Genomic DNA, 115,343 nt, shown 5'->3' on the forward strand with positions numbered 1-115,343 from the left:
CGATCGGCGACATCGCCGGCGGTGCTGGCGGTACGGGTGGCATTGGCGGTTCGCTCGGTGGCGTGGTCGGTGGTGTGACCGGTGCGATCGGCGACATCGCCGGTGGCGCAGGCGGCACGGGTGGCATTGGCGGTTCGCTCGGCGGCGTGGTTGGTGGTGTGACTGGCGCGATCGGCGACATCGCCGGCGGTGCTGGCGGCACGGGTGGCATTGGCGGTTCGCTCGGCGGCGTGGTCGGTGGTGTGACTGGCGCAATCGGTGACATCGCCGGTGGCATCGACGGCACAGGTGGCATTGGCGGCTCGCTTGGTGGCGTGGTCGGCGGTGTGACTGGCGCAATCGGCGACATCGCCGGCGGCGCAGGCGGCACGGGTGGCATTGGCGGCGTGGTCGGTGGTGTGACCGGTGCGATCGGCGACATCGCCGGTGGCGCAGGCGGTACGGGTGGCATCGGCGGCTCGCTTGGTGGCGTTGTCGGTGGTGTGACCGGCGCGATCGGTGACATCGCCGGTAGCGCAGGCGGCACGGGTGGCATTGGCGGCGTGGTCGGTGGTGTGACTGGCGCAATCGGTGACATTGCTGGTGGCATCGACGGCACAGGTGGCATCGGCGGCTCGCTTGGCGGCGTGGTCGGCGCGATCGGCGACATCGCAGGTGGCGCAGGCGGTACCGGTGGCATTGGTGGTTCACTGGGCGGCGCCGTTGGCGGTCTGACCGGTGCGATCGGTGACATTGCTGGTGGTGTCGGTGGTACCGGCGGTATTGGTGGCGCTGTTGGCGGCCTGACTGGCGCAATCGGTGACATTGCTGGTGGTGTCGGTGGTACCGGCGGTATTGGTGGCGCTGTTGGCGGCCTGACTGGCGCAATCGGTGACATCGCCGGCGGTGTCGATGGTACCGGCGGTATCGGTGGCGCTGTTGGTGGCCTGACCGGCGCGATCGGTGACATTGCTGGTGGTGTCGATGGCACCGGCGGTATCGGTGGCGCTGTTGGTGGCCTGACCGGCGCGATCGGTGACATCGCTGGTGGTGTCGATGGTACCGGCGGTATCGGTGGCGCTGTTGGTGGCCTGACCGGCGCGATCGGCGACATCGCCGGCGGTGTCGATGGTACCGGTGGTATCGGCGGTTCCGTGGGCGAAGCAGTCGGTGGCCTGACCGGTGCAATCGGCAGCATCGGCGGTTCCCTCGGTGGGATCGTTGGTGATCTGGGCGATGCCGTGAATGGTGTCGTTGGTGGTTTGGTTGGCGCGATCGGCGGCACTCCTGGCGGCGGCACCCCTGGCGGCGGCACCCCTGGCGGCGGCACCCCTGGCGGCGGCACCCCTGGCGGCGGCACTCCCGGCGGCGGCACCCCTGGCGGCGGCACCCCTGGCGGCGGCACCCCTGGCGGCGGCACCCCTGGCGGCGGCACTCCTGGCGGCGGCACCCCTGGCGGTGGCACCCCTGGCGGTGGCACCCCTGGTGGTGGCACCCCTGGCGGTGGCACCCCTGGTGGCGGCACTCCCGGTGCTGGCACCCCCGGCGGCGGCATAGTCGCAACAAACGATCCAACCGGCATCGACTGCGGCGTGTCTGCCGGCGGTAGCTGCGACGGTTCGCTCGATGGTTTGATCGTCTTGGCGAGTGCAGTGTCTGGGAACGGCGACCTTGGATCGGGCGGCGCGCCCGCTGATGTGGCTGACACCGCCTCCAACGGCACTGCCGGTGGCAATGGCACCGGTGGACTGTCTGCTAACGCGGGCATCGCTGGGCCGACCGCTGATAGCCTTGGCGGGACGGCTGATGGTAACGGCGCGGGTTCGAACGGCTTGTCCGCAGACCTGGCTGGCAACGCCTCCAACGGCACTGCCGGTGGCAACGCTACTGGTGGGCTGTCTGCCAACGCTGGCATCGCTGGACCGACCGATGGCCTTGGTGGAACGACTGGCGGTAACGGTGCGGGTTCGAATGGCTCGTCCGCCAACACGGCTGGCAACGCAACGGGTGTTGCTCCCAATGGTGCTGCCGGTGGCCTCGGATCCAGCGGCGCGCCTGCTGATGTGGCTGATACCACCGCCAACGGCACTGCCGGCGGCAACGCTACTGGTGGGCTGTCTGCTAACGCCGGCATCGTTGGACCGACCGATGGCCTTGGTGGAATGGCTGGCGGTAACGGTGCGGGTTCGATTGACTCGTCCACCAATACGGCTGGCAACGCAACGAGTGTTGATTCCAACGGTGCTGCCGGTGGCAACGGTACTGGTGGACTGTCTGCCAACGCCGGCATCGTTGGACCGACCGATACCCTTGGTGGAACGGCCGGCGGTAACGGTGCGGGTTCGAATGGCTTGTCCACCAATACGGCCGGCAACGCAACGGGTGTTGCGCCCAACGGTGCTGACGGTAGCGGCAATATCGGATCGAGTGGCGCGCCCGCAAACATTGCTGGCAACCTCCCAAGCGGGACCGCTGGCGGCAATGGTGTCGGCGGATTGTCCGCTAACGCGACTACCGCCAATCCGGTCGGCGTTCCTGGTGGGACGACCGGCATATCGGAAACCGGTCTGAGCGGCCTGCTTGCCTATCTGGATGACATCCAAGCTGGTAACGCAGCCAACGGTGCTGCCGGCGGTGGCAATGCGGGATCGGGCAGTGCCGGCGTGGCCGGCAATGCCCCCAACGAGACTGCCAGCGGCAATGGCACCGGTGGACTGCCTGCCGACGCGACTGCTCCCAGCGGGCTGGCTGGCGGTAGCGGCGCAGGGGCGAATGGCCTGCCCGCCAACACAGCTGGCAATACAACCGGTGTCGCTCCAAACAGTGCTTCCGGTGGCGGCAATATCGGATCGGGCAACGCGCCTGCCGGCATAGCTGGCAATGTCCCCAACGGGACTGCCGACGGCAATGGCACTGGTGGCTTGTCTGCCGACGCGACTGCTCCCAGCGGAACGGCTGGCGGTAGCGGCGCAGGCTCGAATGGTCTGCCCGCCGACATGGCTAACAATGCACCCGGTGTTCCTAACGGCGCGGTCGGTGATGGCAATGTCGGATCGGGTGGTGCGCCTGCTGGCGCAGCTGGCAATGTTCTCAATGGGACTGCTGGCGGTGCGGGTTCGAATGGCCTGCCTGCCAACACGGCTGGCAATACAACCGGTGTCGCTCCCAACGGCGCTGCTGGTGGCGGCAATGTCGGATCGGGCAATGTGCCTGCTGGCGTTGCTGGCAACGTCCCGAATGGGACCGTCGGAGGCACCGGTGGGCCGTCTGCCAACACGACCGCTGGCGCTGCTGGCGGTAACGGTACTGGCTCGAACGACCTGCCCGCCAACACGGCCGGTAATGCAACCGGTGTTGCACCCAACGGCGCCGTCGGTGGTGGCAATGTCGGATCGGGCAGTGCGCCCGCCGATGTGGCGGCCAACGTTCCCAACGGCGCTGCCGGAGGCAATGCAACTGGTGGATTGTCTGCCAACACGGCTGCTCCTAACGGGACGGCTGGCAATAACGGTACTGGTTCAAATGGCTTGCCCGCCAACACGGTCGGCAATGCAACCGGTGTTGCTCCCAACGGTGCTTCCGGTGGCGGCAATGTCGGATCTGGTAGCGCACCCTCTGGTGTGGCTGGCAATGTGCCCAATGGGACTCCCGGCGGCAATGGCACCGATGGGCTGCCTGCCGACACGATTGCTCTTAACGAGACTGCTGGCGGCGCCGAGTCGAATGGGCTGCCCGCCGGCATGGCCAACAATGCACCCGGTGTTGCTCCAAACGGGACTGCCGGCAGCAATGGCACCGATGCACTGTCTGCCGACACGACTGCACCTAGCGGGCCGACTGGCGGTAACGGTGCAGGGCCGAATGGCCTGCCTGCCAACGCGGCTGGCAATACGACCGGTGTTGCTCCCAACGGTGCTATTGGTGGCGGCAATGTCGGATCTGGCGGTGTACCTGCCGGCGTGGCTGGCAATGTCCCCAACGGGACTGCCGGCAGCAATGGCGCTGGTGGGTTGTCTGCCGACGCGACTGCTCCCAGCGGAACGACTGGCGGTAACGGTGCCGGCTTGAATGGCCTGCCTGCCAATACGGCTGGCAACGCAACTGGTGCTCCCAACGGTGCTATCGGTGGTGGCAATGTCGGATCTGGCAATGCGCCTGCCGGCGTGGCTGGCAACGTCCCCAACGGGACTGCCGGTGGCAATGGCACCGGTGGGCTACCTGCCGACATGGCTAACAATGCATCCGGTGTTACCCCTAACGGTGCTGTCGGTGGCGGCAATGTCCCCAACGGGACTGCCGGCGGTAATGGCACCAGTGGACTGGCTGCCGACACGACCGTTGTCGCCCCTGGCGGGACGGCTGACACATCGGACAACCGTCTGACTGGCCTGCTTGCCTATCTGAACGGCATTCAAGCTGGTGAAGATCCCAAAGATGCCGCCAATCGGCTTTCCGCGAACACGACCGCGGGTGCCCCTAATGGCACGGCTGGCGGTGGTGCCGGCTCGAATGGCCTGCCCGCCAACCCGGCTGGCGACTTGACTGGTGTTGCTCCCAACGGTGCTATCGGTGGCGGCAATGTCGGATCGGGCAGTGCGCCCGCCGGCGTGGCTGGCAACGTTCCCAATGGGACTGCCGGCGGCAATGGTACCGGTGGACTGTCTGTCAACACGACCGCTGGCGCTCCTGGCGGAACGGCTGGCGGTAACGGTACTGGTTCGAATGGCCTGCCTATGAACTCGGCTGGTGTCGTTCCCAACGGTGCCGTCAGTGACGGCAATGTCGGATCTGGCGGTGTGCCCGCCCGCGTTGCTGGCAACGTTCCCAATGGGACTGCTGGCGGCAATGGTACCGCTGGACTGTCTGCCAACACGACCGCTGGCGCTCCTGGCGGAACGGCTGGCGGTAACGGTACTGGTTCGAATGGCCTGCCTTTCAACTCGGCTGGTGTCGTTCCCAACGGTGCTGTCAGTGACGGCAATGTCGGATCTGGCGGTGTGCCCGCTGGCGTTGCTGGCAATGTCCCCAATGGGACCGCTGGAGGCATCGGTGAGCTGTCCGCCGACACCACCGCTGGCGCTCCTGGCGGAACGGCTGACACATCGGAAAACCGTCTGAGTGGCCTGCTTGCCTATCTGAACGGCATTCAGGCTGGGGAAAATCCCAGCGAAGCTGCCGGTCGGCTGTCTGCCAACACGGCTGCTGGTGCCCTCAATGAGATGGCCAATGGTGCTGGTCCGAATGGCCTTCCTGCCAATAAGGCTGGCGACGCAACGGGAGTTGCTCCCAACGGTGCTGTTGGTGGCGCAAATGTCGGATCGGGTGGTGCGCCTGCCGGTGTGACTGGCAACAACCTTCCCAATGGCATTGCCGGCGGCAATGGATCTTATGCCAACACGATCGCCGGTGCTCCTAGCGGAACAACTGGCACATCGGAAACTGGCATGAGTGGCCTCATTGCCTCTCTGAACAGTATCCAATCTGGGGTTGCTCCCAATGGCACCGCCGGTACGCCGTCTGCCAACACGACCGCTGGTGCTCCTGGCGGGACGACTGGCGGTAACGGTGCCGGCTCGAATGGCCTGCCTGCCAACATGGCTGGCAATCCAAACGGTGTTGCTCCAGGTGCTACGGTCGGCGGCCTTGGATCAGGCAGCACGCCTGCCGGCGTGGCTGGCAACGTCCCCAACGGGATCGCCGGCGGCGGTGGTATAGCCGGGCTGTCTGCCAACACGATGGTTGGCGGCGCCGGTGCGGGCTCGAATGGCTTGTCCGCCAATATGGCTGGTACGGCACCCGGTGTTGCTCCAAACGGCGTTGCCGGCAGTGGCAATGTCGGATCGACTGTCGCGCTTGCCGGCATGGTCTGCGCTCCTGCTGCCAATGTTATCAATACCGGCAGGAACGGCGTGCTCGCCTTTGCGAACGGTAACCCGGCTCAGGGGGCCTTCAATAACGGCGTTGCCATTGGCACCAAGCCGAACCAACTGAACGTTGAAGCCATTCCTGCGATCGAAATCAAGGATTTCGCCAAGATCAAGGTGATACGCCCGGTCTATGACGTGCCGGATTCAGAGATCAATGAGCAGGTGAAGCGTATCGCCGAAGCAACCCGCACCTACAGGCCAAAGGAGGGAAAAGCTGCCAAAGGGGATCGGATCACCTTCGAATACGCTGGCAAGGTGAGTCAGGCCGCCCTCAGCGCTGCCGCTAAGCAAGCCGTGGTACTGGGCTCCAGGGGGGCCATCCCTGGTTTCGAGGATCAGTTGATTGGCACCAAGGCAGGCGATCAAAAGCAGATCACCGTTACTTTCCCGAAGACCTATCAAGTCGCGCATCTTGCCGGGAGGGAAGTGACTTTTGACGTCACGGTCAAGGAAGTGGCCAAACCCGGAAAGCTGGTGCTCAACGACGGCGTCGCAAAGAGCCTCGGCCTGGATTCACTGGCGCGCCTGCGGGAAGTTGTGCGGGATCGTATCGAGAACCAGTTCGGCTCGGTGACGCGCCAGAAAGAAAAGCGGCAACTGCTCGAGCAGATCGAGGCTTCCTATCAGTTCGATGTGCCCTCGAAACTGATCGAAGCTGAGTTCAACAACATCTGGGCGCAAGCCACCCGTCAGCTTCAGACAGCCGGCCGCACTTTCGCCGACCTCGGCACAACTGAGGAGAAGGCGCGCGTCGAATATGCCCGCCTCGCAGAGCGGCGCATACGCGTGGGCTTGATCCTTGTGGAGGTAGGAAAGAGAGCCAAAATCTCTGTTTCCGACCAGGAACTGCAACACGGTCTGCTGTTGCAGATCGGTGGCTTCCCGGCCAATCAGCAACAGCAGGTCTTGAACTTCTACCGCTCCAACCCGCAGGCGTCGAATGCGCTGCGCGCGCAACTGTTCGAGGAAAAAGTCGTAGACTATCTCCTCGGTCAGGTTTCGGTCACTGCCAAGAAGGTAAGCAAGGAAGAGTTGCTGGCGTCAGACATGGCCACGAAGGCAACTGTGAAAAAGAACGCCGAGTAACATGGCATTCGACAGTTCACGAAGGCCGCCTCCAGGCGGCCTTCGTTGTTCATGATACCTGCGCCTTTTTTTGAAGGAGAAGCGGGATGTGGAGCGCTAGATAGTCGATGAAGGAGCGAACCTTCAGAGTCACTTGCCGTCGTGATGGATGAACCGCAAAAAGTGCCGGCCCTTCAGTGTGATAGTCTTTCAACAATGGAACCAGCCTTTCGGCGCGAATATCGTCATCGACCACGTACCAAGGCGCCAAAGTCAGACCGAGCCCTTTGGTTGCCGCCACCCTCAAAAGCTCACCGTTGGAGGCTCGCATTCTCCCTCCCACGTCAACCGCTTTCCGCTCGCCGCTTTGCGAGACGAAGGTCCAGCGCCCTATCGGCAGGCGCAACGTGTAGACCAGGCATTGGTGGTGGGCGAGGTCTTCCGGGGTCTTCGGCTCACCATGCCGCGCGATGTAGGTCGGCGAAGCGCAAAGGATCAACGGCATGTCGGCAAGCCGCCTTACGATCAGCGTGGAATCGACGAGATTGCCAATTCGGATCGCCATATCATACCCCTCCTGGAGCAGGTCGACGGTGCGATCGCTGAGCGTCAGATCGATCTGCATCTGTGGGTTCGCGACAAGATAATCTGCGATCACAGGGCCGAGCTTTTGCATCCCGAAGGTGATTGGTGCGGTGATGCGCAGGATGCCGCGCGGCGTTCCCTGCAGCTCCATTGCGGCGAGCTTCGCCTCTTCTGTCTCATCCAAGATTCGGCGAACCCGTTGGAGGAAGATCTCGCCCGCCTCAGTCAGTGCCATGCGGCGTGTGGTTCGATGCAGCAGCCTGGCACCGAGCCAACCTTCAAGTGAGCGGATATGATTTCCCACTGCGGCCGGCGACAGCGTCAAGTCTCGGCCGGCCGCGGAAAGGCTGCCGCTTTCGACCACGCGTGCGAACACTTCCATGCTGAGGAGGCGGTCCATTTCGGCATACCTTTTAGCAGGACTAACAAGTCACGTTAGTCTTTGAGGGATTATACAGCAAAGGAGAAAAGTGCAGTCTCGGCACCAGTGGTTCTGACAGCCGGAGAATGTATGATGAGCCTTCGAGAAAAAGTCGCGTTGGTGACCGGAGCGTCGCGGGGGATCGGCGCCGCGACTGCCCACAAACTTGCCGCTCGTGGTGCGGTTGTGGCGGTCGCCTACAAGGAAAATCAAAGTGGTGCCGAGAAAGTCGTCTCGGCGATACGCGCAAGCGGCGGGACCGCCGCTGCTTTTCAGGTCGCGATCGAAGACGACGCTTCGGTGCAGCAACTGCTTGCCGACGTTGTGAAAGCCTTTGGTCGTATAGACATCTTGGTCAACAATGCAGGCGTCGCCGGCACACGGTCGTTTGGGGAAATCGACTTCCCTTTCTTTGCCCGACTGTTCCACAGCAATGTCTGGGGTACGATCCAGCTCACCCAGCAGGCGGTTCCTCATTTTCCGGAGTCCGGTGGGCGTATCGTGAACCTGTCGTCGCAGCGCGCCTTCTCTCCACGAGACGGGACCGGAGTCTACGCCGCCAGCAAGGCGGCAATCTCGACCTTGACCCAGGCGTTCGCGATCGAACTCGGTTCGAGAAACATCACGGTCAATGCGGTGGCTCCCGCTGTCACCGACACCGACATGACCGCCAAAATGCCTGCTGAGAAAAAAGCTGGCTACGCAGCACTCACACCTTTGAAGCGGCTTGCCGAACCCGACGACATCGCTGATGTCGTTGCTTTTCTCGCTTCGGACGATGCACGCTGGATAACCGGACGCACGATACTCGCCGATGGTGGGCTGACCTGATCTGTGGCGTCACTGGATAAATGGCTCGACGGCCTTCGCGCAATCACGTATTTCTGTATCGATCGATATAAAAATTGGTGACGCATGTCTAAATTCGAATTTTCCGGCAAGACAGCTCTTGTCACCGGCGCAGGAAGCGGCATCGGACGCAGCATCGCGGTGGCCTTGGCGGAGGCGGGAGCCAAGACGGTCGTGGCTGGGCGACGGCAATCGGAGCTGGAAGATACCGCGGCTATTATCCGCGATGTCGGTGGCGACGCCCTCTGCGTCGCTGCGGATGTGACCGACGAGGCATCGGTCAGCGCTCTGGTCGGGCAGGTGGGGCCATTGCATGTCGCCGTAAACGCCGCAGGAACCGTGCTTGGCGGCGCGGTCGATGAAATGGATGCTGAAGCGTTTGCAAGCGTCTTCCAGGTCAACGTCACCGGTCTATGGTTGTCGATGAAGCATGAAATCCGCACCATGAAGAGGACAGGCGGCGGCGTCATCGTCAATATCGGTGCGAATATCGGAGCGCGGATCGTTCGTCCGACGATGGGGGCCTATGCAGCATCCAAGGCTGCGGTCAGCAGCCTGACGCGAACAGCGGCGTTGGAAGCCATCTCAAGCGGCGTCCGTATCAACTGTCTTTGCCCAGGACCGGTGGATACACCTCTCTCCATGCGCCCCGGAGAGGATCGAGCCGCACGCGACGCGCGCGTGGCAGCCACCAATCCTTCAAAGCGCGTCGCATCCACCGATGAGATCGCCGGTGCCGCGCTGTGGCTCGCATCCGACGCTGCGTCCTACATCGTCGGCCAGGATGTCGTCATTGACGGCGGTGCTTCGGCCTGAGGATCGACACTCGTTAGGCACGGGCACCAACACCGGCTGCTGGGATTGGCCTTGGTTTCTGCGCGAGACGAAAGGGCGGGCGCCGTCACGTTGGCTCCGTCAGAGCATGTGGATCACGTTTCGTCAAAGACACAGGTCGGTTGCATCTTTACGTGCTGTGCCACGGCAATGGAGCGGTATGTCTTGATGATCGGGCACCTGCGCATGAATTCACGCGTTAGCTCACGAAATTCATCCATGTCCACAACATTGACACAGATGAGAATGTCGGTGTCGCCGGTTATGACATCGCAGCACGTTACCTGTGGCGAAGCCCTCAACACGTCCAGCAACTCGTTGAACATTTGGAGCTGATGGGAGGACAGGGATATCTCAACCCAGATTGCCATCTTGCGCACTGCATAGGCACGGTTGACGATCGATATGTCTCCAACAATCACGCCGGTGTCACGCAGGCGGCGGATTCGCCGATGACACGCGGGCTGGGAAATACCCACTTTGTCGGCCAGTTGCTGAAAGGTCTGCAAGCTGGACTGCTGAAGCAGATTCAGCAGTTTTCGATCGATGCGATCCAGATTCACCCTGGTTGAAGACATTGAGTGCTCCATAAACCCACCAAGGTCCTAGGCTCAACGATGTTTCCGGACAAGGGCACTCGCGGCCTCGCGTTGCGAGATGTCATGACCGATTTATGCGCGTGAGTGCGGGGCAGGTTATAGAATCGCCGGCTAGCCGCCCAAAAAAGAGAAAATCATAAGGCGGGCCAATGCGATGATCGGCTGGTGTCAGTCTCGAAGCCAAGCGCTTCGCACCATCGCAGAGCAGCAGGTTCGAATGCCGTCGTACGCCACCGATACAATTCTCGCCCAAGGGGCGGGCCAAGAGCACGATCCCACAGGGGCGATCGTTTCGCCTATTCATCTGGCAACGACGTTCCTGCGCCCGGTCGAAGGCGATCCGTCGACAGAATGGAGCTACAGCCGCTACGGCTATCCGGGATTGGAGCAGCCCGAGGCAACGCTCAAAACCCTTGAGGGCGCAGCCGACTGCCGGCTATTCAGTTCCGGCATGTCCGCCATGACAGCGGTGATCATGGCGCTTCGACCTGGGGATCACTGCCTGTTTCCCATCGACATGTATCACGGCCTCAGGACTTGGCTGCACGCGCACTCCAACCATTGGGGCATGCGGATCGACCATGTCGACATGACCGATCCTGATAAGGTCCGCGCCGCGATGATCCCCGGCGTGACGCGCCTTGTCTGGCTTGAAACACCCTCCAATCCCCATTGGCATGTCTATGACATCGCCAGCCTGGCTGGGATAGCGCATCGGGCAGGAGCCAAGCTCGTCGTCGACAACACGGTGGCGACGCCGATACTCACCCAACCTATCAGTCTAGGTGCCGACATTGTCGTCCATTCGGCCACCAAATACCTGAACGGGCATAGCGATGTCCTGGCCGGCGCCGCACTGACGGCAGCCGATGACGATTTCTGGAAGCGGGTCGCATTGAACCGCGACTATCACGGCGGGATCCTCAATCAGTTTCAGGCTTTCATGCTTCTGCGCGGCATGCGCACGCTCCATCTTCGCATCGCCCGTTCTTGCGAGTCAGCCATGGCGCTGGCCAATGCGCTTCAGGGTCATCCCGGGCTAAGGGAGGTTTTCTACCCCGGCTTGCCAACGCATCCCGGCCACGCCCTGGCAGCCCGCCAGATGGCGGGCGGGTTCGGCGGCATGCTCTCCATCGTCGTTGCAGGAGGTGAGGGCGAAGCGAAGCGGATTTTGACGCGCACACGTCTTTGGAAGCCGGCAACCTCGTTGGGAGGGGTGGAAAGTCTGATCGAGCGGCGTGGCGCAGTCGAAGGCCCCTGTTCTCATGTCGATCCCGGCCTTTTACGCCTTTCGGTCGGGATAGAGGCTACTGCGGATCTGATCGACGATCTCCTCGCTGCACTTTCCCCAGCCAACTGACGATTTTTTCCCACATCACCCATCTCAAAAGGAATGTGCAATGACCCTTCCTCGTCGCAACGAAAAGCCGGTACCTGCCGTCGTCACGCAGATGGCCGGGATGGTGGCCGCCAACACAATGGACAGGCGCGAGTTCCTGACCATTGCCAGCACCATGGGGCTTTCGGCTGCAGCGGCCTACGGATTGCTCGGCCTGTCGGCCCCGATACCTGCGCAGGCGCAAAGCCCCAAGAAGGGTGGCGTGCTGAAGGTCGGTATGTTGGTCAAGCCTCTTAAGGATCCGCGCACGTTCGACTGGGGAGAGATGGGCAATCTCGGGAGACAGATGCTCGAACCTTTCGTCAAATATACTGCTGATTTCACCTTCGAGCCCGTTCTACTCGAGAGTTGGGATGTCAACGACGACGCCACTGAATATGTCCTGCATCTGCGCAAGGGCGTAAAATGGAACAATGGCGATGATTTCGACGCCACGGACGCGCTCTTCAACCTCAACCGCTGGTGCGACAAGGGGGCGGAAGGCAACTCCATGGCCGGTCGCATGGCGGCGCTCGTTGATCCCACGACCGGCAAGGCCCGCAAGGGCGCCCTAACCAAGGTCGACGATCACACCATCAAGCTGACCTTGGCGAATTCGGATATCTCCATCATCGCCAGCTTCGCGGACTTTCCGGCATTGCTGGTACACCGCAGCTTCGAGGAGACCGGCGGCGACCTGGTCAAGCACCCGATCGGCACCGGTCCGTTTGAACTTGTCTCCTTCGAGACCTCGGTTCGAGCGGTATACAAGCGCCGCCAAAGCGGTTGGTGGGGTGGCGAAACATATCTGGATGGCGTGGAATTCATCGACTACGGCAGCGATCCGAACGCTTTGGCAAGTGCTTTCGAGTCCGGCGAGGTCCATGCCAATTTCGAAACCACCGGCGATCAGGTCGCGGTTTTCGACGCATTGGGTCTTTCGCGTAGCGAGGTGTTGACGGCAGGAACCCTTGTTGCCCGCTTCAACGTGACCAAAGCCCCCTATGATGATCAGCGCGTTCGCAAAGCCATGCAGCTTGCGGTCGACAACGAGGCCGTCCTCCAGATCGGCTACGGTGGTCTCGGCAGCGTAGCCGAGAACCATCACGTATGCCCGATCCATCCCGAATATTTTGAGCTGCCCAAAATGACGAGGGACATAGCAAAGGCCAAAGCGCTCATGGAGGAAACCGGCAAGATCGGGTTCGAACACGAACTGATCAGCGACGATGAGGACTGGCACAAGAACACCGCGGACGCGATCGCCGCTCAGTTCAGAGAAGCCGGTTTCAAGATCAAGCGCACCGTGCTGCCAGGTTCGACCTTCTGGAACGACTGGACGAAATTCCCGTTTTCGCTGACCGGATGGACCATGCGTCCGCTCGGCGTACAGGTTCTTGCCCTCGCTTACAGGTCGGGAGAGGCCTGGAATGAAACGGCGTTTTCCAACAAGGAATTCGACGCAAAGCTCAGTGAGGCGCTCTCGATCGCAGATGTGAAGAAGCGCCAGGCTGTCATGGGCGACGTCGAGAGAATCCTTCAGGATTCCGGGGTGATCATCCAACCTTATTGGCGCAAGATATTTGTACACTTCGCCGCAGCGCTGAAGAACCATCGTGCGCACCCGTTGAACGAACTGAATTTTGAAAAAGTGTGGCTGGATGCGTGAGCTCGGCCGGATGTTCCAGTAGCGAGGCGACAATGTTGGGCGATGCCGAAATCGAAAAGGCCGCGCGCGCCATTTCGGATGCGGAAAGGAATGCAGCCGCCATGCCGCCGCTCAGTGGCGGCTATCCTGGCCTTGCACTCGCCGACGCTTATCGCATTCAGGAACGACTGAACTCGATGCGCGAGCAGCAGGGTCTTGCATTCGCCGGCTATAAGATCGGTCTCACCTGGCGAACAACACAAATCGCGTGCGGCCTCACGGAACCGATCTGCGGCCGCATACTGGCCGATGCCGTGTTCTCCAACACCGTTACGCTCCAAGCGGCGCCTTACATCAGCCCGCAAATCGAGGTGGAACTCGCCTTCGTCATGGCCTGTGACGTGGAGGCACCACTACGCACGGCCGGGGAAGCGCTGGCTGTCACCGACCATGTGATGCCGGCGCTGGAGCTGGTTGATTTCCGTATGGCGGCGCCACGTATCGTGGCCGATACCGTGGCGGATAATTCGGCCTTCGCCGGCGTCGTCCTCTCCAGCCACCGGCTGCGTCCTCAGGATGTGGATACGCGCTGGATGGGAGCCACCTTGGCGCGCAATGGCGTTGTCGAAGTCAGCGGCGTGGCGGCGATGGGTATGGGACACCCGGCTTCCTGTGTGGCCTGGTTGGCAAACACACTGCTGGAACGGGGAGAGCGTTTGCGCGCTGGCGACCTGATCATGTCAGGTGCTTTCGCCGCAGCATTGCCCGTTGTGACAGGCGACCGCTTCGAAGCCGATTTTGGGCCTTGCGGCGGACTGGAGATTTCTTTCCAGTGATTGCTGTGCCTAGCCGTACAGTGTCGCCACGCGTATCTTTAACCGCAGCCATTTGACAGGACGCCGCGACGCGAGCTCAACTCAAGCGCGCGGGGTTATTTTCTGGTATCAGTGGCCGCCGCGACCGAAGCCAGCGTCAAACTATTCGGATCGTTTGGCTATCGCCCTCAACCGCCATTCGTTGAGATAATCGACCATTTCCGGATCGCACAGTTCCCAAACACCTGGAAGGACGTCGTCCCTCCTGAGCCAACCAGCGAGCCTAAATCGTCTTGCGTCGCGTCTAAATCTGATGCCTATCCAGGTCGTAAGATTGGGACCTCTTTTCGTCACAAACTCTTCAACGTCGCGCCATAACACCTTCATTGGTTGCCAATGAAGTCCACCTGATAGCGTAAACCCGTCCTCATTGAGTAGCAGGCGGTGGGGTCGGATCACCAACCAGAAAAGCACGAGAGCACATGCTCCGGCGAACACTTCTATGGACCAGAAGGCCCAGTCACCGAGTTCTTTCCGGCCGACCAGTCCAGAGAGAAGCACAAAGAGGCCAACGACGAGAAAAAGGATTGTTTTTGAGCGAGAAGAAACAATCTCAGTCTTATCCATCTCATGCGCCCCAATTTGTCGAGGATCGTACGTCACCGTCGACAAACAAAAAAGCCCGCCCAGCCGGAGCTGAGCGGGCTCCATCACGACACAGGTCAGCCGCACGCGCAGGCCGACCTACCTTTACTGAGGCCCATGCCTTTCGATGTGGTCGAAGCTTTCCCGCTCGTCTTTAGGCCGCCGGCGGCGAGCAGAATGGTGCCTTTGTGTTGCGCGGTTGCTTTTGGTGTTTCGTGTTGCACAACGGGTGCTGCTGCGAACGAAGCACTCGACAGCACGAGCGACGCGATGGCCGCTGCCATAATGGTCTTCATGGGTATTCTCCCTTTCAGTGGGCTTTGGGGCCGTTCCTGGCGAAGAAAAGTTTGGCGTCACGTCGCGCCCCACGCCTCCAGCGCGACATCGCTGAAATCGATGGCATGCGTTGGCGGGTCGCGACATACGGCAAATGCCGTAGATCGACAGCGCAGCGATGAACTTGGTTAGCGGCTTCTAAACGACAAAAAGGCCCGCCCAGCCGAAGCTGAGCGGGCGTTACCTGAGACGCGCCAGCCAACGGACAGGCGCGGCGTGCGCGTAATGGCACTATGTGGCGAGATAAGGGGCGTCAGCTAAATCTGCCGAGCAGCTTCAGCAGCCAGTCAATCGGTTGCTGGAACACATAGCCGAGTGAAGCGCCACCGATACCCACAACAACGAAGCGTTCGCTTTCTGCTGGCAAGTTGTTGGCAAAACCCGAGTTGAAGGTTGTACCTGGTGGCAGGAAGTAGCTCGTAAGTTATTGGGAAATTTGGGTTCGGATGGTGGGCGTGACAGGGATTGAACCTGTGACCCCTACGATGTCAACGTAGTGCTCTCCCGCTGAGCTACACGCCCATCCGACGCCGCGCATACACCACTTTTGTTTCGGCGCGTCAATAGCGAGAACACCGAAAGAAAGCCGACATCCAAAATGTCGCGATGGCGCCGTCTCGATCCGGAATATGCGGTTGCCTTGGCCCGTCGCATTCCGCTGCCGACGGTGCGGCTTTGTGAAGATCAACCGGGATCGAGAGTGAATCGATCGCAGACACACGCGTGCGTGCGTAGCCTGCGATTGTGCCGGTTTGGGTTCGCCTTGTGGTGTGACGGCCGCTTACGCGGCGTGCAGCATCTTCTCGACCTCGTTGACGAGGTCACGCAGATGGAAAGGCTTCGACAGCACTTTGGCGTCGCGCGGCGCCTTCGAATCGGGGTTCAGCGCGACGGCGGCGAAGCCGGTGATGAACATCACCTTGAGATCCGGGTCGATCTCGGTGGCGCGGCGGGCGAGTTCGATGCCGTCCATCTCGGGCATGACGATATCGGTCAAAAGCAGCGAGAACGGTTCCTCGCGCAGCCGCTCGTAGGCGCTGGCGCCATTGTCGAAATCGCTGACCTGGTAGCCGGCGCGCTCAAGCGCCTTTACCAGAAACCGGCGCATATCGTCGTCGTCTTCCGCCAGCAGTATGCGTGCCATTCTCGTTCCGTCCGAATCATCCCCCGAGATTGTGGAGGAACAATCCCGTTAACCATCACGTATATGGAATCGTGACGGTAAACATCAAGTGAATGATGGGCTTCTGTCCCGTTGCGCATAGCGCGAAGATCGAAAGCTTTCTACCTGAAAGCGCGATGCGCAGGTTCAAAAGCGTTGGAACGCCCGTTGCGCGTTCGAATGGACGCGCGGCGTTCCAGCGTCAAGTCGATGGACGCCGCCGAAACGCTGGACACGAGGCCAGCGCGGTGGCACGTTGGAGCGATGAGAGACGCATTCCGATGGGTTCCTGAAATTTGACGTCGCCAGCTGAGGATTTTGCGGCCGTCCCGCCCTTCGAAATCCGCTCGGGCGCAGAACAGCGCGTTCCCTTCGTCTTCAATTCTCCGCACAGCGGCCGCCACTATCCCAACCGGTTCCTGGCGATGGCCAAGCTCGACCGCAGTACCATCCGCCGTTCCGAAGACTGTTATGTGGACGAGTTGTTCGGTTCGGCGATCATGCTCGGCGCGCCAATGCTGGCCGCCAATTTTCCCCGCGCTTATCTCGATGTGAACCGGGAGCCGTGGGAACTCGACCCGCGCATGTTTATCGAGCCGGTGCCGCCTTATTGCAACATCCGTTCGGCGCGCGTGGCCGGCGGGCTCGGCACTATACCACGACTGGTGGGCGAGGGACTGGACATCTACGCCGCGCGGCTACCAATCGCGGAAGCTTTCCAACGTATCGAGACTGTCTACAAGCCCTATCACGAGACGTTGAAGCGATTGATCGCCGGCACGCATGCGCGTTTCGGCTATGCAGTGCTGATCGATTGCCATTCGATGCCAGCCAGCGTGCGCACCAGTGATCAAGGCATGCGACCGGACTTCATCATCGGCGACCGGTTCGGCACCTCCGCTTCGGCCGTGTTGACGCAGGAGGCGATCGCGCTCCTGAACAGCATGGGTTATTCGGTCGCCTATAACAAACCCTATGCTGGCGGGTTCATCACCGAGCACTATGGCCGGCCGGTGCGAAACCTGCACGCGTTGCAGATCGAGGTGAATCGTGGCCTCTACATGAATGAGCGCACCTTCCAGAAGTCCGTGGGGTTCGACGCGCTGGCGGAGGATCTCGCCCGCTTCTCGGCAGACCTGATGGCGATGCCGGACCATCACTTCCTCGACCTGCCGGAAGCGGCTGAGTGAAGTGGGGGAGTAGGGAATAATGATGATGGCCCGAGCGGACCGTGATATCCGGACTGCTTCCAGCCTCGAATGACCCACTACTCGCTATCTCACTATTCGCCACTCACTCCCGATAAAAAAGGACCGCATCGTTGACACGACGCGGTCGAAGTCTAGGGAGGAAACGCCCAAGATGGGCATGGACAGGAGAACCTGTCCACCTTCGAGGTTATTGTGCATCGCACAAAAGTCAACCTGATAATTAATTCAAAATGAAATAGGAAAGGCCTGCCACGCAGCGCGCGTGACATTCCCGCAACGCTTTTGTTAAGTAGCTGTGGCGGCATGCAGTCTGGCCGGCAGTTTCCAGGAGGAAGCACTTGAACATTTCCCCCGACTTCATGCGGCGGATCGCAGCCGCGGCCGCGGCCGAGACATTGCCGCGCTTCCGCAGCCAGGGCGCCGTGGCCAATAAGCTGTCAGGCGGCTTTGATCCGGTCACAGAAGCAGACCGCGAAGCCGAGCGGGTGATCCGTGCGCTGATCGGCGCGGAGTTCCCCGACCATGGCATCCTGGGCGAAGAACATGGCAGTGAAAACCTGGGCAGCCGACACGTCTGGGTCATCGATCCGATCGACGGTACACGCGCTTTCATTTCCGGCCTTCCGGTCTGGGGTACGCTGGTGGGGCTCACGGTCGATGGAGATGCGGTGGCCGGACTGATGTCGCAGCCATTCACCGGCGAACTGTTCTATGCCAATGCCGACGGCGCCTTCTATGAAGGGCCGGGCGGTCCGCGCAAGCTTGCCGCGCGCAAGACGACGAAGCTGGAGGACGCCACGCTGTTCACCACCACGCCGGCGTTGTTCAAGGGGGACGCGCGCAACCGTTTCGATCTGTTCGAGACCAAGGTTCAGCTGTCGCGCTATGGCACTGACTGTTACGCCTTCGCCATGGTGGCGGCTGGCACGGTCGATATCGTCGCCGATCCGGGCCTGAAGCCCTACGACATCGTCGCGCTGATCCCGATCATCGAGAAGGCCGGCGGTGTCGTCACCACGTTCGACGGGCGTCCGGCCGAGAATGGTGGCGATGTCCTGGCGGCGGCGACGCCCGAACTGCATGAAGCGGCCATGGAGGCGTTGCGGGATTAAGCGTCAGCTGTCGCTTTTTCATCGCTGCCGGGGATGAAGGCATCGAAAGCCGCCAGCAACTGCTCGCGGTAATAGTCCTTCTCCTGCAGGATCTCGTGCTTGGCGCCGTCGATCATGACGAAGGAGCCGAGCCGGATGTGGCGAGCGAAATGCTCGACCGCGCGGGTTGAAACGACGCGATCGTTGCCGGCGCCGATGATCAGCGTCGGGATCTTCATTGAGGCCATGAATTCAGGGTTGCGCACGGTTTCCGTCGCGATGGCAGCGGCACGCAGCCAACGCACGGTGGGACCACCCAGCGCTAGTCGCGGATGGGTCTGGTAAAGCTCGGTGTTGCGGCGGTAGCGTTCGGGGTCGCTGGTCAGCAGATTACGCTCGAAGGGCGTCGGCAGAGCCTTGCGCGGTCCCCAGGCGGCATAGAGGCGGCCAAGGCCGACATAGGTCAACAGGCTGCCGAGGCGGCGAACCGTCGTCATCGACACGCGCTGGTCGGGCAGGTCGAGAAAGGGCGCGATCAGCACCATGCGCTGCACGCGGTTTGCCATGTTGGCGCTGGCGAGCAGCGCCACCAGCGCGCCGGCGGAGTGCGCGAGGATGTAGTAGGGTCCGCGGCAATCAGGTAGGACCACTTCAGTGAACAACTGTTCGAGATCCCTCGCGTAGTCCTGGAAGCTTTTGACATAGCCGCGCTGCGGGTTCTTGAGCAGCCGGTCGGATGCACCCTGGCCGCGCCAGTCCAGCATGGCCACGCCGAATCCGCGTCCAGCCAGGTCGCGGACAGTCTCGAAATATTTCTCGATGCACTCGTTGCGGCCGGGCAGGATCACCACCGTGCCTTTCAGAGGCCTGCTGGTAGCGGAAAATCTGGCGAAGCGGATCTGCTTGTGGTCACGCGCGGTGAGAAAGCCGGAGACGGCGTTTTCGGGGACGGGATTGCCGTCGAGTTCGTAGAAAGGATGCGTCATCAGGCGCTTTGAATGGTTCGCACCCGCGGACGGGCCAACCAGCAGGTGATAGAAGCAATTGGGTAAAATGCAAAGCCAATCCGGAAAGCGTGAAGGGAACAAGACGCTGGAAGCCGGAAGCGCGTGACGCAGCGCTTCCGGCTCCTGTCGATCCGGGAGGAAGGGACGTTGCACCCGGCTCGGCCTCGTCGCGGCGTCAACTTTCGCCGCTGGTTGTGATGTTGGAGCGAAGGTAGCGCCCGTGATCTGAACGGCGGCAGAAGGGGCGGTTCATCTGCCGTTCATCTAAAAGCGGCGCCAGGAACTCTGGTCGAACGCCTTGAAACGCCTTTCCAGGACCCCCAGATGTCTGTTGCGGTCGCCGAGGTCGGGGCCGCTGGTTCATTGGAAGCGCCTCAAGGGTTTCGCCTGAGCCATTACGCAAACCATGTTGCTCAACAGGAGAACACACCATGCGTCATGTCGATTTTTCCCCCCTTTATCGCTCGACCGTCGGTTTCGACCGTCTGTTCACGATGCTGGATTCGCTGGGCCAGCCTGAAGGCGGCCAGAGCTATCCGCCCTACAACATCGAGCGTACCGGCGAGGATTCCTATCGGATCTCCATGGCCGTCGCCGGCTTCTCGGATGACGAGATTTCGATCGAGGCTCATCGCAATGTGCTGACCATCAAGGGTGAGCGCAAGGACGAGACCAACGGCGAAGGTTCCGAGGTCCTTTATCGCGGCATCGCCGCCCGCGCTTTCGAGCGCCGTTTCCAGCTTGCCGACCACGTCGATGTCGTCGGCGCCGCGCTCAAGAACGGCCTGCTTCACATCGATCTGAAGCGCAACATTCCCGAAGAGCTGAAGCCCCGCAAGATCGCTATCTCGGCCGCCCCGGCCAAGACCAAGCAGATCGAGGCCAAGGCCGCCAACTGAGGCGGCGGGCTCGGCAAAAGTCTCCTCCCGAGACGAAAGCGGCGCCGTCAGGCGCCGCTTTTTTGTTGTCTTGGATCGGCTTGCTGCTCAAGCTCTGACCTTTCCGTTCAGGGCGATGACTGCACAGACGATGGCAAGTGCTGCGAGCCCCAATGCAGTGGCGAGATAGGTTTCCTGGTAGCCAATGGCTTCGATCATGGGCTGGCTGGTGAAAGGCGAGGTGAAGTGGCCGATGAACATGGAGGCCGTCACCATGCCGGCCAGTCGTCCGCGTGTGGTGGGGCTGGCCAACGCAATGATGCCCGACATCAGATTGGGGATGGTGAGGCCGAGACCTGCGCCGGCAATCGCCATGGCGAACAGCACCGACGGCATGGTGGTTGCGAAGGCGACCAGCACGAAACCCAGCGTCATCAGGCAAAGCCCGATGACGAAGATCACCGGAACAGAAAGCCTGGCGCGCAGGCGTCCATAGGCGAGGGCAGAGCCAGCCATGACCAGATTGTGCAGGCCGAGTGCGAAACCGGCGCTGCTGGCGGCGCCGATGCCGACCGCGCGCAGGTAGAACGGCAGCTGTGAGGGGATGAAATAGAAGATCATATTGACGAGAAAAGCGAGCGTGCAGAGGGCGGCGACCGGCAGCCAGCGAACTGCGTGTTCGGACAGGGAAACTGTCGCCTGGCCATTCGAAGCGGGTCGCGCGGGCTCGGTCAGAAAGGCGATGGCCGCGGGAATGATGGCGAAAGCCACCGCATAGATCGCGAAGGGCGCGCGCCAGTGATAGTCGGCGAGAATGCCGCCGGCGGCAACGAAAGCGACGCCGCCGATGCCGGTGAAGGCCTGTTGCAGTCCAAGATAGCGTTCGCGCTCGCTGCCGCTGAAATAATCGCCGACGAGCGCGGTCGTCAGCGTCATGACACCGCCGATGGCGATACCGAGTGCGGCACGACTGACGAGGAGCGCCGGCAGGCTTTCAACGAACAGGCCGGAGATGCCGGAGAAGCCGTAGAGCAGGATCGAACCGATCAGCAGGCGTAGCCGCCCATAACGGTCTGCCAGGCCGCCGATCAGCGGTGCACAAAAAGCGACGAACAGTGCTGGAAGTGTCAGCACCATGCGGCTGAGCAACTTGACGCCCTCGACATTGGCAAAGGTTGTTTCGATGGCTGGCAGCGACGGCGAAATCGTCGTACCGGCCATGATGGTCAGCGTCGCGACCATCAGAAGGGTCGCCTTGCGGCCGATTTCCAATCTCGCCGTGGTGGCGGGAAGCGTTGTTTCCGCGCTTGTCATGCCATCGTCTCCTTCAGGTCGGCCGGTCCGGGCGGCCCCTTGGCAGCGCGGTTCCACCCATCGTTGCAAGCCTCCGGAAAGCCCCAGCGCAGCGACCCTCGGACCGACTTTACCCGTTCCTACAAGTTGAAGTTAACTTGAGGTCAAGAGTGCGAATGCAGAATTTGGTGACGCCAGCGCCAGCAGGGGGCGTCGCCCTACCTTATCCGGGAGAAGTCAGGAGTAGAACTCAAGTCCTCTGCAGCGCCAGATGCGCGCCGAGCCCGACCAACAGCGCGCCGCCGGCGCGGCGCATCAGGCGCTGAGCGCCGCTTGAGCGCTTGAGGCGCGTGACGATAACGCCCGCGAGGAGAACGCAGACGATGTCTGCCGAGGAAAAGATCAGGTTGGCGAGGCTACCCAGAATGAGAAATTGCGCCCAGACCGGGAGGGCAGCGGAGGCGTCGATGAACTGCGGCAGGAATGCCAGGAAGAACAACGCCGTCTTCGGATTGAGCACCTCGACCGTAATGCTTTCCATGAAGGCGCGGCGACCGGATTTCGCACCGATGGCGTGCGGGTTGATTTCGCCGCCGTCGGACTTGGCGCGAAACATCGAGATACCAAGCCAGACTAGGTAGGCGGCACCCGCGAGCTTAACCACGAGATAGAGAACAGGGACCGCGTGGAATAGCACCGAAAGCCCCGCGGCGGCGGCGATCACATGCACGGTGCAACCGAGATGGATGCCGACGGCTGCCATGAAGCCCGACCAGCGGCCACGCGCGATGGTCTGCGCCGTTGCGTAAAGCATGGCTGGGCCAGGGATGTAGGCAAAAACCGAAGTCGTGATGAAAAAGGCGATGAGGAGCTCGGTGGAAGGCATGATCTTTTTCTCTGGCGTCGTCGGCTGACGGTGATGTTTCTACACAAAAATATCGCCCGAGCACATCATGGCAGATGAATTTCCGCCTTCATGAAAGTCACCGCCTTGCCGGAGATCAGTACGCGATCGCCGGAGAGTTCACACAGCAGGTGGCCGCCGCGTGCCGAGGCCTGGAACGCCGATAAGTGGATCTTGCCGAGCTTGTCGGCCCAATAGGGGACGAGTGTCGCGTGAATTGAGCCGGTCACCGGATCTTCCGGGATGCCGGCACCGGGCGCGAAGTAGCGTGAAACGAAGTCGTAGGTGTCGCTTTTGCCGGTGATTACCAGCCCCTGCGACTTCAATGTCGCGATTTTCACCAGATCCGGCACGAAGGCGCGGACAGCCGCTTCATCCGGCAATTCAACGAAGACGTTCTCGAAATTTCGGAAGGCGTTGTGGTCGACGTCGGCGAAAAGCGAGGCGATCGACGCCGGCAGCTCTGGCAGAGGCTCAGGCGGAAAGCCTGGCAGATCCATGCGATAGCCGCCGTCGACGCGGGCGACACGCAGTTCGCCGATACGGGTCGAAAAGGCTATTTCGCCAGCCACGTCATGATGTGCCGCGAGCACATGCGCTGTCGCCAGAGTGGCATGGCCACAGAAGTCGACCTCATGGACGGGCGTGAACCAGCGCAGGTCCCAGCCTCTGCCGTTCGGTCGGGCAAAGGCAGTTTCGGCCAGATTGTTCTCGGCCGCGATCGACTGCATGACCTCTTCGGCCAGCCAGTCGTCGAGGACGAGCACGGCGGCAGGGTTGCCACCGAATATCCGGTCCGAAAAAGCGTCGACCTGATACATCACCGCCATGGGACTTACTTTCGCAACGCGTCAGGCCTTGAGCCGCTCGGCGAAGCCGTCGACATCCCTTTCGGTGGTGGCGAAGCTGGTCACGAACCGGTAGAGGCCTTCGTTTTCGCCGAGATGGCCATCGAAGCCATGCGGCATATGCCAATCGTAGAAGGCGGCTCCCGAAGCCAGCAGCCGTTCGGCCTTCTTCCGGTCGAGTATGGCAAAGACCTCGTTTGCCTGCGGCAGCCAGGCCAGCTTGGAGCTTTCGTCATCCTCGATCGTCGCCGCCAGTCGAGCGGCCATGGCGTTGGCGTGATGGGCAGTCTCGATCCATAGCCCATCCTTGAAATAGGCGTCGAACTGGGCGGCGATGAAGCGCGACTTGGAAAAAAGCTGTGCGGCGCGCTTGCGCAGGAAGGCAAGCTCCTTGGCGCGGTCGAGATCGAACAGCACGATCGCTTCCGCGCACCAGCAGCCGTTCTTGGTGCCGCCGAAGGACAAGATGTCGATGCCACGCTTCCAGGTCATTTCGGCGGGAGTTGCCTCGAGTGAGGCGAGCGCGTTGGCGAAGCGGGCGCCGTCCATGTGCAGCGGCAGTCCGTACTTCTTGGCAATCTTCGAAATGGCGTCGATGTCGTCCAGCCCGTAGACCGTGCCTGTTTCGGTCGACTGGGTGATGGAGATTGCCATCGGTCGGCCACCATGGACGAATTCTCCGGCAAAACGTCCGATCGCCTGCTCCAGCGCATCAGGATCGATGCGGCCAAGCGCACCATCGACGGGCCGTAGCCGTGAGCCGCCGGTAAAATATTCGGGTGCGCCGCATTCGTCCTCCACGATGTGCGATTCGCGATGGCAGAAGGTGATGCCGCCGGGTTTGTTGTAGGCGGTGAGCGAAAGCGAGTTGGCGGCGGTGCCTGTGGCTACGAAGAAGATCGCGACCTCGCGCTCGAAAATTTCGCTGAAACGATGCGCGACCGCCTTGTCGAGATCACTGTCGCCATAGGCTGCGGCGAATCCGGCATTGTGCGCGTTGAGCGCGGCAGCAACCTTGGGATGGGCGCCGGCCCAGTTGTCGGAGGCAAAAAACATGCTTTCGGTGCCCATCTCTCGCAATTCGGGAAAGGCGCGAACCAGACCGTATTCGGTGTCCGTCCGCAAGGTCCAGCACTGTCCTGATGTTTGGAGCCAGAGGCCATCCGTGCTATTGGGCCACAAAGTTTCGACAGCGATCGGTACTGGGTAATTTTCTTTCGCCAAACGGTCGGGAAATTTCCGAATCGGTCTTGTATGAGATCTGGATTTCTGTCATAGGAAATTTAGGACAGCATTGCTGTCTTATTTACCGGTACCAACCAGGCTGGATTGGCGTATGATCGACGCTTGTCCGGCTGCCGCCACGAGTGGCGTGCGATGACAGGCCGAACCTCGGCCGGACGATACCCGGCATGGTTCGCCAGGATTTCGCGACAGGTGCGAGAAACGTGAAGAGGGAAGTGTCAAGCTTCCCATGGAGAAGAAGCGTCCGAGTGGCGCAGAACAGAGGATAGAACGATGACGGAAGTGACGCCATCTGTGACGACGGTTTTTGCCTCGGTTGCACAGACGAAAGCGGCCACCGTCAAAGCCGCTCTCCGAACCACCACCGCTCCGACCGCCGGACTGTTCGACCGATCGCCTTCGGCCCAAGGCATGTATGACCCGCGCAACGAACATGACGCCTGCGGCGTCGGCTTCATCGCCCAGATGAAGGGCGTGAAGTCGCACCAGATCGTCAAGGACGGCCTGTTCATGCTGGAAAACCTCACCCACCGCGGCGCGGTGGGCGCGGACCCGTTGATGGGCGACGGTGCCGGCGTGCTGGTGCAAATCCCCGACCGTTTCTTCCGCGAGGAAATGGCCAAGCAGGACATCGAGCTGCCGCCGGCCGGCCAGTATGGCGTCGGGCACTGGTTCATGCCGCGGGATCCGGAACTGCGCGCCCATGTCGACGCGATCATCGCCGAATCGGCGCAATCCGAGGGTCTTCCGCTCATCGGTTTTCGCGACGTTCCGGTCGACAATTCCTCTTTGTCCAAAGCGCCCGATATCGCGGCGGCCGAGCCGTTCCACCGCCAGGTGTTCATCGGCCGCACGCCCGACATCGACAATGACGAGGAATACGAGGCGCGCCTCTATCTCCTGCGCAAGGTGATCTCGGGCCGCATCTATGCCGAGCACAACAACAAGGACATCGGCTCCTACTGCGTGTCGCTGTCGGCGCGCACCATCGTCTATAAAGGCATGTTCCTGGCCTATCAGGTCGGTGCGTATTACAAGGACCTTTCCGACCCGCGCTTCGAGACGGCGCTGATCCTGGTCCACCAGCGTTTTTCGACCAACACTTTCCCGTCGTGGAAGCTGGCGCATCCCTACCGCATGGTCGCCCACAACGGTGAAATCAACACCGTGCGCGGCAACAACAACTGGATGGCGGCACGCCAGGCCTCGGTCGATTCCGAGCTCTTCGGCAACAACATTTCCAAGCTGTGGCCGATTTCCTATGAGGGGCAGTCGGATACGGCCTGTTTCGACAACGCGCTCGAGTTCCTGTTCCAGGGGGGCTACACGCTGGCGCATTCGATGATGATGCTGATCCCGGAAGCCTGGGCCGGCAACAAGTCGATGGATGCCGACCGTAAGGCGTTCTACGAATACCACGCAGCGCTGATGGAGCCGTGGGATGGTCCCGCCGCCGTCTGCTTCACCGACGGGCGCCAGATCGGCGCGACGCTGGACCGCAACGGCCTGAGGCCCGCGCGTTATATCGTCACCGACGACGATCGCGTCATTCTGGCCTCGGAGGCCGGTGTGCTGCCGGTCGACGAAAAGCATGTCGTGCGCAAGTGGCGGCTGCAGCCGGGCAAGATGCTGCTCATCGACCTGGTCAAGGGGCGCATCATCTCCGACGAGGAGATCAAGAAGGAGATTGCTGCGCAGCATCCCTACAAGGACTGGCTGAAGCGCACCCAACTGGTGCTCGAGGACCTGAACCCGGTGGAGCCGCGCGCGCTTCGCAAGGATGTCACTCTGCTCGACCGTCAGCAGTCCTTCGGCTACAGCCAGGAGGATCTGAAGCTTCTGATGGCGCCGATGGCCGTCACCGGCCAGGAAGCCGTCGGCTCGATGGGTACCGACACGCCGATTTCGGCGATGTCGGACAAGTCGAAGCTGCTCTACACCTATTTCAAGCAGAACTTCGCCCAGGTCACCAACCCGCCGATCGATCCGATCCGCGAGGAACTGGTGATGAGCCTGGTGTCCTTCATCGGACCGCGGCCGAACATCTTCGATCTGGTCGGTTCCTCCCGCAAGAAGCGGCTGGAAGTGCGCCAGCCGATCCTCACCAATGGCGATCTGGAGAAGATCCGCTCCATCGGTCACACCGAGGATCGCTTCGACACCAAGACCATCGACATCACCTATTCCGTCACCGAAGGGGTAGCGGGCATGACGGGTGCGGTCGAGCGTCTGTGCGACCGCGCCGAAGCGGCGGTTGCCGGGGGCTACAACATCATCATCCTGTCCGACCGTCAGGTCGGGCCGGACCGCATCGCCATTCCGGCGCTGCTGGCGACGGCTGCCGTGCACCATCACCTGATCCGCAAGGGCTTGCGTACTTCGGTCGGCCTGGTCGTGGAATCGGGCGAGCCGCGCGAAGTGCATCATTTCTGCTGCCTAGCCGGTTACGGAGCGGAAGCGATCAACCCGTATCTCGCTTTCGATACGCTGCTCGACATGCACAGGAAGGGCGAGATGCCGGAAGAGGTCGACGCCTCGGAAGTCGTCTCGCGCTATATCAAGTCGATCGGCAAGGGTATCCTCAAGGTGATGTCTAAGATGGGCATCTCGACCTACCAGTCCTATTGCGGCGCGCAGATCTTCGACGCGGTCGGTCTCAAGAGCGACTTCATCGAGAAATACTTCACCGGAACAGCGACGCTGATCGAAGGCGTCGGCCTCGACGAGGTTTCGGAAGAGACGGTGGCCCGCCATGGCGATGCCTTCGGCGATGATCCGGTGCTGCGCACCAGTCTGCAGGTTGGCGGCGAATACATGTACCGCATGCGCGGCGAAGCCCATACCTGGACGCCGGACGCGGTTGCCACGCTGCAGCATGCCGTGCGCAAGGGTTCGTGGTCGACCTTCAAGGAATTCTCGCAGCAGATCGACAGCGAGACGGCGCGCGCCCAGCAGATCCGCGGCCTGTTCCGCATCAGGCTGGCCGAAGAGACCGGCCGCAAGAAGGTGGCACTGGAAGAGGTCATGCCAGCGGCCGAGATCGTAAAGCGTTTCTCGACGGGTGCGATGTCGTTCGGCTCGATCTCCCGGGAAGCCCATACCACGCTGGCGATCGCCATGAACACGATCGGCGGCAAGTCGAATACGGGCGAGGGCGGCGAGGAGCCGGACCGCTACCTGCCGCTGCCTGGCGGTGGCCGCAATCTCGAGCGTTCGGCCATCAAGCAGGTGGCGTCGGGCCGGTTCGGCGTGAGCGCAGAATATCTCGTCAATTCCGACATGATGCAGATCAAGGTGGCGCAGGGCGCTAAGCCCGGCGAGGGCGGCCAGCTGCCCGGCCACAAGGTCGACGCGACCATCGCCAAGGTTCGCCATTCGACACCTGGCGTCGGCTTGATCTCGCCGCCGCCGCATCATGACATCTATTCGATCGAGGATCTGGCGCAGCTGATCTACGATCTGAAGAACGTCAATCCGGCGGCCGACGTGTCGGTGAAGCTGGTGTCGGAAGTCGGCGTCGGAACGGTTGCGGCGGGCGTCGCCAAGGCGCGTGCCGACCACATCACCATCTCCGGCTACGATGGCGGTACCGGCGCTTCGCCGCTGACCTCGCTCAAGCATGCCGGCTCGCCATGGGAGATGGGGCTGGCCGAGACGCATCAGACGCTGGTGCTGAACGGCCTGCGTTCCAGAGTGGCGCTGCAGGTCGACGGTGGCCTGCGCACCGGACGCGATGTCATCGTCGGCGCACTGCTCGGCGCCGACGAGTTCGGCTTCTCGACCGCGCCACTGATCGCGGCCGGCTGCATCATGATGCGCAAGTGCCACCTCAACACCTGCCCGGTTGGCGTCGCCACCCAGGATCCGGTGCTGCGCAAGCGCTTCAAGGGAACGCCCGAACACGTCATCAACTACTTCTTCTACGTGGCGGAAGAGGTGCGCGAACTGCTGGCCGAAATGGGTTACACCCATCTCGACCAGATCATCGGCGACACCGATCTTCTGGAAAAGCGCGAGGTCATCAACCACTGGAAGGCACGCGGGCTGGATTTCTCGAAGATGTTCCACAAGCCCGAAGCGCCGCGCGAGGCCGTTCATTGGACCGAACGCCAGAAGCACCCGATCGACGATGTGCTGGACCGTCAGTTGATCGAACAGGCCAAGCCTGCCCTTGAAGCACGGCAGCCGGTCGAGATCGCTGTGCCGATCCGCAATGTCGACCGCTCGGCGGGCGCAATGCTGTCGGGCGAGGTCGCCAAGCGCTTCAAGCACAAGGGCTTGCGCGAGGACACCATCAAGGTGACGCTGACCGGCACCGCCGGCCAGTCCTTCGGCGCCTTCCTGGCGCGTGGCGTGTCGTTCGAACTGATCGGCGCCGGCAACGATTATGTCGCCAAGGGCCTGTCGGGCGGCCGCATCGTCATCCGTCCGCCGGATGATGCGAAGATCGTCGCCGAGGACTCGATCATCGTCGGCAATACCGTGCTCTACGGCGCCATCGAGGGCGAGTGCTATTTCCGTGGTGTGGCCGGCGAGCGGTTCGCCGTGCGCAACTCGGGTGCCGTGACTGTCGTCGAGGGCGTGGGCGACCATGGCTGCGAATACATGACCGGTGGCGTGGTCGTCGTCATCGGCAAGACGGGCCGTAACTTCGCGGCCGGCATGTCGGGTGGCGTTGCCTATGTGCTGGACGAAGAGGGCGATTTCGCGCTCCGCTGCAACATGGCGATGGTCGAGCTCGAGCCGGTCCCGGAAGAGGATGACCTGATGGAGAAGCTGCTCCATCATGGTGGCGACATCGACCACAAGGGACGTGTCGATGTATCCGGCGACATGACCAGCCACGACGAGGAACGCCTCTACCAGCTGATCTCGAACCATGTGCACTACACCGGTTCGACACGGGGCAAGGAGATCCTCGACGATTGGGCGAACTTCCGGCCGAAATTCCGGAAAGTCATGCCGGTCGAGTATCGCCGCGCGCTGCAGGAGATGGAGCGCGCCCGCATGAGCGTGGCGGCCGAATAGGCATAGCCGGGAGGCAAGCGCTTCCCGGCGCCCGTCACAACACAGCCAATCAATGACCCGATCCCGCGGTTGCGCTCGCGACCGGATGAGGATAACGGGTGCGGCGGTAACCCCGCCACGTGGTCTACAGGAACTGGAACATGGGCAAGGTAACAGGTTTTCTCGAGATCGACCGGCAGGTACACAAGTATCAGCCGGCGTCAGACCGTATCCGGCATTTCCGCGAGTTCACGCTGCCGATGTCGCAGCCGGAGGTCGAGAAACAGGCCGCGCGCTGCATGGATTGCGGCATTCCCTTCTGTCATGGCCCAACCGGCTGTCCGATCCACAATCAGATCCCGGATTGGAACGACCTCGTCTACAACGGCGACTGGGACGCGGCGATCCGCAACCTGCATTCGACCAACAATTTTCCGGAATTCACCGGTCGTATCTGTCCCGCACCTTGCGAGGAAGCCTGCACGCTGAACCTGGAAGACATTCCGGTCGCCATCAAGACGGTGGAGCAGGCCCTGGCCGACAAGGCCTACGAGACCGGCTTTGTCCGCCCCTATCCGCCGGAGAAGAAGACCGGCAAGAAGGTTGCCATCATCGGCTCCGGCCCAACCGGCATGGCGGCCGCACAGCAGCTCGGTCGTGCCGGCCATGACGTGCATGTCTTCGAGCGCGAGAGCCGTCCCGGCGGCCTGCTGCGTTTCGGCATCCCCGACTTCAAGATGGAGAAGCATTATATCGACCGTCGCGTCGAACAGATGGCGGGCGAGGGGGTGACTTTCCATTGCGGCGTCAATGTCGGCGTCGATAAGAAGGTCGAGGAGCTGCTCGCCGAATACGATGCAGTGCTCTATTGCGGCGGTTCGGAAACGCCGCGTCCCGCCGGCATTCCCGGCGACGATCTCGAAGGCGTGCACGATGCGATGCCTTACCTCGTCCAGCAGAACAAGCGCGTCGGCGGCGAGGATATCCAGTCGGTCGCCTGGCAGTCGCAGCCGATCGTGGCATCCGGCCAGCATGTCGTTGTCGTCGGCGGCGGCGATACCGCCTCCGACTGTGTCGGCACGGCCTTCCGTCAAGGCGCGGTGCGCGTCACCCAGCTCGATATCCGTCCGCAGCCGCCGGAGAAGGAAGACAAGCTTTCGGTCTGGCCTTATTGGGCGACAAAGATGCGCACCTCTTCGAGCCAAGCCGAGGGGGCCGAGCGCGAATTCCAGGTCGCGACGCTGGAATTCATCGGTGAGGAAGGTCAGCTCACCGGCGTCAAGTGCTGCGAAGTGGACGAGAAGCGCAAGCCGATCCCTGGTACGGAATTCGTCATTCGCGCCGATCTCGCCTTCATCGCCATCGGCTTCGCCGGTCCGATCGAAGGCGGGGTGACGACTGAACTGGACGGCAAGCTCGACATCATCACCGACGTGCGCCGTTCGAAGAATGTCGCAGCCAACGATCACGACTACCGCACCAATATCGACCGGCTTTATGCCGCGGGCGATATCCGCCGTGGCCAGTCGCTGGTGGTGTGGGCGATCCGCGAAGGCCGTCAGGCCGCGCGTGCCATCGACGAGGCGCTGACCGGCTCAAGCGTGTTGCCACGATGAACGAGTGAGTAGTGAGTAGTGAGTAGTGAGGGAAGAATCCTACTCACTACTCACTATTCTCCTTCTTTCCGATCGCATTGGTCGTCTCTCGTGGCGGCACGCTTGCCGTCGACCCGCCAAAGTCGTCCGCACGGCCAGGTGAAGCGGCTGGCGCGATACCCTGGACGGCCAGTTTTTCTCCCGGAAGCACAAGTGCGGGCTTTGCGGGCGGCGTTGCGCCCAGCAATTCCGTTCCCCCGTCGAGCGCCGGATCGCCCAGTGCGATCGGTTCGGTGCGGTCGACGGGCATCGGGGCGGCTGGTGTCGCCGGTTGACCCGAAGGCGTAGGGCCGACCGGCAGGGACGCGGGAGCCGTCGGTGTCGACAGGCCGAGCATCTTCATCAAGGGCTTTTCGGCATAAAAGGCCAGCTTGCGCTTGCCACCGCGGGTCAGGTTGATGCCATCGTCGGCACGCAGGCGCACCGGTTGGCCATTGACGTCCGGACCGGTCGAGACAAAGGCGCCGTTCTCATCGACGAAACCGTCCCAGATATCGACGAATTCGCCGTTATAGGTCTCGGCCGCGGCGCGATAGATGCCGTTGAAGGCCAGCATGTCGGTGGTCATCTTCTGCGTCTTGAAGGCCGGCATGCCGACCCAAAGATAGGGAATCTTGGAACTCGCCAAGGCCTTTGCGAGCGCCTCGGTGCGCAGCTCATAGGCCTTTGTCCATACTTCCGTGCGTGGTTGTTCGCGCTCTTCACCCACTTTCATCTGCTGGCGGTCGTTCGAACCCATCATGACTATGACTGCGGCCGGCTTTTCGGCCGCCAGGACACCTGCGATCTCCTGTGGCCAGTCGTAGACATCGTCGCGCACGAAGCCGGAAGAGCCCCTGGCCTTGTCGGCAACACGGATGGCGGGATTGTCGGCAAAGACCTCGTTCAACCCTTCGGCAAGGCCGCTCGCCATGAAGTCGCCGATGACCAGGATGGTACGGGCGTCCGCGGCCTTCTCAACCACCGGCGCTTGCGGCGCCGCCGGTGGCTTGCGCACGACAGCCTTCTTCTTTTTTGGGCGAGGCGGGAACCGGGCATCCGGCGGCGGGGCCACCCGCTCGCTGCGGCGAGGGAAGAACAGATCCCGCAGCGACCAGGGCCGCGCTTCCTCTTCCTGGGCGAAGGCCGGGGCATGGAACGATGCGGCGGTCCCGACAATCAGGACGGCGGCCGCGACGAAGAGGAACGGCAGCCGGCGTAGTCTTGCCATCAAGCGCGTTGCCGCCGCCAAGCTGCCTCTCCGTTTCCATTATGGGCGATCCGAACCGGCCGGATCGCTCCTTCTTCATATGCCGGACGTTAACGCCGCCGCAGCGTCTTCAGCACTTCCATGCTGGGATTGCCGTCCGGGGTCAAGCCGACCTTGGCCTGATAGGCCATGATGGCATCCTTGGAAGCCTGGCCGATCTTGCCGTCGAAATTGCCGCTGTAATAGCCGTGGTCGGCCAGACGCTGCTGCAACTCCTGCTTTTCGGAGAAGCTGAGCTTGGTGAAAGGCCGGCTCCAGTCGTTCACCAGCGTGCCGTAACCAGCGATCTGGTCGGCCAGCAGGCCGACGGCGAAGGCGTATTTGTCGGCATTGTTGTAGCGCTTGATGACCGAGAAGTTACGCGTCACCAAGAAGGCGGGGCCTTCGCGGCCACCCGGCAGCTTCAAGGTGGCCTTGTCGGAACCGTTTCGGAACGTCTTCCCGCTGGCGCGGGCAACGCCAAGCGACTGCCATTTGGCAAGCGACATCGAACCGCCCGGCATCTTGCCGTCAGGCAGGGCTACCTCATAGCCCCAGGTCTTGCCGGGCTGCCAACCATTCCTCTTCAAGAGGTTGGCTGCGGTCGCCAACGCATCGGGCACCGAATTCCAGATGTCGCGGCGGCCGTTACCGTCGAAATCGACCGCATAGGCCTGGTAGCTGGTGGGGATGAACTGGGTGTGACCCATGGCACCGGCCCACGAACCTTGCAGATGGCTTTCGTCGATGTCACCGGTCTGCAGGATCTTGAGTGCTGCGATCAACTGGGTGCGGGCGAATTTGGAACGCTTCTTGTCGCCATAGCCGAGTGTTGCCAGCGAACGGATGACGTTGCGCATGACATCGTCGCGTTTCAGCATCTCGCCATAGTTGGATTCCATCGACCAGATGGCGAGCAGGATATAACGATCGACGCCGAAACGGGCCTCGATCTTGTCCAGCCAGGGCTTCCATTTGCGAGCCATCGCCTGACCGTTGGCGATCGACTGTTCGTGCACGCGATTGTCGAAATAATCCCATGCCGGCGCGGTGAATTCAGGCTGGAAACGTGCCTTCTCAAGCACTTCCAGATCGGGATCCTTGATGCTGCGGAACGCGGCATCATAGACGGCGCCGGACACGCCCGATTGAACGGCGGTGGCGCGGAACGAGGCAATCCAGTTGCGGAAGCCAGCGTCGGCTTGCGCAGGCCCGGTCGGGATCAACAAGGCAATCGACAGCGCCGTGGCCGTGGCAAGACTGGCAAGACGCTTAGAGCAATTACTGCAAAAGTGCGCAGCGGTTTTGCGTCCGGAATTCTGTAAAAACAAAGAGCTAAAGCGTTTCCGCGTTTCCGTGAAGAACGGAAACGCTCTAGCAGCGGTGCGAAAGGGCATCATGTCCTCCATTTTCATCGCAGGAAGAGCATTCATGACCGAACCCGGTTAGGATTTGGTTTACCATAGAGCGGCCGGGTTACAAAAAACACGTCCGATAGAAATTTTGACAGGAAGCCTCCGGCCGTTCACTAGTCTTCAATTCCGGCGTGAAAATGTTCCGGCAAAAGGGTTGTTCCCGCAACGGATGATGGATCGATGAGAAAAGTCAGGAAGGCAGTTTTTCCAGTCGCCGGTCTCGGTACGCGCTTTCTTCCCGCCACCAAGGCCATTCCGAAGGAAATGCTGACCGTCGTCGACAGGCCTGTCATCCAATATGTCGTCGATGAGGCACGGGAAGCCGGCATCGAACATTTCATTTTCGTCACCGGTCGCAACAAGGCGGTCATCGAAGACCATTTCGATGTGCAGTTCGAGCTCTATGATACGCTCGCCCAGCGCGGCAAGGATCAGGTGCTGGAGCGTCTGCAACGCCTACAGCCGGCGCCGGGCCAGACCTCGTTTACCCGCCAGCAGGTGCCGCTGGGGCTCGGTCATGCTGTCTGGTGCGCGCGCGAGCTGGTCGGCGACGAACCCTTTGCATTGTTGCTTCCCGATATGATCATGCAGTCGCAAAAGAGCTGCATGAAGGACATGGTCGAACTCTACGAAGAGACCGGCAACAACATCATCGCCGTGCAGGAATGCGATCCGGCCGAAGCGCATAAATACGGCATCGTCGGCCGCGGCGAGGACACTCATACCGGTTTCCGCATTACCGCAATGGTGGAGAAGCCGGAAAAGGGCACGGCGCCGTCGAATTTCTACATCAATGGTCGCTATATCCTGCAGCCGGAGATCTTCGCGATCCTGGAAAGCCAGGAACGCGGCGCCGGCAACGAGATCCAACTCACCGACGGCATGCTGAAGCTGATGAAGGAGCAGTCGTTCTACGGTTACCACTATCGCGGCCGGACCTTCGATTGCGGCTCGCCGGAAGGTTTCGTCGAGGCCAATGTCGCCTTCGCGCTGTGGCGCGAGGGCACGGACAGCAGCATGGCTGGCGTCATTCGCACACTGCTGGACGAGTTCGAGAGCGCCGGCATCAAGGCGTCCGCCGTCTAGAATTGTCGATGGCACGCATCGGCCGGGTTTTTATCCGGCCGAATGCATTTTGAGCGGTCCGGGCAGGGGGTGTTGCGGCCGATAGCCAGTCGACCTCACCGCTGGACGGTGAGGCCGAGATAGACGCTGTTGGTCTTGCTGTCGCGGTTCTCGATACTGCTGGTCATCCGTTCGTGACGCACATAGGAAGTCAGGCCGAGATAGCGGTTGAGCCACCATGTCGCGCCGACCTGGGCGCTGTAGATCAGGTCATGATCGCCGGTGCCTTTGTAGTCGCGGTAAGACAGGCCAAGAGCCGCATTGCCGGTCAGATTGGCGCGCATCTGGCGCTCCAGGGTCAGCCCGGACGTATAGAGGACCGAGCCGCTCTGGCCTGGGGTGGTGGTATCTTCCAGTATGGTTTCGCCGTTGAGGCCCACGATGGTGCCACGCACCGGCGACCAGCGGAAGTCTGCGGCCACCGTGGCGCCCGAAACCGGAAGCAGGCGGCTATCGTCGAAACTTTGGCGCAGCCAGCCGACGGACATTTCGCCGTTCAGTTTCTCGCCCAGGTCGAGTTCCACGCCCCCGCGTATGCCGAGCCGTTTGGATGAGCGCTCGTAGCCGTTCAGGTCTGCCGTTTCATCGAAGGCTCGGCGGCCGATCTCGACCTCTGCAAAAGGGGTGAGCGCTGGCGAGATCTGGTAACCGCCGCGCAAGGTGGTGGTGTAGAGTGTCGAGTTGCGGGTTTCCTGTGACTGGATGGTGCCGTCGCCAAGTGTCGCGTCGCCGAAGATGCTGCGTTCAGCCGCGCCGGTCAGACCGAGGCGCAGCTTGCCGATCTCCTTCTGCAGCGCAAGGCTGCCCTCGAAAGTCTTGCGCTGCGGTTGCGTGATCGCGCCCGGTACGCCCTCCGGCGAGGTCGCGCCTTCCGGCGCCGTCTCGAAGCCAAGTGTGGCGATGGCACGCCAATCGTGATCGAGATCGACATTGAGCGTGCCGTCGAGGCGACCGCGCCATTCCTTGACCTCCTGGCCGGAAAGAGTTTTGCGATAGTTGAGGTCGCCATCGATGACCGCCGAATTGGTAGCCCAGTCGGATGTCGCGTTAAGACGCAAGGTGCTTTGCGAGATCGTTGCCGAGCGACCGAGGGCGCTATTGTCGGCATTCGAAGTCGCCAGCACACCCTGCTCCAGAGACGGCCTTAGCGTGAAACTGCCGAGCTTGATGCCAAGTGGCGCATAGGGCGTATCCTCCCGTCGTACGACACCGCCTTCGATCGCTGCGGTGCGGTCGGCACGGGGATCGAGCGGGCCACGGTCCGCAGCGTCAATCGTTCCGGTGCGAATATTGCGGTCGAGCTCCGGTTCCGCTTCCGCCGCTGCAGGGGTGCCGGGGCGGCGGGCTGCGTTGCGCCGTGTCGTCGTGCGATCCGGCTCGCCGTCCTGGGCGGCTGTTGCATCGTTGCGGCCGCGTTGTCCGGCCTCAGCGGCGTTCGGGAGATTGGTGCCGGTGGCAACAGGCCGGCGGCGGGTTGCCGGGGCTGCCTGGTTCGCGAAAGGATCCGCAGCCTGTGCAGCACCGAGCCCATTCGTGCCAGCCGTTCCAGCCTGAGCAGGATTGCCGGCGGCATCCAACTGGCCGGTGCCGTCGGCCGGCGCGGTGTTCAGTGCATTGGGATCGTCCGGCAGCGCGCCGGGGCTGGCAGGCTGATATGCCGGGTTCGGGATGCCTGTTGCCGGGGCCACCGGCGGAGGCAAGGCACCCGGTGTGCGATTGAGCGGCGACAGACCGCTGGTGCCGAACCGGCCCGCCGGTGGCAGCCCGCGAGGCTGGTTCTGGGTGAGGAACTGGTCGTTGAGCGGACCGCGTAAATTGAGCTGTTGAGCAGATGTGGGTGATGTCATGAGCAAAGGCAGGGCCGTCGCTGCCAGCAGCAAAGCGCCGGCGGCCGTCCTTTCTAGGCTGCTTCTGTCAGGCTGAGCCCGCGACATCGTTACCACATGTTGGTGGCGCACACCCCTGGCGCCATGCTTACCGAACCGTAAATTGGGATGGTTAATGGAGTGTTAGCTTCGGACGCGTTGTGACCGGCAAACGAATGAAATGGACAGACGGACGCGGAAAGGATAATCGCTTCGTCCATGCATGCTGCAAGCTTGAAGAAGAAGCCGGCGGATCGTCAGGCCGCCATCGCTTCGGCCCTCAGAACGGTGGCCACCGAACAGGCCGGACTGGCCGCGCTTAGTACGGCGCTGGAGAACGGCCTGGCCGAACCCTTCGCGCAGGCCGTCGATATCCTGTCGCGCATCAGGGGCCGGGTGATCGTCACCGGTGTCGGCAAGAGCGGCCATATAGGCTCCAAGATCGCCGCCACGCTCGCTTCCACCGGCACGCCGGCCTTTTTCGTGCACCCGGTCGAGGCCAACCACGGCGATCTCGGCATGATCGCGCCGGATGACGCGATCATCGCGCTGTCGTGGTCGGGTGAAAGCCTGGAGCTCAAAGGCATCATCGATTATTCGCGGCGCTTTTCAATTCCGCTGATCGGGCTGACATCCGGCGAGAAATCGGCACTGGGACGCGCAGCCGATGTGGTTCTGACGCTGCCCAAGGCTCAGGAAGCCTGTCCGCACGGGCTGGCGCCGACCACTTCGACGCTGTTGCAACTGGTGATGGGCGATGCGCTGGCGATCGCGCTGCTGGAAGCGCGCGGCTTCACACCGGATCATTTCCGTACCTTCCATCCCGGCGGGCAGCTCGGCGCCAATCTGACGCTGATCTCCGAGATCATGCGCACCGGCGATCAGATTCCGCTCGTTCCGCTTGGTACGAAGATGCCGGAAGCGGTGATGACACTGGCGCAGAAGAAGGTGGGATGTGTGTGCGTGGTCGATGGCGACGGCAAATTGTCCGGTATCGTCACCGATGGCGATCTGGCCCGCAATCTGCACCGCAACCTCGGCGAGACAACGGTCGACGAAGTCATGACCCGTACGCCGAAAACGGTTGAGCCGCAGATGTTCGCAGGTGCGGCGATCGCCTTGCTGAACAAGCACAACATCAGCGCGCTTGTCGTGGTCGAAGGCGGGATGCCTGTGGGCGTGGTGCATTTCCACGATCTGCTGCGCATCGGCGCTGCCTGACGTCATAATTTCACGAAGCCGATATCCACGATTGAACGCCGGCTTCGCGCCTCAGCGGGAGCAACGTCATGGATGAACTGATCGAGATCGGCGGTACGCGGGTGCTCTGCTACGCCAAGGAAGGCCTGGTGCTGGCGCGCGAAGCCGACATCAACGATCTGTTGGGCGCAGCCTTCTCCTCGCAGGTCGATCTACTCGCCATTCCGGTCGAGCGGCTTGGTCCGGATTTCCTGAAGCTCAGCACTGGTCTTGCCGGCGCAGCGTTCCAGAAGATGGTCAATTATCATCTGAAATGCGCCATCGTCGGCGACATCGCCGAGGCGCTCGCGCGCAGCGGGCCGCTGCGCGATTTCGTGCGCGAGACCAACAAAGGCAATTCGATCTGGTTCGTGCCTGATTTCGAGACGTTGAGGGAGAAGCTGTTGAGGCGAACGGGCGCTGGATAGGCACACCCGCTCCAACGCATTTTGCGTTTCCAGCACCCCCGAACCGCTCCAAACTCAGATTTTCTCGACGGTCAGCTCCAGATCGGTTTCTGCAGCACCGGTTACCCGGACACGCGCGCCAGCCGGCAAGTCTGGGCCGGAGACCCGCCACAGCGTGTCCCCGAGCTGAATACGGCCACGACCTTCGCGGATCGGCTCGGCCAATGTGGCGGTGCGGCCGATCATCTGCTCGCCGCGCCGGTTGAGCAGCGGCTGGTCACTGGTCTCGCGCTTTCCGCTGAAAAAGCGTTTCCCGGCATAGGCCGACAACAAGGCCAGCACCAGGAAAGCCAGCACCTGCGCCTGCCAGGTCCAGAACGCAGCGTTCCAAAGGACGAGCGAGGCCGCGCCGATCAGCAGCGCTGCTATGCCGATCCACAAAAGGAAGACACCGGGGGCGAGGATTTCCGCCACCAGCAGCGCAAAGCCAAGAACCATCCAGTTCCAGGGACCGAGTTCAAAGAGAAGCCGCTGCAGCATGGCCGTACTCCGTCAGCTCTCGTTCGGGCGCACCAGCGGCGGGCGTGCCGCCTGCCTCTGCGTGCCCGGGCCGTCCCCCTTGAACACCTCCTTGGCAATTTCGCCGATGCCACCCAAGGTACCGATCAGCGACGAGGCTTCCATCGGCATCAGGACGATTTTGGAATTGCCGGCCGTACCGATCTTGGCCAGTGCCTCGGTGTATCTCTGCGCCACGAAGTAGTTGATGGCCTGTACGTCACCCTTGGCGATGGCTTCCGACACGACCTGCGTGGCACGGGCTTCGGCTTCTGCCGAGCGCTCGCGCGCCTCGGCATCACGGAAGGCGGCCTCGCGGCGGCCTTCCGCTTCCAGGATCTGTGACTGCTTCAGGCCTTCGGCGGCAAGGATCTGCGCGCGCTTGTCGCGCTCGGCCATCATCTGGCGGGCCATGGAGTCGACCAGGTTGGCCGGCGGGTTGATGTCCTTGATCTCGACGCGGGTGATCTTGACGCCCCAGGGATGCGCGGCCTCGTCGACCACGCGCAGCAGGCGCTCGTTGATGGCATCACGGTTGGAGAGCAACTCGTCCAGGTCCATCGAACCCATGACGGTGCGGATGTTCGTCATGGTGAGATTAAGGATCGCATTTTCCAACCCGGACACCTGATAAGCAGCCTGGGCGGCGTTCAGGATCTGGTAAAAGGCGATGCCGTCGACGCCGACGATGGCGTTGTCGCGGGTGATGATCTCCTGGGTCGGAACATCGAGCACCTGCTCCATCATGTTCAGCTTGGCGCCGATGCGCTCGAAGATGGGATTGATGATATTCAGGCCCGGCGTCAGTGTCTTGGTGTAGCGACCGAACCGCTCGACAGTATGGTTGAAGCCCTGCGGCACCGTACGGATGCCCTTGAAAAGCAGGATGAGGACCAGCGCGACCAAAACGACGATCGCGATGTCGAAACCCGTGAAACCGCTGAAATCCATTCGGCTCTCCCTCAATTGCCGGCAGGTGGCGAGGCTGGCGCATCGGCCCGAAATCGGAGTCGATTTTCGACAAGCACGGTGCGCACCCCCAAATACCGCAGACTCAAAATACCAGAACATCCTCTACGCGTCCGAATGGACGCGCGGCGGTACCTCACGAAACACTTAGGTGTGTTTCAGCGCCGTTACAATCGGGGAAGCGGTTCTACCTGGGGATGCAGCCTTCTGGTCCGAATACCGCGTGGCCAGCGATCAGATCCAGCCCGCCAATTCGCGCCGTGCCAGCGTCTCGATCACATCCATGCCTTCCGGACTGTCGTTGAGGCAAGGAATGTGAGCGAATTTCTCGCCGCCGGCATGCAGGAAGATTTCTTGTGCCTCCTGCGCGATCTCTTCGAGTGTCTCGATGCAATCTGCCGAGAATCCCGGATTGAGTACGGCGATGCGCTTGACGCCTTCCTTGCCCAACCGCTCCATCGTCTTGTCGGTATAGGGTTGTAGCCATTCCTGCGCGCCGAAGCGGGATTGGAAGGTGGTGATCAGCTTCGCCTCACTCCAGCCCAGTCGTTCACGCAGCAGTCGCGTCGTTTCCAGACAATGCTGCTGATAGGGGTCGCCCTTGTCCGCATAAGGCTTCGGGATGCCGTGATAGGAGGCGACAACCACCTCCGGTTCGAAATCCAGCGTGGCGAGGTGCTTTTCGATCGAGCGGGCTAGGGCGTCGATATAGACTGGCTCGGCATAATAGGGCGGAACGGACCGGACCGCCGGCGCACGCCTCATCTTCATGAGCGCGCGGAACAACTGGTCGTTGGCGGTGGCCGTCGTCGTTGCCGAATATTGCGGGTAGAGTGGGAAGGAGAGGATACGGTCGCAGCCTTGCGCGACCAGCCTTTCCACCACCGAGCGCGTCGACGGGGTGCCGTAGCGCATCGCCCAGTCGACACTGACATTGGTGAGCTCGCCGAGGCGCTGCGCCAGCTTCTCGCCCTGGCCGCGCGTGTAAGTGCGCAGCGGCGACTCGTTTTTCTCCCGGTTCCAGATCTTGGCATAGTTGGCGCCCGACTTCTTCGGCCGTGTCGTCAGAACCAGGCCGTAAAGGATCGGGTACCAGAGCCAGCGCGGCATCTCGATAACGCGCGGGTCGGAGAGGAATTCGCGCAGGTAGCGCCACATCGGCCCATAGTCGGTCCCGTCCGGCGTGCCGAGATTGATCAGCATCAGCCCGACTTTCTCGGGGCTGTTGTTCGTCAGGCTGCCGACGGGCGAGGAAACCTCGGCTTTGGGTTCGGTGGCGAATGTCATGGGCATCTAATTAACAGCGGCAGACACGGTTTCAATGCTGCGTCTGGCCGCACCCGGGAGCATCTGCCTCTCCATGGGAGAAGGTAACAGCGCTACTCACTTCGCCGGTATCTTCAGTTCCGTTCCCACCAGGAGCCGGTGCACCTCCTGGCCGGGATTGGCGCGGGCGATGCGCCGCCATTTGGCGCCGTCGCCATAAGCTTTGACAGCGATATCCCAATAGGTGTCGCCCTTGGCGATGGTGTGAGTGCTTCCGGCCTGGATCGATGCCGGGGTTTCGGCGGGATTTGCAGTCTCTACCGGCTTGGCGGTTTCCGTTGGGGCGGCGTCGCCTGGTTTTGCCGCCGGGGCATCGACCGCAGGCGGAGTATTGGCGATGTCGTTGGATTCCGCAGGCGGCGCCGGCACAGCCGGCGTAGCTTCGGCAGGAGCCGCAGTGCCGTTGCCGGTCTGTGCCGTTTCGGCTGGTTGCGCAGCGGCGTTCACGTCAATGATCCGGCCGTCGAGCTTCGGCGAGTAGGGATTGTGAGCGCCCAGATAATCGGCCACGGTCTGCTCAAGCCCCGGACCGTAGTCGTAGGCATTCTTGCCCTTGTCGGCGAATACTTTATAGCCGTCGCCACCCTGGCGGGTGTAGTTGTTGGCGGCGACGAGATAATCCTTGTTCGGATCCAGCGGCACCCAATTGCCGTTTTCCATCACCTCGACCGATCTGATGCGGCTTTGAGCGGGCGCTGTCCGGTCGAAAGAGTATTTCAAGCCGGCGACCTGGGCGAAGCGGCCGCCGCCTTCCTCCAGTTGACTGGCGCCATTCTCCAGCGCGGCCTTCACATCCGCGCCCGAGAGCTGGAAGGTGGCAATGGTGTTCTGGAACGGAAGCACCGTCAGCACTTCTCCCATCGAGACCTTGCCCTGGTCGATGGAGGCGCGCAGGCCACCGCCATTGGTGAACGCGATCTGTACGCCCTGATCCTTCACGCGGTCGAGCACGGCGTCGGAAACGAGATTGCCCATGGTGCATTCGCGTGTCCGGCAGCTTTCGCGGCTGCCGTCGACGGCGGCGGTGGTCTCGCCGACCTGCTTGGCCTTCAATTCCTCGATCGGCGCGCCGAGTTCCTTGATGCGGGCGAGCACCTGCGGGTCGGGGGTCACCGACTTGTCGAGCGGAATCGGGTTGCCGCTGGCTTCCTTGACCACGCCATTGTCGTCGAACACCACCTTGAACTCGCCGAGCAGCTTGGAATAGGAGGCTGCCTGCGTCACCGGCACCTTATAGCCGTCCGGATTGTCGACCATTGTCGGGTAAGGGCCTTCGGCCTTCGGATCGGTGTTCGACAGCAGCGAGTGCGAATGCCCGCCCACCACGACGTCAACGCCAGGGATCTTGGCGATCATCTCCTTGTCGCGCGGATAGCCGACATGGGTCAGCGCGATGATCTTGTTGACACCTTGGCCCTTCAGCTTCTCCACCTCTGCGGTGATGGTCTTGATATCGTCCTCGATGGTGATGTTCGGACCGGGCGTGGCGAGTTCGGGCGTGTCGTTGGTGACGGCGCCGACGATGCCGATCTTCTGTCCGCCGAGTTCGATGACCACGGACGGCTTGATGCGGTCGCCGACCTTGGCGGCAGCACTTGCCTTCACATTGGCCGAAAGTACCGGGAACTTGATGACGTCGAGGAAAGGCGCCAGCGCGTCCTCGCCATCGTCGAATTCATGGTTGCCGACGGTCATGGCGTCGAACTTCATCTGGTTCAGGAACTCGGCCTCGGTCTTGCCCTTGTAGGTCGTATAGAAGAGCGAGCCCTGGAAGTTGTCGCCGCCGTTGAGCAGCAGCACGTTCTGGCCTTCCAGCTTCTTGCGTTCGGCGGCAATCGCCGTGACGAGACGTGCTGCGCCGCCGAAGCACTCGCCCTTGATCTCTTCCTCGGCTGAACAGGTGGATTCGTACTTGTTGTTGCTTTCGATGCGGCTATGCCAATCGTTGATATGCAGGATGTTCAGCGTGTAGTCGGCAAAGGACATGCCTGTGCTCATGCCGAGTGCCGAGATCGAAAGTGCCGTGATGACAGCGATCTTCTTCATTCCTGCTCTCCCGTTCGTGATGCCTCGCCTGAGCCAGGGACCCTATCGATCCCGGGAGCGATGCCGATACCTGTCCTGGCGTTGTAGACGCTCTGCTTGACTGGAGTTTTACATGCCCTCAGAGGGCATGTTCCCATTGCGACTGGGTCGTTGCAAGCGGATTCAGGGGCAAGTCTTTGCCGGCGAACGTGTTGCGCGAACGGAAATGGCCGCATCGCCTGGATGCGGCCGTTTTGGAAATGGGAATAGGACTGGCCTGGCCGCGACCGCGGCTGTTTTGGTCAGCTCCGGCGCGTCAGCACGAAGTTCTGGCCCGCCTGGCTTGTGCAGTTGAGCTGGTTGATCGAGACGAGCAGGCAATTGAAGGCGATCGGCGACTGGCGGATCAGCGACGTGCCGTTGATCTCGATCGAAGTCTGGCTGGTCATGCGGTAGCTGCCGTCGGCGAGCTTCTGGCCAGTGTCGGTGGCAACTGTCTGGAACTTGCCGGCCGAAATGGTCGAAAGCCCGGTCCCCTGCGCATCGATCCAGGAGCCTTCCACGCCTTTCGGGGAGGCTGAGGGCGGCGGCTCACCGGGACCGCCGGTCTGGCAGGCAGCCAGTGCTGCAGTCGCGGCTACGGCAAGGCTGGCCGAAATAAGTTTGCGCGCTGTGATCATATCGTAAAACCTCTCCTCGGTCCGCGCCTCTTCCATCGCCCGAATTGAGGATGAAAACAAGGCTCGCATAAGCATGCGATGGATGTAGCGTGGCGTGCCGGCAACAGTGTGGTGGGACCTCACGGTCCACTGCTTTGTCGGGGGGAGTCGATTGACAGCCTCTTGAAAGGCTGCAACTTTCGTATACCGAAGAACACAAATGTTCTTGAGGTGGCGTGCCGGAAACAACCGGGCGTCCTGGGGAGGAAAAATGGACACCTTTTTGACCGGCCTGAAATCGGCCGTGGATACGCTTGGCGCGACGGTTCTGTTGCCCATCGTCATTTTCATCATTGCGGTGGTGCTCGGCGCCAAGGTGGGCAGGGCATTTCGTGCTGCCGTGACTATCGGCGTGGCCTTCATCGGTATCAATCTGGTGCTCGGCCTGATGCTCACCTCGATCGGCGACGTGGCCAAGGCCATCGTGACCAACACCGGCATACAGCGCGATATCGTCGATGTCGGCTGGCCGTCTGCCGCAGCCATCGCCTTCGGTTCGTCCGTCGGTCTCTGGGTGATCCCGATCGGAATCGCCGTCAACGTGGCGCTCTTGCTCTTGCGCCTCACGCGCACGCTCAATGTCGACGTCTGGAATTTCTGGCACTTCGCCTTCGTCGGTTCGCTGGCCACGGCCGCCACCAACAGCCTCGCCTACGGCCTGATTGTTGCGGCTCTCGTGGCGGCTCTGGCGCTGCTGTTCGCTGACTGGTCGGCGCGCGCGGTGCAGCAGTTCTACGGCATTCCAGGCGTCTCGGTGCCGCATCTGGCATCCGCCCAGATCCTGCCGATCGCCATCGTGCTCAATTGGGTGATGGACCGCATCCCGGGCATCAACAAGATCAACATCAGCACCGAGACGATCGAAAAGCGCTTTGGCGTGTTCGGTGAGCCGGTGGTGCTCGGTCTGATCATCGGTCTCGTGCTCGGCCTGATCGCCTATTACAACGCCGGCGATTTCGGCACGGTGCTGTCGAAAGTGCTTTCAACCGGCATGACGCTCGCCGCTGTCATGCTGCTTCTGCCGCGCATGGTGAAGGTGCTGATGGAAGGGCTGCTGCCGGTGTCCGATGCCGCGCAGGAATTCGTGCGCAAGCGTACCGGAGATCGTGAGCTCCTGGTCGGTCTCGACTCGGCGATCCTGATCGGTCATCCGGCCGCGATCTCCTCCTCGCTGATCCTGGTGCCGATTGCCATCATCCTGTCCGTGATCCTGCCAGGCAACCGCGTCATCCTGTTCGCGGATCTCGCGGTCATCCCCTTCATCGTGGCGATGACCGCCCCGCTGCTCAAGGGCAACGTGTTCCGCATGGTCGTGGTGGGCACCATCACGCTGGCCGTCGGCTTCTATGTCGCCAACGCGCTGGCGCCGCTGTTCACCAGTGCTGCCATCGCCTCGGGCTTCAAGATGCCCGAGCACGCGGTGCAGATCACTTCGGTGGTCGACGGCTTCCTGTGGATCCCTTACGTGATCATCGAGGCGATCCAGGGTCTTGGCGTTGCCGGGCTTGCCGTGCTGGCGCTGGTGATTGCGGGAGCCTTCGTGCTCTACCGCCGCAACACGCTGGCCTGGGAACGGGCCGCCGGCGCTGAGGACGAAGCTGCCTGAAGCCCGGATCGGATGGCGTTGCCGTCCACCTGAAATGAAACATGGGGCCGGTGGCGGTGATCGCCTCCGGCCCCAAGCCTGGAGAACAAAGCATGGCGCAAGCCTTGATCGACCATATCGACCCTGAAGCGATCCTGCTTGGCGTGAACGTCGACAGCAGCGAGGCGGTGATCCGCCAGCTGGCATCGCGGCTGGAAGTCCTGGGTTATGTCAAGCCGAGCTATGCGGATGCCGTGGTGAAGCGCGAGCAGACGATGCCGACCGGCTTGCCGCTCGGGCTCGCCGAAAACGTTGCCGTGCCCCATACGGACCCTATCCATGTCAACAAGGCAGGTGTCGGGCTGGCGGTGCTGTCGAAGCCGGTCGACTTCGCCAACATGGAAGAGCCGGATGAGGCGGTTTCGGTAGGCATCGTCTTCCTGCTTGCCATCAACGACAAGGACAAGCAGATAGAAATGCTGCAGGAGATCATGGGCACCATCCAGAGCCCCGAAGCGTTGGCGAGCCTGAAAAAGGCTGCGAGCGTGGAGGACGTCAGAGCAGTCTTGAGCTAAAGGAACTCGACATGGCCAAACAGAAGACCATTCTTTTCGCCTGCGGCACCGGCGTCGCCACGTCCACGGCGGTCAACGCCACGGTGACGGAAGCCATGAAGGCACGCGGGCTGACCTTCAATGCCCTGCAGTGCAAGGCGACTGAAGTCGCCAGCATGGCCGACGGCGTCGACCTGATCGTCTCGACCACGCCGATCTCGGCTTCGGTGACGGTGCCTATCATCAAGGGGCTGGCTTTCCTCACCGGCATCGGCAAGGACAAGGCGCTGGACGATATCGAAGCGGAATTGCGCAAGTAATCCGCCGGTGGCCGTTACGGCCCACAGAATGAAGAAGAGCGCCAATTGGCGCCCTTCTTATTTGCGGATGCAACCTGTCAGCGCACCAGGATGTTGCGGAACTGCCAGGGATCCTTCTCGTCGATGTCTTCCTTGAACAGGCCAGGCCGGCCGTCCAGGGGCGTCCAGTCGGTGTAATATCCTTTGACCGGGCCGAGATAGGGTTTCTGCACTTCCAGGCAGCGGTTGAAGTCCATTTCGTCGGTCTCGACGATGCCGGCTTCCGGATTCTCGAGCGCCCAGACCATGCCGGCAAGCACTGCCGACGTCACCTGCAGGCCGGTAGCGTTCTGGTGCGGAGCAAGCTTGCGGGCTTCCTCCAGCGTCAGCTGCGAGCCGTACCAGTAGGCGTTCTTCTTGTGGCCGTAGAGCAGCACGCCGAGTTCATCGGAACCGTCCACCAGTTCGTTTTCCTCCAGCACGTGATGCACCGGCTGCGCCTTGCCGGCCGCGCCGAACATCTCGTGCAGCGACAGCACCGCGTCGTTGCTCGGATGGTAGGCGTAGTGGCAGGTCGGGCGATAGGTCACTTCGCCATGCTTGTCGCGCACGGTGAAGAAGTCGGAGATCGAGATCGCCTCGTTATGGGTGACCAGGAAGCCGTATTGCGGGCCAGGGGTCGGTACCCAGGTGCGCACGCGGGTGTTGGCGCCCGGCTGCTCCAGATAGATCGCTGCCTTCGAGCCCTTCTTGTGCTTCTTGGCGTTCTTGGGGATCCACTTCTCATGGGTGCCCCAGCCGAGCTCGGCCGGCTGCAACCCTTCTGAAATGAAGCCCTCGACCGACCATGTGTTCCAGAACACGTTCAGCGGCTTCGGCTTCTTGGTGCGCTGGGTGTCACGCTCGGCGATATGCACGCCCTTGACGCCCACCTTCTTCATCAGCTTGGCCCAGCCTTCGCGGTCATGCTGTTCGGGCGTTTCGAACTCGAGGCCAAGCTCCTTGGCGAGATCGACCAGCGCCTGCTTGACGAACCAGGAGACCATGCCGGGATTGGCGCCGCAGGTCGAGACGGCGGTTGGGCCGCCCGGATGCTTGCGCTTTTCCGCCAAAAGGCTCTCGCGCAGCGCATAGTTGGTGCGTGAGGCGTTACTGGCTTCGGTGTCGAAATAGAAACCGAGCCAGGGCTCGACGACCGTATCGACATAAAGCGCACCGAGTTTGCGGGTGAGCCGCATGAGGTCGACAGAGCCGGTGTCGACCGACAGATTGACGCAAAAACCCTGTCCGCCGCCATTGGTGAGCAGCGGGGTCAGCACGTCCTTGTAGTTGTCCTTGGTGATGGCCTCTTTGATGAAGGTGATGCCGCGTTCGTCCGCCAATTTGCGGTTCTCCTCGCTGGGATCGATGATCACCATGCGAGACTTGTCGAATTTGAAATGGCGCTCGATGAGCGGAAGCGAGCCACGGCCGATCGAACCGAAGCCGATCATCACGATCGGGCCGGTAATCTCACCGTAGACGGGCCATTTTTCATTCGCCATTTTTTGCGGCACTCCTTCTTTGTCGTGTGTCCTCACAGAAAAGCCGGACGCGGATGCGCCCGGCTGCAACTGCTAAACCATACATGCTTGTCACAATAAAGCGAATCCGGTTGCTGGCGTTAACGACAGGGATCGCCGCCATCAACCTTCGGCGAGGCCATTAAGATAGGCCACAAGCCGGTCGCGGTCCGCAGTCAGGCCCTTGTAGTCGAGCTGCGCATCGTCCAGTTCGCCAAGCTGCCGGGCGAAGCCTGCGGCGATACGCCCACGGTCGGGATGGCGGGCGAGCACTGCCAGCGGGTCGAGATAGATACGGATGGTGAAGAGGATGTCGCGTGAGACAGGCAGCTTGCGCAACGTTTGTCGCTCGACCCGGATGAAGGCGTGCGCGTTGATGTCCCCATCCGGGAAATTCGACTGCCGTTCCGCGGAGCGGGAGATACGCTGGCGGTCCGACAGGGGATGATAGAGTGCATCATTGGCCTGAACCGACCAGTTGAAGCGCTCCACCGCCTGGCCCTGCAGATTGTCGAACATACGGCTGATGATGTCAGCCGGCCGCGTGCCGGTGCCGAACCCCGGAACGGGGTCGTGGATATGGTGTAGCGGCTTGCCGAACTTCTCCGTCAGCGACCACGAGGAAGGAAAGCAGAGCGAACCGGCGGCGAGGCGCCAGCCGTCGTCGCTTCGGCGCATCAGGATGAGATCGTCCTGCACCATCAGCGAGGCGGTCATCAGCGGGGCATCAGCCAGCAAAGCTGGGCCGGTGGTACCTCGTGCCTGTGCTTCGGCCAGCGCCGGCGCATGGTACTGGCCCATATGCGTTTCGACGAGTTCAAGCACTTCGCGTTGTGCGTCACGCGTATCGGTCTCTTCGACGAAGATCTTGTCGGGCAACTCAGCATAAAGGCGATGCTTTTCGGCCAATTGAGCACCGAAATACCCGTCGACTTCCAGCCAGCGGTCGAGCTCCAGCGGCTTCAGGCCAATCGCAAATGGCTTCGACGAGCCGTCGTAAGGCGTATGGGGAGGCACAGGGCGTTGCACGGTCATCAGTCTTTCAGCATTTCCAATCCGATGGCAGCGCTCGTCGCGGCGAAGTCGATCACGTCGTAATCGGCAACATCAGCTTTGGTGAACGGATCCTCTGCCAATCGTGCATCGAGTGCCTCGCGCGTGCCGCGGGCGAGGATGACGCCGCCGGTGCGCGGACGTTTGGCGCCGGAGGCGATGAAGACGCCGTCTGCATAGCCTGCCTTTACCCATTCCATATGCGCATCGCGCAACCGATCGATCTCAGCAAGCGGCACTTTGTAGGTGAGGTTGACGACGAACATGTCTTCTCCAGTCAGCGGTCGAGTTCAAGCGGTCGCAGCAAACGGTTTCGGCGAGCCGTCGCAGGGTGCGCAAGTGACCCGGGCGTGTTTATTTGGCCAGATCAAGCGCTTTTTCGAGCACTGGGTCACGGCCTGCTGCATAATCGGCGAACGTCGAGTCGATCAGGATGTCGGGTTTCAGCGAGATGCCGCGCGGACCGAAAGCGACTGTCGGCCAGTAGCATTTCTCCGGATCGAGGCAGCCGTTCTCGTAATCCTCGAAGGCATCGCTGTAGTGTACCTTGATACCGGAATTCGGAAGTGTGATGTCGTCGCCTTCGGCCCAGAAGCGACCCTCGTCGCCCATCGGCTCGCCAATGAGGACGACGTTGCCTTGCGACGCGCCCTTCAGCATCGCGGCGGTGACGAGGGCTGCCGAAAACGTCGCGCGGCCAACCAGGACCATGACCCGACCGTCGCTTGGCACGAGTTTCGGCAAGGCCTGGGAAAAGAGAATGGTGTTGAAGAGGTCGCCACCATTGTTGAAGCGCAGATCGACGATGACGGCGCGGGGACGTTTTGCCACCACGGAATTCGCAATGACATCGCCTAGCTTCAGTTGGAGCGATCTGTCGTCCAGGCTGTTGATCGAATTGCTGCGGATGTAGAGCACCTGCTGGTCGGAGGCGAGCCAATGTTGCTCGACGTCGGCACGGGCAGCGTAAGCCGGTGAATGTGTGTCTACGGTGTCCAGGACGTGCGGCCAGCGGTTCGGGCTGTCTTGCGCGGCCGGCACCAGGATCGAATAGACGCGCTTGGTCGGTTGTCCCTCGTCGCCAGGGGCACGGCTCGCTGCCGGCGCGAGCGTCGCCTCACTTGTCCTGTCGTCCTTTGAAACGGTCAGCGTGACGCTGTCGCCGAAACTGACGCCGATTGCCTTGAGCACGTCGGGGCTGGTGAGGAAAGCCGCACTGAGGTAGCGCACGCGCGTGCCGGTGCCGGAAATGAACGGTGTAACGCGCACCAGCGCCTCTGCGCTGGACAATGCACCGAACTTTTCAATCCGGGCGCCGAGCAGATCCCTGTGAGCTTCATCGGTACTGACGACATAAAGACCATCAGCGAACCACCAGGCGCGAATGGGCAGGGCGCGCAACAACGCGCCGATCGCCGCTGTTGTATGGCCGTTGCCTGATGTCGCGGCTGCCTTTTGGATCGCAAGGGCGAAATCTGCTTCCGACATGGTGTCTGCGTTGGCGAAGGCTGCTTCAATGACACGGTCGAAATCGCGCTTCTTTGCGTCGTCGAAGCTTTTGTCCCGCGGCAACCATGTATCGCGTAACACGACAAGGTCCTCGCGCATCTGGTCGGGTGTCAATCTGACGTTCTGCTCTGCTCGCGTCGGCAAGGGCAGGGCGAGTGCCATTGCCATGGAAAGCACGATGGCCATAGCGTGAGACACTCGTGATGGACCCGACGGCCATATCGGCATTGGTACTCCTCTCGTCGGCGTGCAGGCTATCGGCCCAGTTTTGCCGCGATCAGTCCGCGCAGCGAATTTCCAACGTAAAGCTGCTTCGCAGCAATCAGATCGTCCAAGGTTAGAACCGCCTCGCGCGCTCTGCCTTGATCCAGAAATTCGCCACGCAATATGCCTGGCAGCAGGCCGCACATCAGTGCCGGGGTCAGCAAGGGGCCGCCATTGCCGGTGTCCACGAACAGGTTGGTGATGGTGCCTTCGCAGATTTCGCCACGCTCATTGGCGAGCAGGACCTCGTCGGCGTCGGCGGTGGTGTATTCCGCGCGGGCAGCCTGATAGGCATCGCGGCGGCTTGTTTTATGGCGCAGCAGTGCGTCTTGCGAGGAGAGCCGGGTCCGTGCCAGGCACAAGATCCAGGCAATGCCGTCCGGCAGGGGTTGGAAAGGCTGGGTCGTCACTTCGACCGCACCGTCAGCCGCAAGCGTCAGGCGCACGCGTTGCGGCCCTGCCGCACCTTCGACTGTACCTTCGAGGGCAGCACGCGCTGCTACCGGGTCGTGGCGCAAGCCGAGTGTCGTAGCCGAGGCGGCCAATCGCGCAAGGTGCTGCTCCAGGCGCATGAAGCCGGTTTCAGGCTCCCAGCGCAGCGTTTCGATCAGCGTGAAGCCGGGAGCGATCCCGTCGCGAAGCGGGCTTTCAGCAGACACTCCTCATACTCCTCCTCCGCCGTGGAATCGAACACCACGCCGCCGCCGACATTGTAGACGGCCTCGCCATTGGCGAAGAGCGAGATGGTTCGGATGGCGACCGAAAAGCGCATCGTGCCATTGGGCGCGATCCAGCCGATCGCACCACAATAGGCATCGCGTGGCGTTTCTTCCAACTCGCGCAGGATCTCCATGGCGCGGATCTTCGGCGCGCCGGTGATCGAACCGCAAGGGAACAGGGCGGCAAAAATGCTTCGGATGGTAAGATCCGGCAGCAGCCTGGCACGTACCGTCGAGACCATCTGATGCACGGTCGGATAGCTTTCGATGCGGAAGAGATCGGGCACGTCGAGCGTGCCAACCTCCGAAATCAGCGAGATGTCGTTGCGAAGCAGGTCGACGATCATGCGGTTTTCAGCCTGGTTTTTCTCGTCGTTGCGCAGGAAGTCTTTGAGCGCGGCGTCCTCTTCCGGTGTCTTGCCGCGCGGTGCGGTGCCCTTCATCGGATGTGTTTCGATCCAGTCGTCCGTGTCGACATGGAAGAACAGCTCCGGCGAGCGCGAGAGTATAGTGGGGCCTGCCAGCGAGACGAGCGCGCCATATTTCACTGGCTGGCGGGCTGTCAGCGCGTTGAAAGCGGCAAGCGGATCGCCCGACCAATGCGCGTTGATGGGGAAGGTGAGGTTGCCCTGGTAGCAATCGCCCTTGCGCAAATGGCGATGCAGGCGGGCAAAGCGCTTTTCATAGTCCGCATAGGACCATTGCGCCGTAGCGTCGAAAATCGGCCCATTGGTGGCGGGCTGGGCCGAGGGCAGGGTGCGGTCGGATGGCTTATCGAAAACACCAAGCGCCATCAGCGGCGCCCGCCGGCCTTCGGGCAGCAGCGGCTTCAGCTTTGGTTCGAGCAGATAGCCGGCCTCGTAGGAAAAATAGCCGGCCAGCCATTTGCCGTCCCGGCGTGCCGACTCGGCCTGCTCCAGCGCGGGCTCGAAATCCTGGGGCCTGTCGGCAACGATCAGGGCCGCCGGCTCCTCGAACAGCACGTCGCGGCCGGCCGGGTCGTCGCGGAAGAGAGCGAAACGGGACGCTGTCAATTTTTCCAATACCCCCACCCCGCTTGGTCTTTCGGGCGGTATCCCCCGAGAGGCTGAACGCAAGGCGCCTTAGAGCAATTCCAGGAAAAGTGTGTAGCGGTTTTCCGTCCGGAATTGCGTAAAAACCAAGAGCTGGAGCCTTTCCGCTTTTCGGAGAAAAAGCGGAAAGGCTCTAGTCCAGCGCTTCCAGTTCGTCGATCAGATTGGAGATGACGCCAAGCCCGATCTGCCAGAAGGCCGGGTCGCTGGCATCCAGCCCAAAGGGTTTCAGGAGTTCTGAATGATGCTTGGTGCCACCGGCACGCAGCATGTCGAAATACTTCTCCTGAAAGCCGCGCTCCGCGTTCTGGTATACGGCGTAGAGCGAGTTCACCAGGCAGTCGCCGAAGGCGTAGGCATAGACATAGAACGGCGAATGAATGAAGTGCGGGATGTAGGTCCAGAAGGTTTCGTAGCCTTCGCGCAGCTTGATCGCGGGGCCGAGGCTTTCGGCCTGCACTTCCAGCCAGAACTTGCCGAGCTGATCGGAGGTCAGTTCGCCGTTCTTGCGCTCGGTATGCACCTTGCGCTCGAATTCGTAGAAAGCGATCTGGCGCACGACCGTGTTGATCATGTCCTCGACCTTCTGGGCGAGCATGGCCTTGCGCTCGCGACGGTCCTCGGTCCTGTCGAGCAGCGAACGGAAGGTCAGCATCTCGCCGAAGACCGAAGCTGTCTCGGCCAAGGTCAGTGGCGTGGAGGCCATCAGCGCGCCCTGGCCACCAGCCAGCACCTGGTGCACGCCATGGCCGAGCTCGTGCGCGAGCGTCATCACGTCGCGCGGTTTGCCCATGTAATTCAGCAGCACATAGGGGTGGGCAGACGGCACGGTGGGATGAGCAAAGGCGCCGGGCGACTTGCCGGGCCTGACGGGGGCATCGATCCAGTTGCGGTCGAAGAAGCGGCGCGCGATGTCGGCCATCTCCGGCGAGAAGCGCTGGTAGGCTGACAGTACGGTGTTCCGGGCTTCGTCCCACGATATGGTCGCTTGTGGTGTTTCTGGCAGCGGCGCGTTGCGGTCCCAGTGGTTCATCTCGTCCATGCCGAGCCAGCGTGCCTTCATGCGATAATAGCGGTGCGACAGGCGCGGGTAGGCGTCCCGAACGGCGCTTGCCAGCGCATCCACGACGCTGCGTTCGACGCGGTTGGCGAGATGGCGGGAGTCTGCGATGTCCTCGAAGCCGCGCCAGCGGTCGGAGATTTCCTTGTCCTTGGCGAGTGTGTTGGTGATCAGCGTGAAGGTGCGCAGGTTCTTGGCGAAGGTGGCAGCCAATGCCTCCGAAGCCTGTCGGCGTACCGCTCCGTCGGCGTCCTGCAGCCGGTTCAGGGTCGGTTCCAGCGTAAGCTTTTCGCCGTCGATGTCGAAGCGCAGTTCCGTCATCGTCTCGTCGAACAGACGGTTCCAGGCGCCGCGCCCGGTGACCGACTTTTCATGGAACAACTGCTCGATACGATCTTCCAGCTGGAAAGGCTTGTCTTTCCTCAAATCCAGCACCCACGGCCGGTAGTGGCCAAAGCCAGGATCGGTATCGAGCGCCAGCTCGATGGCCTTGTCCTCGACGAGGTTCAATTCCAGACCGAAGAAGAGCAGATGCGAGGAAGCATCCGTCATCTTTTCCTGCACGTCGCCATAAAGCTTGGCGCGCTGCGGGTCGGAAGTGTCGCCGGCATAGACCAGGCCGGCATAGGAGACGATCTTGCCGACCAGTTCTTCCAGCGCTTCATAGGCCTTCAGTGCTTCGCCGAGTTTGCCCTCGGCACCGCGCGCGGCCTCTGCCGCCAGCGTGCCCTTCCAGCGGCTCTCGAAGGCGGCGGCATCGGCACCGGCCTTCTCGATGTCGCGCTTCAGTTCCGGGGCATCCATACCGGGATAGAGGTCGGCGAGGTTCCACTCGGGCAGGTTGCCGAGTTCCAGCGCCTTGCGACCGGATTGAGCCGGTGCATGCAGCCGGCCGAAAAAAGTATGCATTCCAACACCTTCCGGAAATGTGGCGCGAAGCCGGTCAACTTCTAAGCAATTCATTCACCGGCTTTTTTGAAAGCTTATTTAGAACCCTGTGCCAAGATGATCCATAGGGCAGAGGCGAATTCGCGACACTCATGACAGGTTCCATCCTCATCGTCGACGACGATCCGGTTCAGCGCAGGCTGGTGGAGGCAGCGGTGGGCCGTTTCGGCCATTCGGCGCTCACCGCCGAAAACGGCGAGACGGGCCTGGCCGTGATGGACGGACCCGATGCACGCGAGGTTTCGGTGGTAGTGCTCGACCTCGCCATGCCGGGCATGGACGGTATCGCCGTCCTGCAGGCGATGCGCGAACGCGACATCCGTATCCCTGTCATCGTGCAGACCGCCCAGGGCGGCATCGAAACCGTGGTGAAGGCAATGCGTCATGGCGCCTTCGATTTCGTCGTCAAGCCAGCCTCGCCAGAGCGTCTGAATGCGGCGATCACAAGTGCGCTCAAGGTGGAAGAAGTCGAGGTCGCGGTGAAGCGCTCGTCGCGTCGTCTTGGCCAAACGCTTACTTTCAAGGATCTCGCCACGCGCAGTTCTTCGATGGAGCGGGTAATCCGGCTTGGTCAGAAGGCAGCGGCGTCTTCGATCCCGATCCTGATCGAAGGTGAGTCCGGTGTCGGTAAGGAAATGGTGGCCCGGGCCATACAGGGCAGCAGTGACCGCAGGACGAAACCGTTCGTCACCGTCAATTGCGGCGCCATTCCAGACAATCTGGTCGAATCGATCCTGTTCGGCCATGAGAAGGGCTCCTTCACCGGCGCCACCGAAAAGCACACCGGCAAGTTCGTGGAAGCCCATACCGGCACGCTGTTCCTGGACGAAATCGGCGACCTGCCCCTCGACGTGCAGGTGAAACTCCTGCGTGCGGTGCAGGAAGGTGAAGTCGATCCAGTCGGCGCCCGCTCCACGGTCAAGGTCGATATCCGCCTGATCTCGGCCACGCATCGCGATCTGCTGCAGCAGGTGAAGGACAGCCGTTTCCGTGAGGATCTATTCTATCGCCTCAATGTCTTCCCGATCCTGGTTCCGCCTTTGCGTCACCGCAAGGAGGACGTTCCCTTTCTCGTCCGACATTTCATGGACAAGGTATCGCCGGTTGGCCCGCGCCGGCGTCTGTCGATTTCGGACGCCGCACTGGCCATGCTTCAGGCTTATGACTGGCCCGGCAATATCCGCCAGCTGGAAAATGCCATCTATCGGGCGTCGGTGCTCGCCGAGGGTGAGGTGCTGACGCCCGAAGAGTTTCCACAAATCCGCGCTCAGGTGGAAGGCACGGTGGTACTGGAGGCGCCGTCTGTCGTGCTCGAACTGCCGGGCGAGGTCGCCATCGAGCCGGAGCGATCCCCGGAGAGACCAATTGCCGCGGAGGTGGCTGCCAACCGCTTGCCGAGGATAGAACCAAGGCTCGGTACGCTGACTGCGCTGGACGAGCGCGGGAATGTCCGCTCACTTGCCGAGGTCGAATTGGAGATGATCAGACTCGCCATCGATCACTACAACGGCCAGATGAGCGAGGTGGCCAGACGGCTTGGCATCGGGCGTTCTACGCTGTACAGAAAGCTCAAAGAGTACGGCATAGACCCGGAAACCGGGCGCGCGGAAAAAATGGCTTCCTGAATCCCGCGCAAGCCTTGGGTGAGTTTCCTGGTATAAACCAGTGGTTTACCACGAGCTGAGGAGCTGCATTTTGGGCGGGATATCGCCATGGTGTCACCGCATTTCAGCTTCAATAAGCGTCAATTAACCATTAGGATCGATTATCGGATGTGAATCCAACCACATCCGTTTGGTCAAATCCGGGGACAAACGGCAGTCTGCAAGGCCATTTGATTTGAGCAGAATCGAACGACACCAGAACAGGCGTCCATCCTCATTGAGCGTCTGGCAGAAGTGGCTGACCGGCGCGGTGATGGCTTTCGGCCTTCTGGCCGTTTCGGCAGGCACCGCCAGCGCCGAGGTCCGCGCGCTCAAGCTGCGCAATCTGCATACCGGCGAAGTCGATGAGATCGTCTTCAAGCGCAACGGCCGTTACGATCAGTCCGGTCTCAAGAAGCTGAACTATTTCCTGCGTGACTGGCGCCGCAACGAGCCGACCAAGATGGATCCGCGCCTGATGGATCTGGTCTGGGAGGCCTATCGCCAGAGCGGTTCGCGCGGCTATATCCAGGTGATCTGCGGCTATCGCGCGCCGTCCACCAACGCCATGCTGAAATCGCGCAGCCGCCGCAGCGGCGTCGCCGAGAAGAGCCAGCACATCCTCGGCAAGGCAATGGACTTCTATATCGAAGGCGTGCCGCTGAAGAAGCTGCGCGACATCGGCCTCAAGATGCAGGGCGGTGGCGTCGGCTACTATCCGACTTCCGGCTCGCCATTCGTGCATATGGACATAGGCAATGTGCGCCATTGGCCGGGCATCAGCCGGCAGGAGCTGGCGCGTCTGTTCCCGAACGGCAAGACGCTGCACGTACCGAGCGACGGCCGGCCGCTGCCCGGTTACGAGCAGGCAATGGCTTCCTACAAGGCGCGTAAATCCAGCGGAACGCCGAACATCGAGCTTGCCAGCGCTGGCGGCTCTAGCCGCAAGTCGGGCGGCTTCCTGGCTGCGTTCTTTGGTGGCGGCGAGGACGAAGAAGAAGATACGGCCGATGTCGCCATGGCTCCGGCGCCGAAGCCGAAGGCGGCTATGAAACCTGCCGCGACGGCCAAGAGTAAGCTGCCGGGCATCACCATCGTTTCGCCCGAGAACGCACAGCGTGCCGAAGTTCCGGCCACAGCCGAGACGGCGGAAGAGCCGCAGCTGACCGAGGAGCCAAAGCAGGAGACGCCGGAGACGATCCTGGCTGCACTGCCTGCACGCGCCGTGCCGCTGCCCGGCGCCGCGCCGCGCCCGAAGGCCGATGTCGGCCTGCAGACGCCCCCGAGCGCGCCAACGCCTGAAACCGTTCCGTTCGGCGTAGCCGATGCCAGCGCCGTCCAACAGGCGGAGCAGCCCACCCTGGTGGCAGCTGCAGCGCCCGTTACGCCCGAGACCGTGCCCTTCGGCATGGCCGATCCGAATGCGGTGGCTCCGACTGCCGAAGCCATGCCGACGGCTGGCGAACAGGCGGTGGCCGGCAACGTTCCGGTGCCGACATGGCGTCCCAAGGCGCCGGGTGCGGCCGAACCGAACCAGGAATCGGTGCTGCTCGCGCTGGCCGACACCGCCAAGCGTGACGGGCAGCAGACGGCGACCGATGCGCTGGCGATGCTGCCGACCGAGCGTCCCGACGAGATCAAGGCTGTCCTGGAACAGTCCTCTACCGACAGCTACCAGGTCGCCGCCCTGCCAACGCCGCGTTCGGCCTTCAACGATCCGTCCGGTGTTGACGCGGCCACTCCGCGCACTGCCGTGGCAAGTCGTCCGGCTGGCTCCGATCCCGCTGCGGCGATGGGCGGCAACGTGAAGACGACGCGCAAGGAATCACGCGCCAGCGCACATGATGCAAAGCCCGACAACAAATCCGTGGTCGTTCCGGCAGCACCCAAGGTGGCGCGCTGGGCCCTCCAGGGCAATGAGCAGATCGCCAAGGTGACCGATTCCACCACTGCGCCGCGGATGGCATACAACGTGGTTCGCACGGCACCGAGCGAGGTCTATACGACCGGCTTCCAGACCGCGAATGAGATGGCGGATTCGAACCGCTTCACCGGAACCGCGGTGAAATTCATGTCGGTGGCTCGCTTCCCGACCAAATAAGGGCTGGACCCCTATCAGATATGAAACCGCGCCGTGGGGCGCGGTTTTTGTTTGGGTGAGAGCCCGGTTCGCCAAAGGCGAATTGAAGGCCTGGGGAGCCTTCAAGGGGCCCGATCGCCAGAGGCTGGGCTAGCGCCTTTCCCTCGGGCTAGAGCGCTCCCGCCTTTCTTCGAATCGCGGGAATGCACTAGCTCCTTGTTTCTTCGCAGTTCCGGACGCAAAACCGCTGCACACTTTTGCTGGAATTGCTCTAGATCTTCCGCAGTTTGCTCGCTTCGCGCGCCAGCGCCTCGATGCCGGCCCAGTCGCCGGCCTTGACCATCTCGTCGGGAGCAACCCAGGAGCCGCCGACGCAGACCACGTTGGGTAGGCTGAGATAGTCGTTGGCGTTCTTGGCGCCAATGCCGCCGGTCGGACAGAATTTCACATCGGCGATCGGCGAAGCCAGTGCTTTGAGAAAGGCTGCTCCGCCTGCCTGCTCTGCCGGGAAGAACTTCAGGAAGTCGAGCCCGGCTTCGCGAGCGACCATGATTTCGCCGGGCGTGATCGCCCCGGGCAGCAGCGGTACCGGGCTATCGGCGGCGGCCGACAGCAACTGGCTGGTGATGCCTGGGCTGACAATGAATTGCGAGCCGGCCTTGGATGCTTCCTCGAACTGGCGGGCATTGAGAATGGTGCCGGCGCCGACAACCGCCTCTTCCACCTCCGCTGCCGCGCGGCGGATCGCCTCGAGTGCGGCATCGGTGCGCAATGTGATCTCGATCGCCCTGAGGCCGCCGCGCGCCAGCGCGCGTGCCAGAGGCACGGCATCCTTGGCATCGGCAATCTTGATCACCGGAATGACCGGCTGGCCGTCAAGCAGCGAAAGGAGTTTCTGGGTTTTGCTGGTCATGTTTTTCCGCTCTTTTGCGCCCTTGCAATTTTTCAATCGATTTAACAGACCGTATTTCTCACGTCTACGGACTCATGATGACACTGTGTCAGGCAGATTTGGCCGCCGGCAAGTCATGCGCGGCGCGGTCTCCAGATCCTGCCGACAAGTCTGGCCACCCAGCCCCGAAGTGATGCTCCGCCCCTGGCAGCCTGCAACGCCTTGCCGATGGCGGTCTGGGTCGCCTGACCGGCAATGCCGTCGGCGGCAAGACCATGTTCCTCCTGGAACTTTCTCACCGCACCGGCAGTGCCGGGACCGTAGATGCCGTCCGTGTCGACAGCATAAGCTAGGGCAACCAGAGCTTCCTGCAATTCCGTGACCAGTTCTCCGCGAGAGCCGATCTTCATCAGCCGCTCGCCTGGTGCCGGTCCCTCGACCTGCTGCCTGTAGGCTTCCGCCAGTTTCAGGTGATAGCCATTCTTGGCAAATCCGGGGCCGTTATAGCCATGGCCGACGGCTTCCCAGTCGTGGGCGTTCAGCGCCGTGGTCAGCCCGGATTTGTCGATGTAGCGCGCCATCAGCCGTGCCTGGCCGGCGGCCCCCGATCGCGCTTCTTCGACCAGGCCGTCGACCGTTTCGAAACCCAGCCACTGCCAGTGCGCGCCCATGACCTGGCCAAGTCCCCAGGATGTCGATTCATAAGCCGCCGCGTGGTCGATCTCCGCTGCCTGCTCGATCAATTGCCAGCGCGCAGCCTGGTTGCGCGGGTTGGCGACTGCGCCGGCCGTGGGGGAGGCGAGGCCTGCCGAGCGGGCCTTTTCCTGTATCGCCTCCGAAAGCCGGCGGTCGAAATAGTGCCCCTCGAAACGGATCAACGGTTCGTTGCGCCCATCGACTTTGGCGAAGACCTGGCCGGCACTTTCCACCTCGGCAATGGCAAGCAGGGCCTTGGGTTCCAGCCCGAACTCCCGCGCTGCCTTTTCGATTTCGTCCGCTGTTTGCTTGCTGAACATGCGTTCCCCACTCCCTTTGAAGGGAGCCAATGTCAACCGACCTTACCGGTCGCGGATGAACATTTGGGTAACTCGACCTGTATGTTGGGGGTGACCGATGCTTCTGGAATCCTTGGCCTTTCCGGTCTGCATTGAAAATTCCGGGGCAAGGCGGTAGGGCACCGGTCATGAACCTGTCCACTTCTCCTTTCCGTGTCGCTGCGCTCTACCGTTTCGTGCGCCTCGCCGACCATGAGGCGTTGCGCCAGCCCCTCGCTGCCTTCTGCTGTGGGCACGACATCAAGGGAACGCTGCTTCTGGCGCATGAAGGGATCAACGGCACCGTTGCCGGTACAGAAGAAGCCATTGCGGAGCTCATCGCCTATCTGGAGGCGATGCCTGAATTCGTCGGCCTGGAAGTCAAATATTCCTCGGCCGTCGAGATGCCGTTCCATCGCATGAAGGTGCGGCTGAAGCGCGAGATCGTCACCATGGGTGTGGAAGATATCGACCCGCTTCGCGCCGTGGGCACCTATGTCGAGGCTGGTGACTGGAACGCGTTGATCTCCGATCCCGACACCGTCGTCATCGACACGCGCAATGATTACGAGGTGACGCTGGGCACTTTCGAGAATGCGGTCGATCCACACACGAAGAGCTTCCGCGAGTTCCCGCAATGGGCGCATGAGCACCGCGCGGAACTCGAAGGCAAGAAGATCGCCATGTTCTGCACCGGTGGCATACGCTGCGAGAAGGCGACAGCCTATGTGAAGTCACTCGGCTTCGACGAGGTGTTCCACCTCAAGGGCGGTATCCTGAAATATCTGGAGGATGTGCCGCAGGAAGAGAGCCTCTGGAAGGGCGAGTGTTTTGTCTTCGACGAGCGCGTCTCGGTCTCGCACGGGCTGGCGGAAGGCGAGGCGGAACTCTGCCGCGCCTGCCGGCATCCGCTGACGCCGCAGGAGCGCACTTCACCACACTATCAGCAAGGTGTTTCCTGCCCGCACTGCCACGAAGAGCGTAGCGATGATGATCGAGCCCGCTACGCCGAGCGCCAGCGCCAGGTGGAGCTTGCCGAGCAGCGTGGCGACGGACGGCATATCGGCAGCTGAGGCGTGTTGATTCAGGTCAGGTCGGCTCGCTCGGACATATGTTCCGCTCGTCACGTCGCGAGCGCGAAAGCCAGCATTCTTGAGGCGAAAGGTTTGGCCGAACTTTCGAACATCATTGTAATGTCGCCTTCGCGGGCCTAACTCTGCAGGATCAACCGCCGAGCCTAGAGCGTTTCCGTTTTTCACGGAAACGCGGAAACGCTCTAACTTTTTGTTTTTACGCAATTCCAAACGCAAAACCGCTACACGCTTTTGCTGGAATTGCTTTAGCTGGAGCCATTGATGTTCGACCCCAAGAAACTGCTCGACGATCTTCTGAGTTCGCAGGTTCCCGGAACCGCGGGAACAGTGCGCGACAAGGCCGGACAGGCCGTGCAGATGGCGAAGGACAACCCGCTTGCCGCCGGCGCTCTGGCCGCCGTACTGCTTGGCACTGGCCCCGGGCGCAAGGTCACTGGAACAGCCGTAAAACTTGGTGGCCTCGCCGCCATCGGCGGGCTCGCTTACAAGGCCTACCAGAACTACAAGGCTGGGCAGCAGCCTGCCGAGGCGGCGAAAGAGCCGGAGCTCCTGCCGCCGCCGGCAGGTGACAGTTTCGATCCCGCGCAGGCGCCGCAGGGCGAGGGCGAATTCGCACTCACCATCGTGCGCGCCATGATCGCCGCCGCGAAAGCCGACGGACGCATCGACGAAGAAGAGCGCGGCAAGATCATCGACAAGGTCAGCCTTTCCGGACTTGGCGCCGAGGCAACCGCGTTCCTGAAGGAAGCGCTGGCTGCCCCCGTTGACATCGATACCCTCGCTTCGGCCGCCCGGAACGAAGCGCAGAAGATCGAGCTTTACACCGCTTCGCGCCTGGCCATCGAGCCGGATACGCGCGCCGAGCGTGGCTATCTCGACATGCTGGCTGGAAGGCTCGGGCTGGACGACAAGTTGGTCGACCACATCGAGGCAACCGTCTCCGCAGCGAAGGAGCCCGTTTCGTCTGCTGGCCCCAACACCAAGTGGTAGGCGCTGTCCTGAAGCGTTAATCTTTGGTTAACCAGTCAAGCGCATCATTTTAATCAGTCGGATCGGCTTTCCTCCTCCCAAGCTGGTTCAGATCGGGGCGGTCGCCAATGACCGCCCTTTTTTGTTTCTCCAAGGGAGATCAGCACTCGCCGTCCTTGAGTTTGGCGGTACCCGCGGCCCGGCGTGCGCAGTCATTGCCATAGGTCTTGCCATCGCAGCCGCAAACCGGCCAATATTCTTCGGTGCAGATCTCTGGTTTCGGCATGCAGATTCCCATGCGATCAGCGCGGCCGCATTGGGTTTCGCTTGGAAACTCGCAGAACTGACCAGCTTCGCAGGTCAGGCCCCTTATCCCGCCACACGCCTTTGCCGGCTCGTCGGCAAGGCCGGGAGACATTGCCGCGCCGATCATGGCGAACGCTGCAAATCCTATGGCGGCCACGCGTTTCATAGCGTGTCCTCCTTCTTCGCATTCGCGGCGAGGAAATTGCCGACGCGCTCCAGCGCCCGGAGAATATTCTCTTCCGAATTGGCGTAGGACAGCCGCATGTACCCTTCGCCGAGCACGCCAAAATCCGGCCCGCCGATCAGCGCCACGCCGGCTTCCTCGAGCAGCGCCGAGGCCAATTTCTTGGCCGGCCAGCCGGTGCCAGAGATGTTGGGGAAGGCGTAGAAAGCGCCTTTCGGCGTGATGCAGGAAATGCCCGGCAGTTCATTCAGGCCTTCCACCACCAGCTTGCGGCGGCGGTCGAAGGCCCGCATCATCGCCTCGACCTCGTCCTGCGGCCCGTCTATGGCCGCGACGCCGGCATATTGGCTGGGCGCATTCACACAGGACCAGCAATTGACCGCCAGCTTGCGTACCTTGTCGTAAAGATGCGCGCCCTTCTCGCCGTTCGGCCAGATCGACCAGCCCATGCGCCAGCCCGTCATTGCCCAGGTCTTCGACCACCCGTTGAGCACGATCAGCCGGTCGCGGATTTCCGGAAACTGCAGCAGAGACGCGTGCGTCTCGCCGTCATAGGTCATGACGTCGTAGATCTCGTCGGAAAGGATGGCGACATGCGGATGCTTCTCCAGACCCTTCACCAGTTTCTCGATCTCGGTGCGCGGGGTGACGCCACCGGTCGGGTTGGCCGGCGAATTCAGGATAAGCAAACGGGTGGCCGGCGTAATCAGCGCCAGCGTCTCTTCCGCTGAAAAAGCGAAGCCATGTCCCTCGCGGATCGGCACCGGCACAGGCCGCGCGCCGGTGAACTCGATCATCGAGCGATAGATCGGGAAGCCGGGATCCGGATAAAGGATATCGGCGCCCGGTTCACCGAACATCAGGATGGCGGCGAACATGGTGGGCTTGCCTCCCGGCAGGATCATCACATTGTCCGGTGAAACCTCGACGCCGGTTGTCGCCAGCGTGCGGCGTACGACGGCTTCACGCGTGGCCTGCAAGCCGGTGGCCGGCGTGTAGCCATGATGTCCGTCGCGCAATGCCTTGATTGCGGCCTCGACAATATGCCCCGGCGTACGGAAATCCGGCTGGCCAATGCCGAGATTGACGATGTCACGTCCCTGCTCAGAGAGCGCGGTTGCGCGGGCGAGGACCGCGAAAGCGTTTTCCTCGCCGAGGCGGTCGAAGGCAGGGATTGTGTGGATCATTTTGTTGGTCCAGCTGGTGCTAGTTGCGGGCTTATGTTTTTTGGAAGGGTGGAGAAGTTCTGTCAAACAAGGCGATTTCGAAGAATTATTGCATCGATTTTAGACCAAAGGTCTCACTTACAGACGGTTGCGACCACCCATAGATGCAATAATTCTTCGAAATCGCCTAATATGGAGCCGATGGTGACCGAGGATCTGAAGAACTGGCAGCCGCGTCCGCGCCCTGAACGCAAGGTACTGGAAGGTCGCTATGTGCGGCTTGAACCGCTCGATGCCGCTCGCCACGGGGACGGATTGTTCGAGGCGTCTTCAGTCAGCGATGCCGATGGCCGCTTCCGCTGGCTGCCGGAATTCGCGCCAGAGAAACGCCAGGACTTCCAACCCTGGCTCGACAAGGCGCAAGCCAGCGCGGACCCGCTTTACTTTGCGGTGATCGACAAGGCGAGCGGCAGGGTCGCTGGACGTCAGACACTGATGCGTATCGAACCCGCCCATGGCGTCATCGAAATCGGCCATATCTACTGGGGGCCACTGGTCGCCCGCAAACCGGCGGCGACGGAGGCGCAATTCCTGTTCGCGCAATACGCTTTCGACGATCTGGGCTATCGCCGTTACGAATGGAAATGCAACAACAACAATGCGCCCTCAAAACGGGCGGCGGAGCGATTCGGCTTCAAGTTCGAGGGTATTTTTCGCCAGAACCTCGTCATCAAGGGCGAGAACCGCGACACGACTTGGTACTCCATCATTGACAAGGAATGGCCCGCGCTCAAGAAAGCTTACGAAGCTTGGCTCGACCCAGAGAATTTCGACGAAAAAGGCCAGCAAAAACGCCGACTGGAGGATTTCCAAGCTTCGATATAGTTATTCCAGCGGTGGAAATTTTGGCGGCTGGGGAAATTCCTCTGTGCCAATGAAAACACGATCATCGGATACTTTAATATCCAAATGAGTTGAATTAAGTTCGGCCTCAAACAGGGCCGGCTAATGGGTCATGATCATTCAGATACGCAAGGTGCACATGGCCATAGCCATGGCGCCGGGGGAGATTCGCACGAATCTTCCGACAAGAAGCGCGTGCTGATTGCTGCAATACTGACCGGCGGCTTCATGGTTGCGGAGGTGGTCGGCGGGTTGCTCACCGGTTCCTTGGCGCTGCTTGCCGATGCCGGCCATATGTTCACCGACGCTATTGCGCTGGCGCTTGCGTGGTATGCCTTCCATCTCGCAGACAGGCCGCCGACGGGCCGGCACACTTATGGCTATGGCAGGGTCAAGACCCTCGTTGCCTACACCAACGGCCTGGCGATTTTTCTCGTAGCCATATGGATCTGCTACGAGGCCTGGCAACGCTTCCAGGCGCCACCGCCTGTGCTTGGTGGCCCGATGCTCGTGGTCGCCGTTCTTGGACTCGTGGTCAACATCGCAGGCTTCATGATCCTGCACGGCGGAAGCCGCGAAAGCCTCAACATGCGCGGTGCCATCGTGCATGTTCTGGGCGATCTGCTGGGTTCGCTGGCTGCAATCGTTGCCGCACTGGTCATCATGGCCACGGGCTGGACGCCGATCGATCCGATCCTGTCGGTTCTGGTGGCGGTGCTGATCCTGTCAACCGCCTGGAACCTGATGCGTGCCGCCGCGCATGTGCTCCTGGAGGGCTCGCCGGCGGGCCTTGATCGCGACATGATCGCCCAGGACCTTCAGACCTCCATCAAAGGCATCCGCGAAATCCATCATGTGCATCTGTGGTCGATCGACGGCGCCAGCAACATGGCAACGCTGCATGCAAGGCTGATGGACGGACTGGATGCGCATGTTGCCGTCGATGTCATCAGGCACCGACTGCTCACCCGCCACGGCATCAGCCATGCGACCATCGAAATCGATTTCGACCGCCGCGCAGAAGACGGCCGCAGGCGTGACGAGGTCCGTGGCGTCACATCGCAGCCCAGGCACCTGCATTAGAGCGTAGGCTGTGCTAACCATCCGGGCGGGAAGTGCAGCTTGGTCCGGAGTGATGATGAGTCCTGAAAACAAGAGTGCCGCGATCGCGGCGCTGTCGATCATGCTGCTGTTCGGCGTGACCGCTTATTATCTGCCGACCATCATGCTGGCGATCGGCCATTACTCGACGATACTCGCCGGCATTTTTGCGGTTCTGTTCGTCGTCGCTTTCTTCATGGTGTTCTGGCTGCGTGGACGAAACCGCGGCCAACGAAGGGATTGAATGCCCGCGTGCCGATCACTGGCATGACTGGCAAAATCGGTCGCGAGCCCACTGTGCGGTTTTCAAGGTATCGTCGGCGCACCGATCGGGCCATGTCGCGCTCCACATGCGGACGTCGGTGCCGTCGAGAAGCTTGAAGCCGTTGCGCTCTTCTCCTCAATCGGGAGAAGAATGATCAGGCACCGAGGCTGGCGGTCAACAGGATTAGCCCGAACAGGAAGACCAGCGCCGCGCCGCCGATTTCGATGGCAGAATGGACTTGATTGCCGAGGCGGCCGTCGCCCGCAAGCGCCACTGCCCAATCCTTTGCCGTGACGGCCAGCGTTGCCAGGATGGAAACGGTGATCGCGGTGCCGACCGCCATAGCCAGCACTGACAGGATGCCGCCGGCCCACAATCCGTTGAGGAAGGCGAAGGACAACACGATCAGCGCGCCGGAGCACGGGCGAATGCCGACGGCAGCGACGGCCGTCCAGGCCGTGCGCCAATCGAAGCGATCGCCGGAAAGCAGGGTCGGGTCCGGAGCGTGCGAATGCCCGCATGTCTCACAGACTTCACCGTGACCGTGATGGTGATCGTGGTCATGATTGCCGCCATGGTCGTGGTGATCATGCGCATGATGGGCATGATGATTGTGATGATCATGCCCGGCATGGTCATGAGTGTGGGCGGAATGGGCATGGCCACCATGTGAGTGGCCGGCATGTGCGGCCGAGAGGCTGTAGGCCGGTGCCACTCCAAGCAGACGCATCAGCGATGGACCGAGCTTGCGCCACAGCAGCCAGGCGCCAAAAGCCGTTACGAAGGCGTAGGAAGCAATCTCCAGGAACCAGGCCGTGTCGGTCATGGAGATGGAGGTGCCGCGCAGCACGAAATAAGCGAGCAGCATCACCACGATCGCCGTCAAAGCCTGCAGGAAGGCGGAGATGAACGAGAGCAGGATGCCACGCCGCAGCGCCACCTCGTTGGCCAGCATGTAGGAAGAAATCACCGCCTTGCCGTGGCCGGGGCCGGCGGCGTGGAAGATGCCGTAGAGAAACGACAGGCCGATCAGCAGCCACAACTTCGAGCCATCCTGCCGCATCTCTTTGATGGCGCCGGCAAGGGCATGGTAAAAACGCTGCTGGTGCAGGTTGACCCAGTTCAGGAAGCCCGCGAACAGGCCGGTAGTCGGCGTCATGGCATCATTGGTGCCGATGCCGAGCGAACTCTGTGCATGGGCATGGCCGGCCGCGGTGATGAAGGCAACGCCGAGCAGGCAGAAGATCAGGCGGGTCGTCGTCCTGTCCATCAAATCACCCTTCCGTGCGGCAGTTCAGCTCGAGCTTGGTGGCGAATATCTTGCTCATGTCCGTGCCTGTCGGATCGTTGAAGAAGGCCTCGGTGAGCGTTTTCTGGTTCTGGGCGATCGCCGTATCGGGATCGGGCCGCACCACCGCGCGTGCACACGAGGCCGGCAGATCCTTCACCGACAGGTTGGCGTCGTCGGTGAAATCGATGGCAGTGTAGAAAGTCGGGTCATAGACACCGAGATCGATCTTGCCCTTCAGCTTGATCGGCTCCTGGGGCTGGTCCTCGAACAGCACGATCAGCTGATTGTTGTCGAAGGAGGCGACGATTTCGGGCGGCGCCTTCATCTTGATGTCCTTGCCGTCGAGCGTGACCATCTGGAAATAATTGTATTCGGCAAGCGATGCCTTGATGGTGTTCGCCACTTCCTTCAGTTCGGCATCGTCCAGCTTCAGGTCGGAGTTCTTGTCGAACTCCATCAGCACTGTGGAGGAAAACAGCTCGTCGAAGCGCCATAGGTGGCGCAGTGCGGCGATGGACTGGTGGTCGGGAGAAAGCACGACGTCCAGGCGAGCTTCGGCAAAGACGTGCGGATGGACAAGGGCGGGTGTCGTGCCGGCGAGAAGCACGCCCAAGGTTGCGATGGCTGTCGATGCCCGAACGTGCATGGCCGGCGGCGATTCCCCAGTGTTGATGCGGCCTGAGGGTTAGCAGAAACCGGGCGAAAATGGGACCGGGCTACGAAAATGTTATCACATTTCGGGCGTGCAGATCTTCACGACGTTTCGTGTGTCTTGAACCACTGCACCATGAAGTCGACGAAGACACGTACTTTGGCGGGCAGATAGCGGCGGTGCGGATAGACGGCGAAGATGCCGCCGTTGAAGTCGATGCGGTCTTCCAGCAACGACACCAGCCGGCCGCTCTTGATTTCGGGTGCGGCGATAAAATCGGGCAGCAGTGCAAAACCAAGTCCGTCCAGCGCGGCCATGCGGGTGGTGATCGGGCTGTTGACCATCATCGGGCCGCTGATCGGAATGCTGGTGATGTCGCCATCGTCGTCGCGAAACGGCCAGTTCGAAGCCCAGCGGCCATTGGTGTCGACCACACAGGGCATATGCGCCAGATCCTGTGGGCGGGTCGGTTTGCCGTATTTGGCGATCAGTTCGTGCGAACCGCACAGCTTGAGCGAGAAAGGGGCCAGCTTGCGGGCGATCAGCGAGGAGTTTTCCAGCCGGGTGATGCGGATGGCCAGATCGAAACCTTCCTCGACCAGATCGACGAAACGGTCGTCGAGATGCACTTCCAGCGAAACGTCCGGGTATTGCTTGGCGAAGTCGATCATGGATTGACCGACCGCCGCATCGGCCATGGTGCGCGGCGCGGTCAGCTTGATCCTGCCGCGCACGTCGCCGGAACTGTCACGCACCGCATCGGACAGGCTGTCGATCTCGCGCACGATCTCGGAAGCGCGACGATAATAAGTGTGACCCGCTTCCGTCAGCGAAAACTGGCGCGTGGTGCGATTGAGCAGCAACGCACCGAGTTCGTCTTCCAGCTCGCGCACATATTTGGAGAGCAACGCCTTGGAACGGCCGATCTTGCGGCCGGCCGCCGAAAAGCCTTCAGCTTCGACCACGTCGATAAAGGCGCGCATCCGGGTGAGGGTGTCCATGGCGTCAGGCCTTTCCGGTCGTTTCGAGAATGCGCCGCCCAAGTCGGATCAAGGCAAGGTCGCTGCCGGCCGGGCCGAGCAGGGAAATGCCGAATGGAGCGTTGTCGATCGTGCCCAAAGGCAGCGTCAGTTGCGGAAAACCGGAGAGACCTGACAGGCAAAGCAGATGCAGGGCGCGCTCGCGATAGGTCTGGGTTTCCTCGAAGCTCGAGGCGGCGAGCGGTGCCACGCCCGGCACCGTCGGCAAAACGAGAATGCCGTCATCGCCGAGGCGATCGGCCAGTTCGGTACGGAATGCATTTCGATACGCGGTTTCTTCCTTTACCGTCGCAGCGTCGATGCTGGCTCCGAAGGCAAAACGTTCCTTTACACCTGGACCGAGACGGCGATCTTTCTCGGATATCCAGGCACCGTGCGAGCCCCAGGCTTCATGCGCCTGCAGCTTGCGGAAACACCAGTAGAGTTCATCGAGACCGTGGGTGAGGGCAGGGGCGCCCTGTAGCGTGCCCAGGACAGGCGCGATCGCCCTGATCATGCGGCGATACTCCTCAGCCTCGGCTTTGCCGAGCAGGAGGGCATCGAGGGTCGAGAGACGAAATGCGCGTGAGGGGAGCGCTGCATTGCTTGCTCCGAACACCACTTGTGCCACCTTCTCGTAGATGTCGATATCCCTGGCGAACCAGCCGAAGGTGTCGAAGCTTGGGGCCAGCGGCATGGTGCCTTGCAAGGAGATCGCGCCGTGCGTGGTGCGCAGGCCGACCAGGCCGCAGAAGCTGGCCGGAGCGCGGATCGACCCGCCGGTGTCGGAGCCCGTGGCGATGTTGGCGAGCCCGCCCGCAACCGCTGCCGCCGAACCGGATGAGGAGCCGCCGGTGACGCGGTCCGGTGCCGCTGGGTTCACGGGATGCGGAAGGTGGGCGTTCTGTCCCATAAGCGAGAAGGCGAGTTCATCGGTCTGCGTCTTGCCGACGAATCGCGCACCGGCGTCGAGCAGCCTTTGCACCGTTGGCGCCGTCGAAGGCGCCGGTTGGCCGGTTTCCGCCCTGTCCGGATTGCCGCAGCCGGTGACATAACCGGCAACGTCGAAAATATCCTTAACCGCCAGCGTCAGTCCGGCCAACGGTCCGGATTGTGCATGGGAAACAGGGGCTTGGCTGAGATCGAGGAAGGCGTTGAAGCGGTCGTTCTGCTGGGGCATCGTTCAATATCTGGATACGGTGCGTCCACAGTCGTTCGACAGCGGATTTTTTTCAAGCCGGGGTTCGATTTTAATTGATTGTGAAAGCATGCGCGCCTATATCGCGCTTGCCCAAAGTCGCACGTGCCTGTGGGCGTCCCCCGACCCTCGAATGGCGAGGATATCGGGACGGTACCCGGGAAGTAACGAGCCCGGTCGGTTCAGCGGCCAACCGCCGATCCGAGGACGTCTTGAAGCAACGACGGTGCGGGCCTTTCTGGTGTTTTCCGGTTGTCCATAGACCGGGGTTACTGAAGAGGCACACCCTCATTGCCGGCAGTGCGGTTGGGAATTCCCATCCAAGCCAAGGCAGACAAAGCGGATCGTAGCCGGGCAAGGCTAGGTCCATCGCCGCGAGACGGCTTTCAATGGCTCCGGGGTCTCCACCGGCTGGTGCTATTGGATTTTCGTCCCGCCTTTGTTTGACCGCGTGTTCGCGAGGCCGAAGCCCGCGTTACGCACCTTTGCACGTGCCGCGAGGCGCGATGGAGAGTCCTATGGCTACGCAACGTGTTCTCGACTTCCTCGCCACCCGACGTCCGGAAGGCCCTTGCCTTGTCGTCGACCTCGACGTCGTGCGCGACAATTTCCGCGCCTTCGAGAAGGCGCTGCCCGACTCCAAGATCTATTACGCGGTGAAAGCAAACCCGGCGCCGGAAATCCTGCGCCTGCTTGCTGCGATGGGTTCGTCCTTCGACACCGCGTCGGTTGCCGAGGTCGAGATGGCGCTGGACGCGGGTGCAACCGCCGACCGCATCTCCTTCGGCAACACCATCAAGAAGGAGCGCGATATCGCCCGGGCCTATGCGCTCGGTATCCGTCTCTACGCCGTCGACAGCGTCGAAGAGGTCGAGAAGGTTTCGCGCGCCGCTCCAGGCGCTCGCGTGTTCTGCCGCGTGCTGACCGACGGCGAAGGCGCCGAATGGCCGCTGTCGCGCAAGTTCGGCTGCGTGCCGGCGATGGCCGTCGACGTCCTGCGCCATGCCAGGAAGCTCGGCCTCGATGCCTATGGCGTGTCGTTCCATGTCGGTTCGCAGCAGACCGACCTGACGGCCTGGGACCGTGCCTTGGCCGACGCCAAGCGCGTGTTCGCGACACTGGCCGAGGAAGGCATCGTGCTCAAGATGGTCAACATGGGCGGCGGTTTCCCGACCCGCTACCTGAAGGACGTGCCGGCGGCGCAGGCCTACGGCCAGGCGATCTTCGGTTCGCTGCGCAAGCACTTCGGCAACGACATCCCTGAAACCATCATCGAGCCGGGCCGCGGCATGGTGGGCAATGCTGGCGTCATCAAGTCGGAAGTCGTTCTGATCTCGAAGAAGGCGGACAACGACAATGTGCGCTGGGTCTATCTCGACATCGGCAAGTTCGGCGGTCTCGCCGAGACGATGGACGAGGCGATCCGCTACCCGATCGTGACTGCGCGTGACGAGGACGAGAAGGCGCTCTGCGTGCTCGCCGGCCCGACCTGCGATTCTGCCGATGTGATGTACGAGAAGGCGCCGTACCCGCTGCCGCTCTCGCTCACCATCGGCGACGAAGTGCTGATCGAGGGCACCGGCGCCTACACGACCACCTATTCGGCGGTCGCGTTCAACGGCTTCGAGCCCCTCCGATCCTACGTGATCTGACGGGCGAGAGCGCGTCAGATCACCCCGCTCGCCGGTGCACCTCGCACCGGCGGTGGGTTCGCTTGTGGAACAGACCTCCGCTTGTGAAGGATCGCGGAAATGGACATTGCCAAAACCCTGCCGGCAGCCTTGCCTGCCATCATCATCACCGCCGAAACCGGTGCCGATATCGCGGCGCGTGAGGCGCTGCTCGACCGTGCCATGGGTGTGGGACGCAAGCGCAAATCGTCGGAAAAGCTGCGTCGCGGCCGCCGCCCATCCGAGGGGCTGGCGTTTGTTGCGCGCAACGAAGGCGGTGTCGTCGTCGGAACGGTGCGGTTGTGGGACGTGCGGCTGGGCGACCATGGTGGAGCCGCGCTGCTGCTCGGCCCGCTCGCTGTCGATCCGACGGTCAAGAGCGCCGGCATCGGTTCGGCGCTGATGCATCATGCCGTCGCTGAGGCGGCTCGCCTTGGCCACCGGGCAATCCTGCTTGTCGGCGATGCGCCCTACTACGCGCGCTTCGGCTTTTCGGCCGAGAAGACTGGCCGGTTGGCGATGCCTGGCCCTTATGAGCGCGATCGCCTCCTGGCGCTGGAACTGGCGCCAGGTGTGTTGGACGGCGCCCGGGGCACTTTGAAGGCTTCGGGGCGCAAGGCAGGCGAGCGCGCGGCGATGCGGGTCGCAGCAGCCTGAAACGGCGGGGGCCGGACGGCGGCGGGCGGGTTTCGGCTCAGTCCGCCGCCGTTGCCATCAGGAGGGCATGGACTTCGATCAGCCGTTTCAGATTGTGCAGCGGTTCCGTAAGAAACGGAAACGCTCTGGTGACCGCCATCCCAATGAGACGGCGGTCGGTATCGCAGCGATGTTCTTCGGGTTAGCCGATCAACTGGCTGAGTGCCATGGCAACCGACATGTCACCTTCGATCTTCAGCTTGCCGGTCATGAAGGCCATGGTCGGGTTGAGATCGCCGGCGATCAACGATTCCAGATCGTCGAGTGAAAGCTTGATGGTACAGTCGGTCGGAGCATCCGTGGTCGAGATCGATGCGCCATCGATGACGATGACGCCATCGGCGCCGGTGTCGAACTTCACCGACTTGTCGAAGCCGGCGCTTTCGACCTTGGACTTGAGGCCTGCCGCGATTTCCTGAACGCCCATGATAGTCTCCCTGTAACTGCGCGTCGCGCGTGTTCGTTTCAGCCCGGCCCTGCCGGACGTTGCGGCGCGCAAGCCTCGCGCGAAGTCGCGCTTCAAGGAGGCACCGATGCTCGTTCTATAACCTTTGGTTGACGTTTACGTCAACGTGATTTCTGGATCAGGACTTTGTGAGATGGAGGGGTCGTCCGTGTCACGTAAGTTAAGCCGCCGGCCCCATTCCTGGCGTAACATCTCCGAAGGGGGAGACCATCCTGATCCGGATCAATACGCCGCAGACCTCGCCGAATCGAATGATGGCAAGCAGACGCGCTTCTGCCTCAGTCTTTCGCCACTGACAGTCATGGACGTCACACCCGTAAAAGAGTCCGATGAGACGCTGCTGGAGAGTCTCCAGCAACGTTCGTTCGCTTACTTCCTGCAGGAGACCGATCCCGGGACCGGCCTGGTGGCCGACAGGAACCGATCCGGTTTTCCTGCAAGCATTGCCGCCACAGGCATGGCGCTCTCGGCTTATGCCGTTGGCGTGGAACGTGGCTGGATAAGTCGCGAAGAGGCTTGCGGACGGACACTCACGACCCTCCGCTTTCTCTGGGGCTGCCATCAAGGGACGGAACGGAACGCGACTGGCTACAAGGGTTTTTTCTATCATTTCCTCGATATGAAGACCGGACAGCGTGCCTGGAACTCGGAACTCTCCACCGTGGATACGGCACTCCTCATGGCGGGGGTTCTGAGCTGCGGCGCCTATTTCGATCTGGACTGCAAGGAAGAGCAGGAAATCCGCGCGCTAGCCACCGCGCTCTATCGCAGGGTCGACTGGCGTTGGGCACTGAATGGTGGCGTCTTGCTCAGCCACGGATGGAAACCGGGTCGGGGCTTCCTGCCCTATCATTGGAAAGGATATGACGAGGCATTGATCCTCTACGTGCTGGCCCTCGGCTCTCCCACACATTGCATAGGACCGGAAAGCTATTCCGCGTGGCTTTCGGGTTATCGCTGGAAGACCATCTATGGCCACGAGTTCGTGTATGCGGGCCCGCTGTTCATCCATCAGATGTCACATCTGTGGATCGACTTCCGCGGCATTCGTGATGCCTTCATGCGCGACAAGGGGCTCGATTATTTCGAAAACAGCCGGCGCGCCACCTTAATCCAGCGCGAATATGCCATCCGAAACCCGCGGGGGTTCGAAAGCTACGGCGAGAATTGCTGGGGTGTGACGGCCAGTGATGGGCCGGGAAAGCGACGGGAGACCATCCGTGGCACCGAGCGCTATTTCCATGGCTATATGGCTCGTGGTGTTCCGTTCGGCCCCGACGACGGCACCCTCTCGCCAAGTGCGGCACTCTCGTCGCTCCCCTTTGCGCCGGAGATTGTGCTGCCGGTCATGCGCCAGTTCCAGGCGATTGATCCGGCCCGCCACAATCCCTACGGTTTCACCACAAGCTTCAATCCAACGTTTCCCACAGCAGACGGGTATGGCTGGATTGCTGAAGATCACATTGGGATCAATCAAGGGCCTATAGTGATGATGGTCGAAAACCACCGCTCCGGACTTCTCTGGCGTCTCATGCGGACAAGCCCTTACATCGTTGCGGGGCTGTGGAAGGCTGGATTTACAGGTGGTTGGCTTTAGGCGGATGCCGTGCGTTTGAAGCGAGAAAGAAAAAGCCTGCGCACGCCGTTGCGCAGGCTGACAAAGCCGTATCCCGGAAAGGCGACCCAACAAGAGACGGCTCTCGTCGTCTTGTGGCATAGAAGCTGACTAAAGCTCCATGTCGTCCATGCTGGTGTCCTCGACTATGCGGTTTATCGAGTGCGCTTACTCGCGCTCGCCGGTGAAGTTCAGCAGCAGCTGGAAGATGTTGACGAAGTTCAGGTACAGCGAGAAAGCGCCCCAGACGGCCATTTTCTGACGGGATTCGCTGTCGAAGTTCTCGGCGTACTGTTCCTTGATGTTCTGGGTGTCCCAGGCGGTCAGGCCGAGGAAGACAAGGATGCCGATGACCGAGATCGCGAACTGCAGGGCTGACGAACCGAGGAAGATGTTGACGATGCTGGCGATGACGACGCCGATCAGTCCCATGATCAGGAAGGACGAGAACTTCGTCATGTCGGTCTTCGTCGTGTAGCCGTAGAGGCTCATCGCGCCGAACATCGTGGCCGCGATGAAGAATGTGCGCGCGATCGATGTGCCGGTGAAGACGAGGAAGACCGAAGCGAGCGACAGACCCATGACTGCGCAGAAGGCCCAGAACATGGCCTGCGCGCCGGCGGCGGACATGGTCTGGATGCGGAACGAGAAGAGCAGCACGAAGGCGAGCGGCGCGAGCATCACCACCCATTTCAACGGGCTGGAGAAGATCGGCACATAGAGCGCCGGAACGGAGCTCACGGTGAAGGCGACGACGCCTGTCAGGACAAGCCCGAGCGCCATGTAATTGTAGACGCGCAGCATGTGCTGGCGCAGGCCTTCGTCGAAAAGGACGGCGCTGGGCTGGCCGAAGCCAGCGTGTTGACGATAATTGGGCGAGTTCATGTCAGGTCTCCTTGGGTGGGTGATCAGTAGAGGCTGTCGGCAAGCTTCTTGGCCGAGGCGCCGAGTTCCCTCGGATTGCCGCGCCCAACCAGGGTGTAGGCGACTTCGCCGATCTGGAAGTAGCTCGATGCGGTGCCGTCGATGTCCGTCTGTGCAGGCTTGACGACGTCGAAAGTTCCCGGCCGAACCGCGAACAACGATGCATCGCCGATTGAATCCGAATAGACCGCCAGTTCGACGCTCGGACCGAAGCGGGATGGATAGATCTGGACATCCCTGACGTTCCAATCCTTGGGCAGCACAGGCATGGTGATCGCGGTCGCCGACAGAATTTCGGCTGGATCATAGTCGCGGACTTTCGGCTGCGACGTCATGGAGGCGCGCAGCAGGCTGGTGCCGTGGGCGCGGACGGCCTCCTCGACATAGGCCGGGGGCTGAACCGAAGCGATCGACTGGCTGACGCCAAACGGTCCGATTGCTTCATGAGCGATCCAGCCGGCACCAACGAACATGACCACTGCCGCTGCGCGTTGGAGCAGGACGGAAATCCGACCTCGGAGAAGACCGCGCTGGAGCCGTCGTGCCGCTTCCGTCGTGCTCGACTGTACCGCGCGCGATGGCGCTGAGAGGGCCAGGCGAAGTTCATCATGCAGTCGCAGATCCGCCATCACGCGGGCGGCTTCCTCGGGGCGGGCGGCAAGGTAGGCCTCGACGTCGATCCGACGCGATGTGTCGAGCTGATTGTCGACATAGCCGAGGATATCAGTGTCCGTCACCGGGTCCGTCATGACGTTCCTCCCACGATCCTGAGATGCCCTGGCCGGGACGAAGGGTTCTCTTCCATTTCACGCAGCGCCGCACGAGCGCGCCCGAGGCGTGACATCAACGTGCCCACCGGAATGCCGAGCGCATCGGCAGCCTCCTGGTAGGCGAGCCCCTCGATCGCCACGAGATGGATTGCCGCTCGTTGTTCCTCGGGCAGTGCGAGGAAGTTCTCCCGCACCTGCGCAAGACGTGCCGAATGTTCCTGCGGCGCTTCCATGGACGCATCGGCAAGCTGCGCTGCGGCATCAATTCGTTGCTGTTCGGCGCGAGCCGAGCGCATGCGGTCTATGAAGGTATTGTGGAGGATCGAAAGCAGCCAGCCGCGCAGATTGCCGCCAGAACGGAAGCCCGAGCGGCGTTCATATGCACGGACTAACGCGTCGTGAACGAGATCCTCAGCGTCCGCGTCATTGCGCGTCAGGGAGCGCGCATAGCGACGGAGCGAGCCGAGCTGAGCGAATACATCAAAGGATGACCGTCTGGTCTTCATGCGAGATATACGGTGCCTGTCCGACATTTAATCCCTCGCGGCGCGAAAGAATCTTCGGGGCTCATCGCTGCGGGCCGGCCAGGACGTAAAAAGGCGCACTGTTGCCGGTTGTGCAGGCCCTGGCGAACAGGATCGCTTAGATGCCTACCATCAGGCGAGAGCCGGGGCCGGGACAGTGTCTGCTGCCAAGATAGCGGATCATCGAGTTGAAGTCCTGATCAAGGGACGCGTGGATCGGGATAAAGCGATCACTGCAAACAATCGCAGTGACCTTGGTTGGTGAGCGAGGGTTACTGTCGGCAATTCAGTTGCGGTCTGGGGCGGAATACCTTAGACGCCCAGCCGGCAGCGGCATGTCTCGCTGGGGACAACATCGCAAGGCTCAGCCTGAGGTGTCATCAAAGCATCGGGGTGCCTCGGGCTCGGGGGTAACAACAACATGTCTGGTCTCACGGTTCTGCTGGCGCAGGCCTGTGTCTATTTTGTTGCGATGGCGCTCATTTTCCGCGCCAGGACAAGCCTCGGCATGGGTGTCTTTTTCTGTACTCTCGGAGCGATGCACTTCCTGGAGACCTATCTCGCGGCAGTCTATTTCATCCAGCTGCCGTTCGGGCTGATCTCGCCCGGCTCAACCGTGATGTTTGCCGGCAAGCTCGCCTTCTTCCTGCTGCTCTACATCAAGGAGGATGCCGAGAGCATGCGGCAGCCTACCTATGGCTTGCTTATCGGCAACCTGCTGATGGTGGTGCTGGCCCTGCCGCTGAACTACTACGACGACCCGGCGCAACTCGCCTGGCGCCAGCCGGAGATGCATTTCATCAACCAGATCGGTTTCCTGATGGTCTGGGGGACCGCTTTGCTTTTCGTGGATCTGATCGGCATGGTGCTGCTGTTCGAGCGGCTGGGATCAATTGTCACGAACACTATACTGGGCCGGATGTTCATCAGTCTGGCGATCGTCCTGAGTTTCGACCAGCTGTTTTTCTATCTGGGCCTGTATCTCGTAACCGGGGTTCCGGTGTCCGCCTTTTATGGTGGGTGGATCGCGAAGATGGGCTCTGCGGTCTTCTTCAGCGTGATGTTGGCCCTTTATCTGCAATTTGTCGAAAAGAGCCCGCTTCCCGTCGGCGTGAGACGAACCACCGACGTGTTTGACAGGCTCACTTATCGGCACCGCTATGAGAAGCTCGTCGGGCGCCTTGGCAAAGACCCTCTGACAGGCTTGCAGGATCGTGGCCAGCTCGATGAGAAGGGGCCGGCCATGCTGACGGAAGCAATTAAGTCGGGTCTTCCGCTGAGCTTGATGATGATCGACATCGATCTCTTCAAAGCCGTCAACGACAACCATGGACATGCCGAAGGCGACAGGGTTCTTCAAGTTGTGGCGACCGCTCTTTTGAATGCCAAGCGGGAAGGTGACGAGCTTTTTCGTTATGGCGGTGAAGAATTCGCCCTGCTTTGCCCGGAAGCGGCGGCGGGGGCAGCCATGCTTGCCGAGCGCATGAGGGCGGCTGTTGCCGGCACGATCCACCCCAAACTGAATCGGTCGGTGACGGTCAGCATCGGCATCGCGACCTGCCCCGCCAACGCCAAGGATTTTCGTGAGCTTCTGATGCTGGCCGATGCTGCATTGTATGAGGCAAAGGCACGGGGCAGGGACCGGGTATCTGTTTCCGCCATGAGCGCAGGCGCGTATCGATGAAGTAAGCGCTTCAGGCTAGGCGTTGAGGCTTAGGAGCTATGGAAGCGCTTCCGGTCGGCTAGACTTCATTCCCTGCGTTTGCCCAGCGTCTTTCGACGGATATTGGAGCAGTTCCAGCAAAAGTGCGCAGCGGTTTTGCGTTCGGAACTTCGTAAAAGCAAAGGGTTAGAGCGTTTCCGATAAAGCGGAAACGCTAGATCTCGAACAAGCGGCGTATATCTACCGTCGGGTCGGACTTGCCGTCGATACCGGTCGATCCTGAGAGCAGTCGGGCAGTCGAGTGGTGGACCCGTCGACGAAGGCAATTAATGGTTGAGCAGATCGCCTTGTGCGATCAAAATAGAGGGGAGCAACCGGCGGAATAACCGGTAATGCGGGAGGCGCGGATGGACTGGAACCATATCGAAAGCGTCCTGAATGCCCGTTCACTGCAAGAGCTGGTCGCGGTGTCGAAAAGCAGCGCCACGGCATGCGGTTTTGGTCATCATGCCTATGCGGTGAAACTCCCGGGACAAGCGATCGGTACACGCCGCCTCCATACCTTCAGCGATTTTGCATCCGACTGGGCGCGGGGGTACACAGCGCTCGAGGACGACTACAATGAGATACGGGATGCCCGCGTCCTGCATGTGCGTGCCGGGCTGCCAAGCGCTGCCTGGAATGCTCATGGCGAGACGGGTTTCACAGCCCCGGAAATTCGAAAGAAAGCAAACGCCCTGCTGCACAGCGCCGGCGATCACGGTCTCAGGGCCGGCATAACTGTACCGATTTGCTCTCCGGGCGTGAGGTGGGCGTTCATGACCTTCACCACCGATGCCACCTATGATCTGCGCGCTCTTTTTCCCACGCTGGCACCGATGACCTATTTTGCCAGCTGCCTGCACGTCGCATTCCGCCGGCTACAGGGCTGGGAAGAGACACTGCCGCACCTGAGCGAACGCGAAGTGGAGATCCTGCGCTGGTCCGCGATAGGAAAAACCTCGTGGGACATTTCCATGATCCTGAGCATCAGCGAGCGGACAGTTCATTTCCACCTGCAGCAAGCGGCCCGCAAGCTCAAGGTTACCGGGCGTCGAGCTGCCTGTGCGCGGGCCGTCGCCTTGGGGCTGGTGGCGCTGTAGTCGCCCACCTGTCAGTTCTGACAGCTTCCCCTCTCGCCTGGCCTCCATATCATCGCGCACCTTACCTGCTGTGGAGGAAAGCATGTCCTACAACGATGCCACCAACATCAGCTCGACCATCAGGGAGCTTGACGACCAGGAAATCGACGAGGTTGCGGGCGGCCGGTTTTCTATCAGTTTTGGAGATGGCGGGGTCTCGGTCGAAGCTGGTCGATATTCGCTTTCGGTATGGTCGGACGGTGCCGTCTACGGTAACGGCTCATCATACCAATACTATCACTGGTAAGGTCTGCGTTGCCGCTTTGTAAACGGCACGCTGCCGATGACGTCGCCATCTCCTCTGTTTCGTCCCGAGTCGTTTCAGGCACAGCGTTCGGCTTGGCTTGGCCGACCAACGGTGACCCCCAATGTGCAAGCCGGGGTGATGGCCATCCTCTCGATCGCCTTCGTTACAGCGATCGCCATCTTTCTTGTCTTCGGTGAATACACCCGCCGCGTTCGCGTGGCGGGTGTCATTCTGCCGATCGACGGATTGACGCGTCTTGCGGCGCCTCAAAATGGATGGGTCACTGCCCTCAAAGTCAAAGAGGGAGACACCGTCCGTCGCGGCGATCTCCTTTATACGCTCAGCATCGACAGCACCACGGCGCTTGGCGACACCCAGGGCGCGGTGACAGAACTGTTGCGCGACAAACGCGCCGAACTCACGGACACTTCCATACGCCAGCTCGAACTCGACAAGGTCCAGAAAAAGACGCTGCAGGATCAACTGCAGGATCTGGAACGTGAGATCGAGCAGGTCGACGCCCAAATAGGACTTCTCGAGGAATTCACCACCACGATGAAGGAGTTCGCTGAGCGTCAGCGGCAACTGATCATCAGAGGCATCGCGATCTCCCGCGACTATGAATCAAGGCTGCAAGCCTACAATGCGCAACGGACCCAGCTCGAGGCGTTGCGTCGCGACCGTATCCAACTGGCAGCCCGGTTGAACGAAAACCGAAACCAATTGTCCGGTTTTGATCTGCAGGCTGCGGCCCGGATCGCGGAGATACGCCAGCAGCTTCTTGATATCGGCGAGCGCATTTCGGAGAGCGAGGCCAAGCGCGAGCTGCAAATCACGGCACCGCGCGACGGGACTGTGACCGGCATCATCACACTTGCGGGCCAGACGGTCGCTCCGGGCACGCCTCTGCTGACCATCGTTCCCAAAGACAGGCCGCTTGTGGCTCAGTTGCTGGCACCCAGCAGCGCGATCGGGTTTGTGCGACAAGGCTCCCGCGTTCTTCTTCGCTACCAGGCCTTTCCCTACCAGAAATTTGGCCAATATCCGGGAGCCGTATCGCTGATTTCGAGATCGACGCTTCGACCTGAAGAGGTCGCACAGCTCAATATCGGGGGAGACGTGCAAAAGTCGCCTTCCCTCTATCGCATCACGGTGCAGCCCGAGCAGACATTTGTCATGGCTTACGGCCGCAGCGAAGCGTTGCAGGCCGGCATGCAGGTCGAGGCCCATGTGCTTGCCGAAACCCGTCCGCTTTATCAGTGGGTTCTGGAACCGATCTACGGACTTCGGGGTGCGGTGGCAACCGTGGGCTCTGAGAGCTAGCCGATGCGAGCGGCCGAACTCGCTCAACGGATATCGCGCGGTTTTTTCTCGACCACCCCGGTCGTCTTGCAGACGGAAGCAGCTGAATGCGGGCTGGCGTGCCTCGCCATGGTCGCGGCTCACCATGGGCATCGGACCAACCTTCCAGCGCTCCGCCAGCGATTTACGACATCATTGAAGGGGCTGACCGTAAGGGATCTCGTGCGCCTGGGGGCCGATCTCAAGCTGGCGACTCGCGCGTTGCGCCTCGATCTTGTCGATCTGAAGCAGTTGCGGCTTCCCTGCATCCTTCATTGGGACCACAACCATTTTGTCGTGTTGACGCGGGTCAGCACCACAAAGGTGGTGCTTCATGATCCCGCGATCGGCCGTAGAACAATGCGGCTAGAGGAATTTTCCAGGCACTTCACCGGTGTCGCCCTGGAGGCGTGGCCGGCAGACGGATTCCAGCCTAGGAACGAGAAGGCCCGCATTCATGTTGCCGACTTTGTCCGGCATGCGCGCGGCATCGGATGGGCTGCCATACAAATCCTGGCGATATCGTTGCTGCTGGAAGCGGCAACCATCGCCATGCCGATCGGGTTCCAACTGGCCCTCGACGAGGTCGTGGTTGCCGCCGACTATGATCTTTTGACCATCATCGTCCTGGCGCTTGGACTTCTGCTTGTGCTGCAGGTCATAACTGGATTGGTCAGGGCGTGGGTGACACTGCTGATCGGATCCAGCCTCGTCCTGCAATGGAAGGCCAGCCTGTTCGATCAATTGATGAGGTTGCCGCTCGCCTTCTTCGAGAAGCGCCATGTCGGCGACGTCGTCTCGCGGTTCAACTCGCTCGATGCCGTGCAACGCACATTGACGGCAAGTTCGATACAGGCGCTGCTGGATGGCGTCATGTCGATCCTGCTCATCTTCATGATGGGGCTTTACGGCGGTTACCTGCTCGTCATCGCGCTCGCCACGGCTGCCTTCTACGGCATGCTGCGTTTCGGATTTTTCCCTTCCTACAGGGCTATCTCAGCGGAAGCGATCGTCCGAACGGCGCAAGAAAACTCGCACTTCATGGAAACAGCGCGCGGAATTGCCAGCCTGAAGGTGCTCAATCTCGAAGAGCGACGACGAGTCACCTGGATCAACTATCTGGTCGACAGGGTCAACGCCGAACTGCGTGTGCAAAAGTTCGAAACATCGTTCAAAGCTGCAAGCACCGCATTGTTCGGCATCGATCGCATCCTCGTCATCTTCCTCGGTATCAGAGCCATCCTTGCAGACGATATGTCGGTCGGTGCCTTGGTGGCGTTTCTCGCCTACAAGGACCAGTTCGCGGCGCGCGTTGACGGCTTCATCAGCACCGCCCTGCAATTCTCGATGCTCTCTCTTCACGGCGAACGCATCGCCGACATCGTATTCGCGCAACCGGAGGAAGCGGAACGTCGTCCGGTCCAAATCTCGCGTTCGGCGGCCGAAAGGATGGCAAGCCAGCTTGACCTGCAAAACGTGCGCTTCCGCTATGCCGAAGGGGAACCGGATGTATTGGCCGACGTCAGCTTCACTGTTGCCGCCGGCGAATGCCTTGGCATAGCAGGGCCTTCGGGGTCGGGTAAGTCGACGCTTCTGAAGCTGCTCGCCGGCCTGGAAAAGCCAACGGACGGTCAGGTGCTTATCGACGGCGTGCCGATGACGTCACTCGGCCTGGCCCGTTACCGCGATCGCGTCGGCTGCGTCCTGCAGGACGATCGCCTGTTTGCAGGATCGATCGCGGAAAACATCGCGGCGTTCGATCCAGCCGCTGATCCCGCCTGGATCATGGAATGCGCTCGAATGGCCGCCGTTCACGACGAGATCATCAGAAGCCCTATGGGCTATGAAAGCCTCGTCGGCGACATGGGCAGCACGCTTTCCGGTGGCCAGCGGCAGCGAGTCATTCTGGCAAGGGCGCTCTATCGGCGCCCGTCCGTCCTCTTGCTCGACGAAGCGACCAGCCATCTCGACGTTGCCAAGGAAGAAGTCATCAACATTGCGATAAAGCGGTTGCCCATGACACGCGTTCTCGTCGCGCACCGGCAATCCACGCTGGCGATGACTGACAGGGTGCTGGATTTGTCGGGCGGAACGAGTTGCGGCTTTGTCAGCAGGATCACGCATGGAGTTTCGACATAAACCCCTACACGCGTCGTTGGATCTGACCTTCAAGCCATCAGCGAGACACGGTTTGTAGATGTGCTGGCCATGAAAGGCAGATTGCCGTTCGTGTCCGAAATGAGGGCGGCCGGAAGGATCAACGAGCTGATCGTGTCTGGATCGGTATCAATGTCCGGCTGGTTCGGCGTCCGCTTTTGGCTGCAGCGGCTTCATGATCGGTTCCATCAGCCCGTTGCCGCGCCGCTTGATGGCATTGTCGCGAATCTCATCCTTGGCGAGATAGTTGACCTGGTTGACCAGCACATCGTGGATGAGCTCAGTGCCGACACGGGCGTTGACGCTCTCGCGGATCGAGTTGCGGAATTTGTCGAGGTCGATCGTGTCCTCCTTGGACAAATCGATCTGCGGATTGGCGTAGAGATAAGAGTAGACCTGGTCGGTGATCAGTGCCTGGGCGGGCACGGAAAGCTTTGCCATCTCCTTCGGTTCGACCGTGTAGACCAGCTTGGTCAGGAAATAGCCCTGCACCACCGAGCTGCGGATAATGGGCACCGAGATGATTTCGGTCGAGACATAATCCAGCCCGCCGAGCAACGGCTTCGGCGTTGGGTCATCGCCGCGCGCGCCTGCCGCCTGGAAGGCGTAGAAGGTCGCGCCGACAGTGGCGGCGACGATCCAGAGCGCAGCGATGAGGAACTTGATCATGGCCTGTTTACGACTTGGCCCAGCCGAACTCGCCGGCGGAATAGGTCCCGTCGGCCTCGGCGTGCTGGATGGCGTTCTTCATCAGGTTCGCCACCTCGCTGACGGCGCTGAGATGGGCGAGCAAAGCGGCTTCGTTGCGTTCAAGCTTGCCGCGCAGACGCAGCAGGCCTTCCCTGTGCTCGTCGACGAGCTCTTCCGCGGTGATGTTCTTGACGGCGCGATTGAGCTCGTAGAGGCAGCGGCTCTTGCGCGCGTTGGAAGCCTTGAGGTCGAAATTCATGTCAGTGCGGATTGCAGCCGTCTCCGTCTCGACCGCTTCCTCGATGCGATTGATGATGGCGGTCAGGCTGCCGACCCTGGAAATGGTGAGGTCGGAATGTGCCATGCGGCCTGAATTGTGCTCCAATTGATCCATGGTTGTTCCTAAACCCTCGTCTTCGTTTCAATCGGCGCCGCATCGCCGTCCAGCGAGCGGACCATCCGGCGCTGAATTTCCTGCACGAGCGAATCCGACAGTCGGTTCTGCTCGTCTATCGTCGCTTTTTCCGGTCCACCCGTGACAGGACCGACCGGGACCGTGCGTTCGCCGTCGCGATAGTGATCGACCAGCATCGAACGGGCGATGCCGATGCCGCCGCGCTCGGCCATCACATCGGCCATGTGTTCGGCAAGCTGCGACTTCCACATGTCCCCCGCCAGGCCCTTGCCGTAGACGCTTTCGGCGTCCTTCGGCAGCATGTTCTGGATGAAGGTCTGCAGCACCATCGCTTCGAAGCGCTTGAATTCCTGGCTGCGATCCGTTCCGGCGGGCGCTCCGGCCGGGCGCGACCCCATATCGGCATCCACCGAAAAGGCGACGGATGCGCCGCCGGCACGCTTGGTCAGCGCGGCACGGGCGGCTTCCACGTCCATCGGTTCGGCGGCGCGGGCCACGTCCAGGACGATGTCGCTGGGAGGGGAGATCGCCAAAAAGCTGTACCTTCCTGCTATTATGCGTTGAGTGATGATGGCCGAACAAGCTTGCCGCAGGCTTGCGGGGACGGCATGGTCTGTCGTCTCAATGTCATCTTCATTTCATCGTCTTCATTTTTCTGGGCCGCGCTTCTGCTCGATCAAATCGAGCCGTTCGCGATCGGAGCGCTGGCGCTCGTCCTCGCGTCGCGCGTCGCGATAGGCGCGCTCGACCATGTTGGTCCGTGCCGTTGCGGTGGCGAGGTTGCCCGCTTCGCGGCGCGCATCGTCGAGCGCGCGGTCACGCTCGGCGTGGGCCGCTGCGATCCGCTGCTGGTAAATTTCAGGGAACAGTGTCGACAATGAATCCGGCGCGTCGAAGCGCGCAGCGATTTCCGATGCCTCCTGTTCGGCGGCGACGGCCTTGGCCAGGAATCCTGCGCGGCGCATCTCGTGCAGCGCCTTCAGTTGTTCCTGCACTTCCACAAGCTTCTTCAAACGGTCCTTGCGGGTGGTCATCGCATCACCGTGCCAGCGTGGTTTCGACGAAGCCGTCGCCGAAGAGCGACAGAAGCGTCGGGATTGCGAAATAGAACAGGATCAGGCCGCCGGCGATGACGAAAGGAAGCGAGATGAAATAGATCGGGATCTGCGGGGTCAGTTTGTTGACGAAGCCGATCGCCAGATTGACCAGTATGGCATAGGCGACGAATGGGCTACCCAATCTCAAAACCAGCAGGAAAGCTTCCGAGAGGGTGTCGGTAACATCGACCAGCGAGGCCTGTGCGCTGAAAAACACGTTCACCGGCGCCACATTGTAGGATGCGATCAGTGCGCGGATCACCTCGTGGTGGAAGTTGAGCGCGAACAACAACAGCAGCGCCGAGAAGGAAATCAGGGCGGCGAGTGCTGCCTGAGGTTCAGGCTCCTCGATTGCCGGCCCACCTGCGCCGCCATAGCCGATCAGCATGGCGATGCCGGCGCCGATAAAGCGCAGTGCCTCCATGTAGAGCCGGGTCATGGCACCGATCAGTCCGCCCACCAGCAGTTCCGAAACGATCATCGGCACGAAGATGGCAGGCCTGGTGTCGACATAAGGATAGATCTTGTCCCAAAGGAAGGCGAGCAGCCCGACAGTGACGGCGACTGCGGTGAACAGGCGGATCTGCAACGGCAGGCGGATCGAGGACAGGCCCGGCATCAGCATGAAGCAGGCGCCGACGCGGCAGAAGGCGAGGAACGCCGCCAGCACAAAGCCTTGTGTGACCGTCGTCAGATCCATGGTCAGGAGATGGTCCCGAGCACCCTGATCTCGACACCCTTGGCGATCTCGACATGGCTGAGCACCGGAAGCGTGGCGAACAGCCGTTCGATGATCATGCGTACATAGGGGCGAGCATCCGGCGCGGTGACCAGCACGAACCGTTCTCCCGCTTCCATATGCTGGCGGATCGCCTTGGATGCGTCCTGGCCGAATTCCTCCAATTGGCGCGGGTCGATATCGAACTCGCGGATTTCTCCCTTGGCGTCGCGCTTGAGGCTCTGGTGGAAGGCGAGGTCCCAGCGGTTGCCGAGCCTGAGCACCTTGAGCACACCGCCTTCGGACAGGTCGCCGCAAATCTGCTGCGCCATGCGGATGCGCACATGCTCGACGATCTGCTCCGTGCGCCGCACATGCGGCGCGATCTCGGCGATCGCTTCGATGATGAGGTGCAGGTTGCGGATCGAGACGCGCTCGGCGAGCAGCAGTTTCAGCACCGCCTGCAGGCCGGGATAAGAGATATGCGAGGAGCATATTTCGTCGGCCAGCTTGCGGTATTCCGGATCCTGGCTGTCCAGCAGCGCCTTCATGTCCTTGTAGGAAAGCAACTGCGGCAGGTTGTTGCGGATCACCTCGGAGAGATGGGTGAGCAGCACGGACATGTTGTCGGCGAAGGTGTACTGCTCGCGCTTCAGGTCTTCCGCGAATGCTTCCATCACCGAATAGGCGCGCATGCCGAAGGCGGGCTCGCGCACTTCCTCGCCTGGGATGTCGGGCAGGTCGCGGGTGCCGAGCAGCACCATGAGCTCGCCGACCCGCATCTGGTGTTCGGCCACGACGGTGCCGTGAATCTTGATCTGATAGCTCTTCGGCGGAATGCCGAAGTCGTCGCTGAGTTTCACCTCGGGCACCACAAAGCCGTACTGCGTCGCGAACTTCTTGCGCATCTTGCTCATGCGGAAGGCGAGTTCCTGATGCGAAGTGAGCAGCTTGGTCGATAGCTGCTTGCCGATCAGCAATTCGATCTCAGCGGTCGCCAGCGAGGATTTCACCGAATTCTTTTCTTCCTCAACCTTTGCGGCTGCCTCGCGGCTGCGTGCCTCTTCCTGCTCGGCCATGCGGCGGTTCTGGCGCAGCGGAATGACGTAGCCCATGCCGGCCATGGCGGCTGCCAGTGTCACGAAGGGGAACATCGGCAGGCCAGGCATCAAGGCAAGAAGGCCGAGCAGGGCTGCCGCGACATAAAGCGCGCGCGGGTGGGCGCCGAGCTGGCCGAACACAGCCTTGTCGGCAGAGCCGCGCGTGCCGCCCTTTGAAACAAGCAGGCCGGCGGCAAGGGAGACGATGAGGGCCGGGATCTGGGTGACGAGGCCGTCGCCGACCGAGAGCTTGATGAAGACATCGGCGGCTTCGCCCAGCCCCATGTTATGGCGCAGGTAGCCGATGGCGATGCCGCCGACGATGTTGATGGCGGTGATGATCAGGCCGGCAATGGCATCGCCGCGCACGAATTTCGAGGCACCATCCATCGAACCGAAAAAGGAGGATTCTTCTTCCAGTTCACGACGGCGCAGCTGCGCGGTCTTCTCATCGATCATGCCGGCGGAGAGATCGGCGTCGATCGACATCTGCTTGCCGGGAATCGCGTCCAGCGTGAAGCGGGCGCCGACTTCCGCGATACGGGTAGCGCCCTTGGTGATGACGATGAAGTTCACCACGATCAGGATCAGGAAGACGATCAGGCCGATGACGAAATCGCTCGACATGACCAGCTTCGAGAAGCCGGAAATCACGTAGCCGGCGGCGTGGGTGCCTTCGTTGCCATGCGAAAGGATCATGCGGGTCGTCGCGATGTTCAGCGACAGGCGCAGCATGGTGGCGATGAGCAGCACGGTTGGGAACGACGAGAAGTCGAGCGGCCGCGGAATCCACAGCGCCACCATCAGGATCAGCACTGAAAGCGCGATCGAAAAGGCGAGGCCGACATCGATCATGAAGGCCGGAATCGGCAGAAACAGCACCGCCAGAATGACGACGATGCCCAGCGCGAAGAAGACATCGCGGCTGTTGCGCGGCATTGCGTCTGTCGAAATGCTCTCGCTGATGGCCATGCTACCTCGCATCCAATGTCAGAGCGATTCCGTTTCCTACTGAAACGCGGAAGTGCTCTGACTCTCTTTTCTAGGCAATTCCGGACGGAAAACCGCTGCGCACTTTTCCTGGAATTGCATTTGCCGTCGCCTGAAACGGCAGTACCGGCCATACACCGTAACCCGCCAAGCTTGCGCGAACCTCGAAGGAGCACTGGCAGAGAAAATGCGTCGGTGTGCGCGGTTGCCATGCCACGATGCGAAGCGTATCGGTCGAGGGCGTTGCCCATTGAGACATTCGCGAGCCGCCCGTTGTCTTCGACCCGTTCATTGCCTGTCCAAGCCCGTCGTCTGCGTGCCCTGCTGGTTCGTTCGGTTCCCGTGCTGGAAGCGCGCGGCATCATCATCGTCCTGATCGCGGCAGTGGTCGGCGCATTCTCAGGCGTGGCGGTCACTGCGATGAGCGCCTTGGTGCAGGGTATGCACTGGTTGCTGTTCGACGTGCCGGAAGGCGGCCGGCTGTCATCGATGTTTTCACTCAGTCACCCGCTCCAGGCGGCGATGCCGGCGGTCGGGGGCCTGCTGCTCGGCCTCTCCATCATCTGGCTGCGCAAACGCAAATTCCGCACGCCAGTCGATCCGATCGAAGCGAATGCGCTTTATGGCGGGCGCATGTCGCTGACCGACACCTTCATAATCGCCGGCCAGACGATGCTGTCTTCCGGCTTCGGCGCGTCGGTCGGCCTCGAGGCCGGTTATACGCAGGTCGGCGGCGGCTTCGGCTCGCGGCTGGCGAGGTTCTTCCGCATGAAGCGCAACGATGTCCGCATTCTTGTCGGCGCTGGAGCTGCCGGTGCGATTGCCGCTGCCTTCGATGCTCCTTTGACCGGCGCCTTCTATGGATTTGAGTTGATCATCGGCATCTATTCCATTGCCAATGTCGCGCCGGTCATGACTGCTGCGATCTGTGCTACTTTGGTGACGGGTTGGCTGGGTGGTGCGCCGTTCCCGCTGGAACTTGGCGCCGTGCCGAAGCTGACCGCCAGCCAGTATCTGCCTTTTTTGGCGCTCGGTCTGATCGCCGGCGGCATTGCGATCGGCATCATGTATATGGTCGCCGCCGTCGAACGCGGCCTGACCAGACTGTCGATCGACTCTTCGCTAAGGCCATTCCTGGGCGGTTGTGCCGTCGGACTGCTCGGGCTCGTCACACCGCAGGTGCTGTCCAGCGGGCACGGCGCGCTACACCGCGAATTCGCGATGAACTACGGGCTCACGGTGATTGCCACGGTGTTCCTGCTCAAGATCGCCGCGTCCGTCATTTCGCTCGGCTCGGGTTTCCGCGGCGGCCTGTTCTTCGCCTCGCTGCTGCTTGGAGCGCTCCTGGGTAAGATCTTTGCTGCGGTCATGCTGGCAATCGCGCCGGCTTCAGGCATCGATCCCGCTGTCGCCGCTGTCGTGGGCATGAGCTCGATGGCAGTCGGCATCATTGGCGGGCCGCTGACCATGGCTTTTCTGGCGCTGGAATCGACGGGCGACCTGACGCTGACGGGCGTGGTGCTCGCCGCTGCGATCATGACCTCGATCCTGGTGCGTGAAACCTTTGGTTATTCCTTCTCGACCTGGCGCTTCCATCTGCGCGGCGAGACTATCCGTTCGGCGCAGGATGTCGGCTGGATGCGCAGCCTGACCGTCGGTTTGATGATGCGCAAGGATGTCCGCACCATCCCGGCCATGACGACCGTTGCCGAGCTCCGCCAGCAGGTGCCGCTCGGCTCCGCACAGCGTGTCATCGCGGTGGATAGCGAGCAGCGGTATATCGGCATGATCATCGTTTCAGATGCCTATGGCGACCAGCCCGACCCGGCGAGCACCGTTCTCACTCTGGCACGCTTTGGCGATTCCGTTTTGGTCCCGTCGATGAATGTTCAGTCGGCGGCCGAGACTTTTCATCGTGCCGGCGCCGAAGAACTGGCGGTCGTCGACGATTTTGAGAGCCGCAAGGTCGTCGGCCTGCTTACCGAAGGACATCTGTTGCGCCGCTATGCCGAGGAACTCGACAAAGCTCGGCGTGATCTTTCCGGGGAGGCGTGACGCGCCGGGTCGAGGCGCTCCGGTTCGAAAGCACGATTGGACTAGTGCTCCTCATGCGGCTTCGGCGTGCCATAGTAGCCGATCGGATTGGTCGGGCGCTCGATCATGCGCCGTACCCTGGGCCGCTCGATACCTGAATGCAGCGCTCGGATGCGTTCGGTGATTACGGCGTCCGCATGCGTGGCGCGCGTATTGTGGCGGATGTAATCCAGCCAGGTCGGCGTGTGGTAGCTTTCCATCCAGATTTCCGGGTGCTCGAGATCCCGCGCCAGCACCCAGTTGCGCGCACCGTCACGCCGGCGCACGCGTGCACGCTCGGTCATCACCTTCAGGAACTCCGGCACGTCCTCTTCCTTGATGACGTATTCGATCGTGATCTCGATCGGTCCTGAGCGCGGCCTGAGGTCGAGCGCCAGCATGGGCTCGCGCCAGCGGTCGAGCGGATCGAGATTGGGCGCAATGTGCTGCGGCAACGGCAGGACGAAGCCGATCGCAGCACCGGCCAGCATCGTGACGGCCGCGGCCAGAAGGGCAAAGCTGGCGCCGTGGTTGTCGGCGGTCACACCCCAGATCCAGCTGCCGAGCGCGATGCCGCCGAAGGTCGCCATCTGGTAGATGGAAAGTACGCGTCCGACCACCCAGCGCGGGGTCGACATCTGTACGGTGATGTTGAAATGCGAAAGCGCGGTGACCCAGCATGCGCCACCGACCAGGAGTCCCAGCGCCACCTGCCAGGCGTGAGGACTGACAGCGGCGACAGTCGAGCAAAGCGCGAAGCCAAGGAAGGCCGAGCGCACCATGGTTTCGCTGGGCAGGATCTGCCTCAGTCGTGCGCTGGTCAGAGCGCCCATAACGGCACCGATGCCGAACGCCCCCAGCATGACGCCATAGGTGAGGGCGCCGCCCTTGATGAGGTCGCGCGTCACCAGCGGCAGCAGGGCAAGCACGGCACCTGCGCTGAAACCGAAGATGAAGCCACGCACCAGTACCTTGCCGATATTGGGTGACATGGCAACGTAACGCAGGCCGGCGCCCATCGCAGCGCCCAGTGACTCGCGCGGCAGGTTGGATGCCGGCAGGTCCGGCTTCCAGCGCGCCATGACGATGATCAGGCCGACATAGCTGAAGGCGTTGGCGGCGAAGGCGGCGGCTGCGCCGAACGTCGCCACGATGATGCCGCCCAGCGCCGGTCCGACGCTGCGGGTGAGGTTGAAGCCCATCGAGTTGAGCGCCACCGCCGCCGGCACCTTGTTGCGCGGAACCATGTCGCCGACGGAAGCCTGCCAGGATGGGCTGTTCAGCGCCGTGCCGCAGTCGATCAGGAAGGTGAAGGCGAGAAGCAGCCAGGGGGTCAAAAGGTCGAGATGGGTGAAGACCATCAGAAGCATCGAGACGACGAGCATGAAGCTCTGCGCGATCAGCATCACCTTGCGTCGGTTGTAGCTGTCGGCGATGGCACCCGCGACCAGCGCAAACAGCATGATCGGCAGCGTGGTGGATGCCTGCACCAACGCCACCTGATAGGGAGAGGTGGCGATCTGCGTCATCATCCAGGCGGCGCCGACACCCTGGATCAGGCCGCCCAGATTGGAGACCAGGCTGGCGCTCCACACGGCACGGAAGATGCCGTGCTGGAAAGGCGCCAGCGCGGAAGTGCGTTGGCTGTTCGGCTCGTCCTCGATAGCCGGACCGCTGTCTTGGGGCATTGCTCGTCTCGTGAATCGCTGCTCTCGTCGGCGGCGTTTGCCGACAAAGTTAGACGAGACTGCGGAAAAGGCGAATGGCTTTTAGAAAATGGACTGGTCCAGGCTGGGGATAGAATCCCGCCAGGGGTCGACGTCGTCGACCAAGGTCGACGGTGTCAGAGCCGACCACGGTCGACGGTGTCAAAAACCGTTCTGGATACGCTCGAAGACGACGTTGGTGAAGGCCGAGATCTGGCCGCCCACGAAGGGGCCGGTCAGCGCCACCACGAGCATGATGGCAACGATCTTCGGAACGAAAGTGAGCGTGATTTCCTGGATCTGGGTAAGCGCCTGGATGAGGGCGATACCGATGCCCACGACCATGGCGACCAGCACGACGGGAGCCGATGCCGTCAGCACCGTCCAGACGGCGAACTGGACGATATCGAGCGCGTCGGCCTCGTTCATCGCCCGTGCCTCTAGGCCGCCGGCGCTTGCTTGACGACGACGCCGGGCAGCACCGGCACTTCCTTGCCGTCGGCCAGAACGGCGATCAGCCCGTCGCTGGCCAGCCGCACTTCCTTGACCACACCGGTGGTGTTGCCGTCAGCGGAGGTCAGTTGGCGGCCGATGAGAGAATCGGCCTGCGAAAGCGCCGAGGACTGGAGGATGTATTCCAGCTTGGTGTTCATCTGCACCGACTGCTCGACCTGCGAGAATTGGGCGAGCTGCGCGACATACTCGGTCGAGTCCATCGGCTTGGTCGGGTCCTGGTTCTTCATCTGCGCCATCAAAAGCTTCAGGAAGGACTGGTAGTCGACCGAGGTCTTCGACTGCTGCTGCGTCTGCGGCGTGTTGCCGACGTTGTTGACATTCATGTCGACGGCCATGATCAGCGTGCTCCCACTGCCAGCGGACGCGGGGCGTCCTGGGGTTCATTCTCGTTTGCATCCAACGCCAGCTTTTCCAGCGGATAGAGCGAGCGGATCGCCCGCAGCGCTTCATAGACGTGACCTTCCGAAACCATGCGGTCGACATCCTTCAGCGTCGAGCGAATGCGCTCATTGTGGAAGGAGGCGAGCAGCAGCGGCAGCGAATGACGGAACATCTCGCGTGCCTCCTCGGCTCCTTGTGGGTTGATCAGCATGATCTGCGCCACGAAATAGAGCTGCCTGAGCGGCGTCGAGGCCTCTTCTGCCTGAAGGACATGGCCTTCCAGCAGAAACTGAACATCGTTCAGCAGTTCCAGGGTGACCTTGCGGTCGACGCGGACGACGGCGCCGTTCAGATAGATGCGCTCTCCCGGTTTCAGCGAGAGCTTCAAGGTGCTCTTGGACGGCGTCATTGAATGCCGTCCCGAATGATCTGCGAGACTTCGATCAGCCCGTCGAAATTGTTTGAGCGGCCCTGACGAATATCCTCGGTTTCGCGCAGCAGCCACATGCCGATCGAAATCAAATTGGCGCGCAACTCTTTCGGAAGAGAGTTCTCGTCCGAGGAGAGGTCCTCGAGCAGAGCCGTCCACACGCGGTTGGTGAAATGCAGGGCTTCCACCGCCTGCATGGAATCGCTGCCCGCATTGGCGGCATCAATCAGAAGGTCGATCGACCGCGACAACAAGTGTCGTTCGCGGTCCTTGGCGTCCGCTACGGAGTCCGTCTGGATATCGGCGTAGGAGAATTGATACATCGCTTATCCGATCGCCGGTTACTTCAGGAAGTTGATCAGGCTGAGCTGCTGGATGCGCGCCGTGAGCGCAAACGAAGTCTGGATATGCGACATCAGATCGTTGACACGGTTGGCGGCTTCGTACTCGTCGACACCCTCAAGATCGATGACATGTTTTTCGAACAGTTTGATCTGCGCGTTCATGCGGTCGCTCGCATCGGTCACCCGCTGCTCGATGATACCAGCTTGCGACTGGGTTTGCGCGATGCTGCCGAGGGCTTCGCCGGTCAGCGTTATCGCCTGCTGTGCAACTGCCTTCTTGGCGTCGGCGTTGAGGTTGCGTGAAAACAGCTCGTTGACTACGGTTGCGGCCATCGCGAGCTTCTTCACGCCATCGGTGTTGGCGCTGACGGAGGTCTCCGTCGTTTCGTTCAGTGAGATACGGCTGACGATCTGCTGGTCGGTGGCATTCGACCAGTTGGTCTTCCAGTCCGGCCCCATAAATTGCGGCGTCACAACGTTGGTTATGAAGTCGTTGATCTGCGTTGCCGTGATGTCGGCCGGATCAGTCGGGGGATTGGGGAAGCTGGCGTTGAAGGCTGCATCGAACGCGGCTTTCGCGGCCGAGGAAGCCGTATAGTCGTTGATCGGCTTTACGTCGGTGTTGGTACCCGAAAACAGATACTCGCCGTTGAGGCTGGAATTCAGGATCGAGGTCATCGACTGCAGTGCGGCCTTGCCGGCATCGCGCGTCACGTTCGAGCCTGGATCGCCGCCCACGGCGGTGCTGACGGCGGTCAAAAGCTTCTGTGCAGCGTCGCCGAGCTTGCCGAGTGCGTCCTGCGTGGTCGACAGCCGCGACGAGATCAGCTTGTTGGAATCGACGATGGTGTTCAGCCGTTCCAGATCCCGTGCGAAGGTGACCGATTGCGATGTGCGGGCGCCGAGCGCCAGGCCGAGATCGGCGACACGCAGCGTGTTCAGTTCCTTCTCACGCTTCACAAGTTCGACCTGCATGCGCGACTGCGAATAGCGCATTGCGTTGGACATGGCGGACGACGAAACGGAGGTGGTCTTCATGACTTATTTCACCGCTGCGAGGAGGGCGTCGAGCATCTGGTTGACGGTGGTCAGGATGCGGGCGGAGGCCTGGTAAGTGTGTTCGAGATCCAGCATCTGCGACATCTCGTTGTCGACATTGACGCCGGTGGCGTTGGAGAGGGCCTCGCCGGTGCGCTGCGCCAGCGCTTCCTTGGTATCGGCGAGGTTCGAGGCCTGCTGCCGCACACCTTCGAACCAGCCGATGGAACTGGCGGCATAGGAGACGACACTGGAATTCGCGGTGATGCCGGCGTTCGGATCGAAAGCCATCGGCTTGGTGAGTTTTTCGCCATAGGCGATCAGCCTCTCGGCATAGGACGCGCCGCTGCCGACCGGATCTGGATTGGTGCGGTAGACTGCGCCGTTGATGCCGCCATCACGCAACAGAACCGGATTGCCACCGGCAGCCGGATCGACCGCAGCGTTGATCTTGATCGTTCCCGCGAGCCCATTGATCAGCGTGCCCGCCGGCGGGATGCCCGGGGCGCCAGGCCAGGTAAAGAGGCCGACAGCGTCGGGTTGGCTAGGGGCGGTCTCGGCAAATGCCGTTATGAGACCGCGGGCCGTTTCATCCAGTTGCCGCTGCATGGTGACAGTGACGTTGTCGCGAAGCTGCAGCATCCCGGCAAGTTTGCCGGTTGCCTCTGTCGTGGCGGAAACCTTCACCGGTACTTTGTCGATGTAGATCTGGCCACCGACCGCGCCTGGCGTGTAGCCGGCGGAAGGCGTGAAGGTCACCGAACGCGGAATGGTCTCGAACAACGTCGTGCCGTCACCGGTGGTGATGACCATATCGTTGTCGCCGCGGGTGTAGGTGGAGATCGGAATGAATTCCGAGAGCCTCTTCAGCACCGCGTCGCGCTGGTCGAGCGCATCGGAGACGTCCTCGCCCGAGCGCGTGCCATTGATGACGGCCTGGTTGGCGACTTCGAACTGCTTGAGGAGATCGTTGATATCGTTGACGGCAGTGGTGATCTCGCCATCCGTCTTGGTGCGGAAGTCCTGGATCGCCTTGGTGCCGTCGTTGAGGGAACGGATCACCTGGCGCGCCGATTCGATCACGCTGGTGCCGAGATTCTGGTTCGACGGCGTGGTGGCATAGAGCTGGAGTGCCTTCTGCAGGCCGCCGATTGCGGCAGAAATCGATGAGGCATTGTCGACGCCGTTCACCTGCAGTTCGAGCCGGTCCATGCCCTGGGCGAGCGTCGCCTGTCCACTCCAGGATGAAAGGGCGCTGAGATTTTGCCGGAACAGCAGTTCGTTGGCCGCACGGTGGATTTTGACCGCGCTGACGCCGGTGTCGGTGTAGGAGAGCATCGCAACGCGGCGCGAATAATCCGGATTGGAGGCATCCGCGACGTTGCGCGAGACGATGCTTGTCTGCCGCGACGTTGCCTTGAGCGAGGACTGGGCGATGCTGAGTGCGGATGACAACGACATGCGGGTCTTTCAGGCTGTGATGCGGCCGAAGCCCGGTCGACCATCGACCGGGCTTCTGAGCCGCGTCTCATCTCTTCAGGTTGACGAGGATGTCCATCAGTTCGGAACCGGTCTGGAACACCTTCGAATTGGCCGTATAGCTGCGCTGCGAGGAGATCATGTTGGTGAGTTCCTCGGCGATATCGACATTCGAGTTTTCAAGGGCGCCGGAAATGATCTCGCCGCGCTTGCCCTCGCCTGCGAAACCGATCTGCACGTCGCCGGAATCCGGGCTTTGCGTGAAGACGTTGCCGGACTGCTGGATCAGCCGGTCGGGGCTTGGCACGTCCGCCAGCGGGATCTTGTAGAGCGGCTTGGTCGAGCCGTCCTGATACTGGGCGTAGATGGTCCCGTCCTTGCCGATCGTCACCTTCTCGATGTTGCTTGGCCCGTTGCCGTTGACCTGGCCGGTGGCAGTGTAGCCGGTGCCGATCTGGCTGAGGCCCTTGAGGTCGAGCTTGAGCGACGCACCGCCGGGAACGGTGAAGGTGACGCTATCCGTGCCAGTCAGTTTGCCGGTGCCGTCGAAGTTGAGTGTAGCACTCGTGAGCGGGCCGCCCGTATAGGGGAAAGGCCCGCCTGCCGCGGCCTTCGATTGATCGAAGACGGCCACGTCCCACGTGCCGGCTGCTGTCTTGGTGAAGTAGATGTCGACCATCACCTTGTTGCCGAGGTTGTCGTAGACGACCATCGACGACTTGTTGGTGTATTGAGCCGTCGCAGCGTTACCGGAGGGCGCAGTTGCCGGCGCGACGATGGCGTTGGCGCCAGAGGGCAGGTTGCCGCTGAAAGTGCCGGAGGTCGAAGGGGTCGCCGTCATCTTGCCGTCGGAAATCTGGACAGGGACGAGACCCTGGAAGCCGTTGACCGTCGCGGCCGGCACACCGTTGGCGTAGCTGTAGGCCATCAACTGGTAGCCGGCAGCGTTGACCAGGCGCCCTTGCGCGTCCGGTACGAAAGAGCCGGCGCGGGTCATGTAAGGCGTGCCGGAGGAATCTTGCACCACGAAGAAGCCGTCGCCGCGGATGGCAAGGTCGGAGACCGAGGTGGTGCCCTTGAGGTCGCCGCGATCGGTGATGGCGGTGCGGATCGTCGAGTTGACGCCGCCGGAATTGTAGGCGCCGCCGGTCGTCGGCATCACCAGGCTGGAGAACTCGATCGACGAGCGTTTGTAGCCGGTGGTGTCGGAGTTGGCGATGTTGTCGGCGACGGTGGACAGGCGGTTTGCCTGGGCGTTCATGCCGGAAACGCCGGTCCGCATCATTCCATAGAGGCTCATCGCAACGTCTCCGTTATGCGCATGGTGTCGCTGGCCACGCTAACCGTGTTGTCTTGCGCGAAGCTGTCGCGCGCCGCGGTCGGGCGCATCAGGCGATCAGCCGGTAGCCGAGGAAGCGTTTGGAATCGATCGGGTCGTGGCCGAGCCGCTCGCGCAGCTTCTTGCGCAGTTTGGAGATGTGGCTCTCCACCACATTCTCCTCGACCTCTTCGTCGAAGATTCCGTAGATGGCATTGAAGACCTGTGTCTTGGTAACCCGGCGGCCCCGGTTGCTCGCCAGGTATTCGAGGATGCGGCGCTCTCGACGCGGCAGAGGCATCGGCTCGCCGTCGATCTCGGGATCGCGGCCATCCATGAAGATGCGCATCGCTCCGATCTCGGTGAAGGAGGCGTCCTCATGAGCGCGGCGACGGATCGCACTGATGCGCGCCAGGATTTCGCGGATGTGTACCGGTTTGCGCACGACGTCGTCGACGCCGGATTCGAAAAGGCGCAAGGTGTTTTCGAGGGAATTGTGTTCGCTCAGTGCAATGACGGGAGCGCCGCTGCGGTCCCTGATCTGTCGCGGGGAGACGGCGCCCTCGCGGCAATCGCCAATCAGGAAGGCGCGAACCGATTTCAGATCGTCCTCGGGTGCGCTGGAAACCCAGGCGTCGAATTCGCTCGGCGCGAAACCGGCGCTTGCCACACCTTCCCGACCGAACATCGAGCTGTAACCATCGGTCACAAGTTCTCGTTCGTCTACGATTACGATCATCGCCCAACCCCCGAATCAGTTCATCTGCCCCGTGCGGAAAGGCGTAGTCCTCCTCACGAATCCTGACCAACCGTCATTTCTTGTGACTGGTTTCTTGGGAGTCGAGAATCGCGGTGGTTGTACCGCGTACAATCGGATGGCGATCCCAACCGGATCCGCCGACAAAAACGGCACCCCTTTGCACCTTTAAAGCGCACTCCTCGCATCGTTGAGAGTACAACCTATGGGGTGCAGAATCCGCGTGCGTTGGCGGTCCATTTGCCGAAGCCGACAGCGACCATATTCGCGATGACGCGACAGACGTAGCGCTTCTGGGCGGGGTCGTTGTTGGGTCCGGCATGATAGCGCGCCACGGCCATGGACCAGGTCTCATGCCGCGCATGCAGTTGCGCGAGGAAGCGCGCTGCATAGTCGACGTTGCGGCGCGGATCGAGCATGTCCTCGATGCTGCGGAACTGATCGCCATGATAGCGATGATTGATCTGCATGCAGCCGAGATCAATCAGCGACTTGCCCTCGCGCCGTGCAGCCTCGAAGGTCAGGAGGGCCTCCGAACGCGAACGAGGAAAGACGGCTTTTCCTTCTATATTCAAGGCATTGGGTTGCAGGCTGCCTTTGTTCCCCGTCTCCGTCAGTCCCACGGCATAGAGGATGCCGGCAGGAATCTGGTAGCGGTCCGCCGCCCGCAGGATTTCCGCTTCGCAAGGGTTGGCCGCAGCGAGGGCTGTCCGGGAGGCGAGCGTGCTAGATAAACAAGTCGCTGCCAGAACGCTCATGAGAAGGTTGCGCCGGACGCTGGTCCTGCTGCCTGTCATCGCCGCGGTTCCTTCCTGACTGCCCGCTCATGCCATCGCCATTCCCGCCGGAGTTGCCTGGCTGAAAGGAAGATTGATCGCGTCCGAGAGCCGCCCCAGCTTGCGGCGCGTCTCCACGTGCAGCCGGTGTTGCTGCTATCGAGGGTTGCAGGATCGTTACCTTGTCGATGTCGAAGCCGAGCGACTTCAACGACTTCACGATGGCCTCGCTGTCCGAGCTCAATCGACGATGTGCTTCGTAGGTTTCGGGCTTGATCTCAATCGACAGTTGCTCGCCGACAAGACGCAGATTGGCGGTAACGGCTCCGAGCTCCGACGGATGCAATTCGATCTTCAATATGTGTGCCGGAACTGCAACAGGGGAGCCATTTTGGGTGCCCATGGCGGCGGTCGATGCCGCCCTCGCGGGCGCGCCATTGCTCGCGATTGCATCGATGACGTCGCGCGATGCCTGGGTGGGGTGCTGGAGAGCAGGCGCAGGGTAGTTCTGTTCGGCCACCACCGATGCTCGTGATCCGCCCGATTGCTTCAACGTTTCGCTGAAAGCCCGGCGGCCGTTGGCTTCGGTCTCCGACGGTTCAACCGGTGTTGCCCCGCTGCCGCCAAGCTCGGCTTCCCCGACGGCGGAGCCGGCGGATGCGGTGGCATTCTCTGCAGACGCACCGCCGGCGAGGTTCTGCGTATTGGCCGCCTGCACGCCGCCTGTTCCGCGCGTTGCGGTGGATCGGTCGACATGGATTGTCGGCGACTGTTCGTTGTCGCTTTGACCGGTATCGGCATCCTTTGTTCCCCGCACGACAGCCGCTCGCTTTGCCTTGTCTGCAAGAGCATCGGCGTCTGTTTCCGCCGTATCCGGTCCGCCCCGGTTGTCGGATTGTGATCGTCCCAAACCGTGCAGGTTCAAAAACAGGGGCAGGTGGTCTCGCGCATCCGCCGTTTGATCGTGGGTGTCGGCCGACTGCTTGTCGTCTGCCTGTTCGTCGTCGCCCTCTTCATCGATCCTGGCTTTGCTTTCCCCAATCTGGCCGGCAGCACGTTCGCCGCTAGCGAAAGTGATGTCGGCACGGATCCTTTCCCAATGCGAGCCATGCGTTGCATGTTGGGTCGCCTTGTCCTTGTCTGTCGTCTCGCGATGAGTGAGCAGATCATCGAAAGCTGGACCGTCTTCACCGGCCTTGCCGCCGGATTGCTGCCCTCCGGTCCGCTGCAGCGGGACGCCTGGAAGGTTCTGACCAATGCTTGCAGTCATTGAGGTGAAGCTCCCAGTAGAAGATCTATCTTGCCGAGTTTGCGTTTCGTATCCGCGATCGCTGCGTCGGTGGTGTCCGAACCGGCATTCGCGGATGCCGGCAACAGGGTTGCAGGCGGCGGCTGCACCGCGGCGTCCTGCTGGGCCGGTACGGGTTTTTCCGCCGGCTCGGCAACTGCCTCGGTTGCTGGCCTCTCCGACACTGCGTCTTCGACCGGTGGTAGATCGGAGTCGTTGTCGGCCGTGGTGTCGCGTGGCGTCGCCTCGGCGGCTTGATCGGTTGCGACCTTGGTTTGCTCCTGTGCCACGCGCTTCGTAGCCGGTTCCGATTTGGCGGGGGCCCGCGCGATGGAAGGCGACTGATCGAAAACCGCCGGTATCGGTGGTGCAACGACTTCCTGGGTAATCTGCTGGGCAGCGTCGAGCAGGGAACGGTCACTCGGCGACAAGCGGCTTCGGTCGATCGTCTTCAGCTTGGCGCGAATGTCATCGACCGTCGCCGACGTGATGCTGGACAGGCTGGCGTAGAGTTCGGCGCGCGGATCGTCCGTCTTGGTTGCATCCTTGTCCTGCGGGATGGCCTTTGCGGATGCGAAGGCGGACAGATCGTTCAATCCATCGATGGCAGCGCGGCGTGCGATACGCAGATAGATGACGCGTTCGCGCTCCTTATCCATCATCGAAGTGATGTCGGGCAATTTATCCTGGCTCAGCGCCATATGCAGAGTAACCACACCGGCGACAAAACTGTCGGCGAACTGGCTGGCGTAAGGTGAGAGCAGATAGCGTTCGACATATTGTGTGGAGGCCTGTGCAAACCGAGCCGCGTCGCCATTGGTCGTGGTGATGGCTACGGAACGGCGCAGTGCGGCTTCCTCCACCAGAGTGCCGGGACTGAGCAGGCGGGCCTGATCGAGCAGCGTCAGCGCCTGAACGGGATCCTCCGCCGCAAGCAGAGATCCCTTGATCAAGGCCACGAAAGCGCCAACGTCAGGCGACAGCGTCATCGGATCGACCGCTTGCAATGCTTCGATTGCCGGGCCGGGCTGGCCGCCGAGATAATCCAGAATGCCATCGACGATCGCCTGGTTGGTCTCATCGAGCTGGGCGCGGCGGGTTACATCCCTGACCGTTGCCGGATTGCCGCCGCTCATACCGTAGACCAGCAGGGCACGCAGGTTCCTGGGTTCCTTGAAGTCGTCGGGTTTCGACGCCCGGAAACGCGCATCGACCATTTCGAGCAGCTTGTTTTGCATGGGCAGCGCGGCATGGTCGCCCGAGGCGAGCCTGTCCTGCACGAGCTGCAGGGAGCGCACCATCTGGTAGGGCTGCAGCGGATCCTGGGCGAGGGCGGTCGTTGCCATGCCCATGCCAAGCAAGGTGAGCCCCGCGACGCCGATGCGCGCGACGCGGATCACCCCCCGGTCTCCAGCAGGATCTCGATGCGCCGGTTGACGGCGGCGAGCGGGTCGGCCTTGTTCTTCGGTTCGCGGTCGGCGAAACCCGCGACCTCCTTGATGCGGCTTTCATCCAGGCCTCCACGCACCAGCATGTAGTAGGCCGAGTGTGCGCGTGCCGTGGAAAGCCGCCAGTTGTCGTAACCGCCGCGGAAGGGACGGGCGTCGGTATGACCCTGGATGGCAACCGTGCCTTTCTGTTCCTTGACGATGCGGCCGATCTTTTCCATCGCGAGCACGAGTTCGCGGCGCGGCATGGCCGAGCCGATTTCGAACATGCCGAAATTGAAGCTGTCGGTAACGGAAATGACGACGCCCTTGTCGGTGGCCTCGACGCTGACGCCATCGGCGATCGCCTCGCCCGGCTTGAAGGCCTCGGCGATCTTCTTCTTCACCTCTTCGGCCGCTTTTTCCGTGGCTGCAGTCGGAGCCTTGTCCTGCTTGGCAGGTTCAAGTTCGTCGTTCTTCTCGGCCTTGGCCATGGAAGGATCCTTGGCCGCGGCTTGTTCCTTGCCGGCCAGTTGATCTCTGGAGACCTGCTGATCCTTGCTGGCCGCCTCTCCTGGTTTCTGGGGCTGGTTTTCCACCTTCGCCGTTTCGGCGCTCGCCTCGGGCAGGGGCGTCGATATCTGCTGTGACCAGAAATCCGGAGCGAACGGATCGCGATAGGATTCACCGCCCGACGCGCCCGTGGCTGGCCCCGCCGTCTGCGCTCCGCCCTCGCCTTTGGTGCTGACGTTTTGCCGCGTGCCGGTCTCGGCAGCAATTTCGGCAAGAACCGCATAAGGATCGGCGAACAGTTTTTCGTCGGCGTTCTTGGCCTCTGCGGCCTTGTCCTGTTTCTCGTTTTGACCGCTCTGTTCTTTCTGCGCGGTGCCGGGGTTGCCCTTGCCGTTGTGACCCTGCTTGGTCGTTCCTTCCACCGGATCGTTGGAGGTGTAGCCAGGTTCGTCGGGCCCATCGCCGATATCCTGCAAGCCCTTGCGGCTGGCGCTGCGGTCGATCAGCGGAACCGGATTGAAGTAGGACGCAACGGCTGCCCTTGTCTGTTCGTTTGCCGCGTTGATCAACCACATGACGAGGAAGAAGCACATCATCGCGGTCATGAAATCGGCGAAGGCGATCTTCCAGACGCCACCATGATGAGCGTCGTCGTGGTCGTCATGGTTGCGGCGGACGATGATGATTTCCTGCCGCGGATCGGCGCCGCCTGCCGTGCTCATGAGAGGACCTCCGACAGGGCTGTCGACCATTCCGACATACGTGTTTCGACAACGGTGTCATTGACGACAAGGGTCAAATCGAGCGCCGATGCTTCGGTGAAATCCAGGCTCGCTGCGCGTTTGCCGAGCGCAGCCTTCAACGGCTCGTAAAGAGAGAGTGGTCCGCGCACAGCGATGCGGACGGCTTCGGAATCCGCCAGCGTGTCGCGAATGACTTTTTCCAGCGCGATGAGAGAGCGTTTCTGCAATTCGTCGCTCAACACGCCGCCAATGATGCGGGCGAGTGCATCGCCCATCAAATCATGCAGCTGTTGTTCCGTTTGTCGCATGTGATTGCCGACAGCCTGGCCGATATCGCCGCCCAGCCTTTCGACCAGCGCCGTGGCTTCATCCGCCATCGTCCGCCGTTCGGCATCGAGCTTTTCGGTGAATGCCGTCGTCAACCTGGCTTCGAGCGCGTCCTCGGCCTTGGCAACCGCCATCGCGATCAGCTTGTCGACATCGATCGCAGGAGGGCTGTCAGCAAAGGTGGGCGGCTCGGCAAGCGTGTGAGCCGGCACGCTGCCATGGAGAGGCGGCGCACCGAAATCGGGCAGCAGATCGGAAAGGGATGCCTGTCGCATCAGCCTGCGGCTTCCTGGGCCGTCCATTTGCGCAGGATGTTGGCCGTACGCTCCTCGTTGATGTCGACCATACGGGCAAGCCTGTCTTGCGGTGCCGGCCGCAGCTTCCTGCGCAGGTCATCGAGCGGCGCCGGACGGCTGTCGGCCAGCGCCGGAGCCGGTCCTTCCGCTTCGGCCGCGGTATCCGGATTGGGCAATGAGCGCTGGACGTCCTCGAAGCTCGGGCCGGCGAGCGCCACCGGCTTGTTCGTCAGTGCCGCAGCCATCGGCCGCAAGCCGAAGAAGGCCACCAGGAACACGACAACGATGAAGGCGGCGGCATTGATCAGGCTGCCGGTGTAGCTTGCGACGGCATCGAGGATATCGGGCGAGGCGAGTTCCTGCCCATCCAGGCCATCTATGAACTCGACCGCCGAGACATCGATGATGTCGCCCCGCTTTTCATCGAGGCCGGTGGCCGAGGCGACCATCTTCTTGATGTCGGCGACGCGTTGGGTGATCTGCTCGGGCGTGGCGTCCTTGCCGATCACCGACAGCAGCCGTTGCTGATTGACGACGACGGCGATCGACATCTTGGTGACCGAATAGCCGTTGGAAACCGTGGCGATCTTCTTGGAATTGATCTCGTAGTTGGTAATCTCTTCCTTGCGGTCGTTCTGCGAGCTCGACTGCGGACCGTCGGAAGCGGCAGCCTGCGTCTCCGGCAGATTCTGTTCGACCGTGGCCGGTGTCGCGGCCTGGCGTTGATTGCTGTTCTCGTTCGCCTTGACGGTCTGGACGGAGCGCTCGACGCGCGATTCCGGATCGAAGATGGTTTCTTCGGTCTGGCGCGTGTCGGTGTTGACGTCGGCTTTGACGCTGGCACGGAAATTGTCCGGGCCGAGATAGGGGGTCAACGCGCGACGGATATTGTCCTCGATCTGGCTCTCCACAGTACGCTCGACGCCGAGTGAACGGATGGCACTGCTGTTGGAGGGATCATCGCCAGCGGCGAGCAGGTTGCCCGCGGAATCGAGCACCGTCACCTTTTCGGCCGAGAGGCCGGGCACGGCCGCGGAGACCAGATGGCGGATCGACATGGCGGCCTTGCTGCCGTCGATGCCGGCGTAGCGGATCACCACGGAAGCGGAAGGCTGTTGTTCCTCGCGGCGGAAATTGGCGCGCTCCGACATGACGATATGCACGCGGGCGGCTTTCACGCCTGTCAGCGACTGGATGGTGCGGGCGATCTCACCCTCCAGCGCACGCACGCGGGTGACCTGCTGCATGAAGGAGGTGAGGCCGAGCGAACCAACCTTGTCGAACAGCTCGTAGCCGGCATTGGCGCTGGTCGGCAGGCCCTTTTCAGCCAACAGCATGCGCGCCTTGGCGGTGGTGCCCACCGGTACCAGAACGCTGGTGCCGTCGGAGCCGACGTCGAAATTCATGCCGGCCTCGGAAAGCACCATGCCGATCTGATTCACGTCAGAGCGTTCGAGGCCGACATAAAGCGTCTCGTAGGCGGGGCGGTTGAGGTAGACCGAGGCGACACCGATGACGGCAAGCGTCAGAAGCGCGATGCCGGCCACGATGGCCAGCCGCTTCGTGCCGAAATCCTGAAGATTGATGACGATGCTTCTAAGTTGTTCCGGCACGGGTCGAGGGTCCCTGCATGATTGCCCGCTGGAACACTAGACCCTGAAGCTTGTGCGAAAATGGTATCGGGCCGCGCTGGTGGCGCGGCCCGATCGGGAAGAGGAAGGATCGACGACCGATCAGCTCTTGAACAGCGACAGGATGTTCTGGGCGCTGGCATTGGCGATCGACAGAGCCTGGATGCCGAGCTGCTGCTGGACCTGGAGCGCTTGAAGCTTTGTCGATTCCCGGTCCATGTCGGCATCGACGAGCTGGCCTACGCCACGATCGATCGAATCGGAGAGCTTCGAGACGAAGTCCTTCTGCATGTCGACGCGCGACTTGGCGGCACCGAGCTCAGAAGCGGCACTGGCCATCTTGGCAAGCACTTTTTCGACGTCGGTGAGCAGGTTGTCGAACTGGGCCGTTTCGCCTGTGCCGGTCACGCCGGTGAGATCGGAAACCGATATGGTGAGCAGCGACTTGGTGGAGGCGGAGCCAGTTGCATCCAGAATGCCCGCTTTGCCACTGCCCGCGTCAATCAGCCGGACGTTGGCCAGCGGAATGTTGATCGTGCCGGTGGTGACTTTGCCAGCCGAGTCACGGTTGTAGGACGAGATGATGTCGAGGCTGCCATTGACGCTCGAATCGGTCTTCAACATGTTCGTGCCTGCATAGCTGGCACCGGCGATATTGTCCTCGAGCTGCTTCTGCAAAGACTCGATATCGCCCTGGATCTTGCCGCGCTGCTCGGGGCCGGAAGCCTTTGCGAGCAGGATCTTCTGCTTGATGGCGTCGACGACTTCGATCGCCTTGTTCATTGCGGTGTAGGCCGTGTCGACCTTGCCGGCGCCGAGACCGAGCGCGTCCTGGACAACGGAATTCGCCTTGTTGTCGGAACGCATGGTGGTGGCGATCGACCAGTAAGCGGCGTTGTCGGAGGCGGTCGAGACGCGGTAGCCGGTGGAAATGCGCGACTGCGTCTGTTCGAGCGCCTTGTTGGTGGCGTTCAGGCTCTGCAGCGCTGTCAGCGCCGAGGCGTTGGTCATGATGCTCGCCAAGGTAACTCCCCTTCGAATGGCCGCGCATTCCCCGCGCGATGACGGACCGCCAGCGTTGGCCTCCTTGAAACGGATGAACGGAGCAACGTGGTTAACAATAGCTAACCAGTCATGGTTAACAGCTCATTAAAGGGGAAGCTAATGCAGTGATGAACGTTAAGAAAAATAAATCGGGCCGCGCTTTTGGCGCGGCCCGAAAGATGAAGTTGTTGCCTGAGAAGGTTCGGGATCAGCCGCGGAAGAGCGACAGGATCTGCTGCGACGAGCCGTTGGCGATCGACAGAGCCTGGATACCGAGCTGCTGCTGGACCTGGAGGGCCTGCAGGCGGGTCGATTCCTTGTTCATGTCGGCGTCAACGAGCTGGCCGACGCCGCGGTCGATCGAGTCCGAAAGCTTCGAAACGAAGTCCTTCTGCATGTCGATGCGCGCTTTCGCGGCACCGAGTTCGGCAGCGCCGGTGGCCATGCCCTTCAAGGCGGCTTCGATGCCGGTGAGCAGGGCGTCGAAATCGCCGGCAGTGCTTGCACCGCCCGTGCCGGAAACCTTCAGATCCAGGATCGTCGTTTCGGCGCCCGTGGCACCAAACTGCTTGTCCAGGATACCGGTCTTCGCAGAAGCGGCGGCGGAGCCGTCCGAATCGATCAGTCGGATGTTCTTGAAGTCGACGTCGATCGTGCCGGTCGTCACCTTGCCAGCCGAATCGCGATTGTAGGAGGTCATGACCGTCAGCTTGGTGTCGGTCGCCGCAGCATTGCCGCTGGTCTGCAGCAGGTTCGATCCGGCGTAGTTGGCACCTGCGATGTTGTCCTTGAGCTGGGACTGCAGGTTGCCGATTTCCGTCTGGATGCGCTCGCGGTCGGCCGCGCTGGAGGTCTTGGCCAGCAGCACCTTCTGCTTGATCTGGTCGACGACGTCGATCGCCTTGTTCATGGCGGTGTAGGCGGTGTCGACCTTGCCGGCGCCGAGGCCGAGCGCGTCCTGCACGACCGAGTTCGCCTTGTTGTCGGAACGCATGGTGGTGGCGATCGACCAGTAGGCGGCGTTGTCGGAGGCTTCGGCGACGCGCATGCCGGTGGCGATGCGGCCCTGGGTGACGGTGAGGTTCTTGTTGGTTGCATTGAGGCTCTGAAGAGCGGTCAAGGCGGCGGCGTTGGTCAGAATGCTGGACATAAGTCCTGTTCCTTTTACTAAACTCAACTAAGGAACATGCCGTAAACGATCGGCCAGAGCGGAGCGGCATCATGCCTGTGGCCGTTGCAGCCACCCGCTCTCTAGGCTGCCTTTATGGCGGAGAGGTCCTACCAAACCGCTAATGTTCAATGCACAATTCACCCTATGTCACCGGAAGGTTTTCCGGTTGGCGGGCTTGTCCTGAGAGTGGTCAATGCAAATCGGGCCGCGCTTTTGGCGCGGCCCGAAAGATGAAGTTGTTGCCTGAGAAGGTTCGGGATCAGCCGCGGAAGAGCGACAGGATCTGCTGCGACGAACCGTTGGCGATCGACAAAGCCTGGATACCGAGCTGCTGCTGGACCTGGAGGGCCTGCAGGCGGGTCGATTCCTTGTTCATGTCGGCGTCAACGAGCTGGCCGACGCCGCGGTCGATCGAGTCCGAAAGCTTCGAAACGAAGTCCTTCTGCATGTCGATGCGCGCTTTCGCGGCACCGAGTTCGGCAGCGCCGGTGGCCATGCCCTTCAAGGCGGCTTCGATGCCGGTGAGCAGGGCGTCGAAATCGCCGGCAGTGCTTGCACCACCCGTGCCGGACACCTTCAGATCCAGGGTCGACACGCCACCCGTCGAGAATGCCTTGTCCAGGATACCAGTTCCCACAGCGCCGGTGGCGGCGTTCGAATCGATCAGTCGGATGTTCGTGAAATCGACGTCGATCGTGCCGGTCGTGACCTTGCCAGCCGAATCGCGATTGTAGGAGGTCATGACCGTCAGCTTGGTGTCGGTCGCCGAGGTCGAGTCGGTCTTCAGCAGGTTCGATCCGGCGTAGTTGGCACCTGCGATGTTGTCCTTGAGCTGGGACTGCAGGTTGCCGATTTCCGTCTGGATGCGCTCGCGGTCGGCCGCGCTGGAGGTCTTGGCCAGCAGCACCTTCTGCTTGATCTGGTCGACGACGTCGATCGCCTTGTTCATGGCGGTGTAGGCGGTGTCGACCTTGCCGGCGCCGAGGCCGAGCGCGTCCTGCACGACCGAGTTCGCCTTGTTGTCGGAACGCATGGTGGTGGCGATCGACCAGTAGGCGGCGTTGTCGGCAGCTTCGGCGACGCGCATGCCGGTGGCGATGCGGCCCTGGGTGACGGTGAGGTTCTTGTTGGTTGCATTGAGGCTCTGAAGAGCGGTCAAGGCGGCGGCGTTGGTCAGAATGCTGGACATAAGTCCTGTTCCTTTTACTAAACTCTACTAAGGAACATGCCGTAACGATCGGCCAGAGCGGAGCGGCATCATGCCTGTGGCCATTGCAGCCACCCGCTCTCGAGGCCGCTTTTATGGCGGAGACGTCCTACCAAACCGCTAACGGCCAATGCAATTCGCCAAAGGTCGCCAGAAGGCTGCCGGCGGGGACGCCTGGCGAGCCGGACGAGGGGAGGGGAAAGTTTCGCACAATCTACATCTGCAAGGATAACAGCGCGAAGTGCCTGAAGTGGCGCATGGAAACGCGGGTGGGGAAGTTCGAATGACGTCAGCAAAAAATATTCGCACCACCGATGTCGCGGATGACCTTCGATCGCAGATCGGAAGTGGTGTCCGCGGCGCGACCACTCTCATTCGCGCTGCCAACGGTGTTGGAATTGGTCCTGCTTTTCCAGCGATCAATATCTCCGCGGGAGGGTCGGACCGGGACCGGAAGAACGCAAAAAAAGCCGCCAAGCTGGTCAGGCAGGCTCAGAAGGCTCTTGATGGGCGCAGCGCCAGGGGAGCGGAAATGCTCTTTGATGAAGCGATCGCGCTGCTGGACAACCCGCCTTCCCAACTGTGGTGCTATCGGCTCGTCGCGGCATCCAAGGCGGCCAACTACGAATATGTCGTCAACAACTATCAGCGCATCCGGGCGCTGGTTACGAGTGAGGCGGAGATCGCTGTCGTCGACCGCTCGTGGATCGATTGTCTTATTTCTGCGGGTTTCCTTCATGAGGCGTTGCGCGAACTCGAGACCCTTTCTGTCCGCAGTGCGAGCAGTTGGGAAACAATGGCGACCACTCTCGGGGTGATCCACGCGCGGCTGGGGAATCTCGGCAAGGCGATCGCCATCCAGAAGGAGATCCTCGCGAAGGAGCCTTCGGATGTCCTCGCGCGCTGGAACCTTTCGATCCATCAACTGGAAGCAGGTGAGCTGCCGGAAGCGTTCGACAATTACGAGGCCCGATGGAATTGGGCGGATTTCCCGTCGGAACGCCGAACTTTCGACATACCGCGCTGGAGCGGCGAGAGCCTTGACGGGAAGCGGATCCTTGTCTGGCGCGAACAGGGGGTGGGCGATGAAATTCGTTTCGCCGGTGTGTTGCCGGACCTTATCGCCACCGGTGCCAGCATAACTTTTGAAAGCGCCGCGAAACTCGCGCCGCTGTTTGTCAAATCCTTCCCGGATGTCGAGGTTCGCCCTGAGCAGCCCCGCGAGAAGCGCAGGCGTGACGACTACAAAGGTTTCGACTTCGAGGTCCCGATCGGCTCGCTGGCGCGGTATTTTCGACCAAGCGTGGCTGAGATGCAGGCCAAATGCAGTCCCTGGCTGAAGCGCGATGCCGAAATCGAAGCACAGGTGCGCGCGGACATCGGCGCAGCACCGCATCAGCCCGTCATTGGCTTGTGCTGGCGTTCTTCCAATCAGAATCTGCATAGAAACCAGCACTATGTGAAAGGGGAATATCTTTCTCCGCTGAAGATGCTTGGTGCAGCCAAGTTCATCTGCCTGCAATATGACGAGTGCAGCGAGGAAGTTGGCCTGATGCGTGAACTGGGCCTGCCTCTCTACGATTTTCCGGCCATCGACCAGATGAACGATCTCGTGTCGGCCGCCTATCTCGCCGGAGCTTGTGATATGGTGATCTCAGCCGGCACCGCCACCGCGGAGCTCTCCGCGGGTCTCGGCATCCCCACCGTTCTGTTCGGGCTCAAGCACTCTCAAACCCAGCTCGGAACCGATGGTGTGCCATGGCATCCGGCGACCCGCTTTCTGTCGTTGAATCCCGACGAGCCGATCGGTGTGGCGAGATCAATTCTTTTCGAATGGCGTGAAATCTCGGCCTGGGCCGAGCAAGCGTGTGCCTCCGGACGGCAGGTCGATTGGCGGCTGTCGTTCCCTGGAGCAACTTGATAGTGCTCCCACAGATCTGTGACTGGAATAACAAGGTGGCGTGTGCTCGAAAGCAAGCCCGCGCGCCCGCCTGCGTGGGCCTGATCTCATTTGTCGAAAATCGATTTCGATCGCGGGCGCGACTTAGGGCGCCTCAGACCGCAGGCATGTGATGTATCGGCCAGACAGCCGTCGCAGAACCTGGATTAGTTGACCCGGTCTGAACAGTTCACGGCTGGCGAAGATCTGGCCTTCAGCGACTTGCCCGATGCATCGCATCGAGACGGCGGCGCAGAACCGTTTGGGGTCAATCCAGTGTCGCCCTATGTGAAGGAGCGCACCAGGCTTCCGACCAGCAGGTTCCAGCCGTCGATCAGCACGAAGAACATGATCTTGAACGGCAGCGACACAACGGTGGGGGGGAGCATCATCATGCCCATCGCCATGGTGATGGTGGCCACGATCAGGTCGATGACCAGGAAAGGCAGGACGATCAGGAAGCCGATCTCGAAGCCACGGCGGATCTCGGAGATCATGAAGGCCGGTACAAGGATGCGGAGGTCGACCGTACCTCTCTCCACCGTCTGGCCGCGCTCGCGGGCGAGATCGGCGAAAAGGTCGAAATCCTTGTCGCGCACATTGTTCAGCATGAAGGTGCGGAACGGATCGGAAATGCGCTCGAGCGCCACCTGCTGGCTGATCTGGTTGTCCATCAGCGGCTTCACGCCATTGGCCCAGGCGCGGTCGAAGGTCGGCGCCATGACGTAGAAGGTCATGAACAGCGACAGCGAGATCAGGATCAGGTTCGCCGGCGTCGACTGCAGGCCGATGCCGGCGCGCAGGATGGAAAAGGCGATGATGAAGCGGGTGAAGCTCGTCACCATGATGAGCAGACCCGGCGCCACCGACAGCACAGTGAGCAGCCCGAACATCTGGATGATGGTGGCGACCGTGGTGCCGCTCGCCTGGCCGATACCGCCAAGGTCGATCTGCTGCGCGCTCGCGGCCGTTGCGGTTGCTGCGAAAACGGTCAGGAAGACAAGAAGTTTTTTCATTCGAACAACAGCGTCCTGACCAGTACTTCCTTGACCTTGCCGCCGCTGCGAATGGCCGCGCGTTCCTGCAGGTCGGCACGCAGATGCTGGTAGCCGCTGGCGCCTTCCACCTGATGCATCTTCACGGTGCGCAGGAAGGCGAGCAGGTCCTGGTGCACATCCTCGGCCATGCCGGGTGGCGGTGGTCCGTCGAAAACGAGGGAGAGCTGCAGGCGAGCCCAAACCTCGGCAGGTGCCGCCAGATTGGTGGTCATCGGCGCCAGGTCGACCAGCGTCGGTCCGGCTTCGCCTTCCTTTTGAGCCTCGTGGGCCGGTTTTTTCTCATGACTTTCCTTGGCCGGAGGCGCCGGTTTCTCGGAGTTCTTGAGATAGGTGCCGGCCAGCCAGCCGACGCCCAACGCCGCGCCGGTCATGGCGAACAGCATCGCCATCTGGACGATGAGCGAGGGGCCTTTCGGCGGCGCTATCTGCTCGGTGTTGGCCACGCTCTTCTATCCGGTTTTAGAACGGCAGTACCTGGTCGAGAACCTGCTGGCCGTATCCCGGCTGCTGGACCTCGGAGACACGGCCGCGACCGCCATAGGAAATACGCGCCTCGGCGATGCGGTCGTAGGCGATGGTGTTTTCCGGCCCGATGTCGGCCGGACGCACGATGCCGGCGATGGTCAGCACGCGCATCTCATAGTTGACGCGCACTTCCTGCGAGCCGGTAATCATCAGATTGCCGTTCGGCAGCACGTTGGTGACGACAGCGGCGACGTTGAGCTCGATCGTCTCGGAGCGCTCGATGGCGCCGTCGGCGTTGGTCTTGGTTTTCGATTCCAGGCTGCCATCCAGCTTGCCACCCGTGCTGGCGCTGTCCCATTCGGCATCGGCCTTCAGCCCCAGCGAGCGGCTGGCGGTGCGGCTGCGATCATTCTGGTTCTTGAATTTGGCCTTGTCGTTGATCTTGATCATCACCGTCAGGATGTCGCCGGCGCGCAAGGCGCGCGGATCGGTGAACAGGCGGCTCTGGCGATCATCCCACAGCGAAAAACGGCGCCGTTGCGTGGCCGGTGGTTCAGGATACTGGTAGACCGGTTCTGCCTGGCTGCGGATACCCGAACCAACCGGCGACATTCGCGGTTCCTTGTTGACCTCACGAAGGTCCGAGGCGCAGCCGGCAAGGCTGGCGGTCGCGATGAGGATCAATGCCTTGCGGATCATGTCGGGTCTACCCTGCGGGCGGCGCTGCCCATGATGCCGGTGAGCGCGGCAGCCGCCTTGGTGTTCATTTCGTTCAGTATGACGCTTGCCTTGCGCGCATCGAGCTTCATGAGGATGGCGGCGGCGAGTTCGACATTGGTGCTGGCCAGGCGCTCGGCGGCAGCATCGGGCTTCATACCGGAGTAGATCTTGACGAGGCTGTCCTCGGCACGTGCGAGGAAGACCTCCCGCCGCTTCAGCCATTCCTCGTATTCGGCACGCTTTTCTTCGAGCGCGCTGATGCGTTTGTCGACCTCGGTCTGCAATTGCTTGAGTTCGGCCGCCTGAAGCGAATAGCGGCGGTCGCGCGCGGCATCGGCAATATTGGAGCAGAAACGCTGGACTTCGCTTTCGCCGCTCGGCGGGGCGACTGTTCCCGTGGTGAGCGGAACATCGTTTTCCTGCACCGGCAATTGCGGTGTCGGTTCGGCCAGTTCTGCCCGAGGCGCTTCGCGGGTCAGGGTTTGTGCGGCAACCGCGCCCTGGCCGCCGGGCAGCACCTGTCGCACCGCCTCTTCGGCGTGTGCCGGTCCGAGCGCGGCCAAAAGGGCGACGAGCGCGCCTGCCTTGATGGTGTGTGAGAGCGTGTGGCGTGCGTTGTTCATCGAACAGCCTATTGGAGCACGAGATCGGCCTGCAGCGCGCCGGCCGACTTGATGCCTTGCAGAATGGCGATGATGCCGTCTGGCTTGACACCCAGACGGTTGAGACCGGAAACGAGAGTTTGCAGATCCGGGCCGTCGAGAACGGCAACGCGAGCGTTTGGCTGGCTGATGTCGATCGCGGTGTTGGGCTCCACCGCCGTCACGCCACGCGAGAACGGTTCTGGTTGCACGATGGTCGGTGCCTCGGTGATGCGCACGGTCAGCGTACCGTGGCTGATCGCCACGCGCGAGATCTTGACCTTGTTGCCGATCACGATCGTACCGGTGCGCTCGTCAATGACGACGCGGGCAGGTGTGTCGGTTTCGATTACGAGATTTTCGATTTCCGCGTAGAAACGCGCCGCCGCAATGCCCTTCGGTTTTTTGATGGAGACGGTGCGGCTGTCGCGCTCCGCCGCGACACGCACGCCGAAACGCTGGCGGGTATAGTCGTTGACGGCGTCTGCGATACGCACCGCAGTCGAGAAGTCCGCATTGTAGAGCTGCAGGGTCAGCATGGACTGGTCGCCGAATTCGGCCTGCACCGCACGTTCGACGATAGCGCCGTTCGGCACGCGGCCCGCAGTCGGCACGCCCTGCGTCACCTGCTGTGCTTGGCCTTGCGCGGTGAAGCCAGAGACGACAACCGAGCCCTGGCCGACCGCGTAGATTTCGCCGTCGGCCGCTTTGAGGGGCGTCATGATCAGCGTGCCGCCCTGCAGCGACGTGGCATCGCCCATCGATGAGACATTGACGTCGATGCGGGCGCCGGACTGGACGAAGGGTGGCATGTTGGCCGTGACGATGACCGCCGCGACGTTCTTGGCTCGCGCGTTGGTACCCTGCGAGGCGATGCCGAGGTTTTCCAGCATGGCACGGATGGACTGTTCGGTAAACGGCGAGTTGCGCAGCGAGTCGCCAGTGCCTTGCAGACCAATGACGAGACCGTAGCCGACAAGCTGGTTGTCGCGCGCGCTTTGCAGACGGGCAACATCCTTGATGCGTGAAGCGACCTGGCCAGGCGGCAGCGAACTCGGCCCCGGCGAAACCTGGAACATGCGGCTAGCTGTGTCACCGTCGTAACTTGGG

The 115,343-nt window shown here is 61.7% G+C and carries 100 protein-coding genes and 1 tRNA gene (1 of these 101 running past the window's edge); 34 read left to right on the top strand and 67 right to left on the bottom strand.

What is annotated here, in order from left to right; translation table 11 throughout:
* Positions 1-6,992, top strand: a 6,992-nt coding sequence (tig, locus tag ACFWXH_RS29255; RefSeq protein WP_379125092.1) for a trigger factor, incomplete at its 5' end; no start/stop codon positions are given.
* Positions 6,993-7,041: 49 nt separating this feature from the next.
* On the opposite strand, the gene ACFWXH_RS29260 is transcribed toward tig, so the two are convergent.
* On the bottom strand, positions 7,042-7,956 hold the full coding sequence (locus tag ACFWXH_RS29260) for a LysR family transcriptional regulator (protein WP_379124957.1): 915 nt from the start codon (positions 7,954-7,956) through the stop codon (positions 7,042-7,044).
* 87 nt (positions 7,957-8,043) lie between these two features.
* On the opposite strand from ACFWXH_RS29260, the gene ACFWXH_RS29265 reads away from it, so the two are divergent.
* Together ACFWXH_RS29265 and ACFWXH_RS29270 are read left to right on the top strand one after the other, a co-directional pair.
* The gene (locus ACFWXH_RS29265) at positions 8,044-8,808 is read left to right on the top strand and encodes an SDR family NAD(P)-dependent oxidoreductase (RefSeq protein WP_379124958.1); all 765 of its coding nucleotides are present in this window, start codon (positions 8,044-8,046) and stop codon (positions 8,806-8,808) included.
* 84 nt (positions 8,809-8,892) lie between these two features.
* Positions 8,893-9,642: an SDR family NAD(P)-dependent oxidoreductase gene (locus tag ACFWXH_RS29270; RefSeq protein ID WP_379124959.1), complete on the top strand. Its 750-nt coding sequence runs from the start codon at positions 8,893-8,895 to the stop codon at positions 9,640-9,642.
* 113 nt (positions 9,643-9,755) lie between these two features.
* Here ACFWXH_RS29270 and ACFWXH_RS29275 read toward each other — a convergent pair whose 3' ends face one another.
* Positions 9,756-10,238 carry an Lrp/AsnC family transcriptional regulator gene (locus ACFWXH_RS29275; RefSeq protein WP_379124960.1) on the bottom strand — a complete coding sequence of 161 codons (483 nt, stop codon included), beginning with the start codon at positions 10,236-10,238 and terminating at the stop codon, positions 9,756-9,758.
* A 238-nt stretch (positions 10,239-10,476) separates the two neighbouring features.
* On the opposite strand from ACFWXH_RS29275, the gene ACFWXH_RS29280 reads away from it, so the two are divergent.
* Genes ACFWXH_RS29280 through ACFWXH_RS29290 form a run of 3 tightly spaced genes read left to right on the top strand, consistent with a single transcriptional unit; the run spans position 10,477 to position 14,121 of the window.
* Entirely contained in the window at positions 10,477-11,619 is a 1,143-nt protein-coding gene (locus ACFWXH_RS29280; protein ID WP_379124961.1) for a trans-sulfuration enzyme family protein, read from the top strand.
* Positions 11,620-11,659: 40 nt separating this feature from the next.
* Positions 11,660-13,306: an ABC transporter substrate-binding protein gene (locus ACFWXH_RS29285; RefSeq protein WP_379124962.1), complete on the top strand. Its 1,647-nt coding sequence runs from the start codon at positions 11,660-11,662 to the stop codon at positions 13,304-13,306.
* A gap of 32 nt (positions 13,307-13,338) precedes the next feature.
* Positions 13,339-14,121: a 2-keto-4-pentenoate hydratase gene (locus ACFWXH_RS29290; protein WP_379124963.1), complete on the top strand. Its 783-nt coding sequence runs from the start codon at positions 13,339-13,341 to the stop codon at positions 14,119-14,121.
* 141 nt (positions 14,122-14,262) lie between these two features.
* Here the strand turns inward: ACFWXH_RS29290 and ACFWXH_RS29295 are convergent, their stop codons facing one another.
* The 4 genes from ACFWXH_RS29295 to cpdR form a co-directional block, all read right to left on the bottom strand.
* Positions 14,263-14,727: a hypothetical protein gene (locus tag ACFWXH_RS29295; protein WP_379124964.1), complete on the bottom strand. Its 465-nt coding sequence runs from the start codon at positions 14,725-14,727 to the stop codon at positions 14,263-14,265.
* Between the two features lie 95 nt (positions 14,728-14,822).
* Positions 14,823-15,041, bottom strand: a complete 219-nt coding sequence (locus tag ACFWXH_RS29300) for a hypothetical protein (RefSeq protein ID WP_379124965.1) — start codon at positions 15,039-15,041, stop codon at positions 14,823-14,825.
* A 487-nt stretch (positions 15,042-15,528) separates the two neighbouring features.
* Positions 15,529-15,603: transfer RNA gene (locus ACFWXH_RS29305), tRNA-Val, on the bottom strand.
* A gap of 259 nt (positions 15,604-15,862) precedes the next feature.
* Complete coding sequence (gene cpdR / locus ACFWXH_RS29310; protein WP_018429348.1) at positions 15,863-16,225, bottom strand: cell cycle two-component system response regulator CpdR; 363 nt, start codon at positions 16,223-16,225, stop codon at positions 15,863-15,865.
* A 314-nt stretch (positions 16,226-16,539) separates the two neighbouring features.
* On the opposite strand from cpdR, the gene ACFWXH_RS29315 reads away from it, so the two are divergent.
* Positions 16,540-17,433, top strand: coding sequence for an N-formylglutamate amidohydrolase (locus ACFWXH_RS29315; protein WP_379124966.1), 894 nt, complete (start codon positions 16,540-16,542; stop codon positions 17,431-17,433).
* A gap of 380 nt (positions 17,434-17,813) precedes the next feature.
* Entirely contained in the window at positions 17,814-18,566 is a 753-nt protein-coding gene (gene hisN, locus ACFWXH_RS29320) for a histidinol-phosphatase (protein WP_379125087.1), read from the top strand.
* Here the strand turns inward: hisN and ACFWXH_RS29325 are convergent.
* Entirely contained in the window at positions 18,563-19,531 is a 969-nt protein-coding gene (locus ACFWXH_RS29325; protein ID WP_379124967.1) for an alpha/beta fold hydrolase, read from the bottom strand. The two genes, hisN and ACFWXH_RS29325, sit on opposite strands and share 4 nt — an antisense overlap.
* Before the next feature lie 452 nt (positions 19,532-19,983).
* Between ACFWXH_RS29325 and ACFWXH_RS29330 the strand changes: the two genes are divergently transcribed.
* The gene (locus tag ACFWXH_RS29330; protein ID WP_379124968.1) at positions 19,984-20,451 is read left to right on the top strand and encodes an Hsp20 family protein; all 468 of its coding nucleotides are present in this window, start codon (positions 19,984-19,986) and stop codon (positions 20,449-20,451) included.
* Between the two features lie 87 nt (positions 20,452-20,538).
* Here ACFWXH_RS29330 and ACFWXH_RS29335 read toward each other — a convergent pair whose 3' ends face one another.
* From ACFWXH_RS29335 to ACFWXH_RS29350, 4 genes are all read right to left on the bottom strand, one after another.
* Positions 20,539-21,744, bottom strand: coding sequence for an MFS transporter (locus ACFWXH_RS29335; protein WP_379124969.1), 1,206 nt, complete (start codon positions 21,742-21,744; stop codon positions 20,539-20,541).
* Between the two features lie 229 nt (positions 21,745-21,973).
* Positions 21,974-22,609: a LysE family translocator gene (locus ACFWXH_RS29340; RefSeq protein ID WP_379124970.1), complete on the bottom strand. Its 636-nt coding sequence runs from the start codon at positions 22,607-22,609 to the stop codon at positions 21,974-21,976.
* Between the two features lie 65 nt (positions 22,610-22,674).
* Complete coding sequence (locus tag ACFWXH_RS29345; RefSeq protein ID WP_379124972.1) at positions 22,675-23,457, bottom strand: PhzF family phenazine biosynthesis protein; 783 nt, start codon at positions 23,455-23,457, stop codon at positions 22,675-22,677.
* Positions 23,458-23,478: 21 nt separating this feature from the next.
* A complete protein-coding gene (locus ACFWXH_RS29350; RefSeq protein WP_379125088.1) occupies positions 23,479-24,531 on the bottom strand; it encodes a threonine aldolase family protein in 1,053 nt (350 codons plus the stop codon).
* A 462-nt stretch (positions 24,532-24,993) separates the two neighbouring features.
* Here ACFWXH_RS29350 and gltB point away from each other — a divergent pair, with 462 nt between their 5' ends.
* Together gltB and ACFWXH_RS29360 are read left to right on the top strand one after the other, a co-directional pair.
* Positions 24,994-29,748: a glutamate synthase large subunit gene (gltB, locus tag ACFWXH_RS29355; RefSeq protein WP_379124973.1), complete on the top strand. Its 4,755-nt coding sequence runs from the start codon at positions 24,994-24,996 to the stop codon at positions 29,746-29,748.
* Positions 29,749-29,888: 140 nt separating this feature from the next.
* The gene (locus tag ACFWXH_RS29360; protein ID WP_379124974.1) at positions 29,889-31,343 is read left to right on the top strand and encodes a glutamate synthase subunit beta; all 1,455 of its coding nucleotides are present in this window, start codon (positions 29,889-29,891) and stop codon (positions 31,341-31,343) included.
* A 46-nt stretch (positions 31,344-31,389) separates the two neighbouring features.
* Here the strand turns inward: ACFWXH_RS29360 and ACFWXH_RS29365 are convergent, their stop codons facing one another.
* Together ACFWXH_RS29365 and ACFWXH_RS29370 are read right to left on the bottom strand one after the other, a co-directional pair.
* Positions 31,390-32,613, bottom strand: a complete 1,224-nt coding sequence (locus ACFWXH_RS29365) for a DUF459 domain-containing protein (protein WP_379124976.1) — start codon at positions 32,611-32,613, stop codon at positions 31,390-31,392.
* Between the two features lie 68 nt (positions 32,614-32,681).
* Positions 32,682-33,836 (bottom strand): lytic murein transglycosylase, encoded by a 1,155-nt coding sequence (locus ACFWXH_RS29370; RefSeq protein ID WP_379124977.1) that lies wholly within the window; start codon positions 33,834-33,836, stop codon positions 32,682-32,684.
* A 369-nt stretch (positions 33,837-34,205) separates the two neighbouring features.
* Here ACFWXH_RS29370 and galU point away from each other — a divergent pair, with 369 nt between their 5' ends.
* Positions 34,206-35,111: a UTP--glucose-1-phosphate uridylyltransferase GalU gene (gene galU / locus ACFWXH_RS29375; RefSeq protein WP_379124978.1), complete on the top strand. Its 906-nt coding sequence runs from the start codon at positions 34,206-34,208 to the stop codon at positions 35,109-35,111.
* Between the two features lie 95 nt (positions 35,112-35,206).
* Here the strand turns inward: galU and ACFWXH_RS29380 are convergent, their stop codons facing one another.
* On the bottom strand, positions 35,207-36,997 hold the full coding sequence (locus ACFWXH_RS29380) for an outer membrane beta-barrel protein (RefSeq protein WP_379124979.1): 1,791 nt from the start codon (positions 36,995-36,997) through the stop codon (positions 35,207-35,209).
* Positions 36,998-37,234: 237 nt separating this feature from the next.
* Here ACFWXH_RS29380 and ACFWXH_RS29385 point away from each other — a divergent pair, with 237 nt between their 5' ends.
* Together ACFWXH_RS29385 and ACFWXH_RS29390 are read left to right on the top strand one after the other, a co-directional pair.
* Positions 37,235-38,236 (top strand): SIS domain-containing protein, encoded by a 1,002-nt coding sequence (locus ACFWXH_RS29385; RefSeq protein WP_379124980.1) that lies wholly within the window; start codon positions 37,235-37,237, stop codon positions 38,234-38,236.
* Between the two features lie 68 nt (positions 38,237-38,304).
* On the top strand, positions 38,305-38,682 hold the full coding sequence (locus ACFWXH_RS29390; RefSeq protein ID WP_379124981.1) for a DUF4180 domain-containing protein: 378 nt from the start codon (positions 38,305-38,307) through the stop codon (positions 38,680-38,682).
* Between the two features lie 54 nt (positions 38,683-38,736).
* On the opposite strand, the gene ACFWXH_RS29395 is transcribed toward ACFWXH_RS29390, so the two are convergent.
* The 5 genes from ACFWXH_RS29395 to ACFWXH_RS29415 all read right to left on the bottom strand — a co-directional run bounded on the left by ACFWXH_RS29395 (position 38,737) and on the right by ACFWXH_RS29415 (position 44,219).
* Positions 38,737-39,201 carry an NfeD family protein gene (locus tag ACFWXH_RS29395; RefSeq protein WP_379124982.1) on the bottom strand — a complete coding sequence of 155 codons (465 nt, stop codon included), beginning with the start codon at positions 39,199-39,201 and terminating at the stop codon, positions 38,737-38,739.
* 12 nt (positions 39,202-39,213) lie between these two features.
* A complete protein-coding gene (locus ACFWXH_RS29400; RefSeq protein WP_054310801.1) occupies positions 39,214-40,170 on the bottom strand; it encodes an SPFH domain-containing protein in 957 nt (318 codons plus the stop codon).
* A 252-nt stretch (positions 40,171-40,422) separates the two neighbouring features.
* Positions 40,423-41,475: a ferrochelatase gene (gene hemH, locus ACFWXH_RS29405; RefSeq protein ID WP_379124983.1), complete on the bottom strand. Its 1,053-nt coding sequence runs from the start codon at positions 41,473-41,475 to the stop codon at positions 40,423-40,425.
* 96 nt (positions 41,476-41,571) lie between these two features.
* Positions 41,572-43,560, bottom strand: coding sequence for a 5'-nucleotidase C-terminal domain-containing protein (locus tag ACFWXH_RS29410; RefSeq protein WP_379124984.1), 1,989 nt, complete (start codon positions 43,558-43,560; stop codon positions 41,572-41,574).
* Positions 43,561-43,841: 281 nt separating this feature from the next.
* Entirely contained in the window at positions 43,842-44,219 is a 378-nt protein-coding gene (locus ACFWXH_RS29415; RefSeq protein WP_379124985.1) for a hypothetical protein, read from the bottom strand.
* Between the two features lie 250 nt (positions 44,220-44,469).
* Here ACFWXH_RS29415 and ACFWXH_RS29420 point away from each other — a divergent pair, with 250 nt between their 5' ends.
* The 3 genes from ACFWXH_RS29420 to ACFWXH_RS29430 all read left to right on the top strand — a co-directional run bounded on the left by ACFWXH_RS29420 (position 44,470) and on the right by ACFWXH_RS29430 (position 46,717).
* Positions 44,470-45,864 (top strand): PTS galactitol transporter subunit IIC, encoded by a 1,395-nt coding sequence (locus ACFWXH_RS29420; RefSeq protein WP_379124986.1) that lies wholly within the window; start codon positions 44,470-44,472, stop codon positions 45,862-45,864.
* Between the two features lie 92 nt (positions 45,865-45,956).
* Positions 45,957-46,418 (top strand): PTS sugar transporter subunit IIA, encoded by a 462-nt coding sequence (locus ACFWXH_RS29425; protein WP_379124987.1) that lies wholly within the window; start codon positions 45,957-45,959, stop codon positions 46,416-46,418.
* A gap of 11 nt (positions 46,419-46,429) precedes the next feature.
* Entirely contained in the window at positions 46,430-46,717 is a 288-nt protein-coding gene (locus tag ACFWXH_RS29430) for a PTS sugar transporter subunit IIB (protein ID WP_379124988.1), read from the top strand.
* A 77-nt stretch (positions 46,718-46,794) separates the two neighbouring features.
* Here the strand turns inward: ACFWXH_RS29430 and ACFWXH_RS29435 are convergent, their stop codons facing one another.
* The 7 genes from ACFWXH_RS29435 to ACFWXH_RS29465 form a co-directional block, all read right to left on the bottom strand.
* Entirely contained in the window at positions 46,795-48,240 is a 1,446-nt protein-coding gene (locus ACFWXH_RS29435; RefSeq protein ID WP_379124989.1) for a homospermidine synthase, read from the bottom strand.
* Positions 48,241-48,381: 141 nt separating this feature from the next.
* Positions 48,382-49,293 carry a DUF3445 domain-containing protein gene (locus ACFWXH_RS29440; RefSeq protein ID WP_379124990.1) on the bottom strand — a complete coding sequence of 304 codons (912 nt, stop codon included), beginning with the start codon at positions 49,291-49,293 and terminating at the stop codon, positions 48,382-48,384.
* On the bottom strand, positions 49,293-49,577 hold the full coding sequence (locus tag ACFWXH_RS29445) for a YciI family protein (protein WP_379124991.1): 285 nt from the start codon (positions 49,575-49,577) through the stop codon (positions 49,293-49,295). Before ACFWXH_RS29445 ends, ACFWXH_RS29440 begins: the two co-directional genes overlap by 1 nt.
* A gap of 88 nt (positions 49,578-49,665) precedes the next feature.
* Positions 49,666-51,006, bottom strand: a complete 1,341-nt coding sequence (locus ACFWXH_RS29450) for a peptidase S41 (protein ID WP_379124992.1) — start codon at positions 51,004-51,006, stop codon at positions 49,666-49,668.
* 68 nt (positions 51,007-51,074) lie between these two features.
* On the bottom strand, positions 51,075-51,743 hold the full coding sequence (locus tag ACFWXH_RS29455) for an aminotransferase class IV family protein (protein ID WP_379124993.1): 669 nt from the start codon (positions 51,741-51,743) through the stop codon (positions 51,075-51,077).
* Entirely contained in the window at positions 51,692-52,846 is a 1,155-nt protein-coding gene (locus ACFWXH_RS29460; RefSeq protein ID WP_379124995.1) for an aminodeoxychorismate synthase component I, read from the bottom strand. Before ACFWXH_RS29460 ends, ACFWXH_RS29455 begins: the two co-directional genes overlap by 52 nt.
* Before the next feature lie 163 nt (positions 52,847-53,009).
* Complete coding sequence (locus ACFWXH_RS29465) at positions 53,010-54,845, bottom strand: M3 family oligoendopeptidase (RefSeq protein ID WP_379124996.1); 1,836 nt, start codon at positions 54,843-54,845, stop codon at positions 53,010-53,012.
* Positions 54,846-54,976: 131 nt separating this feature from the next.
* Between ACFWXH_RS29465 and ACFWXH_RS29470 the strand changes: the two genes are divergently transcribed.
* On the top strand, positions 54,977-56,509 hold the full coding sequence (locus tag ACFWXH_RS29470) for a sigma-54-dependent transcriptional regulator (RefSeq protein ID WP_379124997.1): 1,533 nt from the start codon (positions 54,977-54,979) through the stop codon (positions 56,507-56,509).
* Positions 56,510-56,765: 256 nt separating this feature from the next.
* Entirely contained in the window at positions 56,766-58,628 is a 1,863-nt protein-coding gene (locus ACFWXH_RS29475; protein ID WP_379124998.1) for a DUF882 domain-containing protein, read from the top strand.
* Positions 58,629-58,878: 250 nt separating this feature from the next.
* Here the strand turns inward: ACFWXH_RS29475 and ACFWXH_RS29480 are convergent, their stop codons facing one another.
* Positions 58,879-59,520 (bottom strand): 2-dehydro-3-deoxy-phosphogluconate aldolase, encoded by a 642-nt coding sequence (locus ACFWXH_RS29480; protein WP_379124999.1) that lies wholly within the window; start codon positions 59,518-59,520, stop codon positions 58,879-58,881.
* A gap of 113 nt (positions 59,521-59,633) precedes the next feature.
* Positions 59,634-60,515, bottom strand: a complete 882-nt coding sequence (locus ACFWXH_RS29485) for an N-acetylmuramidase domain-containing protein (RefSeq protein ID WP_379125000.1) — start codon at positions 60,513-60,515, stop codon at positions 59,634-59,636.
* Between the two features lie 167 nt (positions 60,516-60,682).
* Between ACFWXH_RS29485 and ACFWXH_RS29490 the strand changes: the two genes are divergently transcribed.
* Positions 60,683-61,606, top strand: coding sequence for a rhodanese-related sulfurtransferase (locus ACFWXH_RS29490; RefSeq protein ID WP_379125001.1), 924 nt, complete (start codon positions 60,683-60,685; stop codon positions 61,604-61,606).
* A 282-nt stretch (positions 61,607-61,888) separates the two neighbouring features.
* Positions 61,889-62,617: a tellurite resistance TerB family protein gene (locus ACFWXH_RS29495; RefSeq protein WP_054310818.1), complete on the top strand. Its 729-nt coding sequence runs from the start codon at positions 61,889-61,891 to the stop codon at positions 62,615-62,617.
* Between the two features lie 139 nt (positions 62,618-62,756).
* Here ACFWXH_RS29495 and ACFWXH_RS29500 read toward each other — a convergent pair whose 3' ends face one another.
* Both ACFWXH_RS29500 and ACFWXH_RS29505 read right to left on the bottom strand, forming a co-directional pair.
* Positions 62,757-63,068 carry a Kazal-type serine protease inhibitor family protein gene (locus ACFWXH_RS29500; RefSeq protein WP_379125002.1) on the bottom strand — a complete coding sequence of 104 codons (312 nt, stop codon included), beginning with the start codon at positions 63,066-63,068 and terminating at the stop codon, positions 62,757-62,759.
* The gene (locus tag ACFWXH_RS29505) at positions 63,065-64,273 is read right to left on the bottom strand and encodes a pyridoxal phosphate-dependent aminotransferase (protein ID WP_379125003.1); all 1,209 of its coding nucleotides are present in this window, start codon (positions 64,271-64,273) and stop codon (positions 63,065-63,067) included. Before ACFWXH_RS29505 ends, ACFWXH_RS29500 begins: the two co-directional genes overlap by 4 nt.
* Before the next feature lie 183 nt (positions 64,274-64,456).
* Between ACFWXH_RS29505 and ACFWXH_RS29510 the strand changes: the two genes are divergently transcribed.
* From ACFWXH_RS29510 to ACFWXH_RS29520, 3 genes are all read left to right on the top strand, one after another.
* Positions 64,457-65,137, top strand: coding sequence for a GNAT family N-acetyltransferase (locus tag ACFWXH_RS29510; protein WP_379125089.1), 681 nt, complete (start codon positions 64,457-64,459; stop codon positions 65,135-65,137).
* A gap of 213 nt (positions 65,138-65,350) precedes the next feature.
* Positions 65,351-66,238, top strand: coding sequence for a cation diffusion facilitator family transporter (locus tag ACFWXH_RS29515; protein ID WP_379125004.1), 888 nt, complete (start codon positions 65,351-65,353; stop codon positions 66,236-66,238).
* A gap of 55 nt (positions 66,239-66,293) precedes the next feature.
* The gene (locus ACFWXH_RS29520) at positions 66,294-66,500 is read left to right on the top strand and encodes a hypothetical protein (RefSeq protein ID WP_379125005.1); all 207 of its coding nucleotides are present in this window, start codon (positions 66,294-66,296) and stop codon (positions 66,498-66,500) included.
* 175 nt (positions 66,501-66,675) lie between these two features.
* Here ACFWXH_RS29520 and ACFWXH_RS29525 read toward each other — a convergent pair whose 3' ends face one another.
* The 4 genes from ACFWXH_RS29525 to ACFWXH_RS29540 form a co-directional block, all read right to left on the bottom strand.
* Positions 66,676-67,791, bottom strand: a complete 1,116-nt coding sequence (locus tag ACFWXH_RS29525) for a nickel/cobalt transporter (RefSeq protein WP_379125006.1) — start codon at positions 67,789-67,791, stop codon at positions 66,676-66,678.
* Between the two features lie 4 nt (positions 67,792-67,795).
* The gene (locus ACFWXH_RS29530; protein WP_379125007.1) at positions 67,796-68,458 is read right to left on the bottom strand and encodes a DUF1007 family protein; all 663 of its coding nucleotides are present in this window, start codon (positions 68,456-68,458) and stop codon (positions 67,796-67,798) included.
* Positions 68,459-68,565: 107 nt separating this feature from the next.
* Entirely contained in the window at positions 68,566-69,465 is a 900-nt protein-coding gene (locus tag ACFWXH_RS29535; protein ID WP_054310822.1) for a LysR family transcriptional regulator, read from the bottom strand.
* Positions 69,466-69,469: 4 nt separating this feature from the next.
* A complete protein-coding gene (locus ACFWXH_RS29540; protein WP_379125008.1) occupies positions 69,470-70,663 on the bottom strand; it encodes an amidase in 1,194 nt (397 codons plus the stop codon).
* A 536-nt stretch (positions 70,664-71,199) separates the two neighbouring features.
* Between ACFWXH_RS29540 and odc2 the strand changes: the two genes are divergently transcribed.
* Positions 71,200-72,333: an ornithine/lysine decarboxylase gene (odc2, locus tag ACFWXH_RS29545; RefSeq protein ID WP_054310824.1), complete on the top strand. Its 1,134-nt coding sequence runs from the start codon at positions 71,200-71,202 to the stop codon at positions 72,331-72,333.
* A 99-nt stretch (positions 72,334-72,432) separates the two neighbouring features.
* Positions 72,433-73,008 (top strand): GNAT family N-acetyltransferase, encoded by a 576-nt coding sequence (locus ACFWXH_RS29550; protein ID WP_054310825.1) that lies wholly within the window; start codon positions 72,433-72,435, stop codon positions 73,006-73,008.
* 181 nt (positions 73,009-73,189) lie between these two features.
* Here ACFWXH_RS29550 and ACFWXH_RS29555 read toward each other — a convergent pair whose 3' ends face one another.
* A complete protein-coding gene (locus ACFWXH_RS29555) occupies positions 73,190-73,474 on the bottom strand; it encodes an SCP2 sterol-binding domain-containing protein (protein ID WP_239362979.1) in 285 nt (94 codons plus the stop codon).
* Between the two features lie 187 nt (positions 73,475-73,661).
* On the opposite strand from ACFWXH_RS29555, the gene ACFWXH_RS29560 reads away from it, so the two are divergent.
* On the top strand, positions 73,662-75,110 hold the full coding sequence (locus ACFWXH_RS29560; RefSeq protein ID WP_379125009.1) for a glucoamylase family protein: 1,449 nt from the start codon (positions 73,662-73,664) through the stop codon (positions 75,108-75,110).
* A gap of 186 nt (positions 75,111-75,296) precedes the next feature.
* Here the strand turns inward: ACFWXH_RS29560 and ACFWXH_RS29565 are convergent, their stop codons facing one another.
* Genes ACFWXH_RS29565 through ACFWXH_RS29575 form a run of 3 tightly spaced genes read right to left on the bottom strand, consistent with a single transcriptional unit; the run spans position 75,297 to position 77,328 of the window.
* On the bottom strand, positions 75,297-76,013 hold the full coding sequence (locus ACFWXH_RS29565) for a Bax inhibitor-1/YccA family protein (protein ID WP_379125010.1): 717 nt from the start codon (positions 76,011-76,013) through the stop codon (positions 75,297-75,299).
* 23 nt (positions 76,014-76,036) lie between these two features.
* Positions 76,037-76,801 carry an anti-sigma factor family protein gene (locus ACFWXH_RS29570; protein ID WP_379125011.1) on the bottom strand — a complete coding sequence of 255 codons (765 nt, stop codon included), beginning with the start codon at positions 76,799-76,801 and terminating at the stop codon, positions 76,037-76,039.
* The gene (locus ACFWXH_RS29575) at positions 76,798-77,328 is read right to left on the bottom strand and encodes a sigma-70 family RNA polymerase sigma factor (RefSeq protein ID WP_379125090.1); all 531 of its coding nucleotides are present in this window, start codon (positions 77,326-77,328) and stop codon (positions 76,798-76,800) included. Before ACFWXH_RS29575 ends, ACFWXH_RS29570 begins: the two co-directional genes overlap by 4 nt.
* Positions 77,329-77,818: 490 nt before the next feature.
* On the opposite strand from ACFWXH_RS29575, the gene ACFWXH_RS29580 reads away from it, so the two are divergent.
* From ACFWXH_RS29580 to ACFWXH_RS29600, 5 genes are all read left to right on the top strand, one after another.
* Entirely contained in the window at positions 77,819-79,030 is a 1,212-nt protein-coding gene (locus ACFWXH_RS29580) for a diguanylate cyclase (RefSeq protein WP_379125012.1), read from the top strand.
* A 386-nt stretch (positions 79,031-79,416) separates the two neighbouring features.
* Positions 79,417-80,151 carry a LuxR C-terminal-related transcriptional regulator gene (locus ACFWXH_RS29585; RefSeq protein WP_379125013.1) on the top strand — a complete coding sequence of 245 codons (735 nt, stop codon included), beginning with the start codon at positions 79,417-79,419 and terminating at the stop codon, positions 80,149-80,151.
* 82 nt (positions 80,152-80,233) lie between these two features.
* Positions 80,234-80,437 carry a hypothetical protein gene (locus ACFWXH_RS29590; RefSeq protein WP_379125014.1) on the top strand — a complete coding sequence of 68 codons (204 nt, stop codon included), beginning with the start codon at positions 80,234-80,236 and terminating at the stop codon, positions 80,435-80,437.
* Between the two features lie 138 nt (positions 80,438-80,575).
* Positions 80,576-81,760, top strand: coding sequence for an HlyD family secretion protein (locus tag ACFWXH_RS29595; RefSeq protein ID WP_379125015.1), 1,185 nt, complete (start codon positions 80,576-80,578; stop codon positions 81,758-81,760).
* Between the two features lie 3 nt (positions 81,761-81,763).
* On the top strand, positions 81,764-83,917 hold the full coding sequence (locus ACFWXH_RS29600) for a peptidase domain-containing ABC transporter (RefSeq protein WP_379125016.1): 2,154 nt from the start codon (positions 81,764-81,766) through the stop codon (positions 83,915-83,917).
* 147 nt (positions 83,918-84,064) lie between these two features.
* On the opposite strand, the gene ACFWXH_RS29605 is transcribed toward ACFWXH_RS29600, so the two are convergent.
* From ACFWXH_RS29605 to flhA, 6 genes are all read right to left on the bottom strand, one after another.
* Positions 84,065-84,604 carry a hypothetical protein gene (locus tag ACFWXH_RS29605; RefSeq protein ID WP_379125017.1) on the bottom strand — a complete coding sequence of 180 codons (540 nt, stop codon included), beginning with the start codon at positions 84,602-84,604 and terminating at the stop codon, positions 84,065-84,067.
* Positions 84,605-84,611: 7 nt separating this feature from the next.
* Positions 84,612-85,019 carry a hypothetical protein gene (locus ACFWXH_RS29610; RefSeq protein WP_379125018.1) on the bottom strand — a complete coding sequence of 136 codons (408 nt, stop codon included), beginning with the start codon at positions 85,017-85,019 and terminating at the stop codon, positions 84,612-84,614.
* Between the two features lie 8 nt (positions 85,020-85,027).
* Positions 85,028-85,573, bottom strand: a complete 546-nt coding sequence (locus tag ACFWXH_RS29615; RefSeq protein WP_379125019.1) for a rod-binding protein — start codon at positions 85,571-85,573, stop codon at positions 85,028-85,030.
* A 114-nt stretch (positions 85,574-85,687) separates the two neighbouring features.
* A complete protein-coding gene (locus ACFWXH_RS29620; RefSeq protein WP_054312466.1) occupies positions 85,688-86,074 on the bottom strand; it encodes a hypothetical protein in 387 nt (128 codons plus the stop codon).
* A 4-nt stretch (positions 86,075-86,078) separates the two neighbouring features.
* Positions 86,079-86,837 (bottom strand): flagellar biosynthetic protein FliR, encoded by a 759-nt coding sequence (fliR, locus tag ACFWXH_RS29625; RefSeq protein WP_379125020.1) that lies wholly within the window; start codon positions 86,835-86,837, stop codon positions 86,079-86,081.
* A gap of 2 nt (positions 86,838-86,839) precedes the next feature.
* Entirely contained in the window at positions 86,840-88,927 is a 2,088-nt protein-coding gene (flhA, locus tag ACFWXH_RS29630) for a flagellar biosynthesis protein FlhA (RefSeq protein ID WP_054312465.1), read from the bottom strand.
* 291 nt (positions 88,928-89,218) lie between these two features.
* Here flhA and ACFWXH_RS29635 point away from each other — a divergent pair, with 291 nt between their 5' ends.
* Positions 89,219-91,000, top strand: coding sequence for a chloride channel protein (locus tag ACFWXH_RS29635; protein ID WP_379125021.1), 1,782 nt, complete (start codon positions 89,219-89,221; stop codon positions 90,998-91,000).
* Positions 91,001-91,041: 41 nt separating this feature from the next.
* Here ACFWXH_RS29635 and ACFWXH_RS29640 read toward each other — a convergent pair whose 3' ends face one another.
* From ACFWXH_RS29640 to ACFWXH_RS29725, 18 genes are all read right to left on the bottom strand, one after another.
* Complete coding sequence (locus tag ACFWXH_RS29640; protein ID WP_379125022.1) at positions 91,042-92,706, bottom strand: MFS transporter; 1,665 nt, start codon at positions 92,704-92,706, stop codon at positions 91,042-91,044.
* Between the two features lie 180 nt (positions 92,707-92,886).
* Entirely contained in the window at positions 92,887-93,153 is a 267-nt protein-coding gene (fliQ, locus tag ACFWXH_RS29645; RefSeq protein WP_054312462.1) for a flagellar biosynthesis protein FliQ, read from the bottom strand.
* 11 nt (positions 93,154-93,164) lie between these two features.
* Positions 93,165-93,575 (bottom strand): flagellar hook assembly protein FlgD, encoded by a 411-nt coding sequence (gene flgD, locus ACFWXH_RS29650; protein WP_379125023.1) that lies wholly within the window; start codon positions 93,573-93,575, stop codon positions 93,165-93,167.
* Between the two features lie 2 nt (positions 93,576-93,577).
* Complete coding sequence (gene flbT, locus ACFWXH_RS29655) at positions 93,578-94,030, bottom strand: flagellar biosynthesis repressor FlbT (protein WP_054312460.1); 453 nt, start codon at positions 94,028-94,030, stop codon at positions 93,578-93,580.
* The gene (gene flaF / locus ACFWXH_RS29660; RefSeq protein ID WP_054312459.1) at positions 94,027-94,374 is read right to left on the bottom strand and encodes a flagellar biosynthesis regulator FlaF; all 348 of its coding nucleotides are present in this window, start codon (positions 94,372-94,374) and stop codon (positions 94,027-94,029) included. The genes flbT and flaF overlap by 4 nt, the downstream gene beginning before the upstream one ends.
* Positions 94,375-94,392: 18 nt before the next feature.
* Entirely contained in the window at positions 94,393-95,433 is a 1,041-nt protein-coding gene (locus ACFWXH_RS29665; protein ID WP_379125024.1) for a flagellar hook-associated family protein, read from the bottom strand.
* A 3-nt stretch (positions 95,434-95,436) separates the two neighbouring features.
* On the bottom strand, positions 95,437-96,894 hold the full coding sequence (flgK, locus tag ACFWXH_RS29670; protein ID WP_379125025.1) for a flagellar hook-associated protein FlgK: 1,458 nt from the start codon (positions 96,892-96,894) through the stop codon (positions 95,437-95,439).
* A gap of 67 nt (positions 96,895-96,961) precedes the next feature.
* Positions 96,962-98,212, bottom strand: a complete 1,251-nt coding sequence (locus tag ACFWXH_RS29675; protein ID WP_379125026.1) for a flagellar hook protein FlgE — start codon at positions 98,210-98,212, stop codon at positions 96,962-96,964.
* Positions 98,213-98,300: 88 nt separating this feature from the next.
* The gene (locus ACFWXH_RS29680) at positions 98,301-98,969 is read right to left on the bottom strand and encodes a winged helix-turn-helix domain-containing protein (RefSeq protein ID WP_379125027.1); all 669 of its coding nucleotides are present in this window, start codon (positions 98,967-98,969) and stop codon (positions 98,301-98,303) included.
* A 221-nt stretch (positions 98,970-99,190) separates the two neighbouring features.
* Positions 99,191-99,745, bottom strand: a complete 555-nt coding sequence (locus ACFWXH_RS29685) for a transglycosylase SLT domain-containing protein (protein WP_379125028.1) — start codon at positions 99,743-99,745, stop codon at positions 99,191-99,193.
* Entirely contained in the window at positions 99,714-101,033 is a 1,320-nt protein-coding gene (locus ACFWXH_RS29690; RefSeq protein WP_379125029.1) for a flagellar hook-length control protein FliK, read from the bottom strand. The genes ACFWXH_RS29685 and ACFWXH_RS29690 overlap by 32 nt, the downstream gene beginning before the upstream one ends.
* Positions 101,030-102,451 (bottom strand): chemotaxis protein MotC, encoded by a 1,422-nt coding sequence (locus ACFWXH_RS29695; RefSeq protein WP_379125030.1) that lies wholly within the window; start codon positions 102,449-102,451, stop codon positions 101,030-101,032. Before ACFWXH_RS29695 ends, ACFWXH_RS29690 begins: the two co-directional genes overlap by 4 nt.
* Positions 102,448-103,713, bottom strand: coding sequence for a MotB family protein (locus tag ACFWXH_RS29700; protein WP_379125031.1), 1,266 nt, complete (start codon positions 103,711-103,713; stop codon positions 102,448-102,450). The genes ACFWXH_RS29695 and ACFWXH_RS29700 overlap by 4 nt, the downstream gene beginning before the upstream one ends.
* Entirely contained in the window at positions 103,710-104,336 is a 627-nt protein-coding gene (locus ACFWXH_RS29705; protein WP_379125032.1) for a hypothetical protein, read from the bottom strand. The genes ACFWXH_RS29700 and ACFWXH_RS29705 overlap by 4 nt, the downstream gene beginning before the upstream one ends.
* Positions 104,336-105,970 (bottom strand): flagellar basal-body MS-ring/collar protein FliF, encoded by a 1,635-nt coding sequence (gene fliF, locus ACFWXH_RS29710; RefSeq protein ID WP_379125033.1) that lies wholly within the window; start codon positions 105,968-105,970, stop codon positions 104,336-104,338. The genes ACFWXH_RS29705 and fliF overlap by 1 nt, the downstream gene beginning before the upstream one ends.
* A 120-nt stretch (positions 105,971-106,090) precedes the next feature.
* The gene (locus ACFWXH_RS29715) at positions 106,091-107,011 is read right to left on the bottom strand and encodes a flagellin (protein WP_379125034.1); all 921 of its coding nucleotides are present in this window, start codon (positions 107,009-107,011) and stop codon (positions 106,091-106,093) included.
* Between the two features lie 229 nt (positions 107,012-107,240).
* Entirely contained in the window at positions 107,241-108,182 is a 942-nt protein-coding gene (locus ACFWXH_RS29720; RefSeq protein WP_379125035.1) for a flagellin, read from the bottom strand.
* A gap of 280 nt (positions 108,183-108,462) precedes the next feature.
* Entirely contained in the window at positions 108,463-109,392 is a 930-nt protein-coding gene (locus tag ACFWXH_RS29725) for a flagellin (RefSeq protein WP_379125036.1), read from the bottom strand.
* A 259-nt stretch (positions 109,393-109,651) separates the two neighbouring features.
* On the opposite strand from ACFWXH_RS29725, the gene ACFWXH_RS29730 reads away from it, so the two are divergent.
* On the top strand, positions 109,652-111,331 hold the full coding sequence (locus ACFWXH_RS29730; RefSeq protein ID WP_379125037.1) for a hypothetical protein: 1,680 nt from the start codon (positions 109,652-109,654) through the stop codon (positions 111,329-111,331).
* 302 nt (positions 111,332-111,633) lie between these two features.
* Here the strand turns inward: ACFWXH_RS29730 and fliP are convergent, their stop codons facing one another.
* The 5 genes in view from fliP to ACFWXH_RS29755 are tightly spaced (at most 16 nt apart) and all read right to left on the bottom strand, a layout consistent with a single transcriptional unit that may run on beyond the window.
* The gene (fliP, locus tag ACFWXH_RS29735; protein WP_129413535.1) at positions 111,634-112,365 is read right to left on the bottom strand and encodes a flagellar type III secretion system pore protein FliP; all 732 of its coding nucleotides are present in this window, start codon (positions 112,363-112,365) and stop codon (positions 111,634-111,636) included.
* Positions 112,362-112,850, bottom strand: coding sequence for a flagellar basal body-associated FliL family protein (locus ACFWXH_RS29740; RefSeq protein ID WP_379125038.1), 489 nt, complete (start codon positions 112,848-112,850; stop codon positions 112,362-112,364). Before ACFWXH_RS29740 ends, fliP begins: the two co-directional genes overlap by 4 nt.
* A 16-nt stretch (positions 112,851-112,866) precedes the next feature.
* Positions 112,867-113,571, bottom strand: a complete 705-nt coding sequence (flgH, locus tag ACFWXH_RS29745) for a flagellar basal body L-ring protein FlgH (RefSeq protein WP_054308471.1) — start codon at positions 113,569-113,571, stop codon at positions 112,867-112,869.
* Positions 113,568-114,215 carry a hypothetical protein gene (locus ACFWXH_RS29750; RefSeq protein ID WP_379125039.1) on the bottom strand — a complete coding sequence of 216 codons (648 nt, stop codon included), beginning with the start codon at positions 114,213-114,215 and terminating at the stop codon, positions 113,568-113,570. Before ACFWXH_RS29750 ends, flgH begins: the two co-directional genes overlap by 4 nt.
* Before the next feature lie 8 nt (positions 114,216-114,223).
* Positions 114,224-115,343, bottom strand: partial view of a flagellar basal body P-ring protein FlgI gene (locus ACFWXH_RS29755; RefSeq protein ID WP_379125040.1) — the 3' portion only. Its footprint extends 131 nt past the window's final position; only the last 1,120 of its 1,251 coding nucleotides appear in the window; its start codon lies off the right edge, out of view; the stop codon is at positions 114,224-114,226.

The organism is Mesorhizobium sp. NPDC059054, assembly GCF_042739215.1.
Lineage (GTDB): Bacteria > Pseudomonadota > Alphaproteobacteria > Rhizobiales > Rhizobiaceae > Mesorhizobium.

Coding starts and splice junctions, on each gene's coding strand:
- ACFWXH_RS29440 (WP_379124990.1), bottom strand. CDS start 49,293: ATGACCGTGCAACGCCCTGTGCCTCCCCATACGCCTTACGACGGCTCG.
- ACFWXH_RS29350 (WP_379125088.1), bottom strand. CDS start 24,531: ATGTTTTTTGCCTCCGACAACTGGGCCGGCGCCCATCCCAAGGTTGCT.
- fliP (WP_129413535.1), bottom strand. CDS start 112,365: ATGAAAAAACTTCTTGTCTTCCTGACCGTTTTCGCAGCAACCGCAACG.
- ACFWXH_RS29550 (WP_054310825.1), top strand. CDS start 72,433: ATGGACATTGCCAAAACCCTGCCGGCAGCCTTGCCTGCCATCATCATC.
- ACFWXH_RS29675 (WP_379125026.1), bottom strand. CDS start 98,212: ATGAGCCTCTATGGAATGATGCGGACCGGCGTTTCCGGCATGAACGCC.
- ACFWXH_RS29680 (WP_379125027.1), bottom strand. CDS start 98,969: ATGATCGTAATCGTAGACGAACGAGAACTTGTGACCGATGGTTACAGC.
- ACFWXH_RS29270 (WP_379124959.1), top strand. CDS start 8,893: ATGTCTAAATTCGAATTTTCCGGCAAGACAGCTCTTGTCACCGGCGCA.
- flgH (WP_054308471.1), bottom strand. CDS start 113,571: ATGATCCGCAAGGCATTGATCCTCATCGCGACCGCCAGCCTTGCCGGC.
- ACFWXH_RS29445 (WP_379124991.1), bottom strand. CDS start 49,577: ATGTTCGTCGTCAACCTCACCTACAAAGTGCCGCTTGCTGAGATCGAT.
- ACFWXH_RS29390 (WP_379124981.1), top strand. CDS start 38,305: ATGGATGAACTGATCGAGATCGGCGGTACGCGGGTGCTCTGCTACGCC.
- ACFWXH_RS29465 (WP_379124996.1), bottom strand. CDS start 54,845: ATGCATACTTTTTTCGGCCGGCTGCATGCACCGGCTCAATCCGGTCGC.
- ACFWXH_RS29540 (WP_379125008.1), bottom strand. CDS start 70,663: ATGCCCCAGCAGAACGACCGCTTCAACGCCTTCCTCGATCTCAGCCAA.
- hemH (WP_379124983.1), bottom strand. CDS start 41,475: ATGACATTCGCCACCGAACCCAAAGCCGAGGTTTCCTCGCCCGTCGGC.
- ACFWXH_RS29575 (WP_379125090.1), bottom strand. CDS start 77,328: ATGAAGACCAGACGGTCATCCTTTGATGTATTCGCTCAGCTCGGCTCG.
- ACFWXH_RS29530 (WP_379125007.1), bottom strand. CDS start 68,458: ATGCACGTTCGGGCATCGACAGCCATCGCAACCTTGGGCGTGCTTCTC.
- ACFWXH_RS29640 (WP_379125022.1), bottom strand. CDS start 92,706: ATGCCCCAAGACAGCGGTCCGGCTATCGAGGACGAGCCGAACAGCCAA.
- ACFWXH_RS29430 (WP_379124988.1), top strand. CDS start 46,430: ATGGCCAAACAGAAGACCATTCTTTTCGCCTGCGGCACCGGCGTCGCC.
- ACFWXH_RS29605 (WP_379125017.1), bottom strand. CDS start 84,604: ATGATCAAGTTCCTCATCGCTGCGCTCTGGATCGTCGCCGCCACTGTC.
- ACFWXH_RS29470 (WP_379124997.1), top strand. CDS start 54,977: ATGACAGGTTCCATCCTCATCGTCGACGACGATCCGGTTCAGCGCAGG.
- ACFWXH_RS29555 (WP_239362979.1), bottom strand. CDS start 73,474: ATGGGCGTTCAGGAAATCGCGGCAGGCCTCAAGTCCAAGGTCGAAAGC.
- ACFWXH_RS29725 (WP_379125036.1), bottom strand. CDS start 109,392: ATGTCCAGCATTCTGACCAACGCCGCCGCCTTGACCGCTCTTCAGAGC.
- cpdR (WP_018429348.1), bottom strand. CDS start 16,225: ATGGCACGCATACTGCTGGCGGAAGACGACGACGATATGCGCCGGTTT.
- flaF (WP_054312459.1), bottom strand. CDS start 94,374: ATGTATCAATTCTCCTACGCCGATATCCAGACGGACTCCGTAGCGGAC.
- fliQ (WP_054312462.1), bottom strand. CDS start 93,153: ATGAACGAGGCCGACGCGCTCGATATCGTCCAGTTCGCCGTCTGGACG.
- ACFWXH_RS29275 (WP_379124960.1), bottom strand. CDS start 10,238: ATGTCTTCAACCAGGGTGAATCTGGATCGCATCGATCGAAAACTGCTG.
- ACFWXH_RS29525 (WP_379125006.1), bottom strand. CDS start 67,791: ATGGACAGGACGACGACCCGCCTGATCTTCTGCCTGCTCGGCGTTGCC.
- ACFWXH_RS29360 (WP_379124974.1), top strand. CDS start 29,889: ATGGGCAAGGTAACAGGTTTTCTCGAGATCGACCGGCAGGTACACAAG.
- ACFWXH_RS29565 (WP_379125010.1), bottom strand. CDS start 76,013: ATGAACTCGCCCAATTATCGTCAACACGCTGGCTTCGGCCAGCCCAGC.
- flhA (WP_054312465.1), bottom strand. CDS start 88,927: ATGGCCATCAGCGAGAGCATTTCGACAGACGCAATGCCGCGCAACAGC.
- ACFWXH_RS29500 (WP_379125002.1), bottom strand. CDS start 63,068: ATGAAACGCGTGGCCGCCATAGGATTTGCAGCGTTCGCCATGATCGGC.
- ACFWXH_RS29505 (WP_379125003.1), bottom strand. CDS start 64,273: ATGATCCACACAATCCCTGCCTTCGACCGCCTCGGCGAGGAAAACGCT.
- ACFWXH_RS29410 (WP_379124984.1), bottom strand. CDS start 43,560: ATGAAGAAGATCGCTGTCATCACGGCACTTTCGATCTCGGCACTCGGC.
- ACFWXH_RS29420 (WP_379124986.1), top strand. CDS start 44,470: ATGGACACCTTTTTGACCGGCCTGAAATCGGCCGTGGATACGCTTGGC.
- odc2 (WP_054310824.1), top strand. CDS start 71,200: ATGGCTACGCAACGTGTTCTCGACTTCCTCGCCACCCGACGTCCGGAA.
- ACFWXH_RS29395 (WP_379124982.1), bottom strand. CDS start 39,201: ATGCTGCAGCGGCTTCTCTTTGAACTCGGTCCCTGGAACTGGATGGTT.
- ACFWXH_RS29585 (WP_379125013.1), top strand. CDS start 79,417: ATGGACTGGAACCATATCGAAAGCGTCCTGAATGCCCGTTCACTGCAA.
- flgD (WP_379125023.1), bottom strand. CDS start 93,575: ATGGCCGTCGACATGAATGTCAACAACGTCGGCAACACGCCGCAGACG.
- ACFWXH_RS29285 (WP_379124962.1), top strand. CDS start 11,660: ATGACCCTTCCTCGTCGCAACGAAAAGCCGGTACCTGCCGTCGTCACG.
- ACFWXH_RS29415 (WP_379124985.1), bottom strand. CDS start 44,219: ATGATCACAGCGCGCAAACTTATTTCGGCCAGCCTTGCCGTAGCCGCG.
- ACFWXH_RS29335 (WP_379124969.1), bottom strand. CDS start 21,744: ATGACAAGCGCGGAAACAACGCTTCCCGCCACCACGGCGAGATTGGAA.
- ACFWXH_RS29400 (WP_054310801.1), bottom strand. CDS start 40,170: ATGGATTTCAGCGGTTTCACGGGTTTCGACATCGCGATCGTCGTTTTG.
- ACFWXH_RS29330 (WP_379124968.1), top strand. CDS start 19,984: ATGCGTCATGTCGATTTTTCCCCCCTTTATCGCTCGACCGTCGGTTTC.
- ACFWXH_RS29590 (WP_379125014.1), top strand. CDS start 80,234: ATGTCCTACAACGATGCCACCAACATCAGCTCGACCATCAGGGAGCTT.
- ACFWXH_RS29345 (WP_379124972.1), bottom strand. CDS start 23,457: ATGGCGGTGATGTATCAGGTCGACGCTTTTTCGGACCGGATATTCGGT.
- ACFWXH_RS29750 (WP_379125039.1), bottom strand. CDS start 114,215: ATGAACAACGCACGCCACACGCTCTCACACACCATCAAGGCAGGCGCG.
- ACFWXH_RS29570 (WP_379125011.1), bottom strand. CDS start 76,801: ATGACGGACCCGGTGACGGACACTGATATCCTCGGCTATGTCGACAAT.
- ACFWXH_RS29485 (WP_379125000.1), bottom strand. CDS start 60,515: ATGTTCAGCAAGCAAACAGCGGACGAAATCGAAAAGGCAGCGCGGGAG.
- ACFWXH_RS29260 (WP_379124957.1), bottom strand. CDS start 7,956: ATGGACCGCCTCCTCAGCATGGAAGTGTTCGCACGCGTGGTCGAAAGC.
- gltB (WP_379124973.1), top strand. CDS start 24,994: ATGACGGAAGTGACGCCATCTGTGACGACGGTTTTTGCCTCGGTTGCA.
- ACFWXH_RS29340 (WP_379124970.1), bottom strand. CDS start 22,609: ATGCCTTCCACCGAGCTCCTCATCGCCTTTTTCATCACGACTTCGGTT.
- hisN (WP_379125087.1), top strand. CDS start 17,814: ATGCGGCGGATCGCAGCCGCGGCCGCGGCCGAGACATTGCCGCGCTTC.
- ACFWXH_RS29280 (WP_379124961.1), top strand. CDS start 10,477: ATGCCGTCGTACGCCACCGATACAATTCTCGCCCAAGGGGCGGGCCAA.
- ACFWXH_RS29450 (WP_379124992.1), bottom strand. CDS start 51,006: ATGGCCATCGTGCTTTCCATGGCAATGGCACTCGCCCTGCCCTTGCCG.
- ACFWXH_RS29490 (WP_379125001.1), top strand. CDS start 60,683: ATGAACCTGTCCACTTCTCCTTTCCGTGTCGCTGCGCTCTACCGTTTC.
- ACFWXH_RS29385 (WP_379124980.1), top strand. CDS start 37,235: ATGCATGCTGCAAGCTTGAAGAAGAAGCCGGCGGATCGTCAGGCCGCC.
- flgK (WP_379125025.1), bottom strand. CDS start 96,894: ATGTCGTTGTCATCCGCACTCAGCATCGCCCAGTCCTCGCTCAAGGCA.
- ACFWXH_RS29700 (WP_379125031.1), bottom strand. CDS start 103,713: ATGAGCACGGCAGGCGGCGCCGATCCGCGGCAGGAAATCATCATCGTC.
- galU (WP_379124978.1), top strand. CDS start 34,206: ATGAGAAAAGTCAGGAAGGCAGTTTTTCCAGTCGCCGGTCTCGGTACG.
- ACFWXH_RS29425 (WP_379124987.1), top strand. CDS start 45,957: ATGGCGCAAGCCTTGATCGACCATATCGACCCTGAAGCGATCCTGCTT.
- ACFWXH_RS29705 (WP_379125032.1), bottom strand. CDS start 104,336: ATGCGACAGGCATCCCTTTCCGATCTGCTGCCCGATTTCGGTGCGCCG.
- flbT (WP_054312460.1), bottom strand. CDS start 94,030: ATGACGCCGTCCAAGAGCACCTTGAAGCTCTCGCTGAAACCGGGAGAG.
- ACFWXH_RS29290 (WP_379124963.1), top strand. CDS start 13,339: ATGTTGGGCGATGCCGAAATCGAAAAGGCCGCGCGCGCCATTTCGGAT.
- ACFWXH_RS29610 (WP_379125018.1), bottom strand. CDS start 85,019: ATGGATCAATTGGAGCACAATTCAGGCCGCATGGCACATTCCGACCTC.
- ACFWXH_RS29685 (WP_379125028.1), bottom strand. CDS start 99,745: ATGAGCGTTCTGGCAGCGACTTGTTTATCTAGCACGCTCGCCTCCCGG.
- ACFWXH_RS29665 (WP_379125024.1), bottom strand. CDS start 95,433: ATGAAGACCACCTCCGTTTCGTCGTCCGCCATGTCCAACGCAATGCGC.
- ACFWXH_RS29480 (WP_379124999.1), bottom strand. CDS start 59,520: ATGACCAGCAAAACCCAGAAACTCCTTTCGCTGCTTGACGGCCAGCCG.
- ACFWXH_RS29380 (WP_379124979.1), bottom strand. CDS start 36,997: ATGACATCACCCACATCTGCTCAACAGCTCAATTTACGCGGTCCGCTC.
- ACFWXH_RS29520 (WP_379125005.1), top strand. CDS start 66,294: ATGAGTCCTGAAAACAAGAGTGCCGCGATCGCGGCGCTGTCGATCATG.
- ACFWXH_RS29435 (WP_379124989.1), bottom strand. CDS start 48,240: ATGGCGAATGAAAAATGGCCCGTCTACGGTGAGATTACCGGCCCGATC.
- ACFWXH_RS29580 (WP_379125012.1), top strand. CDS start 77,819: ATGGCGCTCATTTTCCGCGCCAGGACAAGCCTCGGCATGGGTGTCTTT.
- ACFWXH_RS29300 (WP_379124965.1), bottom strand. CDS start 15,041: ATGAAGACCATTATGGCAGCGGCCATCGCGTCGCTCGTGCTGTCGAGT.
- ACFWXH_RS29690 (WP_379125029.1), bottom strand. CDS start 101,033: ATGACTGCAAGCATTGGTCAGAACCTTCCAGGCGTCCCGCTGCAGCGG.
- ACFWXH_RS29595 (WP_379125015.1), top strand. CDS start 80,576: ATGGCCATCCTCTCGATCGCCTTCGTTACAGCGATCGCCATCTTTCTT.
- ACFWXH_RS29720 (WP_379125035.1), bottom strand. CDS start 108,182: ATGTCCAGCATTCTGACCAACGCCGCCGCCTTGACCGCTCTTCAGAGC.
- ACFWXH_RS29325 (WP_379124967.1), bottom strand. CDS start 19,531: ATGACGCATCCTTTCTACGAACTCGACGGCAATCCCGTCCCCGAAAAC.
- ACFWXH_RS29495 (WP_054310818.1), top strand. CDS start 61,889: ATGTTCGACCCCAAGAAACTGCTCGACGATCTTCTGAGTTCGCAGGTT.
- ACFWXH_RS29535 (WP_054310822.1), bottom strand. CDS start 69,465: ATGGACACCCTCACCCGGATGCGCGCCTTTATCGACGTGGTCGAAGCT.
- fliR (WP_379125020.1), bottom strand. CDS start 86,837: ATGGATCTGACGACGGTCACACAAGGCTTTGTGCTGGCGGCGTTCCTC.
- ACFWXH_RS29620 (WP_054312466.1), bottom strand. CDS start 86,074: ATGACCACCCGCAAGGACCGTTTGAAGAAGCTTGTGGAAGTGCAGGAA.
- ACFWXH_RS29295 (WP_379124964.1), bottom strand. CDS start 14,727: ATGGATAAGACTGAGATTGTTTCTTCTCGCTCAAAAACAATCCTTTTT.
- ACFWXH_RS29600 (WP_379125016.1), top strand. CDS start 81,764: ATGCGAGCGGCCGAACTCGCTCAACGGATATCGCGCGGTTTTTTCTCG.